Source organism: Streptomyces huasconensis, assembly GCF_021028635.1.
Lineage (GTDB): Bacteria > Actinomycetota > Actinomycetes > Streptomycetales > Streptomycetaceae > Streptomyces > Streptomyces huasconensis.
The window spans coordinates 1630001-1742584 of the sequence record NZ_CP086119.1; the positions used below are offsets into that span (position 1 = coordinate 1630001).

The 112584-nt window shown below is 71.7% G+C and carries 106 protein-coding genes, 1 pseudogene and 1 riboswitch (2 of these 108 only partly in view); of the genes and pseudogenes, 50 read left to right on the plus strand and 57 right to left on the minus strand.

The genetic code is table 11. The annotated features are described in order from the left end of the window. From J2N69_RS07300 to J2N69_RS07310, 3 genes are all read left to right on the plus strand, one after another. Window positions 1–162 carry the final stretch of a sporulation protein gene (locus J2N69_RS07300; protein ID WP_230900001.1) on the plus strand. 621 nt of this gene lie to the left of the window's left edge, so the window shows 162 of its 783 coding nt (coding positions 622–783); its start codon lies off the left edge, out of view; its stop codon occupies window positions 160–162. A gap of 44 nt (window positions 163–206) precedes the next feature. Next, window positions 207–746: a YbhB/YbcL family Raf kinase inhibitor-like protein gene (locus J2N69_RS07305; RefSeq protein WP_230900002.1), complete on the plus strand. Its 540-nt coding sequence runs from the start codon at window positions 207–209 to the stop codon at window positions 744–746. A 172-nt stretch (window positions 747–918) separates the two neighbouring features. Continuing rightward, the gene (locus J2N69_RS07310) at window positions 919–1437 is read left to right on the plus strand and encodes an HNH endonuclease (RefSeq protein ID WP_230900003.1); all 519 of its coding nucleotides are present in this window, start codon (window positions 919–921) and stop codon (window positions 1435–1437) included. A 106-nt stretch (window positions 1438–1543) separates the two neighbouring features. On the opposite strand, the gene J2N69_RS07315 is transcribed toward J2N69_RS07310, so the two are convergent. The 3 genes from J2N69_RS07315 to J2N69_RS07325 form a co-directional block, all read right to left on the minus strand. Then, window positions 1544–2479 (minus strand): SPFH domain-containing protein, encoded by a 936-nt coding sequence (locus tag J2N69_RS07315; RefSeq protein WP_127912969.1) that lies wholly within the window; start codon window positions 2477–2479, stop codon window positions 1544–1546. A gap of 131 nt (window positions 2480–2610) precedes the next feature. Beyond that, window positions 2611–3048, minus strand: coding sequence for an NfeD family protein (locus J2N69_RS07320; protein ID WP_230900004.1), 438 nt, complete (start codon window positions 3046–3048; stop codon window positions 2611–2613). Window positions 3049–3149: 101 nt separating this feature from the next. Next, a complete protein-coding gene (locus J2N69_RS07325; RefSeq protein WP_127912971.1) occupies window positions 3150–3947 on the minus strand; it encodes an ABC transporter ATP-binding protein in 798 nt (265 codons plus the stop codon). A 121-nt stretch (window positions 3948–4068) separates the two neighbouring features. Between J2N69_RS07325 and J2N69_RS07330 the strand changes: the two genes are divergently transcribed. Further along, window positions 4069–4851, plus strand: a complete 783-nt coding sequence (locus J2N69_RS07330; protein WP_230900005.1) for a hypothetical protein — start codon at window positions 4069–4071, stop codon at window positions 4849–4851. Window positions 4852–5072: 221 nt separating this feature from the next. On the opposite strand, the gene J2N69_RS07335 is transcribed toward J2N69_RS07330, so the two are convergent. The 4 genes from J2N69_RS07335 to J2N69_RS07350 all read right to left on the minus strand — a co-directional run bounded on the left by J2N69_RS07335 (window position 5073) and on the right by J2N69_RS07350 (window position 7652). Further along, a complete protein-coding gene (locus J2N69_RS07335) occupies window positions 5073–5321 on the minus strand; it encodes a chaplin (RefSeq protein WP_230900006.1) in 249 nt (82 codons plus the stop codon). 67 nt (window positions 5322–5388) lie between these two features. Continuing rightward, window positions 5389–5634: a chaplin gene (locus tag J2N69_RS07340; protein WP_230900007.1), complete on the minus strand. Its 246-nt coding sequence runs from the start codon at window positions 5632–5634 to the stop codon at window positions 5389–5391. 214 nt (window positions 5635–5848) lie between these two features. Continuing rightward, window positions 5849–6481, minus strand: a complete 633-nt coding sequence (locus J2N69_RS07345; protein ID WP_230904622.1) for a response regulator — start codon at window positions 6479–6481, stop codon at window positions 5849–5851. Between the two features lie 25 nt (window positions 6482–6506). After that, complete coding sequence (locus J2N69_RS07350; protein ID WP_230900008.1) at window positions 6507–7652, minus strand: GAF domain-containing sensor histidine kinase; 1146 nt, start codon at window positions 7650–7652, stop codon at window positions 6507–6509. Window positions 7653–8129: 477 nt separating this feature from the next. On the opposite strand from J2N69_RS07350, the gene J2N69_RS07355 reads away from it, so the two are divergent. Next, window positions 8130–8822, plus strand: a complete 693-nt coding sequence (locus J2N69_RS07355) for a transglycosylase SLT domain-containing protein (RefSeq protein WP_230900009.1) — start codon at window positions 8130–8132, stop codon at window positions 8820–8822. A gap of 107 nt (window positions 8823–8929) precedes the next feature. On the opposite strand, the gene J2N69_RS07360 is transcribed toward J2N69_RS07355, so the two are convergent. After that, window positions 8930–11548, minus strand: coding sequence for an ABC transporter ATP-binding protein/permease (locus J2N69_RS07360; protein ID WP_230900010.1), 2619 nt, complete (start codon window positions 11546–11548; stop codon window positions 8930–8932). Window positions 11549–11991: 443 nt separating this feature from the next. Here J2N69_RS07360 and J2N69_RS07365 point away from each other — a divergent pair, with 443 nt between their 5' ends. Together J2N69_RS07365 and serB are read left to right on the plus strand one after the other, a co-directional pair. Continuing rightward, window positions 11992–14136 carry a streptophobe family protein gene (locus tag J2N69_RS07365; protein ID WP_408056880.1) on the plus strand — a complete coding sequence of 715 codons (2145 nt, stop codon included), beginning with the start codon at window positions 11992–11994 and terminating at the stop codon, window positions 14134–14136. A 96-nt stretch (window positions 14137–14232) separates the two neighbouring features. Further along, on the plus strand, window positions 14233–15447 hold the full coding sequence (gene serB / locus J2N69_RS07370) for a phosphoserine phosphatase SerB (RefSeq protein WP_127910547.1): 1215 nt from the start codon (window positions 14233–14235) through the stop codon (window positions 15445–15447). 156 nt (window positions 15448–15603) lie between these two features. On the opposite strand, the gene J2N69_RS07375 is transcribed toward serB, so the two are convergent. From J2N69_RS07375 to J2N69_RS07385, 4 genes are all read right to left on the minus strand, one after another. Continuing rightward, window positions 15604–16122, minus strand: a complete 519-nt coding sequence (locus J2N69_RS07375) for a SixA phosphatase family protein (RefSeq protein ID WP_230900012.1) — start codon at window positions 16120–16122, stop codon at window positions 15604–15606. Between the two features lie 88 nt (window positions 16123–16210). After that, window positions 16211–16426 (minus strand): hypothetical protein, encoded by a 216-nt coding sequence (locus tag J2N69_RS07380; protein ID WP_230900013.1) that lies wholly within the window; start codon window positions 16424–16426, stop codon window positions 16211–16213. A 221-nt stretch (window positions 16427–16647) separates the two neighbouring features. Further along, window positions 16648–16764 (minus strand): SGM_5486 family transporter-associated protein, encoded by a 117-nt coding sequence (locus tag J2N69_RS36405; protein ID WP_269075598.1) that lies wholly within the window; start codon window positions 16762–16764, stop codon window positions 16648–16650. Between the two features lie 43 nt (window positions 16765–16807). Then, the gene (locus tag J2N69_RS07385; protein ID WP_230900014.1) at window positions 16808–18169 is read right to left on the minus strand and encodes a CynX/NimT family MFS transporter; all 1362 of its coding nucleotides are present in this window, start codon (window positions 18167–18169) and stop codon (window positions 16808–16810) included. 66 nt (window positions 18170–18235) lie between these two features. Between J2N69_RS07385 and J2N69_RS07390 the strand changes: the two genes are divergently transcribed. Then, window positions 18236–18913: a FadR/GntR family transcriptional regulator gene (locus J2N69_RS07390; RefSeq protein ID WP_230900015.1), complete on the plus strand. Its 678-nt coding sequence runs from the start codon at window positions 18236–18238 to the stop codon at window positions 18911–18913. Window positions 18914–18922: 9 nt separating this feature from the next. Here the strand turns inward: J2N69_RS07390 and J2N69_RS07395 are convergent, their stop codons facing one another. The 8 genes from J2N69_RS07395 to J2N69_RS07430 all read right to left on the minus strand — a co-directional run bounded on the left by J2N69_RS07395 (window position 18923) and on the right by J2N69_RS07430 (window position 32332). Continuing rightward, on the minus strand, window positions 18923–19282 hold the full coding sequence (locus J2N69_RS07395) for a hypothetical protein (RefSeq protein WP_230900016.1): 360 nt from the start codon (window positions 19280–19282) through the stop codon (window positions 18923–18925). 174 nt (window positions 19283–19456) lie between these two features. Further along, window positions 19457–20218 carry an enoyl-ACP reductase FabI gene (gene fabI, locus J2N69_RS07400; RefSeq protein ID WP_127910552.1) on the minus strand — a complete coding sequence of 254 codons (762 nt, stop codon included), beginning with the start codon at window positions 20216–20218 and terminating at the stop codon, window positions 19457–19459. Window positions 20219–20222: 4 nt separating this feature from the next. Continuing rightward, window positions 20223–20942, minus strand: coding sequence for a 3-oxoacyl-[acyl-carrier-protein] reductase (gene fabG, locus J2N69_RS07405; RefSeq protein ID WP_230900017.1), 720 nt, complete (start codon window positions 20940–20942; stop codon window positions 20223–20225). A gap of 519 nt (window positions 20943–21461) precedes the next feature. Next, a complete protein-coding gene (locus J2N69_RS07410; RefSeq protein WP_230900018.1) occupies window positions 21462–23618 on the minus strand; it encodes an AIPR family protein in 2157 nt (718 codons plus the stop codon). Between the two features lie 49 nt (window positions 23619–23667). Beyond that, a complete protein-coding gene (locus tag J2N69_RS07415) occupies window positions 23668–25176 on the minus strand; it encodes an HsdM family class I SAM-dependent methyltransferase (RefSeq protein ID WP_230900019.1) in 1509 nt (502 codons plus the stop codon). A 549-nt stretch (window positions 25177–25725) separates the two neighbouring features. Further along, entirely contained in the window at window positions 25726–27363 is a 1638-nt protein-coding gene (locus tag J2N69_RS07420; RefSeq protein WP_230900020.1) for a class I SAM-dependent DNA methyltransferase, read from the minus strand. Then, a complete protein-coding gene (locus J2N69_RS07425) occupies window positions 27360–28841 on the minus strand; it encodes a restriction endonuclease subunit S (RefSeq protein WP_230900021.1) in 1482 nt (493 codons plus the stop codon). The genes J2N69_RS07420 and J2N69_RS07425 overlap by 4 nt, the downstream gene beginning before the upstream one ends. Further along, entirely contained in the window at window positions 28838–32332 is a 3495-nt protein-coding gene (locus J2N69_RS07430; protein ID WP_230900022.1) for a type I restriction endonuclease subunit R, read from the minus strand. The genes J2N69_RS07425 and J2N69_RS07430 overlap by 4 nt, the downstream gene beginning before the upstream one ends. A gap of 410 nt (window positions 32333–32742) precedes the next feature. On the opposite strand from J2N69_RS07430, the gene J2N69_RS07435 reads away from it, so the two are divergent. The 3 genes from J2N69_RS07435 to tyrS all read left to right on the plus strand — a co-directional run bounded on the left by J2N69_RS07435 (window position 32743) and on the right by tyrS (window position 37022). Then, the gene (locus tag J2N69_RS07435) at window positions 32743–34299 is read left to right on the plus strand and encodes a TldD/PmbA family protein (RefSeq protein ID WP_230900023.1); all 1557 of its coding nucleotides are present in this window, start codon (window positions 32743–32745) and stop codon (window positions 34297–34299) included. Further along, complete coding sequence (locus tag J2N69_RS07440; RefSeq protein ID WP_230900024.1) at window positions 34296–35690, plus strand: metallopeptidase TldD-related protein; 1395 nt, start codon at window positions 34296–34298, stop codon at window positions 35688–35690. Before J2N69_RS07435 ends, J2N69_RS07440 begins: the two co-directional genes overlap by 4 nt. Before the next feature lie 63 nt (window positions 35691–35753). Beyond that, on the plus strand, window positions 35754–37022 hold the full coding sequence (gene tyrS / locus J2N69_RS07445; protein WP_230900025.1) for a tyrosine--tRNA ligase: 1269 nt from the start codon (window positions 35754–35756) through the stop codon (window positions 37020–37022). 73 nt (window positions 37023–37095) lie between these two features. Here tyrS and J2N69_RS07450 read toward each other — a convergent pair whose 3' ends face one another. Further along, entirely contained in the window at window positions 37096–37371 is a 276-nt protein-coding gene (locus tag J2N69_RS07450; RefSeq protein WP_223773874.1) for a GlsB/YeaQ/YmgE family stress response membrane protein, read from the minus strand. Between the two features lie 226 nt (window positions 37372–37597). Here J2N69_RS07450 and J2N69_RS07455 point away from each other — a divergent pair, with 226 nt between their 5' ends. Both J2N69_RS07455 and J2N69_RS07460 read left to right on the plus strand, forming a co-directional pair. After that, complete coding sequence (locus J2N69_RS07455) at window positions 37598–37984, plus strand: DUF3099 domain-containing protein (protein ID WP_230900026.1); 387 nt, start codon at window positions 37598–37600, stop codon at window positions 37982–37984. A gap of 190 nt (window positions 37985–38174) precedes the next feature. After that, on the plus strand, window positions 38175–38402 hold the full coding sequence (locus tag J2N69_RS07460; protein WP_230900027.1) for a hypothetical protein: 228 nt from the start codon (window positions 38175–38177) through the stop codon (window positions 38400–38402). Window positions 38403–38414: 12 nt separating this feature from the next. On the opposite strand, the gene moaA is transcribed toward J2N69_RS07460, so the two are convergent. The 3 genes from moaA to J2N69_RS07475 form a co-directional block, all read right to left on the minus strand. Beyond that, window positions 38415–39449: a GTP 3',8-cyclase MoaA gene (moaA, locus tag J2N69_RS07465; protein ID WP_230900028.1), complete on the minus strand. Its 1035-nt coding sequence runs from the start codon at window positions 39447–39449 to the stop codon at window positions 38415–38417. Window positions 39450–39621: 172 nt separating this feature from the next. After that, the gene (locus J2N69_RS07470) at window positions 39622–41262 is read right to left on the minus strand and encodes a solute symporter family protein (protein WP_230900029.1); all 1641 of its coding nucleotides are present in this window, start codon (window positions 41260–41262) and stop codon (window positions 39622–39624) included. Next, window positions 41259–41669 (minus strand): DUF485 domain-containing protein, encoded by a 411-nt coding sequence (locus J2N69_RS07475; protein WP_230900030.1) that lies wholly within the window; start codon window positions 41667–41669, stop codon window positions 41259–41261. The genes J2N69_RS07470 and J2N69_RS07475 overlap by 4 nt, the downstream gene beginning before the upstream one ends. Window positions 41670–42031: 362 nt before the next feature. On the opposite strand from J2N69_RS07475, the gene J2N69_RS07480 reads away from it, so the two are divergent. From J2N69_RS07480 to J2N69_RS07495, 4 genes are all read left to right on the plus strand, one after another. Beyond that, on the plus strand, window positions 42032–43579 hold the full coding sequence (locus J2N69_RS07480; RefSeq protein ID WP_230900031.1) for a S8 family peptidase: 1548 nt from the start codon (window positions 42032–42034) through the stop codon (window positions 43577–43579). A gap of 14 nt (window positions 43580–43593) precedes the next feature. Next, window positions 43594–45168 carry a S8 family serine peptidase gene (locus J2N69_RS07485; protein ID WP_230900032.1) on the plus strand — a complete coding sequence of 525 codons (1575 nt, stop codon included), beginning with the start codon at window positions 43594–43596 and terminating at the stop codon, window positions 45166–45168. A 132-nt stretch (window positions 45169–45300) separates the two neighbouring features. Continuing rightward, window positions 45301–46725: a CoA transferase gene (locus tag J2N69_RS07490; RefSeq protein WP_230900033.1), complete on the plus strand. Its 1425-nt coding sequence runs from the start codon at window positions 45301–45303 to the stop codon at window positions 46723–46725. 106 nt (window positions 46726–46831) lie between these two features. Further along, window positions 46832–47914, plus strand: a complete 1083-nt coding sequence (locus J2N69_RS07495; RefSeq protein WP_408056686.1) for a CopD family protein — start codon at window positions 46832–46834, stop codon at window positions 47912–47914. Here J2N69_RS07495 and J2N69_RS07500 read toward each other — a convergent pair. The 6 genes from J2N69_RS07500 to J2N69_RS07525 form a co-directional block, all read right to left on the minus strand. Next, a complete protein-coding gene (locus tag J2N69_RS07500) occupies window positions 47821–48591 on the minus strand; it encodes a lysoplasmalogenase (protein ID WP_230900034.1) in 771 nt (256 codons plus the stop codon). The genes J2N69_RS07495 and J2N69_RS07500 overlap by 94 nt on opposite strands. After that, window positions 48588–49499 carry a sterol desaturase family protein gene (locus J2N69_RS07505; protein ID WP_230900035.1) on the minus strand — a complete coding sequence of 304 codons (912 nt, stop codon included), beginning with the start codon at window positions 49497–49499 and terminating at the stop codon, window positions 48588–48590. The genes J2N69_RS07500 and J2N69_RS07505 overlap by 4 nt, the downstream gene beginning before the upstream one ends. Window positions 49500–49599: 100 nt before the next feature. Continuing rightward, a complete protein-coding gene (locus J2N69_RS07510; RefSeq protein ID WP_230900036.1) occupies window positions 49600–50838 on the minus strand; it encodes an amidohydrolase family protein in 1239 nt (412 codons plus the stop codon). Beyond that, window positions 50835–52136 carry an amidohydrolase family protein gene (locus J2N69_RS07515; protein WP_230900037.1) on the minus strand — a complete coding sequence of 434 codons (1302 nt, stop codon included), beginning with the start codon at window positions 52134–52136 and terminating at the stop codon, window positions 50835–50837. The genes J2N69_RS07510 and J2N69_RS07515 overlap by 4 nt, the downstream gene beginning before the upstream one ends. 33 nt (window positions 52137–52169) lie before the next feature. Next, window positions 52170–53054 carry an SDR family NAD(P)-dependent oxidoreductase gene (locus tag J2N69_RS07520; RefSeq protein ID WP_230900038.1) on the minus strand — a complete coding sequence of 295 codons (885 nt, stop codon included), beginning with the start codon at window positions 53052–53054 and terminating at the stop codon, window positions 52170–52172. A gap of 1 nt (window position 53055) precedes the next feature. Further along, complete coding sequence (locus J2N69_RS07525; protein WP_230900039.1) at window positions 53056–53853, minus strand: acetoacetate decarboxylase family protein; 798 nt, start codon at window positions 53851–53853, stop codon at window positions 53056–53058. A gap of 127 nt (window positions 53854–53980) precedes the next feature. Between J2N69_RS07525 and J2N69_RS07530 the strand changes: the two genes are divergently transcribed. The 6 genes from J2N69_RS07530 (at window position 53981) to J2N69_RS07555 (ending at window position 59462) form a co-directional block, all read left to right on the plus strand. Then, window positions 53981–54616 (plus strand): TetR/AcrR family transcriptional regulator, encoded by a 636-nt coding sequence (locus J2N69_RS07530; protein WP_230900040.1) that lies wholly within the window; start codon window positions 53981–53983, stop codon window positions 54614–54616. Window positions 54617–54672: 56 nt separating this feature from the next. Continuing rightward, window positions 54673–55668, plus strand: coding sequence for a DEDDh family exonuclease (locus J2N69_RS07535; protein WP_230900041.1), 996 nt, complete (start codon window positions 54673–54675; stop codon window positions 55666–55668). A 92-nt stretch (window positions 55669–55760) separates the two neighbouring features. Beyond that, window positions 55761–55994 carry a hypothetical protein gene (locus J2N69_RS07540; protein WP_188339667.1) on the plus strand — a complete coding sequence of 78 codons (234 nt, stop codon included), beginning with the start codon at window positions 55761–55763 and terminating at the stop codon, window positions 55992–55994. Window positions 55995–56074: 80 nt separating this feature from the next. Beyond that, entirely contained in the window at window positions 56075–56863 is a 789-nt protein-coding gene (locus J2N69_RS07545) for an SURF1 family cytochrome oxidase biogenesis protein (RefSeq protein ID WP_230900042.1), read from the plus strand. 54 nt (window positions 56864–56917) lie between these two features. Beyond that, on the plus strand, window positions 56918–58702 hold the full coding sequence (locus tag J2N69_RS07550; RefSeq protein WP_230900043.1) for a glycoside hydrolase family 15 protein: 1785 nt from the start codon (window positions 56918–56920) through the stop codon (window positions 58700–58702). Window positions 58703–58706: 4 nt separating this feature from the next. Beyond that, window positions 58707–59462 (plus strand): SDR family oxidoreductase, encoded by a 756-nt coding sequence (locus J2N69_RS07555; protein ID WP_230900044.1) that lies wholly within the window; start codon window positions 58707–58709, stop codon window positions 59460–59462. A gap of 28 nt (window positions 59463–59490) precedes the next feature. Here J2N69_RS07555 and amaP read toward each other — a convergent pair whose 3' ends face one another. From amaP to J2N69_RS07580, 5 genes are read right to left on the minus strand one after another with little or no spacing between them, the layout of a single operon-like run. Next, the gene (gene amaP, locus J2N69_RS07560) at window positions 59491–60069 is read right to left on the minus strand and encodes an alkaline shock response membrane anchor protein AmaP (RefSeq protein ID WP_230904624.1); all 579 of its coding nucleotides are present in this window, start codon (window positions 60067–60069) and stop codon (window positions 59491–59493) included. 5 nt (window positions 60070–60074) lie between these two features. Next, complete coding sequence (locus tag J2N69_RS07565; RefSeq protein WP_230900045.1) at window positions 60075–60755, minus strand: DUF6286 domain-containing protein; 681 nt, start codon at window positions 60753–60755, stop codon at window positions 60075–60077. Next, window positions 60752–61096 carry an alkaline shock response membrane anchor protein AmaP gene (locus J2N69_RS07570; protein ID WP_230900046.1) on the minus strand — a complete coding sequence of 115 codons (345 nt, stop codon included), beginning with the start codon at window positions 61094–61096 and terminating at the stop codon, window positions 60752–60754. Before J2N69_RS07570 ends, J2N69_RS07565 begins: the two co-directional genes overlap by 4 nt. Before the next feature lie 3 nt (window positions 61097–61099). Further along, the gene (locus J2N69_RS07575; RefSeq protein WP_205037565.1) at window positions 61100–61285 is read right to left on the minus strand and encodes a hypothetical protein; all 186 of its coding nucleotides are present in this window, start codon (window positions 61283–61285) and stop codon (window positions 61100–61102) included. Window positions 61286–61316: 31 nt separating this feature from the next. Continuing rightward, window positions 61317–61742, minus strand: coding sequence for an Asp23/Gls24 family envelope stress response protein (locus J2N69_RS07580; RefSeq protein WP_230904625.1), 426 nt, complete (start codon window positions 61740–61742; stop codon window positions 61317–61319). Window positions 61743–61900: 158 nt separating this feature from the next. Here J2N69_RS07580 and J2N69_RS07585 point away from each other — a divergent pair, with 158 nt between their 5' ends. After that, entirely contained in the window at window positions 61901–62620 is a 720-nt protein-coding gene (locus J2N69_RS07585; RefSeq protein ID WP_230900047.1) for a nucleopolyhedrovirus P10 family protein, read from the plus strand. A gap of 24 nt (window positions 62621–62644) precedes the next feature. Here J2N69_RS07585 and J2N69_RS07590 read toward each other — a convergent pair whose 3' ends face one another. The 4 genes from J2N69_RS07590 to J2N69_RS07605 all read right to left on the minus strand — a co-directional run bounded on the left by J2N69_RS07590 (window position 62645) and on the right by J2N69_RS07605 (window position 66694). Beyond that, window positions 62645–63448 carry an enoyl-CoA hydratase/isomerase family protein gene (locus tag J2N69_RS07590; RefSeq protein WP_230900048.1) on the minus strand — a complete coding sequence of 268 codons (804 nt, stop codon included), beginning with the start codon at window positions 63446–63448 and terminating at the stop codon, window positions 62645–62647. 137 nt (window positions 63449–63585) lie between these two features. Then, complete coding sequence (locus J2N69_RS07595; RefSeq protein ID WP_055550175.1) at window positions 63586–63807, minus strand: helix-turn-helix domain-containing protein; 222 nt, start codon at window positions 63805–63807, stop codon at window positions 63586–63588. A gap of 366 nt (window positions 63808–64173) precedes the next feature. Further along, window positions 64174–65772, minus strand: coding sequence for a ribosomal protection-like ABC-F family protein (gene abc-f / locus J2N69_RS07600; protein WP_127910571.1), 1599 nt, complete (start codon window positions 65770–65772; stop codon window positions 64174–64176). A 121-nt stretch (window positions 65773–65893) separates the two neighbouring features. Then, window positions 65894–66694: a hypothetical protein gene (locus J2N69_RS07605; protein WP_230900049.1), complete on the minus strand. Its 801-nt coding sequence runs from the start codon at window positions 66692–66694 to the stop codon at window positions 65894–65896. A 233-nt stretch (window positions 66695–66927) separates the two neighbouring features. Here J2N69_RS07605 and ypfJ point away from each other — a divergent pair, with 233 nt between their 5' ends. Then, entirely contained in the window at window positions 66928–67818 is an 891-nt protein-coding gene (ypfJ, locus tag J2N69_RS07610) for a KPN_02809 family neutral zinc metallopeptidase (protein WP_230900050.1), read from the plus strand. A 47-nt stretch (window positions 67819–67865) separates the two neighbouring features. Next, entirely contained in the window at window positions 67866–68282 is a 417-nt protein-coding gene (locus J2N69_RS07615) for a VOC family protein (RefSeq protein WP_230900051.1), read from the plus strand. Window positions 68283–68285: 3 nt separating this feature from the next. On the opposite strand, the gene J2N69_RS07620 is transcribed toward J2N69_RS07615, so the two are convergent. From J2N69_RS07620 to J2N69_RS07630, 3 genes are all read right to left on the minus strand, one after another. Next, complete coding sequence (locus tag J2N69_RS07620) at window positions 68286–69617, minus strand: hypothetical protein (RefSeq protein ID WP_230900052.1); 1332 nt, start codon at window positions 69615–69617, stop codon at window positions 68286–68288. 235 nt (window positions 69618–69852) lie between these two features. Further along, window positions 69853–70989 carry an alpha/beta hydrolase family protein gene (locus J2N69_RS07625; RefSeq protein WP_230900053.1) on the minus strand — a complete coding sequence of 379 codons (1137 nt, stop codon included), beginning with the start codon at window positions 70987–70989 and terminating at the stop codon, window positions 69853–69855. An 81-nt stretch (window positions 70990–71070) separates the two neighbouring features. Continuing rightward, entirely contained in the window at window positions 71071–71745 is a 675-nt protein-coding gene (locus J2N69_RS07630) for a class II aldolase/adducin family protein (RefSeq protein WP_230900054.1), read from the minus strand. Window positions 71746–72079: 334 nt separating this feature from the next. Between J2N69_RS07630 and J2N69_RS07635 the strand changes: the two genes are divergently transcribed. The 7 genes from J2N69_RS07635 to J2N69_RS07665 all read left to right on the plus strand — a co-directional run bounded on the left by J2N69_RS07635 (window position 72080) and on the right by J2N69_RS07665 (window position 80517). Next, window positions 72080–73378, plus strand: coding sequence for an inorganic phosphate transporter (locus tag J2N69_RS07635; RefSeq protein WP_230900055.1), 1299 nt, complete (start codon window positions 72080–72082; stop codon window positions 73376–73378). 12 nt (window positions 73379–73390) lie between these two features. Then, window positions 73391–73624: a hypothetical protein gene (locus J2N69_RS07640; protein ID WP_127912642.1), complete on the plus strand. Its 234-nt coding sequence runs from the start codon at window positions 73391–73393 to the stop codon at window positions 73622–73624. Between the two features lie 184 nt (window positions 73625–73808). Further along, window positions 73809–73889, plus strand: a riboswitch (cobalamin riboswitch). A gap of 128 nt (window positions 73890–74017) precedes the next feature. Then, on the plus strand, window positions 74018–74974 hold the full coding sequence (locus J2N69_RS07645; RefSeq protein ID WP_230900056.1) for a cobalamin biosynthesis protein: 957 nt from the start codon (window positions 74018–74020) through the stop codon (window positions 74972–74974). Continuing rightward, complete coding sequence (locus J2N69_RS07650) at window positions 74971–76509, plus strand: cobyric acid synthase (protein ID WP_230900057.1); 1539 nt, start codon at window positions 74971–74973, stop codon at window positions 76507–76509. The genes J2N69_RS07645 and J2N69_RS07650 overlap by 4 nt, the downstream gene beginning before the upstream one ends. Further along, window positions 76506–78563: a putative cobaltochelatase gene (locus tag J2N69_RS07655; RefSeq protein ID WP_230900058.1), complete on the plus strand. Its 2058-nt coding sequence runs from the start codon at window positions 76506–76508 to the stop codon at window positions 78561–78563. Before J2N69_RS07650 ends, J2N69_RS07655 begins: the two co-directional genes overlap by 4 nt. Beyond that, a complete protein-coding gene (gene cobO, locus J2N69_RS07660; RefSeq protein ID WP_205037238.1) occupies window positions 78563–79171 on the plus strand; it encodes a cob(I)yrinic acid a,c-diamide adenosyltransferase in 609 nt (202 codons plus the stop codon). The genes J2N69_RS07655 and cobO overlap by 1 nt, the downstream gene beginning before the upstream one ends. Then, window positions 79165–80517: a cobyrinate a,c-diamide synthase gene (locus J2N69_RS07665; protein ID WP_230900059.1), complete on the plus strand. Its 1353-nt coding sequence runs from the start codon at window positions 79165–79167 to the stop codon at window positions 80515–80517. Before cobO ends, J2N69_RS07665 begins: the two co-directional genes overlap by 7 nt. 17 nt (window positions 80518–80534) lie before the next feature. Here J2N69_RS07665 and J2N69_RS07670 read toward each other — a convergent pair whose 3' ends face one another. Further along, window positions 80535–81266: a ZIP family metal transporter gene (locus tag J2N69_RS07670; protein ID WP_230900060.1), complete on the minus strand. Its 732-nt coding sequence runs from the start codon at window positions 81264–81266 to the stop codon at window positions 80535–80537. Between the two features lie 81 nt (window positions 81267–81347). Here J2N69_RS07670 and cobC point away from each other — a divergent pair, with 81 nt between their 5' ends. Further along, window positions 81348–82784, plus strand: coding sequence for an Rv2231c family pyridoxal phosphate-dependent protein CobC (gene cobC / locus J2N69_RS07675; RefSeq protein ID WP_230900061.1), 1437 nt, complete (start codon window positions 81348–81350; stop codon window positions 82782–82784). Between the two features lie 396 nt (window positions 82785–83180). On the opposite strand, the gene J2N69_RS07680 is transcribed toward cobC, so the two are convergent. Together J2N69_RS07680 and J2N69_RS07685 are read right to left on the minus strand one after the other, a co-directional pair. After that, complete coding sequence (locus J2N69_RS07680; protein ID WP_230900062.1) at window positions 83181–84131, minus strand: SCO1860 family LAETG-anchored protein; 951 nt, start codon at window positions 84129–84131, stop codon at window positions 83181–83183. Between the two features lie 362 nt (window positions 84132–84493). Further along, the gene (locus tag J2N69_RS07685) at window positions 84494–85588 is read right to left on the minus strand and encodes an amidohydrolase family protein (protein ID WP_230900063.1); all 1095 of its coding nucleotides are present in this window, start codon (window positions 85586–85588) and stop codon (window positions 84494–84496) included. A gap of 145 nt (window positions 85589–85733) precedes the next feature. Between J2N69_RS07685 and J2N69_RS07690 the strand changes: the two genes are divergently transcribed. The 6 genes from J2N69_RS07690 to thpD all read left to right on the plus strand — a co-directional run bounded on the left by J2N69_RS07690 (window position 85734) and on the right by thpD (window position 91251). Then, complete coding sequence (locus tag J2N69_RS07690) at window positions 85734–86834, plus strand: pyridoxal-phosphate-dependent aminotransferase family protein (RefSeq protein WP_230900064.1); 1101 nt, start codon at window positions 85734–85736, stop codon at window positions 86832–86834. Between the two features lie 110 nt (window positions 86835–86944). After that, window positions 86945–87472, plus strand: a complete 528-nt coding sequence (locus J2N69_RS07695) for a DinB family protein (protein WP_230900065.1) — start codon at window positions 86945–86947, stop codon at window positions 87470–87472. A 450-nt stretch (window positions 87473–87922) separates the two neighbouring features. After that, on the plus strand, window positions 87923–88483 hold the full coding sequence (gene ectA, locus J2N69_RS07700) for a diaminobutyrate acetyltransferase (protein ID WP_230900066.1): 561 nt from the start codon (window positions 87923–87925) through the stop codon (window positions 88481–88483). An 85-nt stretch (window positions 88484–88568) separates the two neighbouring features. Continuing rightward, a complete protein-coding gene (gene ectB, locus J2N69_RS07705; protein ID WP_230900067.1) occupies window positions 88569–89840 on the plus strand; it encodes a diaminobutyrate--2-oxoglutarate transaminase in 1272 nt (423 codons plus the stop codon). A 53-nt stretch (window positions 89841–89893) separates the two neighbouring features. Next, entirely contained in the window at window positions 89894–90298 is a 405-nt protein-coding gene (locus tag J2N69_RS07710) for an ectoine synthase (RefSeq protein ID WP_219687406.1), read from the plus strand. Window positions 90299–90348: 50 nt separating this feature from the next. Further along, window positions 90349–91251: an ectoine hydroxylase gene (gene thpD, locus J2N69_RS07715; protein ID WP_230900068.1), complete on the plus strand. Its 903-nt coding sequence runs from the start codon at window positions 90349–90351 to the stop codon at window positions 91249–91251. A gap of 68 nt (window positions 91252–91319) precedes the next feature. Here thpD and J2N69_RS07720 read toward each other — a convergent pair whose 3' ends face one another. Beyond that, window positions 91320–92381: an alkene reductase gene (locus J2N69_RS07720; protein ID WP_230900069.1), complete on the minus strand. Its 1062-nt coding sequence runs from the start codon at window positions 92379–92381 to the stop codon at window positions 91320–91322. Between the two features lie 148 nt (window positions 92382–92529). Between J2N69_RS07720 and J2N69_RS07725 the strand changes: the two are divergent. Further along, window positions 92530–93027, plus strand: a pseudogene (locus tag J2N69_RS07725) (MarR family winged helix-turn-helix transcriptional regulator); the annotation flags it as partial. Window positions 93028–93049: 22 nt separating this feature from the next. Here J2N69_RS07725 and J2N69_RS07730 read toward each other — a convergent pair. From J2N69_RS07730 to J2N69_RS07740, 3 genes are all read right to left on the minus strand, one after another. Next, window positions 93050–94114, minus strand: a complete 1065-nt coding sequence (locus J2N69_RS07730) for an aminotransferase class V-fold PLP-dependent enzyme (RefSeq protein ID WP_230900070.1) — start codon at window positions 94112–94114, stop codon at window positions 93050–93052. Between the two features lie 20 nt (window positions 94115–94134). Beyond that, complete coding sequence (locus J2N69_RS07735; RefSeq protein WP_230904627.1) at window positions 94135–94857, minus strand: DsbA family oxidoreductase; 723 nt, start codon at window positions 94855–94857, stop codon at window positions 94135–94137. A gap of 82 nt (window positions 94858–94939) precedes the next feature. Further along, window positions 94940–95320: a winged helix-turn-helix transcriptional regulator gene (locus J2N69_RS07740; protein WP_230900071.1), complete on the minus strand. Its 381-nt coding sequence runs from the start codon at window positions 95318–95320 to the stop codon at window positions 94940–94942. Window positions 95321–95383: 63 nt separating this feature from the next. Between J2N69_RS07740 and J2N69_RS07745 the strand changes: the two genes are divergently transcribed. Then, a complete protein-coding gene (locus J2N69_RS07745; RefSeq protein ID WP_230900072.1) occupies window positions 95384–96526 on the plus strand; it encodes a Gfo/Idh/MocA family protein in 1143 nt (380 codons plus the stop codon). 56 nt (window positions 96527–96582) lie between these two features. Here J2N69_RS07745 and J2N69_RS07750 read toward each other — a convergent pair whose 3' ends face one another. After that, entirely contained in the window at window positions 96583–98115 is a 1533-nt protein-coding gene (locus J2N69_RS07750; protein ID WP_230900073.1) for an aldehyde dehydrogenase (NADP(+)), read from the minus strand. Between the two features lie 172 nt (window positions 98116–98287). Between J2N69_RS07750 and J2N69_RS07755 the strand changes: the two genes are divergently transcribed. The 6 genes from J2N69_RS07755 (at window position 98288) to J2N69_RS07780 (ending at window position 104141) form a co-directional block, all read left to right on the plus strand. Beyond that, window positions 98288–99061 (plus strand): IclR family transcriptional regulator, encoded by a 774-nt coding sequence (locus tag J2N69_RS07755; RefSeq protein ID WP_230900074.1) that lies wholly within the window; start codon window positions 98288–98290, stop codon window positions 99059–99061. Window positions 99062–99064: 3 nt separating this feature from the next. Then, on the plus strand, window positions 99065–99541 hold the full coding sequence (locus J2N69_RS07760; protein WP_230900075.1) for a GNAT family N-acetyltransferase: 477 nt from the start codon (window positions 99065–99067) through the stop codon (window positions 99539–99541). Window positions 99542–99617: 76 nt separating this feature from the next. Continuing rightward, window positions 99618–100631 carry a hypothetical protein gene (locus J2N69_RS07765; protein ID WP_230900076.1) on the plus strand — a complete coding sequence of 338 codons (1014 nt, stop codon included), beginning with the start codon at window positions 99618–99620 and terminating at the stop codon, window positions 100629–100631. After that, window positions 100628–101884, plus strand: coding sequence for a sensor histidine kinase (locus tag J2N69_RS07770; protein ID WP_230900077.1), 1257 nt, complete (start codon window positions 100628–100630; stop codon window positions 101882–101884). Before J2N69_RS07765 ends, J2N69_RS07770 begins: the two co-directional genes overlap by 4 nt. Continuing rightward, window positions 101881–102573: a response regulator transcription factor gene (locus J2N69_RS07775; RefSeq protein ID WP_230900078.1), complete on the plus strand. Its 693-nt coding sequence runs from the start codon at window positions 101881–101883 to the stop codon at window positions 102571–102573. Before J2N69_RS07770 ends, J2N69_RS07775 begins: the two co-directional genes overlap by 4 nt. A gap of 119 nt (window positions 102574–102692) precedes the next feature. Continuing rightward, complete coding sequence (locus J2N69_RS07780; RefSeq protein WP_230900079.1) at window positions 102693–104141, plus strand: peptidoglycan D,D-transpeptidase FtsI family protein; 1449 nt, start codon at window positions 102693–102695, stop codon at window positions 104139–104141. Window positions 104142–104226: 85 nt separating this feature from the next. On the opposite strand, the gene J2N69_RS07785 is transcribed toward J2N69_RS07780, so the two are convergent. The 4 genes from J2N69_RS07785 to J2N69_RS07800 form a co-directional block, all read right to left on the minus strand. Then, the gene (locus J2N69_RS07785) at window positions 104227–104970 is read right to left on the minus strand and encodes a hypothetical protein (RefSeq protein ID WP_230900080.1); all 744 of its coding nucleotides are present in this window, start codon (window positions 104968–104970) and stop codon (window positions 104227–104229) included. Next, window positions 104967–105311, minus strand: coding sequence for a PadR family transcriptional regulator (locus J2N69_RS07790; protein ID WP_127912035.1), 345 nt, complete (start codon window positions 105309–105311; stop codon window positions 104967–104969). The genes J2N69_RS07785 and J2N69_RS07790 overlap by 4 nt, the downstream gene beginning before the upstream one ends. A gap of 13 nt (window positions 105312–105324) precedes the next feature. After that, window positions 105325–106074, minus strand: coding sequence for a CPBP family intramembrane glutamic endopeptidase (locus J2N69_RS07795; protein WP_230900081.1), 750 nt, complete (start codon window positions 106072–106074; stop codon window positions 105325–105327). A 180-nt stretch (window positions 106075–106254) separates the two neighbouring features. Continuing rightward, complete coding sequence (locus J2N69_RS07800; RefSeq protein WP_230900082.1) at window positions 106255–106860, minus strand: TIGR03086 family metal-binding protein; 606 nt, start codon at window positions 106858–106860, stop codon at window positions 106255–106257. A 188-nt stretch (window positions 106861–107048) separates the two neighbouring features. Here J2N69_RS07800 and J2N69_RS07805 point away from each other — a divergent pair, with 188 nt between their 5' ends. After that, window positions 107049–108257, plus strand: a complete 1209-nt coding sequence (locus J2N69_RS07805; RefSeq protein ID WP_230900083.1) for an MFS transporter — start codon at window positions 107049–107051, stop codon at window positions 108255–108257. On the opposite strand, the gene J2N69_RS07810 is transcribed toward J2N69_RS07805, so the two are convergent. The 3 genes from J2N69_RS07810 to J2N69_RS07820 form a co-directional block, all read right to left on the minus strand. After that, a complete protein-coding gene (locus J2N69_RS07810) occupies window positions 108232–109584 on the minus strand; it encodes a S28 family serine protease (protein ID WP_230900084.1) in 1353 nt (450 codons plus the stop codon). The two genes, J2N69_RS07805 and J2N69_RS07810, sit on opposite strands and share 26 nt — an antisense overlap. A gap of 117 nt (window positions 109585–109701) precedes the next feature. Continuing rightward, window positions 109702–110868: a hypothetical protein gene (locus J2N69_RS07815; RefSeq protein ID WP_230900085.1), complete on the minus strand. Its 1167-nt coding sequence runs from the start codon at window positions 110866–110868 to the stop codon at window positions 109702–109704. Continuing rightward, the gene (locus tag J2N69_RS07820) at window positions 110865–111830 is read right to left on the minus strand and encodes a 5-dehydro-4-deoxyglucarate dehydratase (protein WP_230900086.1); all 966 of its coding nucleotides are present in this window, start codon (window positions 111828–111830) and stop codon (window positions 110865–110867) included. The genes J2N69_RS07815 and J2N69_RS07820 overlap by 4 nt, the downstream gene beginning before the upstream one ends. Before the next feature lie 243 nt (window positions 111831–112073). Here J2N69_RS07820 and J2N69_RS07825 point away from each other — a divergent pair, with 243 nt between their 5' ends. After that, window positions 112074–112584: the 5' portion of an NAD-dependent epimerase/dehydratase family protein gene (locus J2N69_RS07825; protein ID WP_230900087.1), read on the plus strand. Its footprint extends 299 nt past the window's final position; the window shows 511 of its 810 coding nt (coding positions 1–511); the start codon lies at window positions 112074–112076; its stop codon lies beyond the right edge, outside the window.

Genomic DNA, 112584 nt, shown 5'->3' on the forward strand with positions numbered 1-112584 from the left:
GACGTCGTCCTGGAGATGGACAAGAAGCCGGGGATGTTCAGCGAGGGCAGTGACTCGTTCCGGTCCTTCAAGGTGGGGCTGAACGACTTCCAGGGCACGGACTGGTCGGCGTACCTCAACGAGTGGCTGTCGCAGGTCGGCAGCAAGCGCAACTGGTTCTAGGGTTCTAGGCTCGGACGCACAGCAATCGACCAGGAGGTGCTCACGTGACCGAGCCGAAGAGGCCGCCGCTTCCCCATGACTTCCACCCGCCCGTGCCGTCGTTCACGGTCGTGAGTGAGGACGTCGAGCCGGGGACGGTCCTTAAGGACGCTCAGGTCCAGTCGGGCGGGAACACCTCGCCGCAGCTGCGGTGGGAGGGCTTTCCGCCCGAGACCAAGAGCTTCGCCGTGACGTGCTTCGACCCGGACGCCCCTACGGGCAGCGGGTTCTGGCACTGGACGGTCTTCGACATCCCGGCCTCGGTCACCGAGCTGCCGGCGGGTGCGGGCAGCGGCAAGTTCGAGGGGCTGCCCGAGGGCGCGGTGCAGGTGCGCAACGACTACGGGGCGAAGGAGTTCGGCGGTGCCGCGCCGCCGCCCGGCGACCCGGCGCACCGCTATGTGTTCACCGTGTACGCGGTGGACCAGGAGAAGCTGGGTCCTGACTCGGACGCCACGCCCGCGGTCGTCGGCTTCAATCTGCGGTTCCACACGCTCGCGCGTGCGCAGCTCATCGGTGAGTACGCCGCCCCCGACGAGGGCTGAGGGTCCGGCTCGGTCGTGCACCGAGCGTTCACCCGTTGTTTGCCCGTCTCTGGTCATGGAAGTGATCAGGGACGGGCATTTTTTATTGCGTTGTCCATCTCGGCGTGCCCGGCCAGAGTTGATCCCAGTCCGCCAGGGGGTGGGCCGGTGCATACGGGAGGTGGGCAGGTTGATGCGGGACACGCTGGTGCTGAACGCGAGCTTCGAGCCGCTCTCGACGGTGACGCTCAACCGAGCCGTCGTTCTGGTGCTCCAGGACAAGGCGGTGGTGGAGCAGGCCCATCCCGGACTCCGTGTGCGCGCCGCGGCGGTCGAGATCCCGGTGCCACGGGTGATCAGGCTCTGCAGATATGTCCGGGTGCCGTTCCGAAGACAGGCCCCGTGGTCGAGGCGGGGAGTCCTGGTCCGGGACCAGCACCGGTGCGCGTACTGCGGCAGGCGTGCGACGACGGTGGACCACGTGGTGCCGCGGTCGCAGGGCGGTGCCGACTCCTGGCTCAACACGGTGGCTTCGTGTGCGCCGGACAATCACCGCAAGGCGAACCGGACGCCCGAGGAGGCCGGGATGCCGTTGCTGCGGCAGCCGTTCGAGCCGACGCCGGCGGACGCGATGCTCCTGTCGTTGGGCCGGAATGAACTGGCCTCGCTGCCGGGCTGGTTGGGGCAGCCCGCGCCCGCCCCCGCGGCGTAGGCGCTTCGTACCGCTCCTCGCTCCTTGCGCCCCGCTCCCCGCGCCCCTTGCTCGGGGCGCGGGGTTTCTCGTGTCGGCGTTTCCCGCATCGGCGGAGTTTCCCGCGTCAGTCGATCGGCGGCTGTTCGCGGCGCTCCTTGGCCTGGGCGGGGACCGAACCGCCGCCCATGGGGCCGAAGTTGCCGAGCGCGCCGCCGAGGCCCTTGAGGGCGTCGCCGATCTCGCTGGGCACGATCCAGAGCTTGTTCGCGTCGCCCTCGGCGATCTTCGGGAGCATCTGGAGGTACTGGTAGGAGAGGAGCTTCTGGTCCGGGTCGCCGGCGTGGATGGACTCGAAGACCGTACGGATCGCCTGGGCCTCGCCCTCGGCGCGCAGGGCGGCGGCCTTGGCCTCACCTTCGGCGCGCAGGATCGCGGACTGCTTCTCGCCCTCGGCGCGCAGGATCTCCGACTGGCGGACACCTTCGGCCTGGAGGATCGCGGCGCGCTTGTCGCGGTCGGCGCGCATCTGCTTCTCCATCGAGTCCTGGATGGAGGTCGGCGGCTCGATCGCCTTCAGCTCCACGCGGTTGACGCGGATGCCCCACTTGCCGGTGGCCTCGTCGAGGACGCCGCGCAGGGCCGCGTTGATCTCCTCGCGGGAGGTCAGGGTCCGCTCCAGGTCCATGCCACCGATGATGTTGCGCAGGGTGGTGACGGTGAGCTGCTCGATCGCCTGGATGTAGCTGGCGACTTCGTAGGTCGCGGCCCTCGCGTCGGTGACCTGGTAGTAGATGACCGTGTCGATGTTGACCACCAGGTTGTCCTGGGTGATCACCGGCTGGGGCGGGAAGGGGACGACCTGTTCGCGGAGGTCGATGCGGTTGCGGATCGAGTCGATGAACGGGACGACGATGTTCAGTCCGGCGTTCAACGTCCGCGTGTAGCGGCCGAAGCGCTCGACGATGGCGGCGCTGGCCTGTGGGATGACCTGGATGGTCTTGATCAGGGCGATGAAGACCAGCACCACCAGAATGATCAGGACGATGATGATGGGTTGCATCGTGACTCCCCGTACCCTTCATGCCTCGGCGATTGTCCGTGGGATCTCAAGCCTGCGGAACTGCGCGGACCCGCGATCTCAAAGATCTTGCTGGTCGAGTCTGTCAGACCGCCGCACGGCCCGTGGCGCATTCACATGACGATGGCCGTCGCTCCGTCGATCTCCACGACATCCACCTGTTGGCCTGTCTCGTAGGCGAGGTCGCCGTCGAGCGAACGCGCCGACCAGATCTCCCCGGCGAGCTTGATGCGGCCGCCGGAGCCGTCGACGCGTTCGACGACGACGGCCGACTTGCCCTTCAACGCCTCTACTCCGGTGGTCAGTTCGGGCCGTTGCGCTCGGTGCCGGGCCGCGATGGGGCGTACGACGGCGATGAGCGCGACCGAGACCAGGGCGAAGACCACGACCTGGAGGACGGTGCCCGCGCCGAGGGCGGCGGCCACGGAGGCCGCGACGGCCCCCACGGCGAGCATGCCCAGCTCCGGCATGGCGGTCAGTACGAGCGGGATTCCGAGTGCGGCGGCTCCGATGAGCCACCACACCCATGCGTCGATGTCCACGGGGGCCATGGTAGGACCGCGCGTCCCTTTCGGGACAGGGCGCGATCAGGCGGGGTGGGGGCACGCCCCTCAGGAGACCTCGGTCGACCTGCGGGAGGCCCCAAGAGACCTCAGGACAGCGGCAGGCCCGTGGCGGTCCAGCGGTCGCCCCGCTGTTCGACGACGAGCGGGAGGCCGAAGCAGAGGGAGAGGTTGCGGGAGGTGAGTTCGAGCTCCAGCGGGCCCGCGGCGAGGACCTTGCCCTGACGGATCATCAGGACGTGCGTGAAGCCGGGGGCGATCTCCTCGACGTGGTGCGTAACCATGATCATCGAAGGGGCGATGGGGTCGCGGGCGAGGCGGCCGAGGCGGCGTACGAGGTCTTCGCGGCCGCCGAGGTCGAGGCCCGCGGCGGGCTCGTCGAGGAGCAGCAGTTCGGGGTCGGTCATCAGGGCGCGGGCGATCAGGGTGCGCTTGCGCTCGCCCTCGGAGAGGGTGCCGAACCTGCGGTCGAGGTAGTCGCTCATGCCGAGGCGGTCGAGGAAGGCGCGGGCGCGCTGCTCGTCGACGTCCTCGTAGTTCTCGCGCCAGCCGGCGGTCATGCCGTACGCGGCGGTGAGGACCGTCTGGAGGACGGTCTGGCGCTTGGGGAGCTTGTCCGCCATGGCCATGCCGGCGACGCCGATGCGGGGGCGGAGATCGAAGACGTCGGTGCCGGGCTTGCCGAGGGTCTCGCCGAGGATGGTGGCGGAGCCGGTGCTCGGGAAGAGGTAGCTGGACGCGATGTTGAGGAGGGTGGTCTTGCCGGCGCCGTTCGGGCCGAGGATGACCCAGCGCTCCCCTTCCTTGACCGACCAGGAGACCTGGTCCACCAGAGCCCGGCCCTCGCGGACCACAGATACGTCCTCAAGCTCCAGTACATCGCTCATGAGCGCGCTGTCTCCCATTGCAGTCTCGGTCGTCGCTCGCGCCGGTGGACGCGGCCCCCGGATAAAACCTACGCCACCGGTCGGACGTTCCTGTCGCGAGGCCGGTCCTTAGGGTGTGTGCATGCTCTCGGAACCACGTTCAGGACGGTTGGCCGCATGGGGAAACGCCCTTTTGGCCGGTTTTGTATCTCCGGATGACGCTGTGCTCGCGATGGTCGGTGACGACGCGGTGCACCGGGTCGAAGGGCTTCCCGGGGAGTCGGGGCCCGTCGGTCTGACGCTCGCGATGGGCCGACTGCGGACGCTCGGGGTGACGGGCCTGCGGGTGGCGCTGCCCGCGCCGGGGCATCCGCTCGGGCTGAGCGGGCCGCCCGAGTTCAACGCGCGCGCCCTGGAGGCGGAGGAGGCCGTCGTCGGGTTCGGCGCCCCGTACGGGCTCGTGCCCGAGGTGTACGAGGCGGGGCCCGAGGGCGATGTGCATGTGGAGGTCCTCTGGCACTGCCTGCCGGTACGTGAGGCGCCGCCGGCCGATGTGCCCTCGCTCGGCGAGGCGGAGCGTGAGCTGGCGGAGGCGCTGCGGGACGCGACGCGGGTCCTGTCGCGGCTCGACGTCGCGGGGTCGGGGCCGGTCGCGGAGGCCGCGCTCGACGCGTACCGGGCACGGGCGGAGGCCGGGCGGGAGGTGCTCGCTCCCGGTTATCCGCCGCGTGCGGTACGGGTGTTGGAGCTGGCGCAGCGGGTCGGCCTGCTGATCTCGCTGGCGTACGAGAACGGCCATGGCGGGGCCGTGAGCGCCTCGGAGATGGCCGCGCGGGGGCAGGCGCTGCGGCCGGTCGAGCGGACGGCCAGGCGGGCGCAGGTGGCTGCCTACAACGCGTACGTGGAGGAGCGCGAGCGGGGTTGAGGGGCGCCGGGGGCGGCATCGGGGCGGGCTGGTGGTGCTGGCGGGCCTGGTCGGAGCGTGGGCGGTTGCCGGGAGGAGGCGGGAGCCCGTGGCCCGGGGGCGGCCCATCCGGTGGCTGTGGCCGCGCGGGGGCCGTGTGCGGACGCATGGGAAGGCCCCGCGGGTCAGGGGTTCCGCGGGGCCTTCGGTGGCCGGGGGCCTTCGGTGGTCCGGGGGGTGCCTCAGTGGTTGGCCGAGGCGTCGCCGAAGGTGGGGTTGAGCGCGCCGACCACATTGGCGCTGTTGCCCGTGGCGTTGACCGGGACCTGAGCCGGGACGTGGGCGAGGTTGCCGGAGCCGACGCCCGGGGAGTTCCCGGCCACGCCGTTCGCCTCGGCGCTCGCGGCGGCGGAGGCCACTCCGGCGGAGGCACCCGCGGCGAGTCCGGCGGTCACGACGGCCAGGGCGGCCTTCTTGGCGATGCTGGTCATGGGACGTACTCCTCCTGCTGGCGTGGACGGCCCTGTCGGCGGGGCCGAAGGGTGCGTGGGCGCGCGGTCAGCGGTTCTCGCAGACGTTCCCGAACGTGGGGTTCAGGGCGCCGATGACCGTGACGGAGTTTCCGCAGTCGTTCACCGGGACGTGGACCGGTACCTGGACGAGGTTGCCGGAGACGACGCCCGGGGAGTTGCCGGCCACGCCGTGGGCGTGGGCGCCACCGTGCGCGGAGGCCATGCCGGCACCGGCCGTGACCAGGCCGCCGGCCATCATCGTGACGGCGGCGGCTTTCTTCAGGTTCTTCACTTCGGGGTCCTCCTGAACGAAGCTGCGGCCGGGCGCCGCAGCACGCACTGGAGAACGGCCGGGCACCCCGGGGGTTGCGCCGAACGGGGGACATCTACACGACGGTATGAATCTCAGCCCGGAACCAGCCAGGAACGTGACGGTCCGGGATGACTCCGACCCGCTGCCCCTCACTCGGCGAGCTGCGCGATCAACTGATCGGCCGGGCGGCCCGTCAGCCGGCCACACCGTGCCGTACGGCCCAGAGCGCTGCCTGGGTGCGGTCGGCCAGGTCCAGTTTCATCAGGATGTTCGAGACGTGTGTCTTCACGGTCTTTTCGGAGAGGACGAGGGCGCGGGCGATCTCGCGGTTCGAGCGGCCGTCGGCGATCAGTCCGAGGACCTCCCGCTCGCGCTCCGTCAGCGAACCGCCCCTGCCCTGGCTGCCGTTGGCCTCCTCCTGGGAGAGCAGGGCGCCCGCCACCTCGGGCTGGAGCAGGACGTGGCCCGCGTGCACGGAGCGGATGGCGCCGGCGAGGGCGTCGGGATCGACGTCCTTGTACACGTACCCCGCGGCGCCCGCGCGCAGGGCCGGGACCACTGTGCGCTGCTCGGTGAAGCTGGTGACGATGAGCACGCGCGCGGGGTTGGCCAGTTCGCGGAGCTTGCGCAGGGCCTCGACGCCGTCCATGCCGGGCATCTTGACGTCCATCAGGACGACGTCAGGCTTCAGCTCCTCCGTCCGCGCGACCCCTTCCGCACCGTCGGAGGCCTCGCCGACGACCTCGATGTCGTCCTGGATCTCCAGGAACGTCCGCAGACCGCGGCGCACCACCTGGTGGTCGTCGACCAGCAGGACCCGGATCATCCCGTTCTTCGCCTTGCGCACCGCGTCAGCCACCGGGGACCTCCATCTCGATCGTCGTGCCCTTGCCGGGCGCCGATTCCACGGTCAGCCGTCCGCCGACCCCGCTCGCCCGGTCCCGCATGGAGACCAGGCCCAGGTGGCGCCCCGCGCGCCGTATCGCCTTCGGGTCGAAGCCCGTGCCGTTGTCGGCAACGCGCAGGACGGCGCCGGCGCCCCGCTTGTCGAGGAGCACCTCGACCCGTCCGGCGCCGGAGTGCCGCAGGGCGTTGTGCAGGGCTTCCTGGGCGACCCGGAGCATGGCTTCCTCCTGGGAGGCCGGCAGTGCCCGTACGCCGTTGCTCTCGAAGGTGACGTCGGCGGAGTGCGCGCGGTGCAGCACCTGGATGTGCGTACGCAAGGTGGCGACCAGGCCGTCCTCGTCCAGGGCAGCGGGGCGCAGCTCGACGACCGCGGCGCGCAGTTCGTCGGCGGCCTCAGCGGCGAGTGCGGCGACCTGTTGCAGCTCGCCCTTGGCGCGGGAGGGGTCGCGGTCCACCAGGGCGGCGGCCGCCTGCGCGGTGAGGCGCAGCGAGAAGAGCTTCTGGCTGACGGCGTCGTGCAGCTCGTGGGCCAGGCGGGAGCGCTCCTCGGCGATGGTCAGCTCGCGGCTGCGCTCGTACAGCCGGGCGTTGGTGAGGGCGATCGCGGCGTGCTGGGCGAGGATGGAGAGCAGTTCCTCGTCGTCCGCGGTGAAGCCGCAGCCGCCCTGGGGCTTGGGGCAGCGCTTGTTGGCGAGGAAGAGCGCGCCGAGCGTCTCGTCGCCGTAGCGGATGGGGAGGCCGAGGAAGTCGGACATGTCGGGGTGGGCGGAGGGCCAGCCCTCGAAGCGGGGGTCCTCCCGGACGTCCGCCAGGCGCTCGGGCTCGGCCTTCTGGAGCATCGCGGCGAGGATGCCGTGCTGTCTGGGGAGCGGGCCGATGGCCTTCCACTGCTCCTCGCTCACGCCGTCGACGACGAACTGCGCGAAGCCGCCGTGGTCGTCGGGGACCCCCAGCGCGGCGTACTCGGCGTCGAGCAGGTCGCGGGCGGAGGCGACGATCGTCTTGAGGACGTCGCGCACCTCCAGATGCCTGCTCATGGCGAGCAGCGCGGCACTCACCGCGTTCAGGCCGGATCGGGGTCCTTGACTCATGGCCTCACCGTACCGGCGGGGTGTGACAGTGCGTATCCGACCTGTGGCGGCCCCCGCCTAGGCCGCGGGCCCTAGGTCCGAGGAGGGGCAGGTGTGCGGCCCGCGCGCGTGGGGCAGGCGGTGAGCCGTCAGGAGTTTCGGAAGTCTCACTGAGCGCATTGCTCCGGCAACTACTGGTGAGACTGTTACGTGCCTGATGTGAGCCCGCGCATAGGACACGCGTCACGTACGAGGTCTCCTAGTGGATGAGGGTTCCCTTTGCGTACGCGGGATGCGGGCCGTTATCGGGTGTCCGCCCACCCCCTGATCCACTACCCGGGATCGTACGTCACTGCTTTGCCACAGATTTTTGCGGCCGCTAAGAATTGCTCTCGTCGCTCGGCGCCGCGGTTCTCGGACCGCGGCGTTTGTGTCGGGTAAGCAACTGTCCCCCACCGGCCCAGGGCGACCTCCGCTACTTGAAGAGGTCCCTTTCGCATGTCCCAGTACACCGCTCCTGGTCATAGTCGCAACAACCTGACCAAGACCCAGAAGTTCTCGATCGCCGGGGTCGCCACGCTCGGCGCCGCCGCCCTCGCCTTCTCGCTCGTACCGGGCAGCCCCGAGGCCGACGCGCAGGCCGCCGACGTCTCCCCCGTCGCCTTCGCCACGTCCTCCCAGGCGCAGCAGGCGGTGCACGCCGGTGTCTCCAAGCAGCAGACGAACGCCGACAAGCAGGCGAAGGACGCCGCCGCCAAGGCCGCCGCCGACAAGAAGGCCGCCGACGAGGCCGCCGCGAAGAAGAAGGCCGAGGACGAGCGCAAGGCCAAGGAGGCCGCGAGCCGCGCCGCCGCCCGCAAGCCCGTCTACGCGAACAACCTCGACGGCTGGATTCGCCAGTCCCTGGACATCATGAAGGCCAAGGGCATCCCCGGTTCGTACGAGGGTCTGCACCGCAACATCCTGCGTGAGTCCTCGGGCAACCCGAACGCCATCAACGGCTGGGACATCAACGCGATCAACGGCACCCCCTCGATCGGCCTGCTCCAGGTCATCAAGCCGACGTTCGACGCGTACCACGTCGAGGGCACCTCGACGAACATCTACGACCCGGTCGCCAACATCACGGCCGCGGCCAACTACGCCGCCGACCGGTACGGCTCGATGGACAACGTGAACGGCGCCTACTGACCTTGATCGCCTGATCACTGGACCTCTTCAGCCGAAGACTCGGTCCGCAGACGCCGAAGGGCGGCACCCCGTGCGGGGTGCCGCCCTTCTCGTACGTACAGGCCTGCTTACTTGCGCATGACCTCCGGCTCGTGCCGGCGCAGCAGGCGGGCGACCGCGAAGCCGCAGATGATGCCGAGCGCGAGCAGAACCGTGATGTTGATGCCCCACTGCCCGGCCGAGTGCTCCCACAGCGGGTCCAGGTCGGTCGGGTTCTTCGCGTCCCACGGCGGCATCAGGTGCGCGAGGTCGAGCGTCGAGCCCGCGCCCGCGATGGCCCAGCGCGACGGCATCAGCCAGGCGAACTGCTCCAGGCCGGGCGAGCCGTAGACCTGGAAGAGGACGCCGGTGAAGACGACCTGGACGATCGCGAACATGACCAGGAGCGGCATGGTCTTCTCGGCGGTCTTCACCAGCGAGGAGATGACCAGGCCGAACATCATCGAGGTGAAGCCGAGCGCGATGATCGTCAGGCAGATCTCCACGGCCGGGGGCATGATCAGGCCCTCTTCCGGCAGCTCGCGCGGGGCGAAGCCGATGGCGCAGATGATCACGCCCTGGAAGGCCGTGATGACGCCGAGGACGATGACCTTCGACATCAGGTACGCCGAGCGGGAGAGGCCGGTGGCGCGCTCCCGTTCGTAGATGACCCGTTCCTTGATCAGCTCACGTACGGAGTTGGCCGCGCCGGAGAAGCACATGCCGACCGCGAGGATCAGCATGATCGTTCCGGCGTCGCCGTTGAACTTGGACGGCGGCTTGGGCGGGGCGAGGCCGAAGTCGGCCGGGATGACGACGCTGACGATGCCGAGGACCGCCGGCAGGATCACCATCAGACCCAGGAAGCCCTTGTCGGAGGCGATCACCGAGGTGTAGCGGCGGATCAGGGTCCACAGCTGCGAGCCCCAGCCCTGCGGCTTGGGCGGCCTCACCGCCTGCGGGGGCGGCATCTGTACGGACTGGGCGGCGACGGCGTCGATGTCCGCGGCGTACATCTGGTAGTGCTGCGAGCCCTTCCAGCGGCCCGCCCAGTCGTAGTCGCGGTAGTTCTCGAAGGCGGAGAAGACGTCGGCCCAGGTGCTGTAGCCGAAGAAGTTCAGCGCTTCCTCCGGCGGGCCGAAGTACGCCACCGAGCCGCCGGGCGCCATCACCAGGAGCTTGTCGCAGATCGCCAGCTCGGCGACCGAGTGCGTGACGACGAGGACCGTGCGGCCGTCGTCGGCGAGGCCGCGCAGGAGCTGCATGACGTCGCGGTCCATGCCCGGGTCGAGGCCGGAGGTCGGCTCGTCCAGGAAGATCAGCGAGGGCTTGGTCAGCAGCTCCAGGGCGACCGACACGCGCTTGCGCTGGCCACCGGAGAGGGAGGTGACCTTCTTCTCCTTGTGGATGTCCAGCTTCAGCTCGCGCAGCACCTCGTCGATACGGGCCTCGCGCTCGGTCTCCGTGGTGTCGGCCGGGAAGCGGAGCTTGGCCGCGTACTTGAGGGCCTTCTTGACGGTCAGCTCCTTGTGCAGGATGTCGTCCTGCGGGACCAGACCGATGCGCTGGCGCAGCTCGGCGAACTGCTTGTAGAGGTTCCGGTTGTCGTAGAGGACGTCGCCCTGGTTGGCGGGCCGGTAGCCGGTGAGCGCCTTGAGCAGGGTGGACTTGCCGGAACCGGAGGGGCCGATGACCGCGATGAGCGACTTCTCCGGGACGCCGAAGGAGACGTCCTTGAGGATCTGCTTGCCGCCGTCGACCGTGACCGTGAGGTGGCGGGCCGAGAAGGAGACGTCACCGGTGTCGACGAACTCCTCGAGCTGCCCGCCGACCAGGCGGAACGTCGAGTGGCCGACGCTGACGATGTCGTTCGGGCCGATCAGGACCGTCGAGGACTTCGCGATCGGCTGGCCGTTGACGTACGTGCCGTTGTGCGACCCGAGGTCGTGGATCTCGAAGCGGCCGTCGGGCGTCGCCGTGAACTCGGCGTGGTGCCGCGAGACCTGGAGGTCCGAGACGACCAGTTCGTTCTCCAGGGCGCGGCCGATGCGCATCTTGCGACCGAGCGCCAGCTGGTGGAACGTCGTCGGGCTGCGATCGCCGTAGACCGGCGGGGCCCCCGCGGCGCCGCCGGAACCGGGGGTCTTCTGTACGTACTGCTCGGCGGGGCCGCCCTGCTGCTGCGGTACGTGGGGCTGCTGGGGCGGCTGGTGGTGCTGTTGGGCTTGCTGAGCCTGCTGGGCCTGCTGGTGGTGCTGGGCCTGCTGTTGGGCTTGCTGCTGGTGGTGCTGTGGCTGCTGCCAGTTCTGCTGTTGCGGCTGGTACGGGGCCTGCTGCTGGGGCGCGTGCTGCTGCGGCGCGGCCTGCTGCTGGGCGTGCTGCTGCGGCGCGGACATGGCCGCGGGCGCGCCGGCGGCGGCGCCGGAGAGGTTCAGCCGCGGGCCGTCGGTCGCGTTGCCGAGGTGTACGGCCGAACCGGGGCCGATCTCCATCTGATGGATGCGCTGGCCCTGCACAAACGTGCCGTTGGTACTGCCGTGGTCCTCAATGACCCAACTGCGCCCGCTCCAGCTGATCGTGGCGTGACGCCAGGACACCCTGGCGTCGTCGAGCGCGATATCTCCCTGCGGATCACGTCCGAGGGTGTATGGCCTGGACGCGTCAAGCGTCCAGGTCCTTCCATTCAATTCCAGTACGAGTTCCGGCACTCCATGCCCCACTGAGTTGTCCCCCGAGCTAGCCCCCGTCGATGGGGAGTCTAGGGATGTCGAACATCGGGAGGAACTATTTCAGGAGGAGGCCTCTGACCGAAAGTCGGGCCTTGTGAAGACTGGGTACGGGCCTGTGCGGTTGCCTCGCCGAGGAATCGTTTACGGAACCGTTGACGGAGAAGAAATCGCCCTGGAGAGTAGTAAGCGCCCATCGTGGCCCTTATGCGCATGAGATGCGTGAAACTCATGTTTCGTATGGAGCGCGAGCAGCGTGACAAAGGGGCGGCGCACTGCGGTTCGGGGGTCTTATGGAGGCCGGTGCGGGCAGGGGCGAAGGCCGGGGCTCTCCGTCGGGCGCATGGTCAGGCGTGCGGCCGGGCGTGCGGTGGGGCGACGTACTGCTGTGTGCGATCGCCGCGGTGAGCTGGGCGCTGGTCGGCATGGCGGGGACGGCCGCACTGGGGCTGCACCTGCTCGGCGCGGACTCCTTGGGCTCTCTCGGGCCGATGACGGCCGCGACGGTGGCGCTCGGCGCGGGAGGCTCGGTCACCCCGTCCGGTGACGTATCGGCGTTCGGCCTGGACGGGGCCGAGGTGGCCACGGGCATCGATATCGCGCCACTGGGCGTGGGGCTGGTCGGCGCGCTGCTCCTCGCCCACTTCTTCCTGCGGTCCGTGCGTGCGGCGGGGTCCGTGATCAGCCCCGCGGAACTCGTCGCGCGCGCCGGCACGGTGATCGTGCTGTTCCTGGCGATGCTCGCGGGGCTCGTCCGGGCGGGTCACGACGTCGTCACGATCGACGGCGAGCGGCTCGGCATCGATGCGGGGATCGGGGATGGGACCGGGGAAGGGATCGGGGAAGGGATCGGGGAAGGGCTGGACCGGCTGCCTGGTGGGGTCGGTGACAAGCTGCGCGATGGCCTCGGGGATGTCGGGGATATCGGGGATATCGGGGATATCGGGAGCATCGGCGGGCTTCTGCCCGACCGGCTCGGGGACCTGGCGCAGGCGAAGGCCTCCGTCGGGTTCACCGTCGACGCCGCGCCGACGCTGCTCGGCGGGGCGGTGTGGGTGGCCGGCGTCCTGCTCATCGCGTTGCTCGCGTCGCGTCGAACTCCGCTGCCGCGTGGCCTCACCGGGCTGCACCGGGCGGTGCGGCCAGCGGCTTCCGCGCTGGTCACGGTGGCGTTGGTCGCGGTCGCCGCGGGGTTCGCCGCGGCGGCGTGCGCGATGATCGGCGACGCCCATCCCCGGCGGATCGCGGGAGCCGCGCTGCTCGGGGCGCCGAACGGCGTGTGGCTCGGCGTCCCGGTGGGCCTCTTCGTGCCGTGGGACGGCAGGGCGACGGGCGTCCTCACGCGATTCTTGCCGGAACCAGTGGACGACCTGCTGTCGGGCAGCTCCGAGCGGGCGCTCACCTTGGGGCGCCTCGCCGAACTCGACGGCAGCGTATGGCTGTTGGGGGTGGCAGCGGCTCTGGTGATGCTGTTCGCGGGGGTGCTGGCGGCGGTACGGACTCCGCTGGCCAGGGGGGCTTCGGTGCCCACGCCGGGGGCCCTGGTGCTCGCCGGGCGCTGCGGGGTGCGGCTCGGGGCCGTGACCGCGGCCGGGCTTCCGCTGCTGGTGTGGCTGACCGGGGTGTCCGCCGACGCCTCCCTGACCGTGTTCGGCATCGACGCGTTCGACGCGGGCATCGAGCTGCACGGCCACCTGGGGGCGGCGGCGCTGCTCGGGGCGGCGTGGGGGTGCGCGGCGGGAGCGGCGGGGGCCTTGCTCGCGTACGTCGCGGGGGTGGCCGGGGGGCGGGCTGCGGCGTTGGCCTCGGGTGACGTGGGCGTGGGGCGGTCGGCCAAGGCGTGGGGTGCCGGTACGGGGGGCGGCCCTGGCTCGGGACTCGGCTCGGGCCACGGCTCGGGCTCGGGCTTCGGCTCCGGCTCGGGCTCGGGTTTCGGCTCCGGCTCGGGCTTCGGCCCAGGCTCCGGCTCAGGCTTCGGCGCGGGCTCGGGCTCGGGCTTCGACCCCGGCCACGGCTCGGGCTCGGGCTCGGGCTCCGGCCACGGCTCAGGCCCCGGCTCCGGCTCGGGCTTCGGCTCAGGCCACGGATCGGGCTCAGGCTTCGGATCTGGCTCAGGCTTCGACCCCGACTCAGGCCACGGCTCAGGCCCCGGCTCGGGCTTCGACCCCGACTCAGGCCCTGGCCCCGGCCACGGCTTCGGCTCAGGTCCCGGCGCGGGCTCGGGCTTCGACCCCGGCGCGGGCTCAGGCCCCGGCTCCGGCCCCAGCCCCAGCCCCAGCCCCAGCCCCAGCCCCAACGATACGAACAAGCCGGGCGGCCCCGAAGCCGGGCCATACGGCGCGGGCCCCTACCGCCCCGGTACTCCGCACCGCCCGCCGAACCCGGACACCAACCCTTACCTGTGGCCGCCGCGCGACGTATCCGATGCCCCGACCGTCGCCGGGCCCCTCGTACCCCCGCCCCGGCCGCAGCCGAAGCGCCCCCGGCCCGTTGACTGGCCTCCCCCGCCACCGCCTCCCCCACCGCCCCCGCGGACACCACCCCCGAAGAAGCCACCGGGACCACGCTGACTCACGCCTACGGGCAACGGGGCCGGTCCGCGCGGTGTCCGGCACGCGGACCAGTCGGGCGGAGGTGTGGAGGGGGCGGATACCGTAGGGATCACCATGAGTGCTTCGCAGCCCCCTCAGCCGGCCGACGTCCCGACGCTCCTCGTCAAGATCTTCGGCAAGGACCGCCCCGGCCTGACCGCCGGCCTCTTCGACACCCTCGCCGCCTACTCCGTCGATGTCGTCGACATCGAGCAGGTCGTCACCCGCGGCCGGATAGTCCTGTGCGCGCTCGTGACCGAGCCGCCCGCCGGTCTGGAGGGTGATCTGCGCGCCACCGTCCACAGCTGGGCGGAGTCCATGAAGATGCAGGCCGAGATCATCTCGGGCATCGGCGACAACCGGCCCCGCGGCCTCGGCCGCTCGCTCGTGACCGTGCTCGGTCACCCGCTCACCTCGGAGTCGACGGCCGCGATCGCCGCCCGTATAACGGCCACCGGCGGCAACATCGACCGCATCTTCCGGCTCGCCAAGTACCCGGTCACCGCCGTCGAGTTCGCGGTGTCCGGCACCGAGACCGAGCCGCTGCGCACCGCCCTCGCCATAGAGGCCGCGCGGCTCGGCGTGGACGTCGCGGTCGTCGCGGCGGGGCTGCACCGCCGTGCGCAGCGCCTGGTGGTGATGGACGTCGACTCGACGCTCATCCAGGACGAGGTCATCGAGCTCTTCGCCGCGCACGCCGGCTGCGAGGCCGAGGTCGCCGAGGTGACGGCGGCCGCGATGCGCGGTGAGCTGGACTTCGAGCAGTCGCTCCACGCGCGCGTGGAGTTGCTCGCGGGTCTCGACGCGTCGGTCGTCGACAAGGTCCGCTCCGAGGTCCGGCTGACCCCGGGGGCCCGCACCCTCATCCGCACCCTCAAGCGTCTCGGCTACCAAGTGGGCGTCGTCTCGGGTGGTTTCACCCAGGTGACCGACGATCTGAAGGAACGTCTCGGCCTCGACTTCGCCCAGGCCAACACGCTGGAGATCGTCGACGGCAAGCTCACCGGCAAGGTGACCGGCGAGATCGTCGACCGGGCGGGCAAGGCCCGGCTGCTGCGCCGTTTCGCCAAGGAGGCGGGGGTCCCGCTGGAGCAGACCGTCGCGATCGGCGACGGCGCGAACGACCTCGACATGCTCAACGCGGCGGGGCTCGGTGTCGCCTTCAACGCCAAGCCGGTGGTCCGTGAGGCCGCGCACACCGCGGTGAACGTGCCCTTCCTGGACACCGTCCTCTATCTCCTCGGGATCACCCGGGAAGAGGTCGAGGCCGCGGACACCCACTTGGACTGAGGTTCGCGGATGCGGGCCGTCGGATCGACGGTCGCCCTCCCCATGGCCTGACGGCCGCCCCACGCTCCCTCCGCTGCCCGGCACGCACAGACGGGGCCCCGCACCTTCGTGGTGCGGGGCCCCGTCCGCGTACGAGGAAGGAGGGACGGTGGAGGGTTACTCGGAGGGCGCCCAGTAGTCGACGAGGGTGGCCACGCCGGGTTCGAGCGCCTTCCACGAGCCGGAGTACGTCAGGACGGAGAAGGTCGCGGTCGGGAAGCCGCGGCGGTTCAGCCGCTCCCGGGCGTCGCCCTCGGCGTCTCCCGCGAGCACGTCGGTCAGGCCCTGGATGCCGGGGTTGTGGCCGATCAGGACGACGTTCTGCACGTCGTCCGGGGTTTCGTTGAGCACGGCGATCAGCTCGCCGGGGGAGGCTTCGTACAACCTCTCCTCGTAGACCGTCTTCGGCCGCTGCGGCAGCTCCTGGACGGCGAGCTTCCAGGTCTCGCGGGTGCGGACCGCGGTCGAGCAGAGGGCCAGGTCGAAGGGGATGCCGCTGTCGGCCAGCTTGCGTCCGGCGACGGGGGCGTCCCTGCGGCCGCGGTCGGCGAGCGGCCGTTCGTGGTCGGAGACCTGCGGCCAGTCGGCCTTCGCATGCCGGAAGAGGACAATCCTGCGGGGTTCTGCGACGCTCATGCACCCCAGCTTCGCATGAAACGCGCCACAGGGCGCGGGTAGTTGACGCGGTCACCCAGCATGGATGATGCCTTCCGTCCAGCCGGCCTCACGGGGTCCTGCGCGAGATCAGGGCCTGTATGTGCTCGATGAGGTGGGTGACGGCGGGCTCGCTGCTCGCGGCGTGCGCGTCCGCGGGGTTGAGGATCAGCAGGAGCAGGGCCGCGAAGGCGACGGCGGGCAGGGCGATCGCCCACCACGGGAGCTGGATGTCGACGCTGCCCGACTCCGCGGGGTCGCGCCGGGTGTGCGTACGGACCGACATGCCGCCTCCGTGTCGTCTCTTCGAGTGGCCGGTGCCCGCCGCGTCGCGGGCACATCTCGAAACTAGGCGATCGGCGGCCCTTGGCCCATCCGGTGATCCACCCACTTGACCCTGAGACTGACCCCCTAGGGGATGGGGGTGCTAACCCCACCATCCGCCCGTTCGGTGCCCTCCCGGAGCCCGCTCGGGCCGCTGCGGAAGTCAGCTCGCGGGGAGGCGGCTCACGGGGAGGCGATGGAGGCGACGATGCCGATGATCACGGTGATGGCCAGCATCGAGCCGAGCACGATGAGCAGCTTCTTCTGGCCGTTCTGGGGGTTCGGGTCAAGGACGGGCATGCCGCCAGTCTCGCACCCCTGCCCCGCACCCCCGCCTTCGGGGTCAGGCCGTCCCGGCCGCTCCGGCCGCTTTGGCCGCCACCTCGTCCTCGACCGTGCGGTTGCGGCCCGCGAGGGTGCCGACGATGATCTGCGGCACCATCAGGCCCGCCATCAGCGCGATCGGCAGGCCCCAGCCACCGCTGTGCTGGTAGAGGACGCCCACCAGGAGGGGCCCGGGGATCGAGATCAGATAACCGGTGCTCTGCGCGAAGGCGGAGAGCTTGGCCACGCCCACGCTGCTCTTGGCCCGCATGCCGACCATGGTGAGGGCGAGCGGGAAGGCGCAGTTGGAGACGCCGAGCAGCAGCGCCCAGACCCACGCGCCGCCCGCGGGGGCGAGGTAGAGGCCCGCGTACCCGGAGAGGCCGCAGAGGCCGAGGACGAGGACGACGGGGCCCTGGTTGGTCAGACGCGTGGCGACCCTGGGGATGACGAAGGCAAGCGGGACGCCCATGGCCATCGTGACGGCGAGCAGCACGCCCGCCTCGCCCGCGGGAACGCCCGCGTCCCGGAAGATCTGCGGCATCCAGCCCATGGTGATGTACGCGGCCGTGGCCTGGAGCCCGAAGAAGACGGCGAGCGCCCAGGCGGTGCGACTGCGGGTGATGCGCAGTTCCGCGTCTTCGTGCCGGACGGTGGCGCTGACGTGCTCGGGGGCGGCGGAGGCCGCGCTCCGGTCACGGACGAGCGGAATCCACGGCACGACGGCGACGACGGCGAGCACCGCCCAGACGGCGAGGCCGGTCTGCCAGCGGCCGCCCAGCGCGTCGGTCATCGGGACCGTGAGGGCCGCGGCGAGGGAGGTGCCGAGGGCGAGGGCCATCGAGTACAGGCCGGTCATGGAGCCGACCCGGTCGGGGAACCAGCGCTTGACGATGACCGGCATCAGGACGTTGCTGACCGCGATGCCCATGAGGGCGAGCGCGGTGGCGGCGAGGAAGCCGGCCGTGCCCCCGATGAAGGGACGTATGACCAGGCCCGCGGCGATGGCGGCCATGCCGACGCAGACCACCGCGCTGGGGCCGAAGCGGCGGGCGAACCGGGGCGCCATCACGCCGAAGACCGCGAAGCACAGCGGCGGCACGGAGGTGAGGAGTCCGGCGAGGGTGCCGCTCATGCCGAGGCCGTCGCGCACCTCTTCGAGGAGGGCGCCGAGGCTGGTGATGGCGGGACGGAGGTTGAGGGCCGCGAGGACGATGCCGACGACGACCAGCCGCGTCGCCCACGCGCGCGTGGGGGCGTGTTTCTCCGGCGACCCCGTAGAAGGCCCCGGAGCAGAAGGCCCCGCATGCGGGGCAGGTGTCGCCGTCGGGCTCGCCGGGCTCGTCGCCGGGCTCATCGTCGTGGTTTCCTCGCTAGCCATGGACCCATCATAGAATCATGGGATGATTGGCTGTCCACTCTCTTTCGGTACGCACGAAGGAACGTCATGCCGCTGACCACTCCTCGCCGTTCGGCGCTCTCCGAACAGGTCATCGCCGAGCTGCGCAACCAGATCTCCTCGGGCGAGTGGCCGGTCGGCTCCCGCATCCCCACCGAGCCGGAGCTGGTCGAACAGCTGGGTGTGGCCAGGAACACCGTCAGGGAGGCCGTTCGCGCCCTCGCCCACAACGGCCTGCTCGACATCCGGCAGGGCTCCGGCACCTTCGTCGTCGCGACGAGCGAGCTGGCGGGCGTGATGCACCGCAGGTTCGCCGACGCCGACCCGCGGCACATCGCCGAGCTGCGCAGCACGCTGGAGTCGAGCGCCGCGCGGCTCGCCGCCGAGCGCCGCACCGAACGCGACCTCAAGCAGCTCGACGGCCTGCTCGCGCGCCGCGAGCAGGCCTGGGCGGCGGGGGACGCGGAGGACTTCGTGACGGCGGACGCGACCTTCCACATGGCCGTGGTGGCCGCGTCCCACAACGACGTCATGACGGCGCTCTACGCCGACCTCGGCGAGGTCCTGCGGGACTGGCTGCGCGAGGACATCGGCGGGGACCTGAGCCCCGAGGCCCACATGGACCACGCCCGCCTGGTCGACGCGATCCGCGCGCGGGACAGGGAGGCCGCCGCGGCGGAGGCGGCGAGCTACCCCTTCATGTGCCGACCGGAACGGCTCACCTAGGGCTGAGGCTCATTTCTGGTGGCTGACCCAGGCCGCGCGGACCTCTTTCCAGCACCGTCCCGCGAGCCGCACGGTCTGCGCGGGCCCCGCCTCGACCGGCGCGCTGTCGACGTCGAGGTCCCACCACCGGTCGCACTCGACGTGCAGGCGCACCCGGTCGGTCTCGGGGTACGGGTTGTGGCAGTACGCGATGACCGCGGAGCCGTGGACCCGGGTGCGGCACTCCGCGCCGAAGGGCCGGGGCTCGCGCCCGGCCGGCTCCCCCACGCGCGCGTGGCGGTCGGGGCCGGTGTCGCCGAGGGACGCGGCACCCGTGGGTACGGCGACCAGCAGGGCGAGAGCGGCGAGCACCGCACCGGTAAGACGCACACTTCAGGGTGCGCGGCCCTCCCCGGCCGCCGCCCGGCCGGTGGGCCGAACGGGTGACACCCCGTCCCCCGCGCACTGCGGGGAACGGGGCGTCACCTTCGTACGCAAGCCCTGGTCAGGACGGTCAAGCCCTGGTCAGGACGGTCAAGCCCTGGTCAGGGCGGGATCGTCCGGTCAGGCGCCCATCATGTGCACGCCGCCGTCGACGTGGATGATCTCGCCGGTGGTCTTCGGGAAGAAGTCCGAGAGCAGGGCGACGATGCCGCGGCCCGCGGGCTCCGGGTCGGCCATGTCCCACTCCAGCGGTGAACGGCTGTTCCAGACGTCCGCGAGGTCGGCGAAGCCGGGGATCGACTTGGCCGCCATGGAGCCGATCGGGCCCGCGGAGATGAGGTTGCAGCGGATGTTCTCCTTGCCCAGGTCGCGGGCGAGGTAGCGGCTGGTGGCCTCCAGGGCGGCCTTGGCCGGGCCCATCCAGTCGTACTTCGGCCACGCGTACTGCGCGTCGAAGGTGAGACCGACGACCGAGGCGCCGTCCTCGAACAGCGGGCGGCAGGCCATCGTAAGCGACTTCAGGGAGTACGCCGAGACGTGCATCGCCGTGGAGACGTCCTCGAAGGTGGCCTCCAGGAAGTTGAAGGCGCCCTGCGGGGCGAAGCCGATGGAGTGGACGACGCCGTCCAGGCCGCCCAGCTCGTCCTTGACCAGACCCGCGAGGCGGTCCAGGTGCTCCTGGTTGGTCACGTCCAGCTCGATGACCTTGGCGGGCTTGGGGAGCTTCTTGGCGATGCGCTCGGTGAGGGTGGGCCGCGGGAAGGCGGTCAGGATGACCTCCGCGCCCTGCTCCTGGGCGACCTTGGCCGCGTGGAAGGCGATGGAGGACTCCATCAGCACACCGGTGATGAGGATGCGCTTGCCGTCGAGAATTCCGCTCATGTGATCAGTGACCCATGCCCAATCCGCCGTCAACGGGGATGACGGCTCCAGTGATGTACGAGGCGTCGTCGGACGCGAGGAACTTGACCGCGGCGGCGATCTCCTCCGGCTGCGCGTAACGGCCGAGCGGCACCTGGGAGACGATGCCCGCACGCTGCTCGTCCGTCAGCACCTTGGTCATGTCGGTGTCGACAAAACCGGGCGCGACGACGTTGAAGGTGAGGTTGCGCGACCCGAGCTCGCGGGCGAGGGAGCGCGCGAAGCCGACCAGGCCCGCCTTGGAAGCGGCGTAGTTGGCCTGTCCCGGACCGCCCATCAGGCCCACGACCGAGGAGATGAGGACGACGCGGCCCTTCCTGGCCCGCAGCATGCCGCGGTTGGCGCGCTTGACGACGCGGAAGGTTCCGGTGAGGTTGGTGTCGAGGACGGACGTGAAGTCCTCCTCGGACATGCGCATCAGGAGCTGGTCCTTGGTGATGCCCGCGTTGGCGACCAGGACCTCGACGTTCCCGTGCTTCTCCTCGATCTCCTTGTAGGCCTGCTCCACCTGCTCGGCGTCGGTGATGTCGCACTTGACGGCGAGGACCCCGGCGTCGGTGAGGTCCTTCGGCGGCTCGCCCGAGCGGTAGGTGATCGCGACCTTGTCGCCGGCGTCGGCGAAGGTGCGGGCGATGGCGAGGCCGATGCCCCGGTTTCCTCCGGTGACGAGAACCGAGCGGCTCAACGGATCACCCTTTCGATAAGCGGTCTGGTACCTCGAAAACCTATCGGTACCTTCCGCGATACGGAGAATCGACGACCGACAGTGACGCAGAGGACTGGCTGTGGGGTCTCTACAGTCGACAGCCTCTCGTCATCCCGCCACGCCACGTGCGTGCGCTGATCGGCCCAGCCCCGCAGGCGGGCAGCGGGGCACCGGAGAGTCGCCGGGACTCTGGCTGCCAGGCCCGGACCTCCGCGGTGAGAAGAATTACCGAGACCGTACAGTCCAGGTCGGGCGGTGAGTGCGGGAAGGGCCCGGCCGTACGGACAGGAAGTCTCGTGATTCGGCCACGCCCGCATATATGGCGAGCGGCGTCAGGAGTGCCGAAGGCTTCTGCGGCTACGGGGCCGACATCTGAACGACCGGCCCCGCGTCGGGCAGTAGTACGCGCCCCCCTCGGGTGTGCCCGCACAGCATTCCCTGTAGCCACAAAAGAGGGGTTCGCGTCACGGTCCGAGAACCGCCGTAGCACCCGGCCCTCTACTCGGCGCCTTTCTCCTCGTCCATACCGTCGAGGAGCCGCCACGCCAGATCGGCAAGCGTCTCTCCGTCCCGCGTGGCCCAGCGGGCGGTGCCCTGGTTCGAGACGGGGCGCCCTTCCCACTCGGCCAGCTCCCACATCCGTGCGATGAGACCGCTGGGCGAATAGGCGACGCCGTCGGCGGCCCAGATGATCGGACGGGTCCGGTTTGTATTGGTCCACTTCGCGAGCGCCCGGCGTGGGTTCGCATCGAGCCAAGCGGCCAGCGCATCCTTTTCCGGCTGTACGTACAGAGCCAGATGCAGGGGCGCCCCTTCGTCCAGGGCGCCACTGTCGACGATGACATGCACCGCGTTGGGCCTACGGCGCTTGCGCGGCTTGTTGTCTTGGCGCCGGTACTTCGCGGCGGCGTCCTCGGTTCCACCGCCTTCGAGAGCTGTCAGGACCGCGGACACGAGGTCGGCTGCCTGGCCGGAGTCGGCGCATACACGCTGCAGGCTGGAACGGGTTCCCACCTCGTCGTCCAGGGCCTGCACAAGCATCGGGACGGTGCGCTTGACCAGTTCGGGCACCTGCCCCCGGGCTGCGGCCGCCCACGCAAGTGACTGGTCCGGCTCACCCATGCCGGCGTCCTGTGCAAGCAACTGCCGAAACACCAGGTGGGTGATGAGAAACGTGCCGTCGTCGATGACGGCGGCCGCACGCCCCGCGTACTGTTCGCGTTCCGTGCGTAGAGCCGTACGCACCGCACGTAGGACATTCACGGCGTTCCATGTCTCGTACACGCTGGGCACGGAGCGAAAGAGAGGGTCGTAGATACCGCTGCTACCTCGTTCCCACAGCACGTCGGTGGAGCCGGAGGCGACGAGCCGGGCTGCGAACCGACTGCCCGTGTGGGCACAAGCGAGCGCGCACGCGGCTTCGACCACCGAGCAACCCTCGTCATCCTGCGGTTCGAGTTCGCTGCGGCGCACGCTGTACACGAGCCCGAGCTCAGCGCGGAAATCCTCGATGAGCACCGCCTGAACGGGGTCGAGGGCGATGCGGTCGCGCTCGGTGATGTGGTTCTGCCTGTTGGTGGCCTGGGTGGTGCGGTTGGCGAAGTCGGTGTCTGCGCCGGTGACGATGAAACGGACGGTGACCTGGGCGAGTCCGGCTTCCTCGGCCTGCTGCGCGGCGTCGATGACAGAGCGGACGGTTTGGGCGCCGTTCACCACGCTGGCGCCGTGGGCAGTGAGGCGGATGGGGTGGCGCTCGGGGAACTTCTGCGATCCGGGCACTGCTTCCACGGAGTCGCACAGGATCGTGACCCCGTTGTTGAAGTACCAGAAGTGGGACGGCTCGCCGGTGAGGGTGTCCACCAGTTCCTTGTTGATGGGGGTCAGCCCCAGCGGGTTGCGGATGTTGCGGACGAACAGCTCGTTACCGTGCTCGGCCCAACTCGCGACCTCTTCCGCCTGCACGACACCCTCGTAGGAGAGGTACGGCGAGGTCACGCTGAACCAGGGACGGAGCGTGGCTTCCAGCATGACAGGTTCGCTTCGCTGGTCCTTCAGTACCAGGGCATGAATATCCGGAGCGTGCAGAAACCGATGGTCGACGTAGTCACCGTGGGAGTTGAACTCCGCCTCACCATTCTTGATGACCTGCTGCACACCAGGTGAAGGCGGCTTGGTCCCCATGAGGGCGATCACTTGCGTGATCCGGGTGGTCTTCTCGCCGATCAGGTCGTGTGCCCGCTTGGCGAGTATCTGACCGCGAGGGTTGAACTGGGCGGCCTCCCCGGAGTCGATGAGGGTCAACCCCGCGAAGAGCTTGTGCACCGCGGTCTCGTCCGCCTTTGCCGTCCCCTCCGGGCTCCACTTGGCCTGCACGAGGTAGATGTGGGCCGCCTCCTCGTCGATGGCGATGGCATCGATTCCCTGGTCCTGGCCGCCGTCGATGACGCAGTCGGCTGCCTGCTCGGGGGCCCAACCCGTCATGATGCGCACTGCATGCGCCGCCAGAGCACGCGAGCGGAATGCGGGCTTGGTCTTCTCCGGCGGCCGATTACCGAAGTCGCTCACGTCGATGAGGCCGGTGTACGTCTCGTCGAAGGCACGCTGAGTCTGACGGACCGGGGCGGGGATGACGGGGTGCTGGGGAGTCGCGTTCATGATCTTCCTGTCAGGCTGGCTACGAGCAGCGAAGGGGCGGCACGAAGCCTCAGCTCAGGGAATTCAGTACTGCCTGGAAGCTCCGCTGCGCGTCATCGAGGTGATCCACGATCGACTGCGCGATGTCGCGCGGATTACCGAAGTCGTCTGGTGAGCCGGAGAGATCGGCCTTCAGATTGAGGCTGGCAAGAGGGCTATCCAGTATTTTCCGCACGGCGTCACAGTCGTATCGCTTGAAGCGTTGCGACTCCGTACGGCCGACAAAACCTTCTTCTCCGGGCCGGTACGCCTGCAAGAACTCCGCGAAGTCTTCCTCGGTGAGCGGACTTTCGGTGTCCCTGTGATGACGGTCTCGAAGGTCGTAGACCCACAGATCCTCGGTGGCCGGCTCACCTGACGGGCGCAGAGCCGACTTGGTGAAGAAAAGGATGTTCGACTTGGAGCCGGTGTCGTGGAACATGCCGGTCGGCAGCCGCAACAGAGTGTGCACGTTGCAGTTCTTCAGGAGCGTTCTGCGGATAGTGGCTGCCGCACCTGCTTGGAACAACACGCCGTCGGGGACGAAGACGGCCGCCCTGGCGCCCTGAGGCAGAGTGATGGCCAGATGCTGGAGGAAGTTGGCTGGGAGCGCGGCATTCTGCGCCCAGAAGTCATCCCGCCGTTGAGTATCCGCCTCGACATTGCTCCTGAACGGCGGGTTGCAGATGGCGACAGTGGCGGCCACGTCACGCTCGTACCGACGCACCGCGCGCTCCTTCGCCTTAAGCGAGTCGGCGCGCAAGATCGGCGGCACGTCGTGGAACTGACGCCCGGTGTTGAGGAGCACGTTCATCGTCGCAAGACGGCACATCTGTACGTCGATGTCGGCACCCGCTATGGCAGCGGCATCGACGCGACCCCCATGCGCAGCCATCTCACGGTGAGCGGCGATGAGGCTGGTGCCGACCCCGACGGCAGCATCGATCACGCGGTCCTGCGGAGTCAGGGCGAGCGCCTTTGCTACGACGGTGAGCAAGTGGGGCGGGGTGAGGAACTGGCCCGTCTCCCGCTTGGCCCGGATATCGTCGCGGCAATCGGCGACCAACGCGGAGAAGGCCGCTCCAAGTTCGTCCCGGCTCACCTCGGACCACTTGTACGGATCGAACTCTTCGATGATCAGCCGTCCGAGTTCCGCCATCCTGTCCACGGGCCAAGGACGGGAATCCTGGAAGACCACGCTCGCGATGGCCCGGCGGGGATCATGCGGGTTAGGTTGGCCGAGTTCAGTCAGCAAGCCGGCGAAGACACGATGCAGGTCCTCACCGCTGGCCAACACGAGATGCGACCAGCTGCCCGCGGGGGCGATCGGCTGACTCGCGAACATTCCAGCCCGCTGGGTACGTTCGTGGTCGAGCTTGAGGAAGAGCAAATACGCGATGTGCTCGGTGAACTCCAACCGCGTCAGCGCCTTTGCGCTCGTCTTCAGCTCGTAGAACCGCTGCCAACGCCTGAAGATCGTTTCGGCCGTCCAGTCACGCTCTGACCTTTTCGCCCCGATGCTGTCGCGCTCCGTTGCCATGCCCCACCCGTTCTCGAACGTCCCTGTCCGAGTGGATACGCCAACGGGCCATCCCCTGGTCCGGCAGCAACGGACCCAGTGGCGAAGCTCTGAGAACACATCAGACCGGCCGATCGGGCCGCAGGCGATCACTCCCTCCCATCGTAGGCACAATCTGCCCATCCGGTGCTACTAGCTGGATTTTTGGAGGCAGCGGATACCGCCACGCCTCGGTCTACGTCCTCAGCAGGACCCGGCAGTGCACCTGTTCACCGACCGGCGTTCCTGCTATCGCCTCCCTGGGCGATTAGATCAACTAGGGGGCAATTCGCCCCAATCACACCTTGGATCGTCCATCTGTGCGCGCCGAGCAGCACGCTGGCCGAGCTCTCGCACGGTGTAGGAGCAGTCCTTTGTGATGTGCAGCACCCGAATCGGGGCCCATGCGCTATAGCGCGGCAGATCGGCCACTTTCCGGGCAGGGCGATTGCGGAGGGCCTGTGGCCACGTGGGGATGGAAGCAGCGACGGGTCGGTGGTTCCCGGAGATCCACCGACCTGTCGCCTGTATCTACTTGTCCTCGGGCGACGGCAGAGCGTTCTTTTTCAAGGCGCGGGCCACGGCTGTGAACTCGGCCAGAGCCACCTCGAGTTCATCGACGATCTCTTGGGCGATCACGTCTGGCGACGCGTACTCCGTGGTCGCGGCAGCTTCGGAGTTGAACACCGTGAGGTCGAGGTTGACCTTGTCCCGGGTGATCAGCTCGTCGTAGTCATACGCCCGGAAGCGGTCACTCGTCGTGCGCTTGGTGAAGTCCGCACCGCCGGAGTGGTACGCGGCGACGAAGTCGTCGAGGTGCTGGCGGCCCAACTGACGCTGCTTGAGCGTGAAGCGCTGCTCCGAGCGGAAGTCGTAGACCCAGAGTTTGCGGGTGCCGGGGCGACCTCCGGTGCGCTGACCCGTCTTGTCGAAGAACAAGACATTCGCCTTGACGCCGTTGGCGTAGAAGATGCCAGTGGGCAGGCGCAGAAGGGTGTGGACGTCGCAAAGATTGAGAAGGTTCTTGCGGATCGTTTCACCAGCGCCGCCATCGAAGAGGACGTTGTCGGGGAGAACGAGCGCGGCTCGGCCGTTGGTCTTCAGCAAGTTGTAGATGTGCTGAACGAAGTTGAGCTGCTTGTTGGTGGTCGGTGCCCAGAAGTCGGTGCGTGATGTGTACGACTCGCCGGTCACCGAGCCGACACCGAAGGGCGGGTTGGCGAGGACGATGTCGTAGTGCCGCTTCGGAGGGCGGGCCAAAGAGTCCTGAATAGTGATGAGCGGTTTGGCCTCGGAGCTCCCGATGCCGTGCAGCAGCATGTTCATCAGAGCGAGGCGGCCGGTCTCGCGAACGAGTTCATAACCGGTGATCGCGCCGGTCTGGAGAGCGCGGCCCTTATCGCCGTACAGCTCCTTCTCGTAGTTCTGAAGGAGGTGCGCATGCGCCGCGATGAGGAAACCGCCGGTCCCGCAGGCCGGGTCGGTGATGGTCTCACCGGGCCGCGGCTGTACGCAGTCGACCATGGCGTCGATGAGCGGGCGGGGCGTGAAGTACTGACCCGCGCCGGTCTTGCGGTCCTCGGCGCCGCGCTGGAGGAGGCCTTCGTAGGCATCGCCCTTCAGGTCCTGGTTCTCGGTGGTCCAGGTGTAGGGATCGATCAGGTCCTTGATCAGGCGCTCCAGGACAGCCGGCTCATGGATCTTGTTCTGCGCCTTGGTGAAAACCTCTCCGAGCATGGTGCCGCCGCGCTGACCGAGGTCCTTGAGGATGAACTCGTAGTGGTCGAGCAACGCTTCGGCAGACCGGGTGGTCAGGCTCTTCCAGTCCCGTCCCTCGGGTACGAGAGGCCGCTCGGGGGCATAGCGCCGGAAGGCAGCCGGGCGGTTGGCGCGCTCGTCGGCCATCTTCAGGAAGAGCAGGTAGGTCAACTGTTCGACATAGTCGAGCGTGGAGACGCCGGAGTGGCGAAGCAGTTCACAGTACGACCAGAGGCGGTTGACGAGAGTAGAGGTCGAGGTCGGGGCGGCGGGAACCGTCTTGGTCCTGGTGTTCGCCTTGGTTTTGGCCGTGCGGGGGGCGGAGACCGCACCGGGCGCTGACGAGACCGCCGCCTCAGCCGGATGCGCGGAGGTCGGCTTCTCAGTGCTGCTGCTCATGATGGTGCTCACAGGGGAAGTGTTTCCTGGGTGCCGGAGGAAACCGGTCGGCCGAGGGCCGGGGGAGCGGCTGGGGACGTCGTGCGGGGTGCGCGCTTGCCTCTGGCCGGCTTCGCGCCGACGGCCCGCTGGGCGCGGATGCGGTCGAGGAGCGCGGTAGCAGGCTCGTCATCGGGGTTCTGGGGAACCAGGGCACCAGTGAAAGCGGCGTGGAGGAGGGCGTCACGGAGGCGCCCAGCCTCGCGGGCTTGCTCGTCCAACTGCCCCTTCAACGGCCTCACCAAGTTCATGGCATCCGCAATGGCAGCGGCCACGTTTTTCTGCGCCACCCCCTCAGGGGGGATAGGGATCCGAGCGGAGCGAACAGTCACCTGTGAAATGTTTCGCATCGAGTCACTGGTTCCTGTAGCCGCCGCTGAATACTGCGCGCGCACCGGTCGCGACGAGAGGACTTCGATAAGCCAATCTCTGTCCACTCCTGCCTTTGGCACCAACCTCAGACTCTTGTCACTGAGCATCAACTTGGAACGAGTTTCACCGACGAGAACGGGGGCGCCAACATAATCGACAGTATTTGCGCGACTCACAAGAATATCGCCACTATGAATTTCATAATCAGGGTTCGGCTCGCGCTCGGGTGGCAACGCCTTGTTCTCATCAGCCCTGAACTCGCCCCATGTCATAGCGCTGACCTTAATGACGCCCCACTCGTCATCACGAGCTACCCTCGGGAGGCAGGTAAAGGATTTACCTGCCTGGATTTTTTCGAGGACATCCCCCACCACACCCCATCTCCACCCCTCGGGGAGCGAATTCTCACCTGTCGGCCAGACACCTTGAGAACGCGCAGCATGGATAAGGTGTTCATACCTCTCGGCGGCCAAAGCCAAGGCCGCTTCCCCTGCTTCAACATGCGTCAGCTGGTCGCCCAGTTTGGCGGTGATGCGATGCTGCTCGGAGAGAGGCGGTAGAGGTATCTCCAGTTCAGCCAAATAGGGGCGGGGAACGCGGCGCTGACCCACAGCACCAGTCATGTGTTGCTCAGCCATTCGGCGAACGTGCCGTTGCAGCAGAAAGCGCAACAAGTAGTCAGGAAGAACAGCTCCGCGGCTCCGCAGCACGTGGAACTCGGTGCTTCCCAGCGCTCGTCCGCCGGTCAGCCCTTGCGCCTTTGCGATCTTCCCGTTCTCCATGCAGGGCGTAATTTTTGCGAAAAGAATATCGTTCTCTTGGAACCTGGTCAGCGACTTCTTTTTGAAGTCGCCGTACCGCACCTGCGTTGACGCATCCATACGGCCCGTTGCTGCCTCAACAGCGGCCATGGGTACCTGAGAAATGACGTCATCGTCGTCAGGTTCCTCGTCGAATCCCCGAGGGTTGACTTCACACAGCTCACCGATGGTCGCCCGTGTCCACCCCATAGGCAGCTCGTCCGTGACAACTCCGTCGGCCTCTGAACCCCCCGGCCTCACACCCGAGTCGGTCGTCACGCGCTCAGCTCCCTGTCCAGTTCATTGATGATGTGTTCAGCCCGTGTCGCCCCGAATTCGGCGATGAATCCATCCGTGCCGTTGTGCGAGGTGAAAGGTGCGTAATCTAGGTCAGCGGTGTCGAAGCGTACACGCTCAGCTGTCGCTGCGGCGATGCGGTCGAGCCACCAGCGTTGTCGTTCAGTGAAACGGGTGCCCACCCGTTCCTGACGGGCGATCCAGGCCTGATACCGCTCGCGCACGAGTTCCTCGTACGGGCGTGGAGCCGGGGCACCCCGCTCCACGCCGCCGGCGAGTTCGTAACGGAGCAGAGCCAATAGATCGGAGGCCGTGCGCACGCGCTCGGCCTCGTCGATGGCCACCTCGCCCACCATCTCGTACGCCTTCCACAGTCTGTCCGCGGTCCAGGCATGCGGCGGGCGGGCGATGCTGCGAGCCACATCCTTGAGCCTGTCCATAGCCACGCTCGGTGGTATTTCAGAGTCGGCACTGAACGCGAGCGACATGGCCGCGATCTCGTCACGGTTGTCAGCGATGTACTGCCGCCAGTTGCGAAGCGTCTCCACCGCCGCATCCTTGTCGTCGACCGCCGCGCCCGCTCGCAGCAGCTCGTCTGCACCGTTCTCGTCGTAGAGGATGTCCTTCGCTCTCCGCATCTCCAGCAGGCGGCCCCGCAGGGGCGGCTGGGCGGCGAGCGGTCGGACTGCCTGCTCGATGAGGTCGCGCACCGCGCTCTCGGGATTCCGGCCCGCGCGCTCGGCGGCCTCCCGAGCTTCCAGTTGCCGGTCCGCTGAGACGGCGTCGACCATTCCGTGCACGATCTTCGTCAGCTCCAGCCCGCCGCTCAGGCGCCGAATCTCGTCCCTCTCCTCATCCGTCATTTGGATGTCGAGTTTGGCAAGGCGGGCCGCGAGCGTGGAGACCTCTTCTTCCTCGATGGTGTTCGCGGCTGTCTTGCGGAGCAGCTTCTCCAAGCTGATCTGCTTGTCTGTGTGCCGTTCCAGCGGTGCCGCGTCGACCTTAGGCCTTTTTGTCACACCGACTGCGTCGACGATCACGAAGCGGGTCTTGGGACCAACGCCAGGAGTGACCTTCTCAAAATCGGTGAGGGACAGCGTTCGGGCGCCGCGGCCCTTCATCTGCTCGAAGTAAGCCCAGCTCTTGACATCTCTCAGGAACAGCAGGCACTCAAGAGGTTTTACGTCCGTGCCCGTAGCGATCATATCTACTGTGACCGCGATGCGTAGCTCCGGAAGGTTACGAAAGGCCGAGAGACGCTCGGCGGCGTTGCGTGCCGCGCTGGTGATCTTCGCGCAAAAGTCATTGCCCTTGCCGAAAACATCGCGGATGACCTCTACGATCTCTTCCGCATGGTTGTCGTTCTTGGCGAAAACGAGCGTCTTTGGAACGTACATCTCGTCCCACAGCAGGGTACCCGTCACCGGATCGCGCTTGGCCCTCTCCGGAAAGATCTCGGTGAAAAGCCGATCGTGAAAGGTCTGGATAACTGTACGCAACTGATCCTTGCTGATGACTCCGACACCGACCTGGTTTGCGCCGTACTCGATGTCCTCGTCGATGTCCTCGTAGCGCTGGCGGCGCGTGCGGCGGTCGCGGACGGGAATGGTGCCGTGCGCGATGACGCCGCCTTGAGATGTTATCCGCGTCTCGATCTCATAGACAGAGAAATCGACGTTGACGCGATCGGCTACTGCCTCTTGGTACGAGTACTCGCTGACCAGGTTTCCATTGAAGTAGCCGAAGGTCTGCGCGACGGGAGTAGCAGTAAGGCCGACGATGGGGGCGTCGAAGTATTCGAGAACGGAGCGCCATTTGCCGTAGATGGAGCGGTGGCACTCGTCGACGACGATCAGATCGAACGCCTCTGGAGGGAGATCAGCGTTGTAGCCGACCTCAATGATGCCCGGCACATCGACATTGTTGTCGACGTCACCGTCATCCCCGTCGGCCCCCGGCAGGCGCACGCCGGTGAGTTCCATGTAGAGGCGCTGGACGGTGGAGATGACGACCTTGGAGGAGGCGAACATGCCCTCCGCGCCAAGCCGTTGGACGTTGTATAGGTCAGCGAACTTGCGGTCGGTGTCAGGGGTCTTGAAGTTCTCGAATTCGGCGAAGGCCTGCACACCGAGGTTGTTGCGGTCCACAAGGAACAGGACGCGCTCGGCACGCGCATGCTTGAGCATCCGATACGAGAACGTCACCGCCGTGAACGTCTTTCCCGCACCGGTGGCCATTTGGACGAGGGAACGGGACTGCCCCATCCCTTGCTGGCCTCTGCCGAGAGCCACCGACTTCTCCACGCCGCGTACCGCCTGAATCTGCGCCGGGCGCAGGGGGCGCTCGTCGAGCTCCGGCATGCGCCAGCGCAAGCGGGCCCGATAGCTGGGGGCCTGCTCGTCCTCTTCGGCCTGCCGGACCCAGCGGGCCAGCGTGCGCGGCTGGTGAAAGGAGAAGATGCGGCGGGTACGAGAGTCCGGATCAAGCACGGACCGGAAGCGTGTCTCGCCGCCGTCGCTCACGTATCGGAACGGGAGCGGGGTACGCCAGGCGTTGAAGCGCTGCTGGGCATCGGCGGGATGGTCGGCGTAGCTGTCGGCCTGGGCCTCTGCGGCGGACAGGTCGGCACCTTCGCGCTTGGCCTCGATGATGCCGACAAGCTTGCGCTCGACGTACAGCGCGTAATCGGCGCGGCCTCGAGCTGTGGTGACCTCGCGGACGGCGACGCCGTTGCCTCGCCGGTCACCCCGAACGTGAAGGTTGAGGTCCGCGCCGCCATCCTGGACGTCCCAGCCCGCCGCCGCGAGCATCGCGTCGAGCCGCTTTCGGACCTGCACCTCGGTGAGGGGTTCGCGGGAGGCCTGCTCGGCATTGTCGAGGAGGCGTGCGCGCTCAGCGACGGCGGCCGACGCAGCGGCCCGGTCGGTGGTGTCGACGCGGCTGCGGCCGAGCTGCGTGGCCTCAGCGGCGGCCTGGAACTCCGCGAGCTGACTCTGCATGGCCGCGACTGCACGGGCCAGCTCCTCGCGCTCCGCCTGCGCCTGCGCGAGCTCGCGTTCGACGGCGGTCCGGGCGGCCTGCTCGGCCTGGGCCTGCGATGCCTGGTCGCGGTAGCTGACACGAGCTTCTTCCAGATCCCTGCGGGCCTGGGCGACATCCTGGAGAAGGCGCTCGTTCTCAGCGGCTGGGGTGTGGTCAGGGCTGGGCGGAACGAACGGCAGCTGCTGACGCGAGCCGGTGAGCAACCGGTGGTACCAGGTCCCGAGCCGGAAGCAGGTGCGCAGGGCGCGGAACGCGTCGTCGGCGCTGTCGAGTCCCGAATGATTCGCTTCGTTGCCGAGAGTGCGCACCTCGTGGAAGGCGGTGCCCACATGGCCATGCAAGTACCCCTCCCTGTCCAGGGCCCGCAGCCGGTCGAACTGAGTGCTGCCCTCCACGCGGACCCTGGCCCGGCTGACCAGGTCGGCAGCCATGGCCTCTCCGAACTGTCGGGATTTGATCAGAGACGTGTTCGGGTCTCGGAAGACATGACTCTCGGCAGCGCTTCCGTACGCGACGAGCAGTGGGAGGTGCGGCAGCAGGAACCCGAAGTTGCGGGACTGCCTGGCCAGGCGTAGGAGTCGGGGGTCTGATGCCTGGGACGCCCCGCCTGCGCTGCTCATGGGGTGGTACCGCCTCTCCGGGAGCCTGAAGGCCGACGCCGCTCGTGCAGCGTGATCGCCCGTCGAGCCTAACGGGCGGCCGGTATTTCCGGCCGGTCTTCGGTACTACAGTTCCGACCGGCATGACCTGGCTTCCGCCACCATCAAATGGCCGCGCCAGCGCCCTCTGGCAACGGGATTCACTCACCGGACCGCGCCCATGACCGAAGGGGAGACCGCCCATGGCCCAGGAGATCGACCAATCGTTCCTCACGCTGCCGCTGCGCCCCCTCGCCGACGCCGCGCTGGCCCGCGCGCGGGCGCTCGGTGCCGAGCACGCGGACTTCCGGCTGGAGCGGGTGCGCAGCGCGTCCTGGCGGCTGCGGGACGCCCGGTCGGCCGGCGGTTCGGACACCACCGACCTGGGGTACGCGGTGCGGGCCGTGCACGGCGGGGCGTGGGGGTTCGCCTCCGGCGTCGACATGACCATGGACGCCGCGGCGAAGGTGGCCTCGCGGGCCGTCGCCATGGCCAAGCTGTCCGCGCAGGTCAGCAAGGACGCCGGCTCCGACATGGGGGCACCTCCCACGCCTTTCGGGCAGTGGGGGAGGGTGGAGCTGGCGGACGAGCCCGTGCACGCCGACCGGACGTGGGTGTCGTCGTACGAGATCGACCCCTTCTCCGTGCCCGACGAGGACAAGGCGGGGCTGCTCGGCGACTGGAGCGCGCGGCTGCTTGCCGCCGAGGGGGTCGCGCATGTCGACGCCTCGCTGCTGACCGTGCACGAGAACAAGTTCTACGCGGATACGGCGGGCACGGTGACCACGCAGCAGCGGGTCCGCCTGCACCCGCAGCTCACCGCGGTCGCCGTCGACGAGTCGAGCGGTGAGTTCGACTCCATGCGCACGATCGCGCCGCCGGTGGGGCGGGGCTGGGAGTACCTCACCGGGACCGGCTGGGACTGGCAGGGCGAGCTGGAGCGCCTTCCCGAGCAATTGGCGGAAAAGATGCGGGCGCCGAGTGTCCGGGCGGGCTCGTACGACCTCGTCGTCGATCCGTCGAACCTCTGGCTGACCATCCACGAGTCGATCGGCCACGCCACCGAACTCGACCGCGCGCTCGGCTACGAAGCGGCGTACGCGGGTACCTCCTTCGCCACCTTCGACCAGCTCGGCAAGTTGGCGTACGGCTCGCCGCTGATGAACGTCACCGGCGACCGGACCGCCGAGCACGGCCTCGCCACCATCGGGTACGACGACGAGGGCGTCGCCGCGCAGTCCTGGGACCTGGTGAAGGACGGCACGCTCGTCGGCTACCAGCTGGACCGGCGCATCGCGAGGCTCGCCGGTTTCGCACGCTCGAACGGCTGCGCGTACGCGGACTCCCCCGGCCACGTGCCGGTGCAGCGCATGGCGAACGTGTCGCTCCAGCCGGACCCCGGCGGGCTCTCCACGGAGGACCTGATCGCGGGCGTGGACCGCGGGATCTACGTCGTCGGGGACCGGTCGTGGTCCATCGACATGCAGAGGTACAACTTTCAATTCACCGGGCAGCGCTTCTACAGGATCGAGAACGGGCGGCTCGCCGGGCAGCTGCGGGATGTCGCCTACCAGGCCACGACCACCGACTTCTGGGGCTCCATGGCCGCGGTCGGGGGCCCGCAGACGTACGTCCTCGGTGGCGCCTTCAACTGCGGCAAGGCCCAGCCGGGCCAGGTCGCCGCGGTCTCGCACGGCTGCCCGTCCGCCCTCTTCCGGGGCGTGAACATTCTGAACACCACGCAGAAGGCCGGCCGATGAGCCGCAGCGCCACCAAGCCGCACGAGATCGTCGAGCGCGCCCTCGACCTGTCCACCGCCGACGGCTGCGTCGTCATCGCCGACGAGGAGTCGTCGGCGAACCTGCGCTGGGCGGGCAACGCCCTGACCACCAACGGCGTCAGCCGCGGCCGCACCCTCACCGTCATCGCCACCGTCGACGGCACGGAAGGCACCGCCTCCGGCGTCGTCTCGCGCTCGGCCGTCACCGCCGACGACCTGGAGCCGCTGGTCCGGGCCGCCGAGGAAGCCGCCCGGAAGGCGGGCCCCGCCGAGGACGCGCGGCCGCTGGTGACCGGCACCGTCGCCTCCCCCGACTTCACGGACGCCCCGGCCGAGACCTCCTCCGCGGTCTTCGCGGACTTCGCCCCCGCCCTCGGCGAGGCCTTCGCCCGGGCCCGCGCGGGCGGCCGCGAGCTGTACGGCTTCGCGAACCATGAGTACGTGTCGAGCTACCTCGGTACGTCGGCGGGGCTGCGCCTGCGGCACGACCAGCCCAACGGCACCCTGGAGCTGAACGCCAAGTCACCCGACCGCGCCAGGTCGGCGTGGGCGGGGCGGGCCACCCGTGACTTCAAGGACGTCGACCCGGCCGCCCTCGACGCCGAGCTGGCCCAGCGCCTCGGCTGGGCCGAGCGGCGCGTCGACCTGCCCGCCGGGCAGTACGAGACGCTGCTGCCGCCGACCGCCGTGGCCGACCTGCTGATCTACCAGATGTGGTCCTCCTCGGCCCGGGACGCCGCCGAGGGCCGCACGGTGTTCGCCAGGCCGGGCGGCGCCACGCGCCTCGGCGAGCGGATCGCGCAGCTGCCGCTGACGCTGCGCAGCGACCCGTACGAGCCCGGTCTGGAGTCGGCGCCGTTCGTCCTCGCCCACGCCTCCGGCGACGACACGTCCGTCTTCGACAACGGCCTGCCGCTGACCGCCACCGAGTGGATGCGCGCCGGTGAGCTGGCCCACCTGGCGACCAGCAGGCACACCGCGGAGCTGACCGGGCTGCCGGTGACGCCCGCCATCGACAACCTCGTCCTGGACGGGGGCGGCGACCGCTCCCTGGACGAGATGGTCGCCGCCACCGGGCGCGGCCTGCTGCTCACCTGCCTCTGGTACATCCGCGAGGTCGACCCGGCCACCCTGCTGCTGACCGGCCTGACCAGGGACGGCGTCTACCTCGTCGAGAACGGCGAGGTCGTGGGCGAGGTGAACAACTTCCGGTTCAACGAATCCCCGGTCGACCTGCTCGGCCGGGCCTCGGAGGCGGGCCGTACGGAGAAGACGCTGCCGCGCGAGTGGGGCGACTACTTCACCCGGGCCGCGATGCCCGCGCTGCGCGTCCCGGATTTCAATATGAGTTCGATCAGCCAGGGCGTATAACCTCGGACCCTGCACCTGCACATCCGTGCAGCCCACCCGTACATCCAAGGAGACGCGAGACCCGTGACGGACATCGTCGACGAGCTGAAGTGGCGGGGGCTGTTCGCCCTGTCCACCGATGAAGACGCACTGCGCAAGGCGCTCGCGGACGGTCCCGTCACGTTCTATTGCGGCTTCGACCCCACCGCGGCGAGCCTGCACGTCGGGCATCTCGTGCAGGTCCTCACCGTCCGCCGGCTCCAGCAGGCGGGGCACCGCCCGCTGGCGCTGGTCGGCGGCGCCACCGGCCAGATCGGCGACCCGCGGCCGACCGCCGAGCGCACCCTGAACGACCCGGAGACGGTCGCGAACTGGGTGACGCGGCTGCGCTCGCAGATCGAGCCGTTCCTGTCCTTCGAGGGCGAGAACGCCGCGACGATGGTCAACAACCTCGACTGGACCGCGGGGATGTCCGCGATCGAGTTCCTGCGCGACATCGGCAAGCACTTCCGCGTCAACAAGATGCTGACGAAGGACTCGGTGGCCCGGCGCCTGGAGTCGCAGGAGGGCATCTCCTACACGGAGTTCAGCTACCAGCTCCTCCAGGGCATGGACTTCCTGGAGCTGTACCGGCGGTACGGCTGCACGCTGCAGACCGGCGGCAGCGACCAGTGGGGCAACCTCACCGCGGGCATCGACCTGATCCACCGCCTGGAGCCGGACGCCACGGTGCACGCGCTCGGTACGCCGCTGATGCTCAAGTCGGACGGCACCAAGTTCGGCAAGTCGGAGAGCGGCGCGGTCTGGCTCGACCCGACGATGACGACGCCGTACGCGTTCTACCAGTTCTGGCTGAACACCGACGACCGGGACATCTCGACGTACATGCGCATCCTGTCCTTCAAGTCCCGCGAGGAGTTGGAGGAGATCGAGAGGCAGACCGAGGAGCGGCCGCAGGCGCGCGCGGCACAGCGTGCGCTCGCCGAGGAGCTGACGACGCTGGTGCACGGCGCCGACCAGTGCGCGGCGGTCATCGCCGCGTCCAAGGCGCTCTTCGGCCAGGGCGAGCTGACGGATCTGGACGAGGCGACGCTGGCGGCGGCACTCTCCGAGCTGCCGCGCGTCCAGGTCGCCGAGCCGGGCCCGGTGGTGGACCTGTTCGCCGAGGTCGGCCTGGTGGCGAGCAAGTCCGCGGCCCGGCGCACGGTGAAGGAGGGCGGTGCCTACGTGAACAACGTCAAGGTCGCCGCCGAGGACGCCGTCCCCGCCCGCGAGGAGCTGCTGCACGGGCGCTGGCTGGTGCTGCGGCGCGGCAAGAAGAACCTGGCGGCGGTCGAGGTCACGGGGGGCTGATCCGCCGCGCCCCGGACGCACACGAAGGGGCCGGTCCGTGCGGACCGGCCCCTTCCGTGCGGCTACGCCACGGCTACGCCGTGCGTCTGTTGCCCCGGACCATCTTGTAGAGCGCGTCGCCGAGGCCGACGATCACGACTGCCGCGGCCACTTGCAGGGCGTGGCGGCCCCAGTCGATGCCCTTGGTCTCGTTGATGCCGAACTGCGTCGCGAGCCAGTTGCCCAGGACGGCTCCGATGATGCCGAACACCGTGGTGAGCCAGATCGGACTGTGCTGCTTACCGGGCAGGATCGCCTTGGCAATCAGCCCCAGCACGAATCCCACGATGATCGCCCACAACCAGCCCATAGCTGCCTCCTTGTACGGCTCTACGTGAGCATTACCGCCAGTGTCGGCCCGTGCCCCGTACGGCGCATGTCGGGCGCCCCCATACGGGGCGCGGCCCAGGAAGCCCCGCCACGGTGAGGGGCGCCCCGGTCTCGTGGGCCGCGCAGGTCAGGCGTAACGTGGAGTGAGCCGGACCGGGGCAGATACCGGGGTGAGTCCGGTACAGCGGACAGGGCGGTGGAACGTGATGCGGAAGCAGAGCGGTGACCAGGTCTTCCGGATCACGGGGGCCCGGCAGGGACTCGCGGAGGACGTGCGCGGCCGGCAGCGCCGCTACGTGATCTCGATGTCGGTCCGGACCGTCTCCGTCGTCGCCGCGGCCGTGCTGTGGAACGTCGAGCGGCATGTCGCCATCGTCGCCCTGGTGCTCGGCGTCCTGCTCCCCTACATCTCCGTGGTGATCGCCAACGCGGGCCGGGAGAGCAACCGTTCGCTGCCGTCGACGTTCGTACCCGCCCCTTCTCGGCCAATGCTGGCGCCGCCCGCCGCGGTCGGTCCCGCGGAATCCGTCCCGGAAGATCCCGTGGGTGCCGCGTACGACCAGCGGCGCGGCTCTTCGCACGGGCAGAACTGACCGTCGACGTTGCGCCAAGCTCAAGAAAAGCTCAGATCAATCATGTGGTTCCGGTGCCAGTGACGGGGTCGACCGTGACATACTTCGTACGCGCTCCGCATCCCCCGTCGGAGCGACAGACCGACGCCGGGCAGCTCCCCCCGTGGCTGCTCGGCGTCGCCTTGTTTTCGCAACGTTGTGGGACGCGACTGTGAGTGACGGAACGCCGATCTGCTCGGCCAAGGGCTGCCGCGCGGCCGCGGTCTGGGTCCTCGCCTGGAACAACCCGAAGATCCACACGCCGGAGCGGCGCAAGACGTGGCTCGCGTGCGAGGAGCACCGGGAGCATCTCTCGCAGTTCCTCGGTGTACGCGGCATGTTGAAGGAAGTCGTGACGCTGGCGGAGTGGGAAGCCCCGGAGGGGCAGGGCCGGGATTAGCGGCCCCCGGAGCTAGCCGCCGATCGCCGACATCGGGCGGTCCGGCTGGAGGAACGAAGGGTCGTCCAGGCCCGAGCCGGCCTTCTTGCCCCACATGGCGAGCTTCCAGATGCGGGCGATCTCCTCGTCCGAGCCGGTCACATCCTCCGCGTCGGCCGTGCCGTCCGCGCCTTCGGCCGGGGTCGCGCGCAGTGCCGCGCGCAGGTCGGTCTCCTCGGTGGCGAAGAGGCAGGTGCGCACCTGGCCGTCGGCCGTCAGCCTCGTACGGTCACAGGCCGAGCAGAAGGGGCGGGTGACGGAGGCGATGACGCCGACGCGGTGCGGGCCGCCGTCCACGATCCAGCGCTCGGCGGGGGCCGAGCCGCGCTCCGTGGAGCCCTCTTCGGTCAGCTCGAAGCGGGTGCGCAGGGACTGGAGGATGTCCCCCGCGGTGATCATGCCGTCGCGCTTCCAGCCGTGCTGGGCGTCCAGGGGCATCTGCTCGATGAAGCGGAGTTCGTAGTCGTTCTCGACGGCCCAGGCGAGGAGGTCGGGGGCCTCGTCGTCGTTCAGCCCCGGCATCAGGACGGTGTTGACCTTGACCGGGGTGAGGCCGGCGTCGCGGGCGGCTTCGAGGCCTTCGAGGACGTCCTTGTGGCGGTCGCGGCGGGTGAGCGTCTTGAAGACGTCGGGGCGCAGGGTGTCCAGGGAGACGTTGACCCGGTCGAGGCCGGCGGCCTTGAGGGCCCGCGCGGTGCGCTTGAGGCCGATGCCGTTCGTCGTCAGGGACATCCTGGGGCGGGGCTCCAGCTGGGCGCAGCGCTCGACGATGCCGACGAGGCCGGGGCGCAGCAGGGGTTCGCCGCCGGTGAAGCGGACTTCGGTGATCCCGAGCCGGGTGACGGCGATGCGCACGAGGCGGACGATCTCGTCGTCGGTGAGCAGGTCGGGCTTGGCCAGCCACTGCAGGCCCTCTTCCGGCATGCAGTAGGTGCAGCGCAGATTGCAGCGGTCGGTCAGTGAAACGCGCAGGTCAGTGGCGACTCGGCCATAGGTGTCGATGAGCACTGCGACCCCCTCCCCGGCGGTTGGTTCGTGATGGGTTCCAGATGGCTCCCACTCGCTTACGACCTTACGCGACACCTCTGACAACGCCATGGGCCATTTGCCACGAGGAACGCGGCGGCCGCGTCGTAGGACTCTACGACGCGGCCGCTACGAACATGTGAACGTTTCCTGGTCAGTGGGCTCCGACGCCGGTGAGGGACTTGACCTCCAGTTCGGCGTACTTGCCCTTGTCGGGCTTCTCCTTGGAGAGGACCGAGCCGAGCCAGCCGAGCAGGAAGCCCAGCGGGATGGAGATCAAACCGGGGTTCTCCAGGGGGAAGAAGTCGAAGTTCGCGTCGGGGAACATCGAGGTGGGCTTGCCGGAGACGACCGGGGAGAAGAGCACGAGGCCGACGGCGGCGGCGAGGCCGCCGTAGATGGACCACAGGGCGCCCTGGGTGGTGAACCTCTTCCAGAACAGGCTGTAGAGGATGGTCGGCAAGTTCGCGGAGGCCGCGACGGCGAAGGCGAGGGCGACGAGACCGGCGACGTTGAGGTCGCGGGCGAGGGCGCCGAGCGCGATGGAGACGACGCCGATGAGGACGGTGGCCCAGCGGGCGGCCCTCATCTCCTCCTTCTCGGTGGCCTTGCCCTTGCGGATGACGTTGGCGTAGATGTCGTGCGCGAAGGACGACGACGAGGCCAGGGTGAGGCCCGCGACGACCGCGAGGATGGTGGCGAAGGCGACCGCGGAGATCACCGCGAGCAGGATCGCGCCGCCGGTGGAGTCACCGCCGCCGCCGATCTCCAGGGCGGCCAGCGGCGCCGCCGTGTTGCCCGCCTTGTTGGAGGCGATGATGTCGCCGGGCTTGAGCAGGGCCGCGGCGCCGAAGCCGAGCACGATCGTCATCAGGTAGAAGGCGCCGATGATCCCGATGGCCCAGTTGACGGACTTCCGGGCGGCCTTGGCGGTGGGCACGGTGTAGAACCGGATGAGGATGTGCGGCAGGCCGGCGGTGCCGAGGACGAGGGCGATGCCGAGCGAGAGGAAGTCCAGCTTCGAGGTGGCGCTCGCGCCGTACTTGAGGCCGGGCTCCAGGAACGCCGAGCCCTGGCCGCTGTTGGCGGCGGCCGAACCGAGCAGGTCGGAGACGTTGAAGTTGAACTTCAGGAGGATGAGGAAGGTGATGAGCACGGTGCCCGTGATGAGCAGGACGGCCTTGACCATCTGCACCCAGGTGGTGCCCTTCATGCCGCCGATGGTGACGTAGACGATCATCAGGACGCCGACGAGGGCGACGATGAGGATCTTGCCCGCGTCGGAGGTGATGCCGAGCAGCAGCGAGACCAGGACGCCCGCGCCCGCCATCTGCGCCAGCAGGTAGAAGATCGAGACGACGATGGTGGAGGTGCCCGCGGCCGTGCGGACGGGGCGCTGGCGCATGCGGTAGGCGAGGACGTCGCCCATGGTGTAGCGCCCGGAGTTGCGCAGCGGCTCGGCGACCAGGAGGAGGGCCACCAACCAGGCGACGAGGAAGCCGATGGAGTACAGGAAGCCGTCGTAGCCGAAGAGGGCGATGGCGCCGGCGATGCCGAGGAAGGACGCGGCGGACATGTAGTCGCCGGAGATCGCGAGGCCGTTCTGGAAGCCGGTGAACTGCCGTCCGCCCGCGTAGAAGTCGGCGGCGCTCTTGGTCTGGCGGCCTGCCCAGACGGTGATGCAGAGGGTGGCGACGACGAAGGCGGCGAAGAGGCTGATGATCAGCGGTCGGTGTTCGGAGGCGTCGGACGCCGCCGCGAGGTCGATGACGGCGGTGGTCTGCGCGGGGCTCATGCGGCGCCCTCCTTGGTGCCGGAGTTACCGGTCCCCGTACGGGACTCCATACGGGCCTTGATCGCCTCGGACTTCGGGTCGAGCTTCGCGGCGGCGTGCCGCGAGTAGAACCAGGCGATGAGGAAGGTCGTCAGGAACTGGCCGAGGCCGAGGACCAGGGCGACGTTGATGTTGCCGAAGAGTTTGGTGCCCATGAGGTCGCCCGCGTAGTTGGAGAGCAAGACGTACACGAGGTACCAGGTGATGAAGGCGACGGTGAGCGGGAAGGCGAACGAACGGTGCGCGCGGCGCAGTTCGCCGAACTCCGCGCTCTCCTGCACCTCGGTGAACTCCTCCGTGGAGGGCGCGTGGGGAGCGGGGTCTTGTCCTGCGCCACCCTTCGAAGGGGGCGGTGCGTCGGTGGCCACGGAGTCTCCTCGTGGTGCGGGTGGGGTGGGGACGGACAGTCGTTCCATGGGTGCCTGGTCTCACGTTCCGGCGTGACGCGGATCACGTGAGCCACGGTTGGCGATGCTAGGGCCATGGGACGTGATCCGACAGGGGTTGATGTTGCTTCTGTTGTCTGCTCAACGTCCCGGCGGCGCGTACGACGCGCCCGAACTCCCCGATCTCTCCGAGATCTCTCCGGTTTCTTCCACGGGGCATTGCTGGCCTGGGAGTTCGGGGGATAGCTTCACCCCTGCACGACCGGTCATGTACCTGCCCGAGTTGTCTGCCCGAGCACCAGCTGTGTTCGGGCAGTTCCGTATCCGCATGATGTGGAGATCCCATGGCTCATCTGCGTTCCCGACGCCGTACGGCGCTCACCCTGCCGCTCGGTGTCGCGCTCGCCGCCTCGGTGGGCTTCGTCCCCGGCGCCGCGTCGGCGGCCCCGAACGAGTCGCCCGCCCCGGTGTCGGCCCGAGCCGCGAAGGACGCCCCCGTCTTCGCGTACGTCGTCAACACCCGTGTCGACCACCGGACGATCGCGTACGTGAAGCGGGCGATAGCCAAGGCCGGCGGCTCCGTCGTCGTCGCGCACGAGAAGATCGGAGTCATCGTCGCGCACTCCTCGGACCCGCGGTTCGGCGAGCGGATACGCGACGTCCGCGGCGTGCACTCCGCGGGCGCGACCCACACCGCTCCGCTGCGGGCGGCCGGCACCACGGACGACGGCGAGGCGAAGCTGCTGTCGAAGGCGGACGCCAAGGCCCTGAAGCGGAGCGCCGCTCCGGGTGCCGAGCCGATGGAGGCCGACCAGTGGGACCTGCGGGCGATCGGCGCCGACAAGGCGGCGAAGATCAACCCGGGCAGCAGGAAGGTCACCGTCGCGGTGATCGACACCGGGGTCGACGACACCCACCCGGACCTGGCCCCGAACTTCTCGGCGGGGCAGTCCGCGAGCTGCGTCGGCGGCAAGGCGGACACCTCGGCCGGGGCCTGGCGCCCGGCGAACAAGGAGCACTACCACGGCACGCACGTGGCCGGTGAGATAGGCGCGGCCCGCAACGGCGTCGGCGTCGCGGGCGTCGCGCCCGGCGTGAAGATAGCGGGCATCAAGGTCGCCGACCCGGTCGACGAGCTGTTCTACCCGGAGAACGTGGTCTGCGCCTTCGTGTTCGCCGCCGAGCACAGCGTCGAGATCACCAACAACAGCTACTACGTGGACCCGTGGCTGTACAACTGCAAGGACGACCCGGACCAGAAGGCCATCCTGGACGCGGTCAACCGCGCCCAGCTGTACGCCCAGCGCAAGGGCATCCTGAACGTCGCCTCCGCGGGCAACTCCAACCACGACCTGGCCTCCGACGAGATCGTCGACAAGTCCAGCCCCGACGACTCCACGCCGGTCACCCGCACCATCGACCCGAGCGAGTGCCTGGACGTGCCGACCCAGCTGGCGGGCGTCGTCACGACGAGCGCGACGGGCGTCAAGAACCTCAAGTCGTCGTACTCCACCTACGGCAAGGGTGTCATCGACGTGACGGCCCCGGGCGGCGACAAGTTCCAGCTGCCGGCCGACACCCCGTCGAAGAACGGCAACATCCTCTCCACCATGCCGAACGGCGAGTACGGCTGGCTGCGCGGTACGTCGATGGCCGCGCCGCACGCCGCGGGCGTCGCCGCGCTGCTGAAGTCCACGCACCCCAAGGCGGGCCCCGCCGAACTGCAGCGCCTCCTGAAGAAGCAGGCCGATCCCATGGAGTGCCCGGCCGAGCCGTACGACCCGGACAGCGACGGTGACGTCGACGCGGTCTGCGAGAGCGGCGGCAAGGGCAAAAACGGGTTCTACGGCAGCGGGATGGTCGACGCGCTCGACGCCGTGAAGAAGAAGTGACGGGGAGCAGGGACATGAACAGGTTCTCCGGCAAGACCACCGGCTTCCCCCGCTCCCGCCGCGCGCTGGCCCTTCCCCTCGGGATCGCGGTGGCCTCGGCCGTCGCCTTCCTGCCGGGTCCGGCGTCGGCGCGGCCCGCCGCGATACCGGACGCCCCCGCCTCGGCGTCCTCCGCGTCGGCCGCGACGTCCGATGCCGCGTCGATGAGTTACGTCGTCAACGTCCGCCCCGACAAGGGAACTTCGGCGCGCGTCACGAAGGCCATCACCAAGGCCGGCGGTGACGTCGTCATCGCGTACGACAGGATCGGCGTCATCGTCGTCCACTCGGCGAACCCGGACTTCGCGAGGACGATCCGCCAGGTGAAGGGCGTCGACTCGGCGGGGGCGACCCGGACGGCTCCGCTGTCCGCGCAGTCCGACGACGCCCTCGACTCCGAGCGGACGCTCACCGCCGCCGAGGCGAAGGCCGCGGCGGGCAAGGCGACCGCGGGCCAGGACGAGCTGGAGCCGCTCCAGTGGGACCTGCCCGCCATGAAGGCGGACAAGGCGCACGAGATATCGCTCGGCAGCCGCAAGGTCACGGTCGGCGTGCTCGACTCCGGGGTCGACGACACGCACCCCGACATAGCGCCGAACTTCGACCGGCGGGCGTCCGCGAGCTGCCTGGGCGGCGTGCCCGTCCAGAAGGACAACGCGTGGCGGCCGGTGGCCAAGGAGAGCGACCACGGCATGCACGTGGCGGGCTCGATAGCCGCCGCGAAGAACGGCACCGGCGTCACCGGCGTCGCGCCCGGCGTGAAGGTCGCGAGCCTGAAGGTGGCGGAGCCCGCGACCGGCATGTACTACACGGAGGCCGTCGTCTGCGGTTTCGTGTGGGCGGCCGACCACGGCGTGGACGTGACCAACAACAGCTACTACACCGACCCGTGGCTGTTCGCCTGCAAGACCGACGACGCCCAGAAGGCGCTGGTCGACGCGGTCGGCCGGGCCGCGCGGTACGCGGAGCGCAAGGGCGCGGTGAACGTCGCGGCCGCGGGCAACGCCAAGACCGACCTGGCCCAGGCCGAGATCCTCGACAAGACGAGCCCGAACGACACCACGCCGGTGCCGCGCACGGTCAAGACCGCGGACTGCCTCGACCTCCCGTCGCAGCTGCCCGGCGTCGTGACGGTCTCGGCCACCGGGGCCAAGGGCATCAAGGCGTCGTACTCGAACTACGGCAAGGGCGTCATCGACATCACGGCACCCGGCGGCGACAAGACGGAGTACCAGGCGCCGCGGCCGCCCGCCGTCGACGGCAGGATTCTGTCGACGCTGCCGGGCGGCAAGTTCGGCTACAAGGGCGGTACGTCGATGGCGGCCCCGCACGCCGCGGGCGTCGTCGCCCTGCTCAGGTCCACCCACCCGCACGCCTCGGTGGAGCGGATCAAGTCGCTCCTGTACCGCCAGGCGGACGCGATGACGTGCACCGATCCGTACGACTACGACAGTGACGGCAAGGTGGACGCGGTCTGCGAGGGCGGCACGGACAAGAACGGCTTCTACGGCGTGGGCATGGCCGACGCGCTGGACGCCGTGCGGAAGTAACGTTCCGGCATGACGGGTCGGGCCGGGCGGTGCACCACCGCCCGGCCCTTCGCGTAGGCGGGTGCGGGCCTTCGCGAATGCGGTGCGGTCCTGCGCATAGGCGCTTGCGGGCGTATGCGCCATAGTGCGTGCATGACGCACACACTGTGGAACGGTACCCGCGCGGCCTGGGCGGCGCTCGGCGGCGACCCCGCCCTCGTCTCCCGCGTGTCGGCCGTCGTACGCCCGGGCGCCCTGCCCGCGCGCCTGCCCGTCATGGGGCTCGCCCGCGCCTGCGTGGGAGTCTGCGCGCTGGCCGCCGCCGAACTGGGCGCGCACCGCACGGGGCGGGAGGTGCCGCGGGTGCGGGTCGACGACGGAGCCGTGGCGACCGCGTTCACCAGCGAGCGGCACCTTCTGGTGGACGGGCGCGCGCCGGTCTCCTTCGCGCCGCTGTCCCGCTTCTGGCGCACGGCGGACGGCTGGGTGCGCACGCACGCCAACTACCCGCACCACCGGGCGGCGCTGACGGCCGCCCTGGGGCTCGCCGCGGAGCCTTCCGTGGACGCGGTCGCCGCGTGCCTCGCCGAGCGGTCGGCGCTGGAGGTGGAGGACGCCGTGTACGCCGCCGGGGGCCTCGCCGTGGCGCTGCGGTCGGCGGCGGAGTGGGCCGCGCATCCGCAGGGGGCCGTGGTGGCCGGGCTCCCGCTGCTGCGGCGCGAGCGGGTCGCCGAGGGGCCCGCGCGGCCCCTTCCCCCGGTCGACGGCGATCCGGTGCTGCCCGCCCAGGGGGTACGGGTGCTCGATCTGACCCGGGTCATCGCGGGGCCCGTCGCCACCCGCACGCTCGCGCTGCTCGGCGCGGACGTGCTGCGGGTCGATCCGCCGGGGCTGCCGGAACTGCCCGACCAGCACACGGACACGGGCTTCGGGAAGCGCTCGGCCGTCCTCGACCTGAGTGCCCGCGCGGACCGGCGCGCCTTCGACGACCTGCTGGAACATGCCGACGTGGTCGTCACCGGCTACCGGCCTGGCGCCCTGGACCGCTTCGGCCTCTCCCCCGAGGCGCTGGCCGAACGCAGGCCCGGCCTTGTCCTCGCCCAGCTGTCCGCCTGGGGTGCGGACGGGCCGTGGGCGGGGCGGCGCAGCTTCGACAGCCTGGTGCAGGCGGCGACCGGGATCGCCGCCGCCGAGGGGTCCGCCGAGCGGCCCGGCGCGCTGCCCGCCCAGGCACTGGACCACGGCACGGGCCATCTCCTCGCGGCGGCCGTCCTGCGCTCGCTCACGGAGCGCTCGACGACGGGCGGGACGTACGTGGCACGGCTCGCGCTGGCGCGGACGGCCGCGTGGCTGACAGGACCGGCCGAGGAGCTGGCGGAGCCCTCCGAGGCGGACGGGGGCGGCCTGAGCGGCGGCTCCTCGGTGGCGTACGACGGCCCCGGGCCCTGGCTCGCCGAGACGGGCGGGCCGCTCGGGCGGCTCCGGCACGCCCTGCCGCCCTTCTCCTTCACCGGCGGCCCGGCCAACTGGTCCCGGCCGCCCGGCCCTTGGGGAACCGACCTGCCCCGCTGGCGCTGAGAGGCGGGCGGCGCGCGGCCGAACGCGATGGTCCGGTCGGAACGGCATTGCCCCACTTGTCCCACAGGAGTTGCCCGCCTCGCGGACCCCTGGTGAAGATCTTGTGGTGAGCTCCATACGACCGTCCGCCGAGCCCGGGGGCGAGGCCGCAGCCGAAGTGACGGCCGAGGTGGCGGCCGAGGTGACGGCCCCTCCTCCCGGCGCTCCGCTCGCCGCGCCGCGCCGCCGCCCGCCCGCCGGGCGCGCCGTGGCCGTGCTCGTCCTGCTGGCCGCCGCCACGCTGATCCCGCTGCTCGGGCCCTCGGCCGCGCTGCGCGGCACCGGCGAGGCGCCGGCGCCCGGCATCAGCGGCATCACGTTCCTGCGGACGGTCATGTTCGCGGCGCTGTGCGTGCAGGCGGGCGAGGTGTTCGCGACGCGGCTCGCGCGGCGCGTCCCGGGGGCGCCGCTGGACCGGGCGCCCCGCTGCTGGTCGGCGTACGCGGCGTGGGCGGGGTGCGCCGCGGCGCTGGCGCTCGCCGCGATCGTGGCGAACGGCAACCTCGTCCCCGAGCACTTCTCGGACCTGGACCTCGGGCGGCTGTCCGGCTCCCGCGACGGCAGGCTCGCCCTCCTGGAGGTCAACGCCTTCGTCGTGGCCGCCCTGTGCGCCCGCTCGCGGCGCCCCGCGTCGGCGGCGCTCCCCCTGGCAGCGGTGATCGTCGCCGAGGCGCTGCGGGCCCACCCCCCGGTGGAGGACCACCCGCTGGTCGGCAGCGGGCTGACCCTCGTCCATCTGACGTGCGGGATGCTCTGGGTGGGCGGCCTGCTGTACGTCCTGCGGACACTGCGGCAGTGGCGGAGCGCAGCTCCGGAGGCGGCCGTGGCCGTTCTCGGGCTCTACGCGCGCGTGGCGGCCGTGCTGTTCGCGGCGATCACCGTGACCGGGACCGTCAGCACGCTGCGCCGGATGCCGCCGGGCACGGTCGCCGACCAGCTCACCGAGACGGCGTACGGGCGCACGCTGCTCGCCAAGGCGCTGCTCGTCGCCGTCGTCGCGGTGCTCGCGCTGCTGGCCCGCCGCCGGCTGCACGGCGCGGCCGACCGGGCCGGTGCCTACGCGCCCGCGCGCCGGGAAGTGGTCGCGCTGGGCGTCGTCGTGGCGCTGTCGGCGCTGCTGACCGCGGTGCCGGTGCCGATCCGCTGGTGATCCCCGCTCGCGGGTGGCACGGCTTTCCGCAGCACGGTCCGGGCCAGCAGGTACTGCGCCGCGAGGTACGTGAGCATGATCGCGAAGTCGGGCCGGGGCGGCTGCGGCCAGTCGGCGACCCCGGTGGCGATGAGCGTGTCCGACACCAGGAACAGCGCCCCTCCCGCCGCGGCCACCGCCCCCAGGACGGTCGCGCCGAGCGCCATGGCGGTGAGCAGCAGGCTGTAGCCCGCGACGGGGCCCCGCATGTCGGCCGGCAGGTCCGGCCAGAGCAGCGCCACGGTCCCGAGGAGCGCGAGGGCGTACGCGGCCACGATCGCCGCCCCACGAGCGCGGGGCGAGCCGCCGCCGGAGCCCGCGTACCGCCTGATGTCGCCGTACCGCTTGAAGAGCACGAGGTAGCAGACATGCCCGGCGGCGAAGGAGCCCATCCCGGCGAGGAAGGCGGGTTCGGCGTCGAAGAGCAACAAGGTGTCGCCGCCCCAGCCGAAGAGGAGCGCGGTGACCAGCAGCCGCGGGCCGCCCCGGGTCCACACGTACGCCGCGAGGAGCGGCATGAGCAGCGGCTTGCAGACGGCGTGGCCGGGGCCCCAGTCGGCGAGGAGCGAGACGAGGTCGCCGAGCACGGCGGCACCGAAGGCCCCGAGGAGCAGCCTCGGTGCGGGTGGCGCCGTCACGCCGCGCGCTCGGCGACAGGAGCGGGGGCCGCCTCGGCACTCTGCACGGCGGGCGTGGGCGGCTCGGCGGGCGTGGGCTGCCAGCCGGGGCCGCGGAAGATCCGCCCGGCCCGCTCGCGCCAACTGGTGGCCTTCTTCAGGTCCTTGGCGATGGCGACGTACTCGTGGGTGGCGACGCGCAGCGGGTTGTACGTGGCGATGTTCTTCGTCAGGCCGTAGACGGGCCGCTCGGTCTCGGCGACCCAGGAGCCGAACAGGCGGTCCCAGATGATGAGGATGCCGCCGAAGTTGCGGTCGAGGTAGCCGCCCTGGGAGGCGTGGTGCACGCGGTGGTGCGAGGGCGTGTTGAAGACGAACTCGAAGGGGCGCGGAAGCTTCCCGATGCGTTCGGTGTGTATCCAGAACTGGTACACGAGGTTGGCCGACGAGCAGAAGGCGAGCGCCGCGGGGTGGACGCCGCAGGCGATGAGCGGCAGGTAGAACGGCCATACGGTGAGGCTCGTCCAGGGCTGGCGCAGCGCCGTCGTGAAGTTGAACTTGCGGCTGGAGTGGTGCACGACGTGACAGGCCCACAGGATGCGGATGACGTGGTGGCCCCGGTGCGACCAGTAGTAGAAGAAGTCCTGGGCGAGGAGCATCAGCGGGATCGTCCACCACAGGACGGGCACACGCAGCGGCGTGAGCGCGTACACACCCGAGTAGACGGCGACGATCGGGATCTTCCACAGGAAGTCGAAGACGAGGCTGCCGAGGCCCATGGTGACGCTGGTGGCGGCGTCCTTGGTCTCGTACCCCGCGGCGGCTCCGTCGGCGGCAGGATGGAGCCGGTGGCTCACCATCTCGACGACGGTGAGCAGCACGAAGGCCGGGACGGACCACAGCACGACATCGGGCAGGTTCGGGGACATGCGTGCACCGTAGAACGGCTCTTCGTCCACGACTAGGGGTGGTTACCGACAAGTATTACCGGGGGTACGGGGGAAGTTGTTGGTGATCCTCCCCAAAGCGTCACCAGACCCGTACCGACCCTCCTGGCGCGAAGACCGGGCTCGTCGCGTCGGCGGGGGCCTCCTTGAGGGGTTCGTCCAGTTCCTGGACCGTCGGTCCCACGCGCGCGGCGATGCGGCCGAGCCGCTCCAGGTCGAAGCCGTAGACGCGGGCGGCGTTGCCGCCCACCATGGCCGCGATCTCGTCCCCGGGCAGGCCCGCGTAGGCGGCGCGGAGGCCTTCGCGCGAGTAGGGGTGGGTGCCTTCGTCGTGGGGGTAGTCGCTGCCCCACATGATCTTCTCGAGGCCGATGCGGTGGCGCAGGGCCGCTTCGTGCGGGCGCATGAAGCTGGCGCCGACGAAGCAGTTCTCGCGCCACACCTCGGAGGGCCCCTTGCCCATCGCCTCGGCGAGACCCGCGCCGAACTTCGACTCGGCCGTGCCGGCGGTGTGCGTCGTCGTCGCGGCGGCGACGAGGCGCGCGTGGTAGTAGTCCAGCATGTCCAGGACGCCGGGAATCCAGCCGGAGCCCTGCTCGGTGAGGACGAGCCGCAGGCCCGGGTGGCGGCGGAAGGCGCCGCCGAAGACGAGGTGCCACAGCGCCCGGTGCGAGAACCACGTCGTCTCCACCATGAACACCGCGCGCGCCGCCGGCTCCTCCCCGAGTGGCGGCGAGGCGGAGCCCGCGTGGTGGTTGACCGGCACGCCCAGCTCGGCGCAGGCCGCCCAGATCGGGTCGTACGCCGCTGAGTGCAGCTCCGGCAGGCCCGAGCCCGGCGGGGTGCCGGGCAGCAGCAGCCCGCCCGTGAGGCCCGCCGCCACGGAGCGGCGGATCTCCGCCACCGCCTCGTCGACGTCGTTCAGGAGGATCTGGAAGACGCCCGCCCTGCGGCCCGGCGCGGCGGCGCAGAAGTCGGCGAGCCAGCGGTTGTGGGCGCGCAGCCCCGCCCAGCGCAGCTCGAACTCCTCGCGGGTCGGGGCCGGGGCCATCAGCGACGCCGAGGGGAAGAACGGCGGGATGGTGTTCGGGAAGACGACCTCGGCGACGATGCCGTCCGCTTCGAGTTCGGCGATGCGGCGGTCGGAGTTCCAGTTGCGGTCGGCGGTGTCGGCGAGGAGGTCCTCGTACGGATTGACGTACGTGGCCGCCCAGGCGTCGAACGCCTCGTGGTGGCGGGACGCCAAGTAGGGCTTGTAGTCCAGGAGATCGGCGCCGGCGTGGCAGTCCGCGGAGATGACGGTGTAGCGGTCCCGCGTCATGAGGTCACCCCCAGCGCGGGGAAGTCGTGGCCGGTCAGCCAGTGGCGGCCCACCTCGCGCGAGTGGGCCCAGGAGGCCTCCACACCGGTCTGATCGGCGTCCTGGCCCAGGTCGGCGGGGGTCGGGCCGATGCGGCGGGCCAGCGGCGCGAGCTTCTCCGTGTCGAAGCCGAAGACCTCGGCGGCGGCGAGGCCCAGCATGCGGCGGGTCTCCGCCACGGGGATGTCGTGGAAGGTCTTCCGCAGCCACGCGCGCGTGTCGGGCCAGGTGCCCTCGGGGTGCGGGAAATCGCTGCCCCAGAGGATGTTGTCGACGCCGATCTCATGGCGCTGGGCGAGTTCGCGGCGCTTGGTGTTGGTGGCGCAGACGAAGATCTGCCGGTCGAGGTACTCGTGGGGCGGGCGCTTCAGCTCGGCGAACGGGGAGAGCTTCTTGCCGCCGTGCGCGCCGAGGTAGAGGCGGTCCATGAACCACAGGAGGTTCGGCAGCCACCAGCAGCCCGACTCCGCGACGCCGAAGCGCAGCCCGGGGTGGCGCTCGAAGACGCCGGACCAGAGCAGGAACCACAGGGGGCGCGCGGGCCACCACGTCACTTCGGAGACGTAGATCCCCAGGTGGTCGCCGTACTCGTGGCGGGGCGCGGCCCCCGAGTGCGTGACGACGGGCATCGCGCACTCGGCGGCCGCCGCCCACACCGGGTCGTAGCGCCGGTCGTGGTAGGGCGCCTTGTCGACCCACATGGAGGGGATCATCAGCGCGCCGAGCCCCGACTCCTTGGCGCGGTGGATCTCGGCGACCACGCGGTCGACCTCGCCGGTGACCGGCAACAGCGCGACGCCGCAGTGCCGTTCGGGGTGCTCGGAGACGAAGTCGGCGAGCCAGCGGTTGTGCGCCTGCGCCCCCGCCATGCCGAGGTCGGGGTCCTGGTCGCCGGAGAGGCCGAGCCCCACGCCGAAGGGGGCGGCCGTCCGGCTGTCCACGGCGTCCGCGTCGGGGAAGACGACCTCGGCGGCCACCCCGTCGCCGTCCAGCTCCTTGAGGCGCTGCGCGGTGTCCCAACCGCCGCGCAGGCCCTCTTCGTTGTCGTGGAACCACTTGGCGGCGAACGCGTCGTTGCGGATGCCGAGCCGCGTCGCCTCCTCGCGGCGGGCGTCCCGCTCGCCGAGGAAGTCGTCGAAGGCGCGGTGGAAGCGGCTGTCCAGGTAGGGGCGGTACTCCTCGGTGGGGAGCCCGGCGTGGCAGTCGGAGGAGATGATCAGGTACGGGTCCTGCGGATTCCGGTGATCCTGGGCGCTCATTCGGTGGCGCTCCCTTCAGTCCGGCCAGTCCAGTCAGTCCAAGATGAAGTGTTCGAGGTACGCCGGGTCGGTGCGGTCCAGCATCGACTGCGACCGCGCCCTGATCTGCCGGTCGCTGTGCTCGCTCTCCGGGAGCAGCCAGAAGCGGTCCGCCCTGATGCCGTCCGCCACGAAGTCCGCGACCTGTTCGACGGGCGTGAACCGCACCTCTTGGCCGGCCTCCTTCATCGCCGCCTCCCACTGGTCGAGGCTGCGGTAAGGCGTCCTGCGGGGACGCGACTTGGCGTACCGGTCGGGCCGGTTGCGGTGCGACTCCCACAGGCCGGTGCGCAGCATGTGGGGTCCCGGGAAGAGCACCGAGGCACCCACGCGCGCGTGCTCCGCCTTCAGGTGCGCGTACAGCGACTCGGTCATCGTGACCACGGCCGCCTTGGTGACCGCGTACACGGAGGCGGTGGGCAGCGGCGCGATACCGCCGTCGCCGGAGGAGGTGTTGACGACGTGCCCCGGCCCGCCGCCCGCGAGCATGCGGGGCACGAAGGCCTGGATGCCGTGGAAGACACCCCAGACGTTGACCTCGAAGGCCCATTTCCAGTCGTTCGGGTCGTGCTCCCACATGCGGCCCTCGGCGCCCGAACCGACACCCGCGTTGTTGCACAGCACATGGACGGCGCCGAACTTCTCGTACGTCTCGTCGGCGAGGGCGAGGACCTGTTCGCGCGCCCCGACGTCGACCACGCGCGCGTGCACGGCGGCCCCCTCCGCGCGCAGGCCCGCGGCGGCCTTCTCCAGGGCGCCCTCCTCGACGTCCGCGAGGACCACCCGCAGGCCGTCCGCCGCGAACCGCCGCGCCATGGCGAGCCCGATGCCGCTCGCCGCTCCGGTGACGACGGCGACCTGTCCTTCGCGCAGTTCCATGTCAGGCGCTCCCCTCGGGCGGGCCGTCGAGGATCTGCGCGGGGTCGTCGTAGCGCTGGTGGATGTAGGGCAGCAGGGCCTGCGCGCTGACGCGCTCCACGACGCGGCCTTGCTGGTCGGTGGTCTTCTCGCCGATGGTGATCTCCACGACCGCGCGCACCGGCAGATCGGCCACCGGGTCGTACATCGACTCGCGCAGGACGACGTCGCCGGTGACGCTCTCCAGCTTGCGGACCTGTTCGTTGCGTACGCAGTGCACGAGCACCGGGTCGGCCTCGAAGCCGGAACCGTCGACCGCGGGCAGGAACTTGAAGTAGAAGTCGGTCCTGCGGGTCGGCTCGGGGAGGGGGAGCGCGCCGCCGACCGCGCCGCGCACCTCCACGAACGCGATGCCGTGCCGGGCCAGGGAGGCGCGCACGACCAGGCCGTCGCGCTCCACCCGGACGTCGCCGAGCTTCTTCGGCTCGCCGAAGACCTCGCGCCCGCCGATCAGGGCCCGCTCGTGGGTCATCGGCATCACCAGCGGATACCAGCCGGCCACTCCCCCGTGCTCGGCGGCGACGGCCACGGAGCCCGCGCCGAGCGGATAGCCGGGCAGGTCCACCCTGCTGATGTTCGCCCGCACCAGGGGGCGCCCGGTGGGTTTGAGCGGGGGCGGCAGGACCGCCGCGACCGCGTCGGGATCGCTCTCCCAGACGGCGACGACGCCCGTGGACCAGATGGCGGGGAGCCGGGAACTCGCGGTGCGCGCGGCGGCGGTCTCCGCCTCGGTGCGCGCCCCGTACCGTACGCGTGCCATGTCGTACCACCCTTCGTCAGCGCGGACCGGTGAGGCCGCGGCCGGGACTTGCGGGGGTCGGGACTTGCGGGGGTCGGGCTTGCGGATCGGCTTGCGGAGGTTCTGTAACAGAGTTACAACAGGAGCCGTGAAGGGTAAAGAGACGCGGACGCATCTCGGCCGGGAGGACGTCCTGGCCGCCGCGGAGCGCCTCGTCAAGCGGCACGGTCCGCGGGCCCTGACGATGCGTGGCCTCGCCGCCGAGCTCGACACCGCCGTCACCTCGATCTACTGGCACGTCGGCAACCGCGAGTCGCTCCTGGACGCCCTCGTCGAGCGCACCCTCGCCGACCTCGGGGAGATCCGTCCCGTCGGCCGCACCCCGGCCCAGCGCGTCGTCTCCGTGGCCCGCGCCCTGCGCCGCCGGCTGCTCGACCGCCCGCACCTGGTGGCGATGGTCCACGAACGCGGCCTGACCGAGCGGATGTTCCTGCCCGCCCAGCGCTCCCTGGTCCACGAGGTGCACGGGGCGGGGCTGCGCGGCGCCCGCGCGGCCGACGCCGTGCGCGCCGTCCAGGTCCTCGTCGTCGGTCACGTCCTGGTCGAACGCAACCGCGAACGCGCGCCCGCGCAGCACCCCCGCGAGGACGAACTGTGGACGGCGCGGACGGCGGAGCAGGACGCCGCGCTCGCCCGCGCGCTGGCCGGACCCCTCGATCCGGAGGCGCTGTTCACCACCTCCGTCAAGGCTCTGGTGACGGGCCTGCTCGGGCCGGGGAGCTGACTGCCGGTGCCGACCGGGGAGCTGACTGTCGGTCGCGGCCCGTATCCTCATGGACCATGCTCGAAGACCGCACGACCGCAGCGTCCGCCGCCCCCTGGCCGGCCGCGTATCCAACGGGGTACGCGGTCGTCGACGTGGAGACCACCGGACTGGCCCGCGACGACCGCATAGTGTCGGCGGCCGTCTACCGGGTGGGCGCCCAGGGGGAGATCGAGGACCACTGGTACACGCTGGTCAACCCCCGGCGCGACCCGGGGCCCGTGTGGATTCACGGCCTCACCAGTGACGTGCTCGCGAGCGCGCCCCTGTTCGAGGAGATCGCCGAGGAGTTCGCGAGCCGCCTCGAAGGACGCGTCCTGGTCGCGCACAACGCCGTCTTCGACTGGTCGATGATCGCCAGGGAGTACGCGCGCGCGGAGCGCACCGCCCCCGTGCGCCAGCGGCTGTGCACCATCGCGCTCGCCAAGGAGCTGGCGCTCCCGCTGCCCAACCACAAGCTGGAGTCCCTGGCCGCGCACTTCGGGGTCGAGCAGCGCCACGCGCACAACGCCCTGGACGACGCGCGCGTGCTCGCCGAGGCGTTCCGCCCGAGCCTGCTCGCGGCGGCCGGCGGCAATGTGCGCCTGCCGCTCCTGGAGTGCCGCCCGCTCACCGAGTGGTCCGACGGGGTGCCCCGCATCGGCCGCCAGTCGACCGGACCGACGCCCTCCGCGTCGTACCGGCCCGGGAGTTGGCGCCCCTCGCGCAAGCGGCCGCCGTGCCCGTACCCGAACCCCGGGCGGTACGAAACGGGCAAACCGCTCAAGCAGGGCATGCGGGTCGCGTTCTCCGGGGACACCTCCGTGGAGCGCGACCTCCTGGAGGACCGGGCGGTCGAGGCGGGCCTGCACATCGCGACGAGTGTGTCCCGTCTCACCAGCCTCCTCGTCACGAACGACCCGGACTCGGGCACCTCCAAGACCGTCAAGGCGCGCTCCTTCGGCACACCGGTCGTCGACGAGGCCGCCTTCGGGCAGCTCCTCCAGGACGTGGCACCGGCCACGGACGGGTGACGGCGGGGCGGTGACCGTCAGACGGGTGATTGCGGGCGACTCGCCCGCACACCACCCGCTCCGTACCGCCGCCGCGCCCCACCCTGTGGCGCATGGCACGTTGCGAGGTCTGCGGAAACGACTACGGCATGTCCTTCGAAGTGCACGCGCAAGGCGCCGTGCACGTCTTCGACTGCTTCTCCTGCGCCATCCACCGCATGGCGCCCATCTGCGAGCACTGCCGGTGCCGCATCATCGGCCAGGGCGTCGAGGTGGACGGCCACTGGTACTGCGGCGCCCACTGCTCGCGCGCGGAGGGGCGGGTGGGCATCGTCGACAAGGTCTGAGCCCGCCGCCCGCCTCCGGGCACCCCACGTCGAGACACCCCACGTCGAGACACCCCGCGACCGAGTTGTACCGTCGTGGGGTGTACCGCTTCCTGTTGACCCGGCAGTGGGTGATCCTCACCCTGATCGCCCTCGTTCTCATCCCCGTGATGGTCGAGCTGGGTTTCTGGCAGCTGCACCGGCACGAGCACCGCGTCGCGCAGAACGAGCGGATCGCCAAGGCGCTGGCCGCCGACCCGGTCCCGGCCGAGCGGCTCACCTCCCCCGGGCACGAGGTGCCGAAGGCGGACCTGTACCGCCGGGTGAGCGCCAAGGGGACGTTCGACACCAAGCACGAGGTGGTCGTGCGGCGCCGCACCAACGACGACGACGAGGTCGGCTTCCACGTCCTGACCCCGTTCGTCCTGGACGACGGCAAGGTCCTGCTCGTCAACCGCGGCTGGGTCCCGGCGGACGGCCCGCAGACCGCCTTCCCGAAGATCCCCGCCCCGCCCAAGGGCGAAGTGACCGTCACCGGCCGCCTGATGGCCGACGAGACGTCCGCGGCCAGCGGCATCAAGGACGTCCGGGGCCTGCCGGACCGTCAGATCATGCTGATCAGCAGCGGCCAGCAGGCCGACAGCCTCGGCAAGCAGGTCCTCGGCGGCTATGTCGAGCTGACCTCCCCCGCGCCCCGCGACGGCTCCCCCGAACTGATCGGCGAACCGGACCACAGCGGCATCGGCGCGCACATGGCGTACGCGGTCCAGTGGTGGCTGTTCGCCGCGGGCGTCCCCGTCGGCTGGGTGGTGCTGGTCCGCAGGGAGCGCCGTGACCGGGCCGCCGCGGCGGAGGCTCCCGTCCAGGAGAAGGCGCCGGCACCCGCGTAGAGCCCCCCGCGGCCCCGTCGATTGACAGGGCACTCCCCAGGGAACCCGTTCTGCGTGTCCCGACCTATCGAAGACTTCGCACTCATCGGCGACCACCAGACCGCCGCCCTCATCGGCAGGGACGGCTCGCTGGACTGGCTCTGCCTGCCCCGTTTCGACTCCGCCGCCTGCTTCGCCGCGCTGCTCGGCAACGAGGAGAACGGCCACTGGCGCATCGCCCCGAAGGACGCCGGCCCCTGCACCCGCCGCGCCTACCGCGGGGATTCCCTCGTCCTCGACTCCGAGTGGGACACGGCGGAGGGGTCCGTCCGCGTCACGGACTTCATGCCGCAGCGTGACCGCGCCCCCGACGTCGTACGCATCGTCGAGGGCCTCAGGGGCAGCGTCACCGTCCGGAGCACGCTGCGGCTGCGCTTCGACTACGGCTCGGTCGTGCCGTGGATGCGCAAGGTGGACGGCCACCGCGTCGCCGTCGCGGGCCCGGACTCCGTGTGGCTGCGCAGCGAACCGGAGGTGCGCACCTGGGGCCACGACTTCGGCACCTACTCCGAGTTCACCGTCGAGGAGGGGCAGAAGGTGGCGTTCGTCCTCACCTGGCACCCCTCGCACGAGCCGCGCCCGCCCGTCGTCGACCCGTACGAGTCGCTGCGCCACTGCCTGGAGGACTGGCACGCCTGGTCCTCGCGCTGCCAGTACGACGGCCCCTACCGCGACGCGGTGATGCGCTCCCTGATCACCCTCAAGGCGCTCACCTACGCCCCGACCGGCGGCATCGTGGCCGCGCCCACCACCTCCCTGCCCGAGGAGATCGGTGGCGTACGCAACTGGGACTACCGCTACTGCTGGCTGCGCGACGCCACCCTCACGCTGGGCGCGCTGCTGATGGCGGGCTATCTGGAGGAGGCCGAGGCCTGGCGGGACTGGCTGCTGCGGGCGGTCGCGGGCAGCGCCGCCGACCTCCAGATCGTGTACGGCCTCGCCGGTGAGCGGCGCCTTCCGGAGTACGAGGTTCCGTGGCTGTCCGGCTACGAGGGCTCGGCGCCCGTCCGCATCGGCAACGAAGCCGTGGAACAGCTCCAGCTCGACGTGTACGGCGAGGTCATCGACTCCCTCGCGCTCGCGCACCGCTCCGGCCTCACCACGCGCCCGCCGGGCTGGAACCTCCAGCTGAGCCTCCTGGAGTTCCTGCGGGAGAAGTGGCGCGAGCCCGACCAGGGACTGTGGGAGGTGCGCGGGCCCGGCCGCCACTTCGTGTACTCGAAGGTGATGGTGTGGGTCGCCGCCGACCGGGCGGTGCGGGCCCTGGAGGAGAACCCGGAGCTGCGCGGCGACCCGGACCGCTGGCGTCAGCTGCGGGACGAGGTCCACCGCGAGGTGTGCGAGAAGGGCTACGACCCGCAGCGCAACACCTTCACGCAGTCCTACGGCTCCACGGAACTGGACGCCTCCTTGCTGCTCATCCCGCACACCGGGTTCCTGCCGCCCGACGACCCGCGCGTCATCGGCACCATCGACGCGGTCCGCGCGGACCTCACCCACCACGGTCTGCTGCGCCGCTACACCTCCGACCAGAAGGAGATCGACGGTCTGCCCGGCACGGAGGGCACCTTCCTCGTCTGTTCGTTCTGGCTGGTGGACGCGCTGCACATGACGGGACGCACCAAGGAGGCGTGCGAGCTGTTCGAGCACCTGATCTCCCTGCGCAACGACGTAGGGCTGCTGGCGGAGGAGTACGACCCGGTCTCCGGCCGTCAGCTCGGCAACTTCCCGCAGGCGTTCAGCCACATCGGATTGGTGAACACCGCCCTCGCGCTCTTCGGTGAGGAGGCGGAAAAATAGGGCCATGGATCTTGGACTGAAGGACCGTGTCTACGTAGTCACCGGCGCCACCCGCGGCCTCGGGAACGCCACCGCGCGGCAGCTCGTCGCGGACGGCGCGAAAGTCGTCGTCACCGGGCGGGACGAGAAGACCGTCGCCGAGGCCGCCGCCGGCCTCGGCCCGAACGCGGCCGGGGTCGCCGCCGACAACGCCGACCCGGCCGCCGCGGGCCGGCTGATCGCGGCGGCGCGCGAGCACTTCGGCGGCTTCGACGGCGTACTGATCAGCGTCGGCGGGCCGCCGCCCGGCTTCGTCGCGGACAACACCGACGAGCAGTGGCAGGCCGCCTTCGAGACGGTCTTCCTCGGCGCGGTGCGGCTCGCCCGCGCGGCCGCCGCGGAGCTGGGCGAGGGCGGCGTCATCGCCTTCGTGCTCTCCGGTTCGGTGTACGAGCCGATCGCGGGCCTGACGATCTCCAACGGTCTGCGGCCTGGGCTCGCCGGCTTCGCCAAGTCCCTGGCGGACGAGGTGGGCCCGCGCGGCATCCGCGTCGTCGGTGTGCTGCCGGGCCGCATCGCCACCGACCGCATGCGTCAGCTCGACGGCCTCTCCCCGGACCCGGAGGCGACCCGCGCGGCCAACGAGGCGGGCATCCCGCTGCGCCGCTACGGCACACCGGAGGAGTTCGGCCGGGCGGCGGCGTTCCTGCTGTCGCCCGCCGCCTCGTACGTGACGGGGGTCATGGTGCCGGTGGACGGCGGAGCGCGCAGCGGCTTCTGAGTCCGGCACGGGTCGGCCCGCGCGGGGGTCAACTCACGCGCTCCGCGCGGTGCCTGACCCCGCGCAGCCGCACCGTGGCGGGCAGACTCGCCAGGCCCGCCGAGTCCCGGGCCCGGGTGAGGACCTCCGAGGAGAAGCGGTGCAGCGTGTCGGAGGGCGTCGCGTCGGGCGTGAGGGTGAGGCCCACGCGCGCCCGTGGTGCGGTGCGCCGCCCTCTCAGGGCCGCCTGGGCGTGCTCGACGCCGTCCAGGGTCTCGGCCTCCCCGGCGAGGACGTTCTCCAGGGCGCGTCCGCGCAGCAGCGCGCCCTCGCCGTCGCCGCTCTCCACCAGGACCTCCGCGAGGCGGCGCCTGCGCAGCTGCGCCGAGAGCCACCACAGAGCGAGCAGCACGAGCAGCGCCAGCACGGCGATGACCGTGGGCCAGAACCATCCCTCGTCCCGCCAGCGCGTGCGGTCGGCGGCACTGAGCAGGACGTCGCGCCGGCCGTCGTGGAACCACCAGGAGGGCGGCGAGGCGCCGAGCCCGACGGCCAGCACCGAACCACCGATGACGAGCAGCACGACCCCGGCGAGGCCGAGGAGCACGCGGTTGACCGTGCGGAGCATGGTGCTCACCCCTTCTTTCCGGGCCGGGCGACATGGACCGAGAGCCTCGGGGTGCGCGCGAGGCCGAGCTCGCGGATGCCCTCCGCCAGTGTGGCCTCCAGGTCGCGGTGTACGTCGTCGAGATCACGGAAGTGCGCGACGGCCCGCACGCCCGCCTTGGAACGCGTCATGCGTACCCGGGCGCTCTGCACGCCCGCCACGTCCATGGCCCGGTCGCGCAGTGCCGTGGCGGCGGCGCCGCGGTGCAGCCCGGCGCGTACGTCGGGGTCGGTGCGCCGCATCGGCAGCAGCGCGCGCTGCCCCGGCGTGACGGCGAGCACGAGGAGCCACAGTCCGACGAGGGCGGCGACGGCGGCCCCGACGAGCACCCACGTGTCGTCCAGGGGCCGCTCGCCCAGCTGCCGGGCGAGTGCGCGGCGCCAGTGCATCGCGGGGTGCCCGGCGCGTACGGCGACGACGTCGTACAGGAGCAAACCCGTACCGGCCAGGGCCAGCAGGGCGAGGACGGCCGCGGGCACCCGGCGCGGCGACCAGAACCGGGGCGCCTTGGTGTCGGCGCCGGTGAGCGTGGGCAGCGGGTGCGGGTCACCGGCTGCGGCCGTCGGGTCCTCGCCGCGGTCGGCCGGTCCGGTGACCGGCATCGACTGGGTGGCGCCGCTGGACGGGGGCTGTGGGGGTTGGCTCATCGTGCCCTCCCCTGTGCCGCGGCGCGGACTCGCGCCGAGTGCAGCCGCTCCACGTGGACCACCACCTCGGGTACGTCCATCCCCGCCAACGTCCTTACCCGCTCGGCCACTTGGTGGCGTACGGCACCGCACTGCCGGCCGATGTCGCAGGGATAGTCCAGTTCGAGGCTGACGCGGACGCGGGCGGTGTCGTGCCGCACGGCGACGGAGGCGCGCGGCGGGGAGCCGCCGTCCGGCACCGTTTCCACCGCCTCACGCGCCGCCCGCGCGGCGATCTTCGCGACGACCCGGTCGGCGATCCGGGTGGCGCCGCGCTCCCCGGCCGTGACCTGTGCCGCCACCGGTCAACCCCGCCGGTCGCCGCGCGTGCGGAAGAACTCGCCGGGCTCCAGGTCCCCGTCCAGGAACCGGCCGGCCACGAAGCCGACGGCGCCCAGGGCGGCGACCAGCAGGAACGCCCCGAAGCCGCCGAAGTATCCGGCGAAGCCGAGTGCCATTCCCGCCACCATGCCGATCACGGCCATGCTCATGTGCGCTCCTTAGCGAGACGCGGCTGAAGTGTCATTGCAGGCGGCCCTGGGGCTCGTCCTCGTCGTCCTCGTCGGGCAGCTTCACATCGCTCACCGCGATGTTCACCTCGACGACCTCGAGTCCGGTCATGCGCTCGACGGCGCCGATCACGTTCTCGCGTACGTCCTGCGCGACATCGGTGATCGGCACGCCGTACTCCACGACGATCTCCAGGTCGAGCGCGGTCTGCACCTCGCCGACCTCGGCCTTCACCCCGCGCGTGACGGATTTCGTGCCGCCGCCGGGGACCCGGTCGCGCACGGCGCCGAAGGTCCGCGCCAGGCCGCCGCCCATCGCGTGCACGCCTTCGACGTCACGCGCGGCGAGCCCGGCGATCTTCTCCACGACCCCGTCGGCGATGGTGGTGCGGCCCCGGCCCCCGGGGTCGCCGCCGCCGCGCGCGGTCGCGCCCGCCATGCCTTGGTTCGGGTCCTTCTGCAGCGTCTGAGACGTCTTCCGCTCTCCGATGTCGGTCATCGCGGTCCCGTCCGTTCCGAAAAAGGGGGATCTGCTTTCTTTGCCCACATTAGGACGAGTTGGGCTGCGGCGCTCCAGGGATGCGGCAGGGTGGAACCATGACAGGTGACGGTTTGACCGAGGCGGTACGCCACCGACTGGGCCTCGGCAGGGTACTGCCGCTGGGTGGCGCGCGGGACGGCACATGGGTGACGGAAGCCGCGGTGGACGGCGTGCTGCGCCATGCGGCGCAACGGATCACCGGCGTGCGCCTGGGCGGACTGCGCGTGGCCCTGGCCGATCCGGACGCCGCCTGCGCCCCGGCCGTGCCGCCCCCGCCGAGCGCGCTGCCGCCCGGGCCGCTGCGGATCACGGCGGACTTCGCGGCCGCCACCGGCCTGCCGCTGCCGGCCGCGGCGGACCGGCTGCGCGCGGCGCTCGGCGAGGCGGCACAGCGGCTCGGCCTGGTGGTCGCGGAGGTGGATCTACGGGTGACGGCGCTGCTGGACGAGGGCTCCGACCTCACGGACGGACGTCAGGAGGCGCCCCGTCCGCCCGCCGCTCAGCCGCCCGCGGGCGATGGCGAGGAGGCGCGCGCCGGGCAAGCCGCGCTCGCGGTGCCCGGCGTGACCCGGCTGACCGGCGCGCTCGGCCCGGCCGTGCACATCAAGGAGCACCCGGCGCGTGACGGCGCGCTGCCGCGCCGCCACGCGCGCGTGGAGCTGGCCACGGGCCGGGAGCACCGCGCTCTGGACGTGGCGCTCGCGGTCCGCGCGGCGGTCGGTGAGGCGCTGCCGGACCACCCTTCGGTGGCCGTGCTGGTCACCGCCGTGGACTAGCCGGGACGTGACGTGCGGCGCGGGTCAGTCGCCGAGGCCCGCGAGGTCGCGCAGACGGCGGCCCTGGGCGGCGCGCTCGGCGACGCGCTGCTCCTCGTAGGAACGGCCCGTGGCGCCCTGGAGCAGTGCCTTGGTCTCGATGACCGCGTCGCGCGGCGCGGAGATCAGCGCGGCGGCCAAGTCCTGGGCGGCTGCGGCCAGTTGGTCGCCGGGCACGACGAGGTTGGCGAGGCCCACCCGCTCGGCCTCGTCCGCGTGGACGAAGCGGCCGGTGGCGCAGATCTCCAGCGCGCGGGCATAGCCGACGAGCCCCACCAGCGGGTGCGTGCCGGTCAGGTCGGGGACCAGGCCGAGACTGGTCTCGCGCATGGCGAACTGCACGTCGTCCGCGACGATCCGCAGATCGCAGGCGAGCGCGAGCTGGAAGCCAGCACCGATGGCGTGGCCCTGCACGACGGCGATGGACACGATGTCGCTGCGCCGCCACCAGGTGAACGCCTCCTGGTACTCGGCGATGGTGGCGTCGAGGACACCGTCCTCGCCGCGCGCCAAGTCGATGAAGGACGGCTCGCCGTCGAAACCCTCGGGCGTGAACGCCTGCCGGTCCAGGCCCGCGGAGAAGGACTTGCCCTCACCGCGCAGCACTACGACGCGGACGCTGCCCGGCAGCAGCTGACCAGCCTCGGCCAACGCCCTCCACAGCGCGGGAGATTGGGCGTTCCGTTTGGCCGGATTGGTCAGCGTCACCGTGGCGACGGCCTCGTCGATGGTGAGGCGTACGCCGTCCTTGTCGAGAACCGGTGCGAGCTCGCTGTCGGACGAAGCCATGGGTGCCTCCGATGGGGTGCGGTCGGGCCGGGCACTCGGGAGCGCCCGTAAGTGACTGCACAGTAACCACCCGACCGCTCACACGATCGACCGGGTGGCCACCATCGGACCATGGGTACAGCGGGCCGCGCCTGCCGTCAGCCGGCGGCGGCCTTCTTGCCTCGCGTCGCCCCGCCGCGTCCCCGCAGCGTGACGCCGGACTCACTGAGCATGCGGTGCACGAACCCGTACGAACGGCCGGTCTCCTCAGCCAACGCCCGGATGCTCGCACCGCCGTCGTACTTCTTCTTCAGGTCTGCCGCGAGCTTGTCGCGCGCGGCGCCGGTCACCCGGCTGCCCTTCTTCAGAGTCTCGGCCACCCGTGCCTCCTCATGGGAAGTGCGCTCTGGACTTCTCATGATCACCCCTCCCGGGCTTCCTGGCCACCCATTCGGCAAGGTCGGTACGACGAGGTTTGCCGCGCGGGAAGGGTCCACCACGAGCGGAAGCAGCCATTCCGCGCGCTGAATTCCGTACGACCGACCGAACCGCGCGACGAATCACCAGGTCAGCGGGGTGCCGGGGAGATGCCCGGCACCATGCCCCGACGACGACGAAATCCGTGTATGACACACCTCGGTACGAGGACGGCTCACACAGATGAGGGATCACCGCTCGGCCGAATGATCCATACGCAGTGGATCAGTGGTTCGATCACGCGAAGTGGACGCCGCGGACGGGCGGGCTCAGGCGAGCGCGACGAGGTCCGCGTAGTCCTGGCCCCACAGGTCCTCGACGCCGTCCGGCAGCAGGATGATCCGCTCCGGCTGGAGGGCCTCGACCGCGCCCTCGTCGTGGGTGACGAGGACGACCGCGCCCTTGTAGGTGCGCAGGGCGCCGAGGATCTCCTCGCGGCTGGCCGGGTCGAGGTTGTTGGTGGGCTCGTCGAGCAGCAGGACGTTGGCCGAGGAGACGACGAGGGTCGCGAGCGCGAGGCGGGTCTTCTCGCCGCCGGAGAGCACACCCGCCGGCTTGTCGACGTCGTCGCCGGAGAAGAGGAACGAGCCGAGCGTCTTGCGCACCTCGACGAGGTCGAGGTCGGGGGCGGCCGAGCGCATGTTCTCCAGGACCGTGCGCTCGGGGTCCAGGGTCTCGTGCTCCTGGGCGTAGTACCCGAGCTTGAGGCCGTGGCCCTCGATGACCTGGCCCGTGTCGGGCTTCTCGGCGCCGCCGAGCAGCCGCAGCAGGGTGGTCTTGCCCGCGCCGTTGAGGCCGAGGATGACCACGCGCGAGCCCTTGTCGATCGCGAGGTCGACGTCGGTGAAGATCTCCAGCGAGCCGTACGACTTCGACAGGCCCTCGGCCATCAGCGGCGTCTTGCCGCACGGCGAGGGCTCGGGGAAGCGGAGCTTGGCGACCTTGTCGGACTTCCGCTCGGCCTCCAGGCCGGCGAGCAGCTTGTCCGCGCGGCGGGCCATGTTCTGGGCGGCGACGGTCTTGGTGGCCTTCGCGCGCATCTTGTCGGCCTGCGAGTGCAGGGCGGACGCCTTCTTCTCGGCGTTCTGCCGCTCGCGCTTGCGGCGCTTCTCGTCGGACTCGCGCTGCTGCTGGTAGAGCTTCCAGCCCATGTTGTAGACGTCGATCGCGGAGCGGTTGGCGTCGAGGTAGAAGACCTTGTTGACGACCGTCTCGACGAGGTCGACGTCGTGGGAGATCACGATGAAGCCGCCGCGGTACGTCTTGAGGTAGTCGCGCAGCCAGACGATCGAGTCGGCGTCGAGGTGGTTGGTCGGCTCGTCGAGCAGGAGCGTGTCGGCGTCCGAGAAGAGGATGCGGGCCAGCTCGATACGGCGGCGCTGACCACCGGAGAGCGTGTGCAGGGGCTGGCCGAGCACGCGGTCGGGGAGGTTGAGCGCGGCGGCGATGGTGGCGGCCTCGGCCTCGGCGGCGTACCCGCCCTTGGTGAGGAACTCCGTCTCCTGGCGCTCGTACTGCTTCATGGCCTTGTCGCGCGTCGAGCCCTGGCCGTTCGCGATGCGCTGTTCGTTCTCGCGCATCTTGCGGATCAGGGTGTCGAGGCCGCGCGCGGAGAGGATGCGGTCGCGGGCGAGGACGTCGAGGTCGCCGGTGCGGGGGTCCTGCGGGAGGTAGCCGACCTCGCCGGAACGGGAGATCGTGCCGCCGGCGGGGATGCCCTCACCCGCGAGGCACTTGGTGAGGGTGGTCTTGCCCGCGCCGTTGCGGCCGACGAGACCGATGCGGTCGCCCTTCGCGATGCGGAAGGAGGCGTTCTCGATGAGGATGCGGGCGCCGGCGCGCAGCTCGATGCCGGAAGCGGTGATCACGGGGGGTACTCCTGAACAGGGTGGACGGCGAGAGGGACGACTGGTTGCTCGGGGCCGGTGTCTACGCCGTCCAACTGAGAAGAGGAGCTGCCATGGCAGCCATTCTAACGGGCGAGCGCAACTAGTTTTCTGGGCTGCCGCCGCCCGCGCCCGCCCCCGCACCGCGCTCCGGGTCGCCGTTGCCCAGCGGGGTGCGGCCGGGAACGATCCTGCCGAGGTCGTCCACCGCCACGACCTGCGCCGTCCAGGACGCGGCGGTGCCCGCGCAGGGCTGGGCGACCAGGAGGGCGCCGTCCCGGTGCAGCGAGCGGGCCGGTGCGAAGGCGCAGCCGCGGCGGGCGGGCAGGACCCAGCGCAGGTCGCCGTCAGCGGTGCGGTAGGCGGCGATGCGGCGCGGGGTGATGACGGCCAGCATGCCGGCCCCGGGCGTCAGCGGCCGCAGCACTCCGGTGCCGCCGCGCGCGGCCGGGGTGCGGAGCCAGCCGGCGCTCTCGGGGATCGCCCGGTGCCAGCGCACGGAGCCGCCGCCGTCGCGCTCGGTGTCGGTGACCAGGCCGTCGCTCCAGAGCGTGAAGGCGTGGCCGGGCGCGGCGAGCACGGTGAGGGGCCGCCGCCCTTCCCGCGTGTACGTCCAGCGGGGCGCGCCGCTCTGCGGTTCGTATGCCTGGACGGCGCGGCCCCTGATCCGCAGGGCCGGTGCCGGGCCGGGATCGGCGCCCGGTACGCGCGCGTGGGCGACGAGGCGGTCTCCGTAAGGAGCGGGCCGTGAGTGGTGGGCGGCGGTGATGAGCGGCAGGGCGAGCAGCGCGAGGGCTACGGGGAGGGCGATGCGGGTGCGGGTGTTCTTGCGGGTTGGGGGCCGGGGCGCTGTCCCGTAGGGCTCTGCGGGCGTGGCGGTCGGCTCGGTCGGCAGAGCGGACATGACGCCCCCCTTCGGTACCGCTACCCCAGATCAGGCGCTCAGGCGCAGAGCGTAACGGCGGGGCTCCGGACGGCCGTGGCCCCGCCGGTACGACACGACGCGGGGAAGGGTCCGCGTCCCCCGTTCGGACCTCCGTCCGGCGCCCCGTGGAGGCGGGCGTACCAGGATGAAGTGGCCGGGAGTCCCGGTGCGGGGCGGCGCGTGCCGTCCCGGTGAGGTGAAGGGGTGCGCCCATGCAGTTCGACGACGACGCGGGCCTGGACACCTCCGAGGTGCAGGACGTGCGCGGCAGCCGCATCCCCGGCGGCCGGGCGACCGTGGGCGGCGGCATCGCCGGGCTCATCGCGCTGGTGCTGGGCCTCTTCTTCGGCGTGGGGCCGGATCAGCTGGGCCTCTCCTCCGGTGACGAGGAGCCCGAGGCCTCCTCGTCGTCCCTCGCGCAGGTGCAGCAGAGCTGCCGCACGGGGCGGGACGCCAACACCAAGGACGACTGCCGCATCGTGGCGGTGGTCAACAGCGTGCAGGACTTCTGGCGCCCGGAGTTCCAGCGCAGGCGGGCCGCGTACTCCCCCGCGACGACCGTCCTGTTCACCAGCCGCGTGGGCACCGCCTGCGGGACGGCCACCTCGGCGGTCGGGCCGTTCTACTGCCCGGGCGACCGGAAGGTCTATCTGGACCTCGGCTTCTTCGACGAGCTGCGCACGAAGTTCGGCTCCACGGGCGGCCCCTTCGCGCAGGCGTACGTGGTGGCCCACGAGTACGGGCACCACGTCCAGAACCTGGCGGGCACCCTGAGGCGCTCCCAGGACGGGCGCACGGGCCGCGACAGCAATGCCGTGCGGGTCGAGTTGCAGGCGGACTGCTACGCCGGGGTCTGGGCGCGGCACGCGACCCGCAGTCCGGACGAGCGCACGGGCAAGCCGCTGATCAGCAGCCTCGACGAGGCGGACATCCAGGACGGCCTGGACGCGGCGGCCGCGGTGGGCGACGACCGGATTCAGGAGAAGTTCCAGGGCCGCGTCACCCCCGAGACCTGGACGCACGGCTCCGCCGAGCAGCGCCGGCAGTGGTTCTACCAGGGCTACCGCACGGGCGACATGGGGCGGTGCGACACCTTCCGCTGAGCCGCCCGGACCCCCCGGTGCGGCACGACCTGATCGGAGTGATCGGCATGGCAGACCATCGGAACGGGCGGCCGAGCGTCTTCCCGACCCTGCTGTACGCGGACGCGAAAGCCGCGGTGAAGCAGCTGACGGAGGCCTTCGGCTTCACCGAACTGCATGTGTACGAGACCGAGGACGGCGGCGTCGCGCACGCCGAACTCGCCCAGGGCAACGGCATGGTGATGCTCGGCTCCAAGGGCACGGGCGGTGTCTTCGACCGGGCGATGAAGGGCGCGGGCCCGTGCGGGGTGTACGTCGTCGTGGACGACGTCGACGCCCACCACCGGAGGGCCGTGGAGCACGGCGCGGAGATCCTGATGGCCCCGACCGACCAGGACTACGGCTCGCGGGACTACATGGCGCGGGACGCCGAGGGCAACGTATGGAGTTTTGGTACGTACGCCCCCGGGACCGCCGGGGGCTGACGCTCACTCCCCGCCGGTGTGCACCTGGAAGGCGGCGCGGCGCACCGCCCTGGCGAGCGCCGGGTCGGGGTGGGCGGCGGCGAGGGCGACCAGGACCTGGACGGTGCGGGGGTGGCCCGCGCGACGCACCTCGTCGAGGAGGGCGGGCACGGTGGGCTGGACCGCCGACTCCAGGTGGCGGACGAGGAGTTGGCCCTCGCCGTGGTCCGCGACGGCCGCCGCGGTGTCGATCCACAGCCACGTGGACTCCTCGCGGCTCAGCACGAGGTGGACGTCCTCGGGGTCGGCGCCCTCCTGCTCGGCCAGCCACAGCAGGGCGTAGGGGCGCAGGGACGGCTCGTCGACGACGGCTCTGACCTCCGCCTCGGCCGGGGCGCCGACGACGCGCAGGGCTTCGAAAGCCAGGCCGCGCAGCAGGGCGTCCTCGCCGCGGGCGGCGGTGAGCAGCTCGGTGACGGCGCTGCCGACGGGGCGGGCGGCGAGCCAGGCGCGGTACTCGGCGCGGGCCGCGTTGGGACGCAGGCGGGCACAGCCGCGGAGCATGTCCTCGGCGGACTGCTCGATGTGTCCTGCGGGGCTCTGCGCGGCGACGCAGATCTGCTCCAGCTTGACCCAGACCGCCCAGCTGCCGAGCGGGGTGAGGGTGGCGTGGCCGTCGGCGTAGGTCAGCGCGCCGACGGCGGCGAGGCCGTGCAGCGCCCAGTCGAGGAGGACGGGCAGCGGCGGCGCCTCTTCGAGGTGGTCGGCCGGGGTCTCCGGCTGGGGCCCGTAGGGGATCTCGCAGCGCTCGGTGCGCAGTTCCGTGACGCGCTGGTCCAGGAGGTCGAGCAGCTGCGGCACGGGGACGGGGCCCGCCGACAGCTGGAGGAAGGAGAGGACCTGCGGCATGGCCTCGACGACCTCGGCGACCGCGGCGGGCGCGAGCGCGTCCGGCGCCGGGTGGGCCAGCGACCAGGCGTCGAAGAGCGCGACCCAGCCGCGCAGCACGGCGCTGTCGTCGCGGTCCCAGGCGCGCAGCCGCCAGCCGGGGCGGGCGCGGTCGCCGTGCACCTCGACGAGGCCGGCGAGGCGGGCGGTGTCCCAGTCGGCGCGGACCTGAGCGGCGGTCAGGCCCAGTTCGGCGGCGGCGCGTTCGGCGGTGGCGTCGGAGAGGGTGCCCTTGCCGTCGGGGCTCCCTCCGGTGCTGCCGGGTCCGGGCCGCAGGGCGGCGTCGGCCCAGCGGGCGACCCGCGCGGCGTCGGCGAGACCGGCGCGCGCCGCCCGGGCCAGCTCCGGGCGCGCCGGGGTGCCCTCGGGGGGACGGGGCGCGGGACGGCGCGCGCGGCGGTTGCCCATCGCGCCGGGGGTGGCGGAGAGGGGTCGCGCTGGGTCGCGGTGGGGCTCTCCTCGCTTCTCGGCCCTCGGGTAGGGCGCGCGGACAAGTCGGAGCCTGGAGTCGCGCGGGGTACGGGACGTCACGGGGAGCAGTCTTCCTGTTGACGGTCCGAAAACCCAAACGGAATGACGGCGGCGGCCTTTCGGGGGCGGCGCGAGGGGGCGCGCGGGGCCGTGCGTCAGGGGTCGCGTGCGGTCACATCAGGGGGGTGAGGAAGCGGCGCAGCGCCTCTTCGTAACCGGCCGGGTCGGCGTTCCACATGGCGGCGTGGGGGGCGCCGGGGACGGCGCGCAACGTGACCAGTTCGGGGCGCTGTTCGGCCAGTCGCCGGGAGAGGGCCCAGGGGGCGACGGCGTCGTCGGGGCCGTGCAGGACGAGGGTGGGCACCCGCAGCAGCGCGGGGTCGGCGGCCGCGCGGGTGCGCTCGCCGCGCAGACCGGTGCGTCCCTGGGCCGCGCGGACCGCAAGCGGAAGGAGCGGTCCGGGGGTGCGGCGGGCCACGGCGAGGGCCCGGAGGGTGGTCTCCCAGTTCAGCACCGGGGAGTCGAGGACGAGACCGCGTACGTGGTCGCGCAGCGCCGAGTGGGCGGCGGCGTGCAGGCACATGGTGGCGCCGGTGGACCAGCCGTGGAGGATGACGTTCCGGGCGCCGTGGCGCACGGCGTGGCGGATGGCGGCGTCCAGGTCGCGCCACTCGGTCTCGCCGAGGTGGCCGAGGCCGTCGGCGGAGCGGGGCGCGCCGGGGTCGCCGCGGTAGGCGAGGTCGAGCACGGGCAGCCGCAGGCGGCGCAGGAAGTCCATGACGACCATCGGGTGCTCGCGGGTGGCGCCCAGGCCGTGCACGGTGATGACCCAGGTGTCGCGCATGTCGGGCACGAACCAGGCGGGCAGGGGGCCGAGTTCACCGGGGATGGAGACGTCGATGTGGTCGATGCCGAGCGCGGTGGAGGGGTCGCCGATGTGGACCTGCGGGGTGAGCCAGACCTTCGCGCCGGGCTCCAGGGTGCCGCGGGTGACGGCTTCGAGGCGGCGTACGACCGTGTCGGCCTCGTGCGGCGCGGACTCCAGGACGGGGCCGACGACCGCGTGGGTGCCGTTGCCGCTGAGGCCGTACGTACCGGGGCGCAGGCTGGCGAGGGCGCGGGTCAGGGAGATCCGCCCGTCGCCCGTGGCGTGCACGGTGAGGCGGGGCTCCGACGGCAGGGGGCGGCCCGCCGGGGCCCGGAGGGCGGCGTCGCTGGCGAACCGCCCCGCCGCGACCGCGGCCGCGGCGGTCCCCAGGGCTGCTGTGACTGCGGTGACGGCCGCTGCCGTCGCTTTGGCTGGGCGCACCGTCCCAGTGTCCGCGTCCGGAGGCCCGGCGGCCAGTGGGCGGTGCGCGTGGAGTGACCCGGCGGTGGGGGCGGGCGCCCGTCAGGGCGTCTGCTGCCCGTATCCCCGCAGCTTCTCCTGGGCCTCGCGGAGGCGGGCGGCGGAGAGGAGGGTCGGGGTGTGGCCCGGGACCGAGGTGGCCGTGAGCCACAGGCGGCACATCCACTCCAGTTGCGCCGTGCGGTCGTACGCCTGGGTCAGGGAGTCCCCGTAGGTGACCGTCCCGTGGTTCTGGAGGAGGCAGCCCGTGCGGTCGCTGAGGGCGCGGAGCATGTGGTCGGCCAGTTCCTCGGTGCCGTAGAGCGCGTAGGGGGCGACGCGGACGGGGCCGCCGAGGACGCCCGTCATGTAGTGGACCGCGGGCAGCTCGGGGACGAGCATGGAGACGGCCGTGGCGTGGACCGCGTGGGTGTGGACGACGGCCGTCGCGCCGGTGGTGCGGTAGACGGCGAGGTGCATCGGCAGCTCGCTGGTCGGCGCGAGGCGGCCGAGGACGCGCCGCCCTTCGAGGTCGACGCCGAGCGCGTCCTCGGGCCGCAGCCGGTCGTAGGGGACTCCGCTCGGGGTGACCAGGACGGTGTCGCCGACCCGCACGGAGACGTTGCCCGAGGTGCCGACGACCAGGCCGTCCGTCACCGTCCTGCGGGCCGTCTCGACCAGTTCGCCCCACGCCCGCCCGACGGCGTCCCGCTCCGCGCCCTGCCGCTGCTCAGTCATGGACAGATCCTGCCAGCCGGGGACGCGGCGCCGTAGGCCCCCGGCGCGGCCCGGGCGGGGTGACATGCGTCTCTCGGGGGGCTCGGCCGCCATTCCGCTTGGGGTGCGGGAAGGGGGGTGCGCGAGGGGGCGCGGAAGGGTGGTGGAAGGCGACACTCCGGCTGGATTAGGGGGCTCGCGCCCCCACTCCGTACGATCTCCGACAGACACCTGGTTGATAAGGAGAGGCGGCGCTCCGTTTCGAGTCACCGCGCCGCCCGGCCCAGTTCACTTTCCGTTCACCCAGGTTGCCTACGTTCCACATGCCACTGACGTCCAACAGAAGCCTGGGTAAATGGAACACATCACGCTTCTCCTCGGGATCGTGATCGTCACCGCTCTCGTGTTCGATTTCACGAACGGTTTCCACGACACTGCCAACGCGATGGCGACGACCATCTCGACCGGCGCTCTCAAGCCCAAGACGGCGGTGGCCATGTCCGCCGTGCTGAACCTCGTCGGAGCCTTCCTCTCCGTCGAAGTCGCCAAGACGATCTCAGGCGGGATCGTCAACGAGGACGGCCTCAAGACAGAGGTCATCTTCGCCGCGCTCGTCGGCGCGATCCTCTGGAATCTGCTGACCTGGCTGGTGGGCCTGCCCTCCAGCTCCTCCCACGCCCTCTTCGGCGGCCTCATCGGCGCCGCGGTCATGTCGATGGGCTGGTCGTCGATCAACGGCGGCACCGTCGTCACCAAGGTGCTGATCCCGGCCCTCGCCGCCCCGCTCGTGGCGGGTCTCGCCGCGACGCTGGCGACGCGCCTGACGTACCGCATCGGCCGCAACACCGACACCAAGGCCACCGCCAAGGGCTACCGCGCGGGCCAGATCGCCTCCGCGGGCCTCGTCTCCCTGGCCCACGGCACGAACGACGCGCAGAAGACCATGGGCATCATCACGCTCGCCCTGGTCACCGGCGGTGTCCTCAACCCCGGCGCGAACCCCCCGATGTGGGTCATCGTCTCGGCCGGTGTCGCCATCGCGCTCGGCACCTACCTCGGCGGCTGGCGCATCATCCGCACCATGGGCAGGGGCCTCACCGACCTCCAGCCGCAGCAGGGCTTCGCCGCCCAGACCAGCGCCGCGACGGTGATCCTGGCCTCCTCGCACCTGGGCTTCTCGCTCTCCACCACCCAGTCCTGCTCCGGTGCCGTGATGGGCGCGGGCCTCGGCCGCAAGGGCGGCGTCGTCCGCTGGTCGACCGCGACCCGGATGTTCGTCGCCTGGGGCCTGACCCTGCCGGCCGCCGGTCTGGTCGGCGCGGGCGCCGAGTTCCTCACCAAGCAGGGCCCCTGGGGCGTCGCGGTCACCGCCGCGCTGCTGATCGCCGGCTCGGCCGTCATCTGGGTGCTCTCGCGGCGCAACGCCGTCACCCACACCAACGTCACCGACGACGAGATCCGCGACGACATGACCACGGGCACCGAGCCCGCGGGCGTGGTCACCACCGCGATCGCCGCCGTCCAGCCGCCCCCGGCGGGCCCGCTGGCCACCGTCGGCGCCTCCTCCGACGACCCGGTCAAGGCCACCATCTCGGCCCCGACCACGACCACGACCGGCGCCATGGCGGACCCCGCCCGACCCGCGACGGTGTAAGGACACATCAGCATGAACATCGACTGGGCAGCTCTCGGCTCCGTCTTCGGAGTCAGCCTCGCCGTGACGGTGGCTCTCGTGGGCCTGTTCACCCTCGGCATCATCGGTCTCTCCAAGCAGGAGACGGCGGCCGCGTCCGGCAGCGGCTCCGGCGGCTCCGTGGCGCTGGCGCGCACCGGCGCGTACGCCTGCTTCGCGCTGTGCGCGGCGGCCGTGGCGTACGGCATCTATCTGATCGTCGCCTGACGGCAGGAACCTTTCGGTGGGGTGCGGGACGTGATCACACGTCCCGCACCCCACCGCCGTATGCGGGGTCCTGCCGTGGGGCTCGGCTGTGGGGCTCGGCACACTCTCCCGCCGCAGGTCAACGGCGAGTTGACGGGCGTTCGCGGGGCGTGGTGGACTGCCGGGGCCAACTACGGCGGCAGGAGAGGAAGCCGGTGCGAATCCGGCGCGGTCCCGCCACTGTCACCGGGCAGCCGTCCTCGACGCTCCCGGAAGCCAGGAACTCTCGCCGCCGACACGTCGAACCAGGGCGCGGACACCCTGAGTGAGGACATATCGCCATGCGCGGCCGCCCGTTGCCGGACCTGTTCCCGAGCGTCAGCTCCCTGCCCGGCACGGCGACGGGCTGACCCCGTGAGTGCCGATCGCGACTTCGCGTACGGCGCCGCCGCCGGCCTCCTCGGTGACCTGCTGCTCGGCGATCCCCGCCGGGGCCATCCGGTCGCCGGGTTCGGGCGTGCGGCGGGCGCCGTCGAGCGTGTGCTGTGGCGCGACCACCGCGGGTGGGGCGCGCTGCACGCCGTGGTGTGCGCCGGGGGCGCGGCGGGTGCCGCCGCCCTCGCCGCTTCTCTCGTACGCCGCTCCCCCGCCGCGTCCGTCGCGCTGACCGCCGCCGCGACGTGGGCCGTGGTCGGCGGCACCTCACTCGGCCGGGAGGCGCGGGCCATCGGCGGCGCGCTGGCCGTCGGGGACGTGGACGTGGCCCGGGAGCGGCTCCCGCATCTGTGCGGACGGGACCCGCAGGCGCTGGACTCCGACGGCATCGCGCGCGCCGTCGTCGAGTCCGTCGCCGAGAACACCTCCGACGCGGTCGTCGGGGCGCTGGTGTGGGGGGCCGTCGGCGGGGTGCCGGGGCTCGTCGCCTTCCGCGCCGTGAACACCCTGGACGCCATGGTCGGGCACAAATCGCCCAGGTATCTGCGGTACGGCTGGGCCTCCGCCCGGCTCGACGACGTCCTCGGCTGGCCGGGGGCGCGGCTCACCGCGGGGCTCGCGGCGCTGGCCGGGGGCTCGCCGTCGGGGGCGGTGCGGGCCTGGCGCTCGGACGCCGCCCGGCATCCGAGCCCCAACGCCGGGCCGGTCGAGGCCTCCTTCGCGGGAGCACTCGGCGTACGGCTCGGCGGGACCCTCTCGTACGGCGGGCGGGTCGAGCACCGGCCCGTGCTGAACGCGGCCGGGCGGGACGTGCGCGTGGCGGACATCGAGCGGGCCGTGCGGCTCTCGCGACGGGTGGGCTGGCTGGCGCTGGGCGTCGCGGTGACGGCCCGCCGGGTGCTGCGACGGTCGGCGAAGTCGAGGAGAGACGTATGAGTGGCGGACTGCTGGTCGCCGGGACCACCTCGGACGCCGGGAAGAGCGTCGTGACCGCCGGGATCTGCCGGTGGCTGGTGCGCAAGGGGGTGTCCGTCGCGCCGTTCAAGGCGCAGAACATGTCCCTGAACTCCTTCGTCACCCGCGAGGGCGCCGAGATCGGCCGGGCGCAGGCCATGCAGGCGCAGGCCGCCCGTGTGGAGCCGAGCGCGCTGATGAACCCCGTGCTCCTCAAGCCGGGCAGCGACCGCTCCAGCCAGGTCGTGCTGATGGGCAAGCCGGTGGGCGAGATGAGCGCGCGCGGCTACCACGGGGGACGGCAGGCGGCGCTGCTGGAGACCGTCGTGGGGTGCCTGGAAGAACTCCGGAGCACGTACGACGCCGTGATCTGTGAGGGCGCGGGCAGCCCCGCCGAGATCAATCTGCGGCGCACCGACATCGTGAACATGGGCATCGCGCGGGCCGCCCGCTTCCCCGTCCTGGTGGTCGGGGACATCGACCGGGGCGGGGTGTTCGCCTCCTTCTTCGGGACGACGGCGCTGCTGAGCGCGGCCGACCAGGAGCTGGTCGCGGGCTACCTGGTCAACAAGTTCCGGGGCGACGTCTCGCTCCTCGAACCGGGTCTCGACATGCTGTACGAGCTGACCGGGCGCCGCACGTTCGGTGTGCTGCCCTTCCGGCACGGGCTCGGCATCGACGAGGAGGACGGCCTGCGGGTCTCGCTGCGGGGTGCCGTGCGCGAGTCCGTGGTGGCGCCGCCGGTCGGCGAGGACGTGCTCCGGGTCGCCGTGTGCGCGGTGCCGCTGATGTCCAACTTCACGGACGTGGACGCGCTGGCCGCCGAACCGGGTGTCGTCGTGCGGTTCGTGGACCGGGCCGAGGAACTCGTCGACGCGGACCTCGTCGTCGTACCGGGAACCCGTGGGACCGTACGGGCGCTCCAGTGGCTGCGGGAGCGCGGGCTCGCCGACGCCCTCGTGCGCCGCGCGGCCGAGGGGCGGCCGGTGCTCGGGATCTGCGGCGGCTTCCAGGCCCTCGGCGAGCACATCGAGGACGAGGTCGAGTCGCGCGCGGGCTCCGTGGAGGGGCTCGGGCTGCTGCCGGTGCGGGTGCGGTTCGCCCGCGAGAAGACCCTGGCACGGCCGGTGGGCGAGGCCCTGGGCGAGCCGGTCGAGGGGTACGAGATCCACCACGGCGTCGCCGAGGTCCTGGGCGGGGAGCCGTTCCTGGACGGCTGCCGGGTCGGCGAGGTGTGGGGCACGCACTGGCACGGGTCGCTGGAGAGCGACGCGTTCCGGCGCCGGTTCCTCACCGAGGTGGCACGCGCGGCCGGCCGCCGCTTCGTGCCCGCGCCCGACACCGGCTTCGCCGCCCTGCGCGAGGCGCAGCTCGACCTGCTGGGCGACCTGATCGAAGAACACGCGGACACGGACGGGCTGCTGCGCCTGATCGAGAAGGGGGCGCCGGCCGGGCTGCCCTTCATCGCTCCCGGCGCGCCGTCGGCGTCACCGGAACGTGCCAAGGAGGCCCTGTGAGTACCCCGTACCCGTTCACCGCCCTTGTCGGCCAGGACGACCTGCGGCTCGCGCTGCTGCTCAACGCCGTATCGCCCGCCGTCGGCGGCGTGCTCGTACGAGGGGAGAAGGGCACCGCCAAGTCCACCGCCGTGCGCGCCCTGTCGGCGCTCCTGCCGGAGGTGCCGGTCGTCGCGGGGTGCCGCTTCTCGTGCGACCCGGCGGCGCCCGACGCGAACTGCCCCGACGGCCCCCATGAGGCGGGCGGCGCCACCGCGCGCCCCGCGCGCATGGTGGAACTGCCCGTCGGCGCCTCCGAGGACCGGCTCGTCGGCGCCCTCGACATCGAGCGGGCGCTCGCGGAGGGCGTGAAGGCCTTCGAACCGGGCCTGCTCGCGGACGCGCACCGGGGCATCCTCTACGTCGACGAGGTCAACCTCCTCCACGACCACTTGGTCGACCTCCTCCTGGACGCCGCCGCGATGGGCGCCTCGTACGTCGAGCGCGAAGGCGTGTCCGTGCGGCACGCCGCCCGCTTCCTGCTGGTCGGCACCATGAACCCCGAGGAGGGCGAGCTGCGGCCGCAGCTGCTCGACCGGTTCGGGCTCACCGTCGAGGTGGCCGCCTCCCGCGAGACCGACCAGCGCGTGGAGGTCGTGCGGCGGCGGCTGGCGTACGACGACGCCCCCGAGGCCTTCGCGGCCCGCTTCGCCGAGGACGAGGCGGCGCTCCGGGAGCGGGTGGTCGCGGCGCGGGCGCTGCTGCCCCAGGTGAACCTGGGCGACGGCGCGTTGCGGCAGATCGCGGCGACGTGCGCGGCGTTCGAGGTCGACGGGATGCGGGCCGACATCGTCATGGCGCGCACGGCGACCGCGCTGGCCGCCTGGGCGGGGCGTACGGAGGTGGAGAGCGAGGACGTGCGGCAGGCCGCGCTGCTCGCGCTGCCGCACCGCAGGCGCCGCAACCCCTTCGACGCGCCGGGGCTGGACGAGGACAAGCTCGACGAGACGCTGGAGGAGGCACGCGACGACGCGGCTTCCGAGGCGCCCGAGCCTCCTGAGGACGACCCCGATGGCGGCGGCCCCGGCGACGGCGGCGGGGGCCAGCCCCCGCAGGGCGGCGGCCCCGACACCCCCGATCTCCCCTCCCAGCAGCAGGGCCCCGGCTCGGACGACGCACCGGCGGCCCCTCAGGAACCGGCCCGGACCGCGGGCCCCGGAGCCGGCGAGCAGCAGGCGGTACGCGCCGCCGAGCCGTTCCGCACGAAGATGCTGAGCGTGCCCGGCATCGGCGAGGGCGCGGCCGGGCGGCGCTCGCGTGCCCGTACCGAGCACGGCCGTACGACGGGTTCGCGGCGGCCGCAAGGGGCGCTGACCAAGCTGCACTTGGCGGCGACCGTGCAGGCCGCCGCCCCGCATCAGAAGGCCCGGGGGCGTTCCGGCGCCGGGCTCGTCGTACGCCGTGACGACCTGCGGCAGGCGACCCGGGAGGGCCGCGAGGGCAACCTCGTGCTGTTCGTCGTGGACGCCTCCGGGTCGATGGCGGCGCGGCAGCGGATGAGCGCCGTCAAGGGCGCCGTGCTCTCCCTCCTCCTGGACGCCTACCAGCGGCGCGACAAGGTGGGCCTGGTGACGTTCCGGGGCAAGGACGCCGAGGTGGCGCTGCCGCCGACGTCGTCGGTGGACGCGGCGGCCGCCCGCCTCGAATCGCTGCCGACGGGCGGCCGTACGCCGCTGGCCGCGGGACTGCTGAAGGCGCACGACGTGTTGCGCGTGGAGCGGCTGCGCGATGCCGCGCGGCGGCCGCTGGTGGTCGTGGTGACGGACGGCCGGGCCACGGGCGGCGTGGAGCCGGTGGCGCGGGCGGGACGCGCGGCACGGCTGTTCGCCGCCGAGGGGGTCGCCTCCGTGGTCGTGGACTGCGAGTCGGGTTACGTGCGCCTCGGTCTCGCCGCCCAGTTGGCGGGCGAGCTGGGCGGCACCGCCGTGACGCTCGACGAGCTGCGGGCGGACTCGATCGCCGGGCTCGTCAAGAACGTACAGGGAATGAACTCGCCTTCCAGGAGGGCCGCTTAATGCCGCAGGGACAGCCGAGTGTCGTACCGGACGACGGACTCACGACGCGTCAGCGCCGCAACCGTCCGCTCGTCTTCGTGCACACGGGCATCGGCAAGGGCAAGTCGACGGCCGCCTTCGGGCTCGCGCTGCGGGCCTGGAACCAGGGGTGGCCGGTCGGTGTGTTCCAGTTCGTGAAGTCGGCGAAGTGGAAGGTCGGCGAGGAGAACGCGCTGAAGGTGCTCGGCGCCTCCGGTGAGGGCGGCACGGTCGCCTGGCACAAGATGGGCGAGGGCTGGTCGTGGATTCAGCGGGCGCCCGCCGAGGGCGAGTCGACCAACGAGGACAAGGCGCGCGAGGGCTGGGAGCAGGTCAAGCGGGACCTCGCGGCGGAGACGTACAAGCTGTACGTGCTCGACGAGTTCGCGTACCCGATGCACTGGGGCTGGATCGACACCGACGAGGTCGTGGAGGTCCTGCGTGACCGCCCCGGCACGCAGCACGTGGTCATCACCGGCCGCAACGCGCCGCAGAAGCTGATCGACTTCGCCGACCTGGTGACCGACATGTCCAAGGTCAAGCACCCGATGGACGCCGGCCAGAAGGGCCAGAGGGGCATCGAGTGGTAGCTCGTCTCGTCATCGCGGCGCCGTCGTCGGGCAGCGGCAAGACGACCGTCGCGACGGGCCTGATGGCCGCCTTCACGGCGGCCGGGCTCGCCGTCTCCCCGCACAAGGTCGGGCCCGACTACATCGACCCCGGCTATCACGCGCTGGCGACCGGCCGCCCCGGCCGGAACCTCGACGCGTACCTGTGCGGCCCGGACCTGATCGCGCCGCTGTTCGCGCACGGGTCGGCCGGGTGCGATCTCGCCGTGGTCGAGGGCGTGATGGGGATGTACGACGGGGCCGCCGGGCAGGGCGAACTGGCCTCCACCGCGCACGTCGCGAAGCTGCTGCGGGCGCCGGTCGTCCTGGTCGTCGACGCGTCGTCGCAGTCGCGTTCGGTGGCGGCGCTGGTGCACGGCTTCGCCTCGTGGGACCCCGAGGTGCGGGTCGCGGGCGTGATCCTCAACAAGGTCGGCTCGGACCGGCACGAGACGCTGCTCCGGGAGGCGCTGGAGGAGTCCGGCGTGCCGGTCCTGGGCGCGCTGCGCCGGGTGCGCCAAGTGCGGGCGCCCTCACGCCACTTGGGTCTGGTGCCGGTCGCGGAGCGGCAGGCGGAGGCGGTGGAGTCCGTCGCCGCGCTGGCCGCGCAGGTGCGGGAGGGGTGCGACCTGGAGGCGCTGCTCGCGCTGGCCCGCGGCGCGCCGTCGCTGCCGGGCGGGGCGTGGGACCCCGGCGCGGTACCGGCACCGGCTTCGGCCGCCGGACGCGCGCCCCGTGTCGCCGTCGCCGGTGGCGCGGCCTTCACCTTCTCCTACGTCGAGCACACGGAGCTGCTCACGGCGGCCGGGGCCGAGGTCGTGCCCTTCGACCCGCTGCGCGACGAGCGGCTGCCGGACGGCACGGCCGGTCTGGTCATCGGCGGCGGCTTCCCCGAGGTGTACGCGCCCGAGCTGTCCGCCAACCAACCGCTGCGCGCGGCCGTGGCGGAGCTGGCGCGCTCCGGGGCGCCCGTGGCCGCGGAGTGCGCGGGGCTGCTGTATCTCGCCCGTGAGCTGGACGGCAAGCCGATGTGCGGGGTCCTGGACGCCGAGGCGCGGATGTCGGAGCGGCTGACGCTCGGGTACCGCGAGGCGGTCGCCGTGTCGGACAGCGTGCTCGCGGCGGCGGGGACGCGCACGCGGGGCCACGAGTTCCACCGCACGGTCGTCGAGCCAGGGGCGGGTCCGGCCCCCGCCTGGGGCCTGCACGCGCCGGAGCGCCGCGTCGAGGGCTTCGTACAGGGGAACGTGCACGCCAGTTACCTGCACACCCACTGGGCCGCGCGCCCGGAGGTGGCGCGCCGCTTCGTCGACCGATGCACGGCGTGAACACCGCGCGGCGCCGCTCACTCGGCGACGCCCACCACCAGCCAGATGAACCCCACGCCCGCCACCGTGCACAGCAGCGTCGAGCGGGCGGGGTGGTCGTGGTGCGCCTCGGGCAGGATCTCGGCCGCCGCGAGGTACAGCAGCGCCCCGCCGAAGAACCCGAGATAGGCGCCGAGCAGCTGTTCCGGGATGGTGAGGAGCAGGGTGGAGGCGGCGCCGACCACCGGGGCCACCGCGTCCGCGAAGAGCATCGCGAGGGCCTTGCGGCGGGCGTTCCCGTACAGGCTGGTGATCGTGTACGTGTTGAAGCCGTCCGCGAAGTCATGGGCGACGACGGCGAGCGCCACGGCCGCGCCCATGCCGCCGCCCACCTGGAAGGCGGCGCCGATGGCGACGCCGTCCATGACGCTGTGCCCGACCATCGCGGCGGCGGCCGTGAGCCCCACCTGGGGCACTCGCCCATGGTTGTGCTCGTCGGCGCCGTGAGCGGCCTGCCGTCCCGCGAGGAGGCGCTCCACGAGGTGGGCGACGAGGAAGCCGCCGACGAACAGGAGCAGCGCCTCCGGTACGCCGAAGACGGGCCGCCCGGCGGCTTCCAGGGCCTCCGGCAGCAGGTCGAGGCCGACGACGCCGAGCATCAGGCCGCCGGCGAGGCCGAGGACGAGGTGGCGCCGGTCGGTGACCCGCTGGGCCGTCCACCCGCCCACCAGGGTCATGAGAAAGGCGCCGAGCGCCACGAACACCGCCATGGCCCCTTGCTAGCGGATCGTCCCCCGCTCCCGCGCGTCCCGCACCCCGTGTCCCCCCTCCTCGTATGAAAGGACCATTCCATGGCTGACGTCCAGGTGCTCGTCGTGGGCGTCGGCGCCTGCGAGGGCGCGCCCCCGGAGGAGGTGGTCGGGCTCGTCCGGGACGCGGTCCGCGAGGCCGGTGCCCCCGAGGCCGCGGTGGCCGAGCTGGCGACGGTCGACATCAAGGGCGAGGAGCCGGGGATCGTCGAGGCGGCGGCGCGGCTCGGGGTGCCGCTCGTGACGTACTCGGCGGCCGAGCTGGCGGAGGTGACGGTCCCGAACCCGTCCGCGTGGGCCGGTACGGCGGTCGGCACGCCCTCGGTGGCGGAGGCGGCGGCGTTGCGGGGCGGCGGCGAACTCCTCGTACCCAAGCGGAAGTCGGCGCCCGAGGGGCGCCCGCCGATGGTGACGTGCGCGGTCGTACGCCGTGCCGCCGAACACGATCTGCGTCACCACGGGGACGCGGAGGTACGGGACGACGGCGCCGAGCTGACCGACCTGGCCGTGAACGTACGGGCGGATACTCCCCCGGCCTGGCTGAAGCGGGTCATCGCCGAGTCGCTGGACGGTCTGGCGGCGTATCCGGACGGGCGCGGGGCGCGGGAGGCGGTGGCGGCGCGGCACGGTCTTCCCTCGGACCGTGTGCTGCTCACGTCGGGGGCGGCGGAGGCGTTCGTCCTCCTGGCGCGCGCCCTGAAGGTACGTCATCCCGTCGTCGTCCACCCGCAGTTCACGGAGCCGGAGGCGGCGTTGCGGGACGCGGGGCATGTGGTGCGGCGGGTGCTGCTGCGGGAGGAGGACGGGTTCCGTCTCGACCCGGCGGCGGTGCCGGAGGAGGCCGACCTCGTGGTCATCGGCAACCCGACGAACCCCACGTCCGTCCTCCACCCGGCCGCGACGGTCGCGGCGCTCGCCCGGCCGGGGCGGACGCTGGTGGTGGACGAGGCGTTCATGGACGCGGTGCCGGGTGAGCGGGAGGCGCTGGCGGGACGGACGGACGTGCCCGGCCTGGTGGTGCTGCGCAGCCTCACGAAGACGTGGGGCCTCGCGGGGCTCCGCATCGGTTACGTGTTGGCCGCGCCGGACGTGATCTCCGCGCTGGCGGGGGCGCAGCCGCTGTGGCCGGTGTCCACGCCGGCACTGGTGGCGGCGCGGGCCTGCGTGGGGCCGCGGGCGCTGGCGGAGGCGGGGCATGCGGCGCATCGGGGGGCGGCGGACCGGGCGTATCTCCTCGCGGGGCTGGCGGGGCTGGCGTCCTTCGGGGTACGTGTGGTGGGGCCGGCGGAGGGTCCCTTCGTACTGCTCCGTGTGCCCGGCGCGGCGGGGGTGCGGGGCCGGCTGCGCGAGCGGGGGTTCGCGGTGCGGCGGGGCGACACGTTCCCTGGCCTGGGGCCTGACTGGCTCCGCTTGGCGGTCAGGGACCGCGCCACGTCGGACCGCTTCCTGAGGGCACTGAAGGCAACGCTGACCTTTTGACTCCCGGCCGCCCGCCGCTCCGCGCCGGACGTCTCCCACCCATCCGCCCGTTACTCGGCGTCGAGACGTCGGAGTAGGGGCGGCGGGGGTGGTTACCGGGCGCCAAGACGTTGCGGCAGGGAACACGAGCCGACGACGGCCCGCAGGCGCCCCCGTGCCCGAGGGGACGTGGGGGTATGTGCGCGCGGAGCACAGTGGTGGTCATCAGGGTGGCGAAGCAGCGAAGGTCCCGCGCCAAGATGGCGAGCACGGACATACCCCCGCGGCCCCGCCCCCGGACGGCGGGGCGAGGCCACCCCCGGACGGCGAGGCGAACCCACCGCCGAACCCCCGCTCATCCCACCCCCGGACAGCGAGGCGAGCCCGCCCCCGAACCCCCGCGCACCCCCCAGCCCGCTACCCCCGACCGCGTCGGGCCAGTGCCACCCCGCCCGCGCCCGCCAGCAGCAACACCACCGCGCCGCCCGCCACGTACGGCGTCATCGAACTCCCCCCGGTTTCCGCGAGGTTCGCCTCGGAGGCCTTGGGCTGGGTATCGGTGGCAGGCTTCGCCGGCTTCTCCCTCTCTCCCTGCGGCTCAGCCCCGCCTTCCTCCCGCTCACCCGCCGGCGCCGACGCCGGCGCCGAACACCCGGCCCCCGCCAACGTCACCGTCCCCTCCACCTCCGCAACGTTCAGCTTCAAAGGGTTCACCGAGACCTTGAGCTCCAGCGCCGCCGCCACCGCCGTACGCGACGTCGTACGCGTCTGCGACAGGTCCAGCCGCACCTCCCCGACCCCGGGAACCTTGACCTCCGCCGTCTGCCCGGCGGTCAACGTGACCTTCTTGCCGAGCACGGTCACCCCGCCCAGCAGATTCGCCTCGGCGACAGGCCGCTTGCCCGCCTCGCAGACGGCCTTCGAGGTGACCTGCTCGACCTCGACGAGGGAGAGCAACGGCAGCCCCGGCACGTGCACCTTGGCCCGCGCGAGGTTGCTGCGGCCCTCCGCCCGGCCGCCCCGCACGGTCGCCTTGGCCGTGGCCACGTCCGCGCGCAGCACGCTGAACGGCTTTCCGCCGTCGACCGCGTCGAGCCGTGCGGCGAGCGCGGTCTTCTCCGCGCTGCCGGGGGCCCGCACCTCGTTGAGGGCGACCTTGAGCGGGACGTTCACGGTCTTGTTGAGCAGGGAGACGTCGAGCCCGGTCCGCAGCACGACGGCGTCGGCGCTGCCACCGCGGCCCTGGTCACCGCCGGTGGCCTGCGCGGGCCCGGCACCGGCGAGCGCCGCGGGACCGGCGGCGAGGGCGGTGGCGGTGGCCACGACGGCGAGGCGGCGTGCGGGCATGCGGAAGGTGTTGCTGTTCAAGGTGGTGGAACCCCCACAGGAGAGACGGGCCGTCGGCGGGCGCACGCACATGGGGACATCACGACATGGGGACATCACGACGTAGGGACAGCACGTGCGCGCCGAGGGCGTCGTCCTTCATCGACGAAGGACGACGCGGGAATCTTTACGCACTGAGAGTGAACGGGCGGCAACCTGACGTTAGTTCACCCCAAAGGGTGGTTTCCGGCCTTGCTTTCGAATCCCCCGGCACACGCGTTCCCTCGGGCCACTCAAACGCCACCCGTTCCCGTCCCACCGACCACTCCCACCCCTGGAGCGGCCGAAACCGCCGGAGCCAAACGACCGGGACCGCCCCCACGTAACGCCCGGTCAACCCGCCGTTACGCCACGACCCTCCCGTTCAGCACCACCCGCCGAGGCGCCGCCAGCACCCGTACGTCCTGCCGGGGGTCCGCCTCGTACACCACGAGGTCGGCCGGGGCCCCCTCCGCCAGGCCGGGACGGCCCAGCCAGTCCCGCGCGCCCCAGGTCGTCGCGGAGAGCGCGGCCAGCGGCGGGATGCCCGCGCGGGTCAGTTCGGCGACCTCGGCGGCGACCAGGCCGTGTGGCAGGGAGCCGCCCGCGTCGGTGCCGACGAAGACGGGGATGCCCGCGTCGTACGCCGAACGCACCGTGTCATAGCGGCGGTCGTGGAGCCTGCGCATGTGGGCCGACCAGCGGGGGAACTTCTTCTCGCCGCCGGCGGCGAGGCCGGGGAACGTGGCGATGTTGACCAGGGTCGGGACGATCGCGACGCCCCGCTCCGCGAAGAGCGGAATCGTCTCCTCCGTCAGGCCGGTGGCGTGCTCGATGCAGTCGATGCCCGCCTCGACCAGGTCCCTCAGCGAGTCCTCGGCGAAACAGTGGGCGGTGACGCGGGCGCCGAGCCGGTGCGCCTCGGCGATCGCGGCCTCGACGGCCTCGCGCGGCCAGCAGGCCGTCAGGTCACCGGCCTCGCGGTCGATCCAGTCGCCGACGAGCTTGACCCAGCCGTCGCCGCGCCGCGCCTCCCGGGCGACGTACGCGACGAGGTCGTCGGGCTCGATCTCGTGGGCGTAGTTGCGGATGTAGCGACGCGTGCGCGCGATGTGCCGGCCCGCCCGGATGATCTTCGGCAGGTCCTCGCGGTCGTCGATCCAGCGGGTGTCGGACGGGGAACCCGCGTCCCGCAGGAGCAGGGCGCCGATCTCCCGGTCGGTCAGCGCCTGCTTCTCGGCCGTGGCGGCGTCCACCGGGCCGTGCGCGTCCAGGCCGACGTGGCAGTGCGCGTCGACCAGGCCGGGCAGCGCCCACCCCTCGACGGTCACGGTCTGTGCCGCCGGGTCGACCGGCCGGTCGTACGTCACCCGGCCCCCGACGACCCACAGTTCGTCCCGTACGTCCTCGGGCCCGACGAGCACCCGCCCCTTCACGTGCAGCACCGCGTGATCACTCATGGCAGCAGCTTAGGAGTCGCTCCCGGCGGGCGGTACGGGGCGCTGGGGGCGCCCGGCCACGGGGTGCTCGGTACGCTCGTACCGCAGGCCGTACGAACTCGTGAGCGAAGTGAGCAGTGACGTGAGCAGTGGTGTGAGCAGTACTGTGACGCATCCCTTTCTGGACCTGGCGCCGCTGAGCGCCCAGCACTTCGCCGCCATCGAGGCGCGGGTGGCCGGGCTGCTGGCCACCGAGCAGGACGTCGTGATCATGCAGGGTGAGGCGCTGCTGCCCCTGGAGGGGTGCATCCGGGGCGCCGCGCGGCCCGGCACGACCGCGCTGAACGTGATCACCGGGCCGTACGGCCAGACCTTCGGGAACTGGCTGCGGGACTGCGGCGCGACCGTCGTCGACCTCGCCGTGCCCTTCCACACGGCCGTCACCGCCGAGCAGGTGCGCCAGGCCTTCACCGAGCACCCCGGCATCGACTTCGTGTCGCTGGTGCACGCCGAGGCGGCGACCGGCAACACCAACCCGGTCGCGGAGATCGGTGAGGTCGTGCGCGAGCACGGTGCGCTGTTCATGCTGGACGCGGTCGCCTCGGTCGGCGCCGAACCGCTGCTGCCGGACGCGTGGGGCGTGGACCTGTGCGTGATCGGCGCGCAGAAGGCGATGGGCGGCCCGGCGGGCGTCTCGGCGGTGTCGGTGAGCGAGCGGGCCTGGCAGCGGATCGCCGCGAACCCGCAGGCGCCGCGCCGCTCGTACCTCTCCCTCCTGGACTGGAAGGAGCGCTGGATCGACGGCGGCCGCAAGGCGCTGCTGCACGCCCCCGCCCAGCTGGAGATGCTGGCCCTGGAGGCGTGCGTGGAGCGCATCGAGACGGAGGGCCTGGACGCCCTGATGGCACGGCACGCCACCGCCGCCGCGGCGACCCGGGCGGGCGCGCTCGCGCTCGGTGGGGGCCTGGAGCCGTATGTGTACGAGGCGCGGGACGCGGCCCCGGTCGCCACCACCCTGCGGGCACCCTCGGGCACCGACGCCTCGGAGCTGGTCGCCAAGGCGCTGGCCGCCGACCCGGTGCTGCCGCTGGTCGCCGGGGGCGGGGCGCTGGCCAAGGAGATGATCCGGGTCAACCACTACGGCCCGGACGCCACCCGTGGCGTCGTGCACGCGTGCCTCGCGGCCCTGGGCGCCGCGATGGGCGAGGCCGGCCTCACGGTCGACCTGGAAGCGGCGCGGCGCGCGGTGACGCAGGCCTGGGGGTAGCCCGCACCCCTTCCCTGGAGGCGCTCTTCGCCACAACCTCTTACCTGGAGGCGCCCCCTTCCCCGGAGGCGTTCTTCCCCCGCGCCCCGCCCCGTGGCACCGTGCCTGACATGACCACGCTTCCGGACGGCCGTCGCATCCCGCCGCTGACCGCCGATGAGCCGGCCATGCTGGCGAGCTGGCTCGACCTGCACCGCGCGACGCTCGCCGTGAAGTGCGCGGGGCTCGACGACGAGCAGGCGTTGCGGACGCCCGTCGAGCCCTCGGCGCTGTCGCTGTTCGGCCTGGTGCAGCACCTGGCCGAGGTCGAACGCAACTGGATTCAGCGGGTGTTCGCCGGGCGCATGGTTCCGCTGCTCTACGGCGGGTCGCCCGGCGGCTTCACCCTGGACCGGTCGAAGACGTTCCCCGAGGTGCTCGCGGTGTGGGAGCGCGAGGTCGCCGTGAACCGGGAGATCTGCGCGGGGCGGTCGCTCGACGAAACGGGGCGGCTCGGTGCCGAGGAGGCGGCGGTCGTGGGCGGTGACCACGAGGTCAGCCTCCGCTGGATCATGCTGCACCTCATCGAGGAGTACGCCCGCCACAACGGGCACGCGGATCTCCTGCGGGAGCGCATCGACGGCGCGACGGGATCGTGACGGGCGCCCGACAGGCATCCGACAGGGCATGAACCGGGCGCGACAGGGCGTGCATCGCGCGCGTCAGGACGTGAATCGGGCGCGCAATTGCCGCGCATCCCGAGCCTCCCCCACCCATTCGTTCACCCAGCCGTCCGCGCATTCTCACGAATTCTTTATCCGCGTCTTTATCTGCTCAGCTTCCCGCCTTCTTCTGCCCGCTTCCCGCGGTCCTAAACACTAAGATTTCATCAGCATCAAACTCCGTAATTCGGACGCGTCTCGACCAGGTTTCAACCATGTGACGCACTCCACATCGCGCCCGTTTTGCGGGGTATGACACGGTCAAATCACCACAAACCTCAGAGTTCTCATGCGTGCGCACACCTACGCGCGATAACACATAAGAGGCTCGCACGTAACCCCCTCCCCCGATGCAATTCAAGAAATTGCTCGGTAAATTCACTCCGCATGACCGCTGCACAAGCCGATCTACCGACCGACCTGCGAGCGAAATTCCTGGAAATGCCGGAGGGGTTGCGACTCGACAGCCCGGCCGTCGCCGACGGCGCCGCCATCTGGCGGATCGCCCGCGACTCCAAGGTGCTGGACCTCAACTCTTCGTACAGCTACCTGCTGTGGTGCCGCGACTTCGCGGCCACCTCGGTGGTGGCCCGGGGCGCCGACGGCGAGCCGGCCGGTTTCATCACCGGCTACATCCGCCCCGAGCGCCCGGACACCCTGTTGGTGTGGCAGGTGGCCGTCGACCACGAGCAGCGCGGCCGCGGCCTCGCCGGCGCCCTGCTCGACGGGCTGACCGCGAAGGTCGCCGCCGAACGCGAGCTGACCGCGATCGAGACGACCATCACGCCGGACAACACGGCCTCCGAGCGGCTCTTCCTCTCCTACGCGCGACGGCACGGCGCGTCGGTCGAGCGGAAGATCCTCTTCGACGCGGGTCTTTTCCCTGATGACGGGCATGAGGCAGAGGTGCTCTACCGCATCGGCCCGATCAGCGCGCCCGGGCACTGAGCCCCGCCCCACGCTCCACCACCCCCTCCCCCCGCACGTCCGAACCCCCCACTTCCACGTCTTTCCATCTCCCAGGAGATCCGCTGTGACCATCACCCAGCCCGACCTGAGCGTCTTCGAGACCCTGGAGTCGGAGGTGCGCAGCTACTGCCGCGGTTGGCCTACGGTCTTCGACCGCGCGCAGGGCAGCCGCATGTACGACGAAGACGGCCACGAGTACCTCGACTTCTTCGCCGGGGCCGGCTCACTCAACTACGGCCACAACAACCCGGTCCTCAAACGCGCGCTCATCGACTACCTGGAGCGCGACGGCGTCGTGCACGGGCTCGACATGTCGACGTCCGCCAAGCGCGCCTTCCTGGAGTCGTTCCAGAACATCATCCTGCGCCCGCGCGACCTGCCGTACAAGGTCATGTTCCCGGGTCCGACGGGTACCAACGCCGTGGAGTCGGCGCTGAAGCTGGCCCGCAAGGTCAAGGGCCGCGAGTCGATCGTGTCGTTCACGAACGCCTTCCACGGCATGTCGCTCGGCTCGCTCGCGGTGACCGGCAACGCCTTCAAGCGGGCGGGCGCCGGTATCCCGCTGGTGCACGGCACGCCGATGCCGTTCGACAACTACCTCGACGGCCAGACGCCCGACTTCATATGGTTCGAGCGGCTCCTTCAGGACCAGGGCTCCGGCCTCAACCAGCCCGCCGCCGTCATCGTCGAGACGGTGCAGGGCGAGGGCGGCATCAACGTCGCCCGCGCCGAGTGGCTGCGCAAGCTCGCCGACGTGTGCGAGCGCTGGGACATGCTGCTGATCGTCGACGACATCCAGATGGGCTGCGGCCGTACCGGCGCGTTCTTCTCCTTCGAGGAGGCGGGCATCACGCCGGACATCGTGACGGTGTCCAAGTCCATCAGCGGCTACGGCATGCCGATGTCGCTCTGCCTGTTCAAGCCGGAGCTGGACGTGTGGGAGCCGGGCGAGCACAACGGCACCTTCCGCGGCAACAACCCGGCGTTCGTCACGGCCGCCGCCGCGCTCGAGACGTACTGGACCGACGGTTCGGCGATGGAGAAGCAGACGCGCGCCCGCGGCGAACAGGTCGAGCAGGCGCTGACCGCGATCGTCGACGAGAACCGTGCCGAGATCAAGGAGTTCCGCGGCCGCGGCCTGGTCTGGGGCATCGAGTTCCTCGACAAGGACCGGGCGAGCGCCGTGGCGAAGCGGGCCTTCGAACTGGGCCTGCTCATCGAGACCTCCGGCCCCGAGGGTGAGGTCGTCAAGCTCCTTCCGGCGCTGACGATCACCCCGGACGAGTTGGACGAGGGGCTGCGCACGCTGGCCCGCGCGGTCCGCGAGACCGCCTGAGCGAGCGCGAGTCCGAGCCCCTCACCCCGTAAGAGAAAAGGAACCACCACACCGTGATCGTCCGTTCGTTCAAGGACATTGAAGGCACCGACCGGCATGTGAAGGCCAAGTCGGGTACCTGGGAGAGCAAGCGCATCGTCCTCGCCAAGGAGCGCGTGGGGTTCTCCCTGCACGAGACCATCCTGTACGCGGGGACGGAGACGTCGATGTGGTACGCCAACCACATCGAGGCCGTCGTCTGCACCAAGGGCGAGGCCGAGCTGACCGACGACACGACCGGCGAGAAGTACACGATCACCCCGGGCACGATGTATCTGCTCGACGGGCACGAGAAGCACACCATGCGGATCAAGGAGGACTTCCACTGCCTGTGTGTCTTCAACCCGCCCGTCACCGGTCGTGAGGACCACGACGAGAACGGCGTGTACCCGTTGCTCACGGAGCCGGACCCGGTCTGAACGGCTGACATCCCGCACAGGGCCGTACGAGAGGAGAGGCAGGCACCACCATGACCACCGCACCCGAACGCACCACCACTGACCTGTACCCGACCCGAGGCGCCGAAGAGGTCCTCATCGAGCGCAAGGACCCGGTGGTGTGGTCCGAGCCGGGTGCCGAGGGGCCCATCGCGGCCGGGGATCTGGCGGGGTTCGAGCGGGACGGTTTCCTGGCCATCGACCAGCTGATCACCCCGGACGAAGTCAGCGTGTACCACGCCGAGTTGGAACGGCTCATGAACGACCCCGCGATGCGCGCGGACGAGCGTTCCATCGTCGAGCCCCGCTCGCAGGAGATCCGCTCGATCTTCGAGGTGCACAAGATCAGCGAACTGTTCGGCAAGCTGGCCGCCGACCCGCGTGTGGTGGGCCGCGCCCGGCAGATCCTCGGCTCGGACGTGTACGTCCACCAGTCCCGGATCAACGTGAAGCCGGGCTTCGGGGCCTCGGGGTTCTACTGGCACTCGGACTTCGAGACCTGGCACGCGGAGGACGGCCTGCCGAACATGCGCACCGTCTCGGTGTCGATCGCGCTGACGAAGAACCACGACACCAACGGCGGCCTCATGATCATGCCGGGGTCGCACAAGACGTTCCTCGGCTGTGCGGGCGCCACGCCGAAGGACAACTACAAGCGGTCGCTCCAGATGCAGGACGCGGGCATCCCGTCGAACGAGACGCTGACCCGCCTCGCGTCCGACCACGGCATCCGGCTCTTCACCGGCGAGGCGGGCTCCGCCACCTGGTTCGACTGCAACGCCATGCACGGCTCCGGGGACAACATCACCCCGTACCCGCGGTCGAACGTCTTCATCGTCTTCAACAGCGTGGAGAACACCGCGGTCGAGCCGTTCGCGGCGCCCGTGCGCAGGCCCGAGTTCATCGGGGCGCGGGACTTCACCCCGGTGAAGTGACCTGATCCCAGGCGCGGTTCGGCCCGGCACCCCCCGTGGGTGCCGGGCCGACCGTCGTTCTGCCGGTGTTACAGCGCGGGGTAGTCCGTGTAGCCCTTCTCGGTGCCGCCGTAGAAGGTCGCCGGGTCGGGCGTGTTGTACGGGCCCTGGGCCTTCAGGCGGGCCGGCAGGTCGGGGTTGGCGAGGAACAGCGCGCCGAACGCGAGGACGTCCGCCGTGCCGTCCTCGACCAGGGCGAGCGCGTCGTGGCCGGTGGGGCCCTCGGTCTGCGGGTTCAGGATGAGCGTGCCGCCGAACTCCTTGCGCAGCCGGGTGGTCAGCTCACGGACCTCACCGACCTCCATGACGTGCAGGTACGCGAGGTCGAGCGCGGCCAGCTCCCGTGCCAGGGCGGTGTACGCCGGCTCCGGGTCGGGCTCGGTGATGTCGTTGAAGGGGTTGCCGGGCGAGACGCGGAAGCCGGTGCGGGCGGCGCCGATCTCGGCGGCCACGGCCTTGGTCACCTCCACGGCGAAGCGCAGGCGGTTCTCCACGGAGCCGCCCCATTCGTCGGTGCGCCGGTTGGTGCCGGGCGCGAGGAACTGGTGGATCAGATAGCCGTTGGCGCCGTGCAGCTCGACTCCGTCGAAGCCGGCGTCGACGGCGTTGCGCGCGGCGGTGGCGAAGTCGGTGATGGTGGCGCGGATCTCGGCATCGGTCAGCTCGCGCGGGGTGACGAAGTCCTGGGGGCCCTCGGCGGTGTAGACCTGGCCCTGGGCGGGGATGGCCGAGGGGGCGACGTTGACCAGGCCGTCCGGGAGCAGGGACGGGTGGCCGATGCGGCCCGCGTGCATGAGCTGGGCGAAGATCCTGCCTCCGGCCGCGTGCACGGCGTCGGTGACCTTGCGCCAGGCGGCGACCTGCTCGGCGCTGTGCAGACCCGGGGTGGCCGGATATCCCTGGCCGACCACAGAAGGCTGGATCGCCTCGCTGATGATCAGACCGGCGGAGGCCCGCTGGACGTAGTACTCGACCGTCAGATCGGTGGGAACACCGCCCTGACCTGCACGGCTTCGCGTCATGGGAGCCATGGCTATGCGGTTGGAGAGCGTGGCGCCGGACAGGTCGATCGGATCGAACGCAGTGGTCATCGTGACTCCCGAGCAGGATTTATGTGGTCGGCCAACCAACTGGCCGGGCTTCACTGTAACCCATTTCTTGGCCGACCAAGGTAATCTTTCGAAAGACGTCCAGTGACCAGCAGGAGCGCATGATGAAGGCCGACACCCCCCGACCGGACCGGCCGACCCCGCCTGTCCCCCCGGGCTCCCCGCGGTCGCCGAGGCGGGCCCCGTCAGCCACGCGCTGAGCCGGGTGGCGCGCTTGCACCGCATCGCGGCGGGCAAGGCCCTGAAGGGGGTCGGCCTCTACCCCGGCCAGGAGTTCGTGATGATGCACCTGTGGGACGCCGGTCCGGTGCGGCAGTCCGAACTGATCAAGGCCGTCGAACTCGACCCCTCGACGGTCACGAAGATGCTCCAGCGCCTGGAGCAGGCCGGACACGTGCGCCGCCGACCCGACCCGGCCGACCGCCGGGCCGTGCTGGTCGAGGCCAGCGACGCCAGCTGCGGTCTGCTGGCCCAAGTGGAGCGCGCCTGGGGCGAGTTGGAGGGTCACACCCTCGCCGGCCTGGACGAGGAGGAGTGCGCCACGCTGCTGCGGCTGCTCACGCGGGTGGAGACGAACCTCTGCACGGAGACGGCCGACTGCCCCGAGCGCCGGGCCGCGGAGGGCTGAGGGCCGGCGCGACGGACCGCCGTCAGCCGGACAGCACGTCGAGCAGCCGGTCCACGTCCGCCTCCGTGTTGTACAGGTGGAACGACGCCCGCAGATGCCCGGCACGGGCGGAGGTGACGACCTTGGCGCGGGCCAGCTCCGGCTGCCGCCCGCCGAGGCCGGGCACGGCGACGATGGGGGACGTCCCGGGCACCGGGGCATGGCCCAGTTCCGCGAGCCCCGCGCGGTAGCGAGCGGCGAGGGCCGTGTCGTGGGCGTGCACCGCCTCGACCCCCGCCTCCTCCAGGACCGCGAGCGCGGCCGCCGCCCCGTGGTAGGCGAGGAAGGCGGGGCCCTCGTCGAACCGCCGTGCGTCCGGGGCGAGCGCGGTCAGCGGTCCGTACGTCGAGTACCAGCCGTCGGCGGAGGCGAGCCAGCCGCCGTGCAGCGGCACGAGGGACTCCTGAGCCGCCTCGCTCACCGTGAGGAACTGCGTGCCGCGCGGGCACAGCAGCCACTTGTAGGCGCCGGTCACGGTGTAGTCGTACAGTGCCGCGTCGAACGGCAGCCAGCCCACCGCCTGTGTGGCGTCGACGAGCGTACGCGCGCCGTGCGCGGCCGCGGCCTCGCGCACCGCCGCCAGATCCGCGGTCCTGCCGTCGGCCGACTGGACGGCGGAGAACGCGACGAGCGCGGTGCCGGGCCGCACGGCCTCGGCGAGGGATTCCAGCGGCACATAGCGCGGCCGGAGGTCGCCCCGTACGACGAAGGGGTTCACGGCGGACGCGAACTCGCCCTCGGGTATGAGGACTTCGGCGCCGGGCGGCAGCGAGGCCGCGATCAGCCCGACGTGCGTGGCGACGGCGGCGCCGGTGGCCACCCGCCCCGGGTCCACGCCGACGAGCCGCGCGAAGGCGGCCCGGGCCACGTCCACGGCCTCGAAGTCCCCCGCCCCACCGGGCCTGCCCTCGCCGAGTTCGGTCACGAGCGCGCCCACGGCCTCGGCCGCCCGGCGCGGCAGCAGACAGCAGCTCGCCGTGTTCAGATACGCCGACGTGGGCGCGAACTCGCTGCGACGGATGTCGTTGATCCCCGTGGTGATCGCCATGGGGTCAACTCTTATACCGTTCAGCCGTTCTGCGGAACCGCGCATCCGTCGGGCCCGCACACGTCGTCTCCGGTGTCGGCGCCCGCGAGGGTGGTCAGCGGCGAACGCTCGCCCCATGCCTGGTGCAGCGCCTGCGTGAAGACCTCGACGGGCTGGGCGCCGGAGATGCCGTACTTCCGGTCGAGGACGAAGAACGGCACGCCGTTCGCGCCCAGTTCGGCGGCCTCGCGCTCGTCGGCTCGGACGTCCTCGGCGTACTGCTGGGGGTCGGCGAGGACGGCCCGCACCTCGTTCGCGTCCAGGCCCGCCTCGACGGCGACCTCGACGACGCGCTCGTCGTCCGCGAAGACCGACCGCTCCTCGGCGAAGTTCGCGCGGTAGAGCAGGCCGATCAGCTCGTCCTGCCTGCCGCGCTCCTTGGCGAGGTGCAGGAGGCGGTGCATGTCGAAGGTGTTGCCGTGGTCGCGGCCCTCGGTGAGGTAGTCGAGCCCCTCGGCGGCGGCGTTCTCCCCGAGCCGCCGCTCCCCCTCGCGGGCCTGCTCCTCGGTCATGCCGTACTTGCGCATGAGCATCGGGACGACCGGCCCGGAGTCGCCCTTGGCGCGGTTCGGGTCCAGCTCGAAGGAGCGGTGCACGACCTCGACGCCGTCACGGTGCGGGAAGGCGGCGAGGGCCTTCTCGAAGCGGGCCTTGCCCACGTAGCACCAGGGGCAGGCGATGTCGCTCCAGATCTCGACGCGCATGTGTGTGGCTCTCTTCAGGTCGTACGTCAGGTGGGTGCGGAGGGAGCCTCCGCTCACGGCGTCAACGTACGGGCAAAGCGGCTCATTCCCCCGCCGCCGTGAACTTTCCCGTGTTGGCCCTGACCCAGGTGCGCAGGTGGGCCAGTGGCTCCAGGGCGCCGCGGCCCAGCTCGGTCAGTTCGTACTCCACGCGGGGCGGGACCTCCGCGTGGACCGTGCGCAGGACCAGGCCGTGGTCCTCCAGGCGGCGCAAGGTCTGGGTGAGCGCCTTGGGGCTGACGCCCTCCAGCTTGCGGCGCAGCTCGCCGAAGCGGCGCGGGCCGTCCGCCAGGGCGGTGATGGCGAGGCCCGTCCACTTGTGCACGAGCAGCTCGAAGACCGCGCGGCCGGGGCAGAGGAGGCCGTAGATGTCGTGCGGCCGGGCAGCGGGGCCGGAGGGGTCGTTGAGGGGCTGACCAGTCATGGTTGCCAAAATATAGTTACGTCCCTTGCGGGTAACCAGGCGGTCCGCCCTACCGTCCCGATCATGACTTCCACCGCTGTTTCCTCCCTGGGCTCGCCCATCCGTGTCGGCCTCGTCGGCCTGTCCGCCCGCGGCGGCTGGGCTCCCCGTTCCCACCTGCCCGCGCTGTCCACCCTGAAGGGGTACGAGCTGCGTGCCCTGTCCGCGTCGAGCCAGGCGTCCGCGCGGGCGGCGGGCGAGAAGTACGGCGTACCGCTGGCCTTCGGGTCGAGCGAGGAACTCGTCCGCAGCGACGAGGTCGACCTCGTCGTGGTGAGCGTGCGCGTGCCGCTCCACCGCGAGGTGATCCTCGCCGCGCTCGGCGCGGGCAAGGCGGTGCTCTCCGAGTGGCCGCTCGGCAACGGGCTCGCCGAGGCCGAGGAGCTGGCGGCGGCCGCGGAGCGGGCGGGGGTGCGGACGTTCGTGGGGCTCCAGGCCCGCTCGGCACCCGCCGTCCGGTACGTCCGGGAGCTGGTCGCCGACGGCTACGTGGGCGAGGTCCTGTCGACCAGTCTGGTGGCCTCGGGGCGGGGGTGGGGGCCGGTCTTCGAGCCGAGCGGCGCGTATCTGCTGGACGAGCGCAATGGCGCGACCATGCTCACGATCCCCTTCGGGCACACCGTCGACGCGGTGACCATGGCGCTCGGGGAGTTCACCGAGGTCTCCGCGACCTTGGCCACGCGGCGGCCCGTCGTGCGCGAGGCGGGCACGGGGCGCGCCGCGGCGATGACGGCCGCCGACCAGATCGCCGTGTCGGGGCGCCTGGAGTCGGGTGCCGTCGTCTCGGCCCACTTCCGGTCGGGGCTCTCCCGCGGCACGGACTTCCACTGGGAGATCAACGGCACGGAGGGCGACCTCGTCGTCACGGGCGACTCCGGTCACCTCCAGCAGGCGGCGGTGACCGTGCGCGGCGGGCGCGGCGCGGAGACGGGCCTGACCGCACTGCCCGTGCCGGAACACCACTTCGGCGTGCCGGAGCTGGACGAGCTGCGCGGGGTGCCGTCGTACGAAGTGGCGTACAACGTGGGGGCGCAATACGCCCGGGTCCTCGCCGACCTGACGGAGGGCACCAAGCACACCCCGGACTTCGCGCACGCGGTACGGCGCCATCGGCTGCTGGACGCGATCGGGCGGGCGGCGGCCACGGGGGGCCGGGTGACGGTGTGAGGTCTCACCCGCCCGAGCCCGCGACCCCGAGCCCGCAGCCCTGAGCCCGCGCGAGGTCAGTGCTCCAGCCGCCCGTCCACCCGTCGCGGCAGCCCCAGTGGGTTGGCGTCGTGCAGTTCCGGGGGGAGCAGGGGCTCGGGGGTGTTCTGGTAGACGACCGGGCGCAGCCAGCGCTCGATGGCCGTGCCGCCCACGGACGTCGAGGTGGAGGTGGTGGCGGGGTAGGGGCCGCCGTGGTGCTGGGCGGGTGCGACGGCGACGCCTGTGGGCCAGCCGTCGACGAGTACGCGCCCGGCGAGCGGGGTGACCTCGGCGAGCAGTGCGGCGCCCCGGTCGCTCACGCCCGCCGCCTCGTCGGCGGAGAGCTGCACGGTCGCGGTGAGGTTGCCGGGCAGCCGGGAGAGGACGGCGGTGATCTCCGCGTCGTCGGTGTAGCGCGCGACGACGGTGACCGGGCCGAAGCACTCCTCCAGGAGCAGGTCGTGCGCCCCCTCGCCCGCCAACCGCGCGGCCGGGACGGTGAGGAAGCCGGCGCTGACGGTGTGCTCGCCGCCGGCGCCCGGGGTCACCGGGGCCTCGACGTCGGGGAGTGCGGCGCGCTCGCGCACCCCGGCGACGAAGTTGTCCCGCATCCGGTGGTCGAGGAGCACCCCGGCCTCGGTGGCGCCGACCGCCTCGGTGAGGGACTTCACGAGCCGGTCGCCGCCCGCGCCCTCGGGGGCGAGGACCAGGCCCGGCTTGACGCAGAACTGGCCGACGCCGAGCGTCATCGAGCCCGCGAGGCCGGTGCCGATCTGCTCGGCGCGCTCGGCGGCGGCGGCCTCGGTGACGACGACGGGGTTGAGGGAGCCCAGTTCGCCGTGGAAGGGGATCGGCACGGGACGGGCGGCGGCGGCGTCGAAGAGGGCGCGTCCGCCGCGGATGGAGCCGGTGAACCCGGCGCCCGCGACCAGCGGGTGCTTGACCAGCTCCACCCCCGCCTCGAAGCCGTGTACGAGGCCGAGGACGCCCTCGGGGATGCCGTGCGCCGCGGCGGCCCGGCGCAGCACCGAGGCGACCAGCTCGGAGGTGCCCGGGTGGTCGGGGTGGGCCTTGACGACGACGGGGCAGCCCGCGGCGAGCGCGCTGGCGGTGTCGCCGCCGGGCACGGAGAAGGCGAAGGGGAAGTTGGACGCGGCGTACACGGCGACGACGCCGAGCGGGATCTTGTAGCGGCGCAGGTCCGGGATGGGCGGGGTCGCGGACGCGTCGGGGTGGTCGATGACGACGCCGAGGAAGGCGCCCTCGTCGACGGTGTCCGCGAAGGCCCGCAGCTGGTAGCAGGTGCGGGCGAGTTCGCCGGTGAGCCGGACGGGGCCGAGCGCGGTCTCCGCGTCCGCCGCCGCCACGAGCTGGTCCTTCGCCTCCTGGAGCAGGTCGGCGGCGGTGCGCAGGAAGGCGGCGCGGACCGCGCGGTCGGCGAGCGCGGGCGCCGCGTCCCGGGCGGCGCGGACCGCGCGGTCGACCTCCTCGGCCGTAGCTTCCACCGCAACCCGCTCACGCTGCTTCCCGGTTCGGGGGTCGACACTCCAGACTGGTGCTGCTGCCACCGCGGATTCCCTTTCCAGAAGTGATGCCAGAGATAAGGCCTGACGTCCGGCCGCACGTCGGCCGGAGGTATGCCACTCCCCCGGGTCGTTCGATATACTGAACGCCGTCTCTGTTCGTGAACGACCGGAGGCTTCGGAGAGTATTTCTCGGCGAACTGAGGGGTCAAGGGCGATGTCGACTGGCGAGACCGGAGGCGGTGCGCAGGTCAAGTCCGCGGTGCGTACGGTCGAGTTGCTGGAGTACTTCGCGGGCCGCCCCGGAATGCACTCGCTGGCCGCCGTCCAGGAAGCCGTCGGGTACCCGAAGTCGAGCCTCTACATGCTCCTTCGCACCCTCGTCGAGCTGGGCTGGGTGGAGACGGACGCGACCGGCACGCGGTACGGCATCGGCGTCCGCGCCCTGCTGGTCGGCACCTCGTACATCGACGGCGACGAGGTGGTGGCCGCCGCCCGGCCGACCCTGGACCGGCTCTCCGACGACACGACGGAGACCATCCACCTGGCGCGGCTCGACGGCACGAACGTCGTCTACCTCGCCACCCGCCAGTCCCAGCACTACCTCCGCCCTTTCACCCGCGTGGGCCGCAGGCTGCCCGCGCACTCCACCTCACTCGGCAAGGCGCTGCTCGCCACCCACACCGACGAGCAGATCCGCAAGCTGCTCCCAAAGGCGCTGCCCGCGCTCACCGAGCACACCATCACCGACCGCGAGCAACTCATCGAGGAGCTGCACACGGTGCGCGAGCAGGGCTTCGCGGTGGACCGCGAGGAGAACACGCTCGGCCTGCGCTGCTTCGGTGTCGCCATCCCCTACCGCACCCCGGCGCGGGACGCGATCAGCTGCTCGGTGCCGGTGGCGCGGCTCACGCCCGCCCACGAACAGATGGTCAAGGACGCCCTGTTCGACGCGCGCGACCGGCTGACACTGGCAACTCGTAGGCTCTGACGCATGGATGTCAGCCTGCGCCCGGTGCACGACAGTGATCTGCCCGTCTTCTACCGGCAGATGAGCGATCCCGTGTCCCGGCACATGGCCGCGTTCACGCCGGAGGACCCCGTCGAGTGGGGTCGGTTCGACGCGCACTGGACGAGGATGCGCACCTCCCCCGGCACGGTCGTCCGCACGGTCCTCGCCGACGGGGACGTGGTGGGCAACGCCGGGGTGTACGGCGACCCGGCCGAGCGCCACGTCACGTACTGGATCGACCGCGCGTACTGGGGCCGCGGCCTGGCCACCGCCGCCCTGCGCGCGCTGCTCGCGCTGGTCCCGGAGCGCCCCCTCCACGCCCGCGCGGCGGCGGACAACGCGGGTTCGCTCCGCGTCCTGGAGAAGTGCGGCTTCCGGGAGACGGCGACCGACCGGGGGTACGCGGCGGCGCGCGGGGCGGAGATCGACGAGGTGGTCCTCGTCCTGGACGGCGGCTGAGTCTCCGCCGCGCGGGGGAGGCGGATCGTCGCGGCGCAGGAGGTGCGGCGGGCCCTCCTGGCGGGACCGTGAGGTCATGATCCGACCGCTGACCGTCCCGCCCCCGGCCGCCGCCCCGCGGCCGGTCTCCCCCGCGCCGAGCCGAGCCCGCCGCGCGCTGCGGTTCCTCGCCATGGCCGCCTGCGTCCCTTACCTCGCGCTCAAGGTCGCCTGGATCGGCGGGAGTCACCTCGGCATCCCCGAGGGAAGCCCGCTGCTCGACCACCGCGCGCCGATGCTCTTCGCCAACGCCCTGACCGTCCTGATGGACGCGGCCGTCATCGTGCTCGTCCTGCTGCTGACCCGCCCCTGGGGGCTGCGGACACCGGCCCGGCTGCTCGTCCCGCCGATGTGGGCGGCGAGCGGGCTGCTCGTGCCGATCATGGCCGGGTTCCCGCTGACGCAGCTGGTCGGGGCGGTCGGCGGTGCCGACTCCCCTGCCACGAGCGGCGGTTCGGCCGAGCCCTTCCTCGACGCGTGGGTCTTCGGCGTCGTCTACGTCGGCTTCATCGTCCAGGGCGTCGCGCTCGGCTCCCTCTTCGTCCTCTACACCAGGGACCGGTGGGGCCACCTGTGGCGGGGGCGGGTGCGGGACCTGCCGCGCGCCCGGCGGCTCGGCGGGCGGGCCACCGCCGTCACGGCCGCGGTGTTCGCGCTCCTCCCCGCGGCCCTGCACCTGCTGTGGGCCACCGGCTCCGCCACCGGGCTCAACGCGGGCCGCGTCGAGGAACGCGGCTCCGACTTCCACGTCCTGGAGTACCTGAACGTGCTCTACCTCGCCATGGCCGTGGCCGGCGCCCTGATCCTCGCGTTCCGGTGGGGGCCCGGGCTGCCGGTGAAGGTGCCGCTCGCGCTGGCCTGGCTGGGCTCGGGCGCAGTGGGCTGTTGGGGCGGCTGGCTGGTGTTCGGCTCGCTCATGAGCCTCGGCGACGCCACGAAGCAGCCCACCGCCGTCATGCTCCTGACCTACGCTGTGCACATGATCATCGGAACGCTCGTGGCCGCCGTCGGGGTGCGCTTCCTCAAGGAGCGGGCGGGTTCCTCGGCGTGACCACCCTCGCCAGCGCCCTGTTCGGGCGCCGGACGCGCCGCCGGTGGGTCCATCTGATCCTGGGCGGCGCGCTCGCCATGCCGTACGTGTTCGTCGGCTCCGTGATCGTCGGGCCGCTCATCGGCGACGACCGGTTCTTCGGGTCGCTCTCCTCCCAACTCGCCTCCTTCGCCGCCGGGTTGCCGCTCGCCGCGATCACCGCGCTGTTCCCGCTGACCCGGCCGATGTCGGTGGCCGCCGTGCGGGCGCTGTGCGCGGTGCCGGACGACTCGCTCGCCGAGGGGCCCGCGCGGGGGCGGGTGGCACGCGGGCGGACCGCCGCCTGGTTCGCGCTCCACCTCGGCCTCGGCGGGATCATCAGCGGCATGTCGCTCGCGCTGCCGCCGTTCGCGTGCGTGCTGATCGCGCTGCCGTTCTTCGTCGTGTTCGGGGACAGCCACATCGGGCTGCCCGACGTCTTCGGCGAACCCTGGATGGCGGCGCTCTCGCCGGTCATCGGCTGTGCGTCGCTGGCCGCGCTCGCGGCGTGCGCGGCCACGGCCGGCGGGCTCCTCGCCCGCTGGGCGCCCGAGCTGCTCGGGCCCACGCCCGCCGACCGGCTCGCCGCCGCCGAGCAGCGGGCCGCCGACCTCGCGGTGCGCAACCGCCTGGCGCGCGAGCTGCACGACTCGGTGGGGCACGCGCTGAGCGCCGTCACCCTCCAGGCGAGCGCGGCCCGCCGCGTCCTCGACCACGACCCGGAGTTCGTCCGCGAGGCCCTGGCCGCCATCGAGGACACCACGCGCCGTACGGTCGGCGAACTCGACGCGGTCCTCGGCGTGCTGCGGGAGGCGGGCGACGCCCGCTCGGCGGCGCCCGCGCCCACCCTCGAAGCCGACCTGGACGGCCTGCTGCGCCGCACCAGGGCGGGCGGCCTGCGGGTGAGCGCCACCGTCGACATGGACCCCGCCGGCCTGCCCCCACTGGTCTCCCGCGAGGCGTACCGCATCGTGCAGGAGGCGCTGAGCAACGCCCTTCGGCACGGCGGCGAGGAGACCGATGTCACCCTGCGCGTCGCCCTGGACGGCCCCGACCTCACCGTCACGGCCGTGAACCCGCTGCCGCCCCGCTCCCCCGCCTCGCGCCCCGGTGGCGGCCACGGCCTGCGCGGCGTCGCCGACCGGGCCCGGCTGCTCGGCGGCACGGCCTCGGCCGGCCCGGAGGACGGCGCCTGGCGACTTCACGTACGACTTCCGCTGAAGGGACACGCATGACGACGCGCATGACGACCACCGCCGCCCCCACCGGCGCGCCCGCCCTGCGGGTCGTGCTCGCCGACGACGAGCGCATGGTGCGTACCGCGCTGCGCGCGATCCTCTCCGCCGAGGCGGACATCGAGGTCGTCGGCGAGGCGGCGACCGGTGCCGAGGCGGTGTCGGTCGTGCGGGAGCTGGCGCCCGACGTGGTGTTGATGGACGTCCGCATGCCGGAGATCGACGGCATCCGCGCCACCGAGCAGATCCTGCGGGCGATGCCGCGCCCGCCGCGCGTCGTGGTCGTGACCACCTTCGAGAACGACGCGTACGTGTACGAGGCGCTGCGCGCGGGTGCCGCCGGGTTCCTGCTGAAGCGGGCGGACGCGGACTCCCTCGTGCAGGCCGTGCGCATCGTGGCGCACAGCGACTCGCTGCTGTTCCCCTCGGCCGTGCGCGCCCTGGCCGCCGAGCACGGGCGCGCCAAGCCCGCGCCGCCCGCCTGGGTGGCGCGGCTCACCGGCCGGGAGAGCGAGGTGCTGCGGCTGATGGCGGCGGGGCTGACCAACGCGGAGATCGCCGGGCGGATGGGGGTGGGCGCGGCGACGGTGAAGACGCACGTGGCGTCCGTCCTCGCCAAGACGGGCGCGCGGGACCGCACACAGGCGGTGATCGCGGCCTACGAGGCCGGCTTCATGAACACGGACTGAGGCTGCCGGGAGACCGGCCGCTGCATGAGAGCGCCTGGTTCATGAGGAGTTTCTGAGAAAACGGGCGCAAGCGGATCAGAAGGGAACGAAACCGTCCGCTCCGCTCGTCCTTCCGTGGGATGAACAAGACGATCAGGCGCGCCTCGGTCTTCGCTCTGCTGCTCGTGCTCGCCCTGCTGGTGCGGGCGACGTGGGTGCAGTTCTACGACGGGAAGGCGCTCGCGGACGACAAGCACAACCGGCGCAACGCGATCGAGCAGTACGCGCACCCGCTGGGCGACATCATCGTGGGCGGTGAGGCCATCACCGGCTCCGCACGCACGAAGGGAGGCGACCTCGCCTACAAGCGCACGTACAAGAACGGCGCGCTCTACTCACCCGTGACGGGCTACAGCTCTCAGGTGTACGGCGCCACGCAGCTGGAGGGCATCTACAAGGATCTCCTGGACGGCACCGACGACCGCCTGAAGAAGCCGCTGGACACGGTCACCGACAAGCGCGCCGACCCCGGCGACGTGGTGACGACCATCGACCCGGCGGTGCAGAAGGCGGGGTACAAGGCGCTCGGGGAGACCAAGGGCGCGGCGGTCGCGCTGGACCCGAAGACCGGCGAGATCCTCGGCATGGTCTCGACGCCGTCGTACGACCCGTCGAAGATCAGCGGCTCCACGGACTCCGAGGAGTGGCGGGCGCTGACGTCCGACGAGGACAAGCCGATGGTGAACCGCGCGATGCGCCAGCCGCTGCCGCCGGGTTCGACGTTCAAGCTGGTCGTCGCGGCGGCGGCCCTGGAGGACGGGCTCTACTCCTCGGTGGACGCGAAGACGGCGAGCCCGAACCCGTACACGCTGCCGGGCACGACGACGGTCCTGCGGAACGAGAACCCCTCGGCACCGTGCGAGAACGCGACGATCCGCACCGGGCTCCAGTACTCCTGCAACAACGTCTTCGCCAAGATGGCCGTCGACCTGGGCCAGGAGAAGGTCAGGGCGATGGCGGAGAAGCTGGGCTTCGACGCGGAGAAGCTGGATGTGCCGGTGCGCGCCTCGAAGAGCGTGTACCCCTCCGGCATGGACAAGGCCCAGACGGGTCTGTCGGGCATCGGCCAGTTCGACGTGACGGCGACGCCGCTCCAGATGTCGATGGTGTCGGCGGCGATCGCCAACGGCGGCGAACTCGCCGCCCCGCACATGGTCTCGCAGATCACCGACGCGGGCGGCGACGTCCTGGAGAGGTTCGGTGAGGGCGCCCCTCAGCGCGTGATGAGCGAGTCCGTCGCCGAGGGCCTTCAGTCGGCGATGCGGACGGTCGTCGAGAAGGGCACCGGTTCGAACGCGCGGATCGACGGGGCGACGGTCGGCGGCAAGACGGGCACGGCCCAGCACGGCGAGAACAACAGCAAGACGCCGTACGCGTGGTTCACCTCGTACGCCAAGGGCGCGGACGGCCAGGAGGTGGCGGTCGCGGTGATGATCGAGTCGTCGAGCGCGGCCCGCGACGAGGTCAGCGGCAACGGCCTGGCGGCGCCGATCGCCAAGGCGATGATGGAGGCGGCGCTGAAGGGCTGAGGCACACATGCGCGGGCCCCGGGGGCGCACCCCCGGGGCCCTTCACGTACGTAACCGCCGTACGTACATAGCCGCGTACGTACGGTCAGCGGTTACGGCGGGCGAGCAACAGCCGCCCGCCGACGATCAGCCCGAACGGCACGCACGCGCCGGCCAGCAGCCCGGCCGCGAAGCCGAACCCCGAGCTCGCGTCACCGTCGTCGAGCCCGGCCCCGATGCCGCCCAGCACGACGGCCGCCCCGAGGAAGGCGAGCAGGGCGTAGAACTTCCGGCTGAGGAAGTTCGTCCGCTCCGGGGCGGGCGGCGGCGCGGCGATCTCCGCCGCCGGGCCGAGGCTGGCCGCCTTGGGGCGCTTGAACCAGGCGTAGATCACCCAGGTCCCGCACGCCTCCCAGCCGTCGGGGGCGAGGCGTGCGTCCAGGTCTTCGCGGCCGCGCGTGATCAGCTCCCTGCGGTACTCCCACCGCTGGGGCCGCGCGAGGTCCCGGTGGCTGACGAAGCGGCCGACGGCGTCGACGCGCTCGACCTCCCAGCCCTGGTCGCCGAAGCGGTTCAGGAGCTCCTCGTCGACGCCGGTGTCGGCGGTCCAGCGCCAGGTCTCGACGTGTTCTTCCGGTGGCCCGTCGGGGGTGGCCGCCTCGGGGGCCAGCTGCCGGGCGAACTCCTCCACGGGGCCGAACTCCGCCTCCGGGTCCTTCGTGCCCGACTCCTCCAGGTGCGCGGTCAGGTCCGCGACGGTCGCCTCGACGCGGTCGGCGGACAGGCCGTGTGCGCGCAGCCGCTCGGCGAGGGCGGTGAGGTAAGTGTCCTGCTGGTCTCGCATGTTCATCGGGTGGGTTCCACTCCTGCCTGCGCGAGGAGCTCGCGTACGGATGTGTCGAAGGCGAGCCACAGGCCGCCCTGTTCACCGAGCGTCTCGCGCCCGGCGTCGGTGAGCCGGTAGTAGCGCCTGCCGGGCCCCTTCTCGGCGGCGCGGAACTCGGCGGCGACCAGGCCCGCCTCTTCCAGGCGGTTCAGCACGGGGTAGAGCGTGCCGCCCTTGATCTGTCCGAAGCCGGCTGCTCCGAGGAGTTTGGCGATCTCGTAGCCGTAGCTCTCGCCGCCGGTGAGACTCGCGAGCACGAGGAGGTCGAGTACGCCCTTGAACCAGCTGGCGCGGCGGTCGGTCACGTGTCCCTGCCCTTCACTTGGTGGCGAGCGGCGCGGTGAGCGGCGCCGCGGACGGCGTCGGCGGCGCGAGCACCGTCAGGTCGCGCACGCTGATGACGACGTGCAGGGCCATGGGCAGGAGCAGGCTCCCGGTGGCGAGGTAGAGGCCGGTGAGCAGCGCGCCGAAGGCGCCGAAGACGAGGAACCCTTGGCGGCCCTGGTAGTACCCGGCGACGGCGTAGACCAGCACGGAGAGAGCGGCGGCGGCGTAGAGGTGGAGGCCGAGGACGCCGACGCCGAACGCGATGAGCAGGCCGCGGTAGACGAACTCGGCGCAGATGCCGTCGGTCACGCCGAAGGCGACGGCGAGGGCACGCTCGCGGGGCGTGCCCGGCAGCATCGCCTCGACGGCGGCGCGGCCCGGCACGTGCTTGCCCTGCCGGTCGAGGTCGCGGAGCGTGCGCCCGGACGTCACCGCGATCACCGTGGCGAGCAGGACGCCGACCGCGACGACGGCGGGCTTGTCGGGCGAGGCGATGCCGAGGTCGGCGGCGGCCATGCCCGGCGAGAGCAGCAGCGCCGCGACCGCGCAGGCGGCGAGGGCCCACCACAGTCCGAGCGCGGTGCGGAAGTAGCCGACGAGCGCGCCGGGTTCGGTGGCCCGGCGGCGGGCCAGCGAGGCGTACATGCGGCGGCCGAGCAGGGGTTCCCCGAGCAGCAGGTAGGTGCCGAGTACGGCCGTGAGGGCCGTGGCGGCGGGTGAGAAGTCCGGCGAGATGGTCATGCGGGGGTCCCCTTCCCGAAGGGGTCGCGGACGTGCGCCGTTCTGCCGTGGCACGTGCCCGCGACCCCATGAGCGTCTGAGCTACCTAGACCGTAGAGCGACCTAGTCAGGAATGCAACCTATCTCGGTATGCCGAGCGCCTGTGGACCGTCAGCCCGCGGACGGTCAGCCAGCGGGCCGTCAGCCAGCGGGCCGCCACTCCGGATCGCGGCCGCTCAGCCCGATCACCCGGTCCAGGAGAGGTGCCCCGTCCGGCACCGGCACCGGCTTCCCGAACAGGCCGCCCTCCGGCTCCGCGTCCTCCTCCCCGTCCTCCCCCGTGGGGGTCAGGAGCGCCCGCGCGGTCTCCAGGCTCGCCTCGTCCGGCGCGTACTCCTGGCCCGTGGACCGCGCCAGGTCCCAGCCGTGGACGACCAGTTCGTCGAGGGCGACCAGGCCCGCGACCTCACCGGGCAGGTCGACCCCGCCCGCCCGGGTCATGCCCTGCCGGGCCGCCGGGTCGCGCCACGCCTCGGCGAGGGCCTCCAGGGCCTTGGGCAGCTCGTCGCGCCAGCCGGGGCCGATGTCCGGCACGGTGCTCGCGGGGTTCTGGTCCAGCGTCGGCCCGAACTCCTTGCGCGCCGCCTGTGCGAAGGCCTGGGCCAGGCCGAGCAGATGGCCGAGCAGATGGCGCACCGCGTACTCGGGGCACGGGGTGGGCCGCTCAAGCTGCTCGTCCGTGACGTGCTCGGCCAGCCGCGCCACCAGGCGGGCCTGCGGGGCGAGGTCGAGGTGGTCGTCGGTCATGGGGGGCCTCCACGGAGGGCTGCGTATCGAGGACTGAGGGCTGAGACCACGAGCAAGGCCGCGGACTGAGGCAGCCCTCTCGGTACGTCTCCTCTGGTGGACCGGCCCCGCGCCCCGAACTCATCGGCCCTCCTTGAGGAAACCGCCCGATTCCGCGCCGGGGGCCTTAGGAACCAGCATCACCTGGCATGACTTCGACGATCGGACGCGTCCTGCGGGACCGCGACGCGGGCCTCTGTCTGGGCGCGGTGGTGGTCTCCGGCTTCGGGACCTCCGCGCTGTGGCTCGCCTCCGGGATCTGGGTGAAGGAGCTGGCCGGCTCCGACGGACTCGCCGCGCTCTGCCAGCTGGCCCTGTGGGCCCCCACCCTCGTCGGCCCGCTGCTCGGCACGCTCGCCGACCGCACGCGCCGCAAACCCCTCCTGGTGGGCGTCAACCTCGCGCTCGGCGCGCTGCTCCTGTCCCTGTTCGCCGTGGACTCCGCCGGACGGCTGTGGGTCCTCTTCGCCGTCCTCCTGGTGTACGGGGCGTGCGGCGTCGTCACGGACGCGGCGGAGGCCGCCCTGGTCCCGACGGCCGTCGGCAAGGAGCTGCTCGGCGACTTCAACGGCCTGCGGATGTCCGCGAACGAGGGCATGAAGCTGGTGGCGCCGCTCGCCGGGGCGGGCCTGTTCGCCGCGTACGGGGGCGCCCGGGTGGCGCTCCTGGACGCCGTCACGTTCGTACTCGCCGCGGGCATGTACGCGCTGCTGCGGGTGCGGGAGGCCGCCCCGGTGCGGGAGCGCGCCACCCTGCGGGCCCGCACCGCCGAGGGCGCCCGGTATCTGTGGGGGCACGAACGGCTGCGGCCCCTGGTGGTGGCGGGCGGCCTGACGATGCTGACGTCGGGGGTCAGTGGTGCGACGGTCTACGCGGTCGTGGAGGGGCTCGGCCACTCGCCCGCGTACACCGGAGTGCTGTACTTCGTTCAGGGCGCCGGCTCCGTGGCGGTGGGCGTGGCGTCGGGGGCGCTGATGCGGCGCTTGGGTGCGTGGCGGTTCGGCGGGGCGGGCATCGCGCTGACCGGTGTGGCGGCGGCCCTGACCGCGCTGCCGGGCGACGCGGCGGTCCTCGCGGGGAGTCTCGCGAACGGTATCGGCCTGCCCTGCGTGCTGATCGCGGGTCTGACGGCGGTGCAGCGCGAGACGCCGGACGCGCTGCTGGGGCGGGCGGCGGCGACCGCCAACACGCTGATGTTCACGCCGACCGCGCTCGGCATCGCGGCGGGCGCGGCCCTCGTGGAGTCCGTGGACGTCCGCGTCCTGCTCCCGGTGCTCGCGGGGGCGCGGCTGCTGATCGCCGCGCCCCTGCTCTTCGGCGCCCGGGGGCGGGTTACTTCACGTCGGCCCAGCGCTTGATGGTGGCGACGGCCTCCGCCTGTTCGGCGGCGGGCAGCTTGGCGATCGACGCGCCGTGGTTGGCGCCCGGCACCACATAGCGGTAGGAGTCGCGGTGGCTCGGGGTGAACCGCTCGGCGCTCCACGGGTCGTTCTGGCCGTAGACGAACATCATGCGCTGTCCACGGGTCTTCACCCAGCGGTCGACGTCGGCGATGGTCCTGTTGTTGTAGGTGCCCCGCATGGCGGCGGGCAGCACCGAGTTGGGCTGGTAGAGGTCCGGGTGGTGGCGGACGCCCTTGAGGTGCTTGAACGTCAGGTCGGCCCAGCCGAGTTGGGTGGCCGCCTGGCGGTAGTAGGGGCCGGAGCCGTTGGTGCCGAGGTCCTCGTCGCGGTAGACGCTCAGGCCGTGCTTCTTCGACCAGTCGTAGAGCTGGTCGTCCGTGGCCTGCTGCGCGTCGGGCACGGTCGGGCAGTCGGCGGCGGTGCCGGACTGCCAGAAGTTCCACACCTGGTCGAGGACCGCGAACTCGTAGGCGCGGTCGGTGGTGCCGAGGGTCTCCTCGAAGGTGTCGCCGTTGGCCTTGGCGTCCGCTTCGAACTTGGGGAGCAGCGTGTCGCGGCGTACGAGCATCTCGCGCTGCACGGCGTTGAGCGCGTCCCGGCACTCCTTGGTGCCGACCGTCTCGAAGAAGCGCTCGTAGCCGCTGTCGTCTCGGTTGTTCGCGTCGTTGGGCGCGACGAACGCGACGACCGCGTCGAGGTCGTCGGGGTAGAAGCGCTCGTGGTACGTCGCCGTCATGCCGCCCTTGCTGGCGCCGGTGCCCAGCCACTTGCCCTTCTCGATGGTGCGCAGGGCCCGGGTGAGGCGGTGCTCGTCGGCGGCTTCCTGCTGGACGGTCAGCTTGGTCCAGTCGTCGCCCGCGGGGCCGGTGGGCCGGGACGGCCCGAAGTAGCGGTGTTCGACGCTGACTTGGTTGGCGCCGATGAGGCGGGTGAGGGAGGCGGTGCCGCCGGGGAGGGTGTAGCCGCCGGTGTAGAGCACGGTCGGCTTGTCCGTGGACTTGTGCCAGAGCGTGGCGCGCTGCGTGAAGGTGGCGCCGCGGGGCTTCGCGTGGTCGACGGGCTGGACGTACGTCAGCGTGTAGAGGGGGTGGCCCTCCTTGTCCGCGACGGAGACGACCTTCATGCCCGGTATCTTCTCCAGGCGTGCGCGGACGGTGTCGGCCGTATCGCCCTGGCGGGCCGCCGCGGTGGCGTCCGCGGCGGCGGGCGCCGCGCCGCCGAGCACCGCGGCACCCGCCATCAGTCCCGCGCAGACCAGCGCGGATATCGCTTTGTTGCGCACCTTGTCTCCCTCTGTCCCCTGGCACCTGTCCCTGGCGCAGGCGGCGGTTGTGGTGCGCGGATCGTAGCGGCGATCACTTCGGGCGCGACAGGGTCCGTACGCCGTGCGGCAGGCCGGTCACTCCTGGCCCGACAGAGCCCGCGCCACATGCGCGAGGTCCGCGTCCGAGGCCAACCCCGCGTGGTACAGCCGCAGTTCCGTGGCGCCCAGCTCCGCCGCCCGGGCCGCGTCGGCGGCGAGGGTCGCTGGGCTGCCGCCCATGCCGCCGACCACGGTGAGGTTGGCGGCCAGCACGGTCGCGTCCCGCGCGTGTGCGACGAACGGGGCCAGGACCCCCGCCCCGCCCGTACACGGCACGACCACGCCGTCGGCCACGCCGAGAATGCGCCCCGGGTCGACGCCCGCGTTCGCGCCGCAGTGGTACGCGACCGGGTCCGCGTGCAGCAGCACCTGGAAGCCGGGCGGGGCCGCCGCGCGGACGGCGCCGATCGCGGCCTCCTGGAGTGTGCGGGCCGTTTCCTCGCGCCACGCGCGCGTGGCCGTCGCGCGCTCGACGCCGAGGAGCCTCTCGACGGCCGCCCAGCCCGTGTCCTGCGCCCGGCCGCGCCAGAGCGGCTCCAGGGCGTCGCGGACGGCCGCCGCGAGGCCGTCGGGCTCCAGGCCCGCGCCGGCGTACCCCTGGCGGCAGGAGGCGCAGAAGCAGAGCGACATCAGGTACTGGCCCGCCTCGCCGAGGGCGACGCCCGAGGTCTTGTCGTGGGCGTGCAGATGCGCGAGGCCGTACCAGCCGCACGACTCCAGTTCGGTGCCGTCGGCGTCGGGGCGTACGGCGGCCTCCGCGGCGAGGTCGACGAGGTACGCGCGCGTGGCGGGCTGCGCGATGCACGGCGCCCAGGGGTAGCGGTCCCCGTAGGCGTTGACGACGGAGGTCGCCGGGTGCTCCTCGCCCAGGCGGGAGTTGTGGGCGAGGACGACCCAGCTGTGCACGTCGAGCCCGGCGGCCCGCAACGCCCGCGCGGCCTCTCCGTAGGCGTCGCCGGGCGCCCAGTCCCCGGCGGCGTACGGCCGGGGCTCGCGGCCCTGCCACCGCTCGCCCGGCGGGTAGAGCACGGCGGCGTGCGCGGCGGTGACGATCCGGTGGCGCGGGTGGCGGGGGGTCAGCGCGCGCGTGGAGTGGTAGGCGGCGGCGAGGGTGACCTGCCGGACGCCGAGGGCGGCGATGCGGGCGGGCGCCTCGGGGTCGCCGACGACGTCCCAGGGGTAGAGGAACGCGGCGGCCTTCACGCGCCCGCCCCGGGGTGCGCGCCGCCGACCAGTTCCCGCCCGCGTTCGACGAGTTCGGCGAGCCGCTTGACGTGCTCGGCGGCCGGTTCGTGCAGCGGCGGGCGCACCGGGCCGACGTCGAGGCCGCCGAGCCGTACGCCCGCCTTGACGAGGGAGACGGCGTAGCCGCGGCCGAGGGAGCGCAGCTCCACGAAGGGCCGGTAGAAGCCGTCCAGGAGGCTGTTCACGGTGGCATCGCCCTCCGGGGTCCCGGCGTTGAACGCCCGGTGGAAGGCGAGCGCGATGTCGGGCGCGAAGCAGAAGACGGCCGACGAGTACAGGCGCACGCCGATGCCGCGGTAGGCGAGGCCGGTCAGCTCGGCGGTCGGCAGGCCGTTGAAGTACAGGAAGTCGCCCGGCACTTCGACGCGCACCGCGCTGACGGTGCGCTGCATCAGGTCCATGTCACCGAGGCCGTCCTTGAAACCAATGACACCCTCGGCGCGGGCGAGCGCGACGACCGTCTCGGGGGTGAAGACGGCGTTGTCGCGCTGGTAGACGATGACGTCCAGGGAGGTGGCGGCGGCGAGTTCGGTGTAGTGCCGGAGCAGCCCCTCCTGTCCGGCGACGACGAGGTAGGGCGGCATGGCGAGCAGCCCGTCGGCGCCCGCCTCCTCGGCCAGGCGCGCGTACCGCACGGCGAGCGCGGTGCCGTACCCGGCGCCGGCCACGACGGGCACCCGGCCCGCCACCTCCTCGACGGCCGCGGCGACGCACTCCTGGAACTCCTCCGGGGTCAGGGCATGGAACTCGCCCGTGCCGCAGCAGGCGAAGACGGCCGCGGCGCCCGCCTCGACGCCGCCGCGCACATGGGCGCGGAAGGCCCCCAGGTCGACGGAGCCGTCCGGTCCGAACGCGGTGACCGGGAAGAACAACGGCCCGCTGGGGACGCGGAGTCGGGAAGCGAGAGGGGCTGACGTCACGGACTCTCCCTAAGCGTGCACGTTTCTGATCCATGTCCATATCCCTGAACATCGCCACGCTAAGGCGCGCCCGCAGGCCCGGTCAAGCGGCCGAACGGCCCACGCGGGAGCGGATATATCGGCCGGACCTATCGCCTCCGCGAGGCACTCGACGACCCTTGACGAGGCCCGACCCGATCCCTAGGTTGTCTACGGATGTGAACTCCGTACGTCCATGCATACGGCCGCCCGAGGAGACCCCGCATGCCCGCTCCCCGCACCGTCCTGCTCACCGGCGCCGCAGGCGGCCTCGGCACGCTGATGCGCGGGCTCCTGCCGGCCCACGGCCATGAACTGCGCCTGCTCGACATGCGCCCCGTCGAGGGCGAGCCGGACGCGATCGTCGCCGACCTCGCGGACCGCGAGGCGCTGCGCGAGGCCGTGCGCGGGGTCGACGCGGTCCTCCATCTCGCGGGCATCTCGCTGGAGTCCACCTTCGACAAGATCCTCAAGGCCAACATCGAAGGCACGTACCACCTCTACGAGGCGGCCCGCGAGGAAGGCGTGCGGCGGATCGTCTTCGCCTCCTCCAACCACGCGGTGGGGTTCACGCCCCGGCCGCGCGGCGACGACCCGCTGATCCCGGTCGGCACCCCGCACCGCCCCGACACCTTCTACGGCCTGTCGAAGTCCTTCGGCGAGGATCTCGCGCAGTTCTACTGGGACAAGTACGGCATGGAGACCGTCTCGGTCCGCATCGGCTCCTGCTTCCCCG

What these genes read in the sequence shown, in the direction of transcription:
- J2N69_RS07310 (WP_230900003.1), top strand. Translation starts at nt 919, where the DNA reads ATGCGGGACACGCTGGTGCTGAACGCGAGCTTCGAGCCGCTCTCGACG.
- J2N69_RS07315 (WP_127912969.1), bottom strand. Translation starts at nt 2,479, where the DNA reads ATGCAACCCATCATCATCGTCCTGATCATTCTGGTGGTGCTGGTCTTC.
- J2N69_RS07320 (WP_230900004.1), bottom strand. Translation starts at nt 3,048, where the DNA reads ATGGCCCCCGTGGACATCGACGCATGGGTGTGGTGGCTCATCGGAGCC.
- J2N69_RS07325 (WP_127912971.1), bottom strand. Translation starts at nt 3,947, where the DNA reads ATGAGCGATGTACTGGAGCTTGAGGACGTATCTGTGGTCCGCGAGGGC.
- J2N69_RS07330 (WP_230900005.1), top strand. Translation starts at nt 4,069, where the DNA reads ATGCTCTCGGAACCACGTTCAGGACGGTTGGCCGCATGGGGAAACGCC.
- J2N69_RS07335 (WP_230900006.1), bottom strand. Translation starts at nt 5,321, where the DNA reads ATGACCAGCATCGCCAAGAAGGCCGCCCTGGCCGTCGTGACCGCCGGA.
- J2N69_RS07345 (WP_230904622.1), bottom strand. Translation starts at nt 6,481, where the DNA reads ATGATCCGGGTCCTGCTGGTCGACGACCACCAGGTGGTGCGCCGCGGT.
- J2N69_RS07350 (WP_230900008.1), bottom strand. Translation starts at nt 7,652, where the DNA reads ATGAGTCAAGGACCCCGATCCGGCCTGAACGCGGTGAGTGCCGCGCTG.
- J2N69_RS07355 (WP_230900009.1), top strand. Translation starts at nt 8,130, where the DNA reads ATGTCCCAGTACACCGCTCCTGGTCATAGTCGCAACAACCTGACCAAG.
- J2N69_RS07365 (WP_408056880.1), top strand. Translation starts at nt 11,992, where the DNA reads ATGGCGGGGACGGCCGCACTGGGGCTGCACCTGCTCGGCGCGGACTCC.
- serB (WP_127910547.1), top strand. Translation starts at nt 14,233, where the DNA reads ATGAGTGCTTCGCAGCCCCCTCAGCCGGCCGACGTCCCGACGCTCCTC.
- J2N69_RS07375 (WP_230900012.1), bottom strand. Translation starts at nt 16,122, where the DNA reads ATGAGCGTCGCAGAACCCCGCAGGATTGTCCTCTTCCGGCATGCGAAG.
- J2N69_RS07380 (WP_230900013.1), bottom strand. Translation starts at nt 16,426, where the DNA reads ATGTCGGTCCGTACGCACACCCGGCGCGACCCCGCGGAGTCGGGCAGC.
- J2N69_RS36405 (WP_269075598.1), bottom strand. Translation starts at nt 16,764, where the DNA reads ATGCCCGTCCTTGACCCGAACCCCCAGAACGGCCAGAAGAAGCTGCTC.
- J2N69_RS07385 (WP_230900014.1), bottom strand. Translation starts at nt 18,169, where the DNA reads ATGGCTAGCGAGGAAACCACGACGATGAGCCCGGCGACGAGCCCGGCG.
- J2N69_RS07390 (WP_230900015.1), top strand. Translation starts at nt 18,236, where the DNA reads ATGCCGCTGACCACTCCTCGCCGTTCGGCGCTCTCCGAACAGGTCATC.
- fabI (WP_127910552.1), bottom strand. Translation starts at nt 20,218, where the DNA reads ATGAGCGGAATTCTCGACGGCAAGCGCATCCTCATCACCGGTGTGCTG.
- J2N69_RS07410 (WP_230900018.1), bottom strand. Translation starts at nt 23,618, where the DNA reads ATGAACGCGACTCCCCAGCACCCCGTCATCCCCGCCCCGGTCCGTCAG.
- J2N69_RS07415 (WP_230900019.1), bottom strand. Translation starts at nt 25,176, where the DNA reads ATGGCAACGGAGCGCGACAGCATCGGGGCGAAAAGGTCAGAGCGTGAC.
- J2N69_RS07430 (WP_230900022.1), bottom strand. Translation starts at nt 32,332, where the DNA reads ATGGCTGCCGACCTGGTCAGCCGGGCCAGGGTCCGCGTGGAGGGCAGC.
- J2N69_RS07435 (WP_230900023.1), top strand. Translation starts at nt 32,743, where the DNA reads ATGGCCCAGGAGATCGACCAATCGTTCCTCACGCTGCCGCTGCGCCCC.
- J2N69_RS07440 (WP_230900024.1), top strand. Translation starts at nt 34,296, where the DNA reads ATGAGCCGCAGCGCCACCAAGCCGCACGAGATCGTCGAGCGCGCCCTC.
- J2N69_RS07450 (WP_223773874.1), bottom strand. Translation starts at nt 37,371, where the DNA reads ATGGGCTGGTTGTGGGCGATCATCGTGGGATTCGTGCTGGGGCTGATT.
- J2N69_RS07455 (WP_230900026.1), top strand. Translation starts at nt 37,598, where the DNA reads ATGCGGAAGCAGAGCGGTGACCAGGTCTTCCGGATCACGGGGGCCCGG.
- J2N69_RS07470 (WP_230900029.1), bottom strand. Translation starts at nt 41,262, where the DNA reads ATGAGCCCCGCGCAGACCACCGCCGTCATCGACCTCGCGGCGGCGTCC.
- J2N69_RS07480 (WP_230900031.1), top strand. Translation starts at nt 42,032, where the DNA reads ATGGCTCATCTGCGTTCCCGACGCCGTACGGCGCTCACCCTGCCGCTC.
- J2N69_RS07485 (WP_230900032.1), top strand. Translation starts at nt 43,594, where the DNA reads ATGAACAGGTTCTCCGGCAAGACCACCGGCTTCCCCCGCTCCCGCCGC.
- J2N69_RS07490 (WP_230900033.1), top strand. Translation starts at nt 45,301, where the DNA reads ATGACGCACACACTGTGGAACGGTACCCGCGCGGCCTGGGCGGCGCTC.
- J2N69_RS07505 (WP_230900035.1), bottom strand. Translation starts at nt 49,499, where the DNA reads ATGTCCCCGAACCTGCCCGATGTCGTGCTGTGGTCCGTCCCGGCCTTC.
- J2N69_RS07510 (WP_230900036.1), bottom strand. Translation starts at nt 50,838, where the DNA reads ATGACGCGGGACCGCTACACCGTCATCTCCGCGGACTGCCACGCCGGC.
- J2N69_RS07515 (WP_230900037.1), bottom strand. Translation starts at nt 52,136, where the DNA reads ATGAGCGCCCAGGATCACCGGAATCCGCAGGACCCGTACCTGATCATC.
- J2N69_RS07520 (WP_230900038.1), bottom strand. Translation starts at nt 53,054, where the DNA reads ATGGAACTGCGCGAAGGACAGGTCGCCGTCGTCACCGGAGCGGCGAGC.
- J2N69_RS07525 (WP_230900039.1), bottom strand. Translation starts at nt 53,853, where the DNA reads ATGGCACGCGTACGGTACGGGGCGCGCACCGAGGCGGAGACCGCCGCC.
- J2N69_RS07535 (WP_230900041.1), top strand. Translation starts at nt 54,673, where the DNA reads ATGCTCGAAGACCGCACGACCGCAGCGTCCGCCGCCCCCTGGCCGGCC.
- J2N69_RS07540 (WP_188339667.1), top strand. Translation starts at nt 55,761, where the DNA reads ATGGCACGTTGCGAGGTCTGCGGAAACGACTACGGCATGTCCTTCGAA.
- J2N69_RS07555 (WP_230900044.1), top strand. Translation starts at nt 58,707, where the DNA reads ATGGATCTTGGACTGAAGGACCGTGTCTACGTAGTCACCGGCGCCACC.
- amaP (WP_230904624.1), bottom strand. Translation starts at nt 60,069, where the DNA reads ATGCTCCGCACGGTCAACCGCGTGCTCCTCGGCCTCGCCGGGGTCGTG.
- J2N69_RS07565 (WP_230900045.1), bottom strand. Translation starts at nt 60,755, where the DNA reads ATGAGCCAACCCCCACAGCCCCCGTCCAGCGGCGCCACCCAGTCGATG.
- J2N69_RS07575 (WP_205037565.1), bottom strand. Translation starts at nt 61,285, where the DNA reads ATGAGCATGGCCGTGATCGGCATGGTGGCGGGAATGGCACTCGGCTTC.
- J2N69_RS07580 (WP_230904625.1), bottom strand. Translation starts at nt 61,742, where the DNA reads ATGGCGGGCGCGACCGCGCGCGGCGGCGGCGACCCCGGGGGCCGGGGC.
- J2N69_RS07585 (WP_230900047.1), top strand. Translation starts at nt 61,901, where the DNA reads ATGACAGGTGACGGTTTGACCGAGGCGGTACGCCACCGACTGGGCCTC.
- J2N69_RS07590 (WP_230900048.1), bottom strand. Translation starts at nt 63,448, where the DNA reads ATGGCTTCGTCCGACAGCGAGCTCGCACCGGTTCTCGACAAGGACGGC.
- J2N69_RS07605 (WP_230900049.1), bottom strand. Translation starts at nt 66,694, where the DNA reads ATGTCCGCTCTGCCGACCGAGCCGACCGCCACGCCCGCAGAGCCCTAC.
- ypfJ (WP_230900050.1), top strand. Translation starts at nt 66,928, where the DNA reads ATGCAGTTCGACGACGACGCGGGCCTGGACACCTCCGAGGTGCAGGAC.
- J2N69_RS07615 (WP_230900051.1), top strand. Translation starts at nt 67,866, where the DNA reads ATGGCAGACCATCGGAACGGGCGGCCGAGCGTCTTCCCGACCCTGCTG.
- J2N69_RS07620 (WP_230900052.1), bottom strand. Translation starts at nt 69,617, where the DNA reads ATGGGCAACCGCCGCGCGCGCCGTCCCGCGCCCCGTCCCCCCGAGGGC.
- J2N69_RS07630 (WP_230900054.1), bottom strand. Translation starts at nt 71,745, where the DNA reads ATGACTGAGCAGCGGCAGGGCGCGGAGCGGGACGCCGTCGGGCGGGCG.
- J2N69_RS07635 (WP_230900055.1), top strand. Translation starts at nt 72,080, where the DNA reads ATGGAACACATCACGCTTCTCCTCGGGATCGTGATCGTCACCGCTCTC.
- J2N69_RS07640 (WP_127912642.1), top strand. Translation starts at nt 73,391, where the DNA reads ATGAACATCGACTGGGCAGCTCTCGGCTCCGTCTTCGGAGTCAGCCTC.
- J2N69_RS07650 (WP_230900057.1), top strand. Translation starts at nt 74,971, where the DNA reads ATGAGTGGCGGACTGCTGGTCGCCGGGACCACCTCGGACGCCGGGAAG.
- cobO (WP_205037238.1), top strand. Translation starts at nt 78,563, where the DNA reads ATGCCGCAGGGACAGCCGAGTGTCGTACCGGACGACGGACTCACGACG.
- J2N69_RS07670 (WP_230900060.1), bottom strand. Translation starts at nt 81,266, where the DNA reads ATGGCGGTGTTCGTGGCGCTCGGCGCCTTTCTCATGACCCTGGTGGGC.
- cobC (WP_230900061.1), top strand. Translation starts at nt 81,348, where the DNA reads ATGGCTGACGTCCAGGTGCTCGTCGTGGGCGTCGGCGCCTGCGAGGGC.
- J2N69_RS07685 (WP_230900063.1), bottom strand. Translation starts at nt 85,588, where the DNA reads ATGAGTGATCACGCGGTGCTGCACGTGAAGGGGCGGGTGCTCGTCGGG.
- J2N69_RS07695 (WP_230900065.1), top strand. Translation starts at nt 86,945, where the DNA reads ATGACCACGCTTCCGGACGGCCGTCGCATCCCGCCGCTGACCGCCGAT.
- ectA (WP_230900066.1), top strand. Translation starts at nt 87,923, where the DNA reads ATGACCGCTGCACAAGCCGATCTACCGACCGACCTGCGAGCGAAATTC.
- thpD (WP_230900068.1), top strand. Translation starts at nt 90,349, where the DNA reads ATGACCACCGCACCCGAACGCACCACCACTGACCTGTACCCGACCCGA.
- J2N69_RS07720 (WP_230900069.1), bottom strand. Translation starts at nt 92,381, where the DNA reads ATGACCACTGCGTTCGATCCGATCGACCTGTCCGGCGCCACGCTCTCC.
- J2N69_RS07730 (WP_230900070.1), bottom strand. Translation starts at nt 94,114, where the DNA reads ATGGCGATCACCACGGGGATCAACGACATCCGTCGCAGCGAGTTCGCG.
- J2N69_RS07735 (WP_230904627.1), bottom strand. Translation starts at nt 94,857, where the DNA reads ATGCGCGTCGAGATCTGGAGCGACATCGCCTGCCCCTGGTGCTACGTG.
- J2N69_RS07740 (WP_230900071.1), bottom strand. Translation starts at nt 95,320, where the DNA reads ATGACTGGTCAGCCCCTCAACGACCCCTCCGGCCCCGCTGCCCGGCCG.
- J2N69_RS07745 (WP_230900072.1), top strand. Translation starts at nt 95,384, where the DNA reads ATGACTTCCACCGCTGTTTCCTCCCTGGGCTCGCCCATCCGTGTCGGC.
- J2N69_RS07755 (WP_230900074.1), top strand. Translation starts at nt 98,288, where the DNA reads ATGTCGACTGGCGAGACCGGAGGCGGTGCGCAGGTCAAGTCCGCGGTG.
- J2N69_RS07760 (WP_230900075.1), top strand. Translation starts at nt 99,065, where the DNA reads ATGGATGTCAGCCTGCGCCCGGTGCACGACAGTGATCTGCCCGTCTTC.
- J2N69_RS07765 (WP_230900076.1), top strand. Translation starts at nt 99,618, where the DNA reads ATGATCCGACCGCTGACCGTCCCGCCCCCGGCCGCCGCCCCGCGGCCG.
- J2N69_RS07775 (WP_230900078.1), top strand. Translation starts at nt 101,881, where the DNA reads ATGACGACGCGCATGACGACCACCGCCGCCCCCACCGGCGCGCCCGCC.
- J2N69_RS07780 (WP_230900079.1), top strand. Translation starts at nt 102,693, where the DNA reads ATGAACAAGACGATCAGGCGCGCCTCGGTCTTCGCTCTGCTGCTCGTG.
- J2N69_RS07785 (WP_230900080.1), bottom strand. Translation starts at nt 104,970, where the DNA reads ATGAACATGCGAGACCAGCAGGACACTTACCTCACCGCCCTCGCCGAG.
- J2N69_RS07795 (WP_230900081.1), bottom strand. Translation starts at nt 106,074, where the DNA reads ATGACCATCTCGCCGGACTTCTCACCCGCCGCCACGGCCCTCACGGCC.
- J2N69_RS07800 (WP_230900082.1), bottom strand. Translation starts at nt 106,860, where the DNA reads ATGACCGACGACCACCTCGACCTCGCCCCGCAGGCCCGCCTGGTGGCG.
- J2N69_RS07805 (WP_230900083.1), top strand. Translation starts at nt 107,049, where the DNA reads ATGACTTCGACGATCGGACGCGTCCTGCGGGACCGCGACGCGGGCCTC.